We start from the raw sequence: 113,084 nt of genomic DNA on the forward strand, positions 1-113,084 counted from the left end.
GGCCGGCGCGGATCTCGAACACTGCAACCCCTGAAATGATCAGGTGTTGCAACGACGCCTAGAACCCAAGGCGATGGGAAGGTGCCCTTCCTTCGCTCGGGGCGGGTCAGGCGGCGAAGTCGAGGACGACCTTGATGTCGTCGGGTTGGTTTTCGAGGGCGGTGGCGTAGTCGGCGGCGGGCACGCGGCGGGTGATCAGGGCCGAGAGCCAGTCGGGGTCGGCGGACCGCAGGGCGTGGGCGGCCTCCTGCCAGTGGCGCAGGTTCGCGTTGACGGAGCCGAAGACGACGTTGTTCTCCAGGACCATGTCGCGGTTGAGGCCGCCGAGGTCGAGCGACAGTTTGCGGCCGCCGCTGGAGACGCCGGTGAGGCACACCGTGCCGTTCGGGCCGACCTGGTCGATGACCTGTGCGATGACCGGCGGCGCGCCGGTGCACTCCAGGACCAGGTCGGGTTCGAAGTCCAGGTCGCAGACCTGGCCGGTGTGGTAGGTCGCGCCGAGGCCGGCGACCAGGTCGGGTTTGGGGCCGTCGGTGGAGCGGTCGAGCACGTGCACCTCCAGGTCGCGCTGGCGGCCCATCAGCGCGGCCAGCAGGCCGATCGGGCCGGCGCCGGTGACCAGCACGGTCCTCGGTTCGTATCGGGCGCGCAGGCCGATGCGCTCGATGTGCTCCCAGGCCTTGGCGACCACGCTGGTCGGCTCCAGCAGCATGCCGACCTCCAGCAGCGCGGCGTCCAGGCCGACGGCGAAGTCGGGCTCGACGCGCCAGCGCTCCCGGGCGAAGCCGTGCCGCTCCTTGATGCCGCACTCCACGTACCGGCCGTTGCGGCACATGTCCCACTCGCCGACCAGGCAGTTGACGCAGGGCACCGGGTCGGGCCGGCGCACGATGCCGGCCACGAGGTCGCCGGGCTGCCAGCGGCCGGAGTCGTCGGAGATGACCCTGCCCAGCGACTCGTGCCCGATCACCAGCCGGTTGTCCGGTCCGGGAGCGGTGCCGTACTCCGCCGCGATGATCTCGCGGTCGGTGCCGCACACGCCCACCGCGAGCGCCTGCACCAGCACCTGCCCCTCAGACTCGTCCGGTTCGGGCAGGTCGTCGACGTACCGAGCCGAGTCCGGGCGTCCCGCCTCGACGATCAAACCTCGCATAGCCGTCACCCTAGGCTCGTCGCTGTCGCTGCGGCAGGCATTCGCCCGCCGACCCGGCCGTGTCCCCGATGCCCGGCTTGCCGGGTGTATCGGCCAGCGGCAGATGCCACCGCTCGCACGTGCGACAACACCCCGCGTAGTGCATCCTTTACGGCATGTCCACGGACCGCGCCCCCTTCGCCTACCCGCCCGCCGCCCGGCTGAACCTCGTGGAGCAGATCCACGGCCACCGGATCGCCGACCCCTACCGCTGGCTGGAGGACCCCGCCGACCCGGACACCGCGGCCTGGTCACAGGCGCAGGACGAGCTGCTGGCCGAGCACCGGTCCGGCTGGCCCGAGCGTGCGGCGCTGCGCGACCGGCTGGCGCAGCTGCTGGCCGTCGGCGCGGTGACGGCCCCCGTCTGGTACGGCGAGCGCGGCTTCTTCCAGCGGCGCGCCGCCGCGCAGGACCACGCGGTGCTGCTGGTCATCGAACCGGACGGCGCCGAGCGGGTGCTGCTCGACCCGAACACCGCCGACCCGACCGGCGCGACGACGCTGGACTGGTACTACCCCTCGCCGGAGGGCACGCTGCTGGCGTACGCGATGTCGGTGGGCGGCACCGAGGAGCCGCTGCTGCGGGTGCTGGACGTGGCCACCGGCGAGGTCGTGGACGGGCCGATCGACCGGATGCGGCACACCGCCATCGCCTGGCTGCCCGGCGGCGAGGCGTTCTACTACTCTCGCTTCCTCGCCCCCGGCGCGGTCGAGGGCGACGACCCGAAGCTGCACCGCCGCGTATACCTGCACCGGCTCGGCACCGACCCGGACACCGACCCGCTGATCCTCGGCGACGGCTCGCCCCGCGGCCGCTACTTCATGCCGCGCGTGTCCCGGGACGGCCGCTGGCTCACCATCAGCGAGACCCAGGGCACCGACCCGCGCAACGACCTGTGGCTGGCCGACCTGTCGGCGAGCCCGCCGGACGCGCCCGCGCTGCGCGCCGTGCAGCAGGGCGTCGACGCGATGACCCACGCGCACTTCCACGACGGCCAGGTCTACCTGCAGACCAACCGCGACGCGCCCCGGTGGCGGCTGTGCGTGGCCGACCCGGCCGACCTCGCGTACCCGAACTGGCGTGAGCTGATCGCCGAGGACCCCGGGGCGGTGCTGGAGGACTACGAGATCCTCGACGGCCCCGCGCTGCAGACGCCGGTGCTGCTGGTGGCGACGACCCGGCACGCGCTCAGCGAGCTCACCGTGCACGAGCTGCACACCGGCGAGGAGGTCGCCAAGGTGGCGCTGCCCGGGGTGGGCAGCCTCGGCCCGCTCACGTCCCGCCGCGACGGCGGCCACGAGGCCTGGTTCAGCTACGGCGACCACACCACGCCCGGCACCGTGCACCGCTTCGACGCCCGGGACAACACGGTCGGCCTGTGGGCCCGCCCGCCGGGCGCGGCCGCGGTCGGCGACGTGGTCACCGAGCAGGTCACCTACACCTCCGCCGACGGCACCGACGTGCGCATGTTCGTGGTCGCGCCCGGCGCGCCCGCCACCGGCCCGCGGCCCACGCTGCTGTACGGCTACGGCGGCTTCAACATCTCGCTGACCCCCTGGTACTCGCCGATGGCCATCGCCTGGGCGGAGGCCGGCGGGGTGTGGGCGGTGGCGAACCTGCGCGGCGGCGGCGAGGAGGGCGAGCAGTGGCACCGCGACGGCATGCTCGCCCACAAGCAGAACGTCTTCGACGACTTCCACGCCGCCGCGGACTGGCTGGTCGCCTCGGGCACCACCACGCCGGGGCAGCTGGCGGTCATGGGCGGCTCCAACGGCGGCCTGCTCGTCGGGGCGGCGCTGACCCAGCGGCCGCAGGCGTACGCCGCGGTGGTCTGCTCCGCTCCGTTGCTGGACATGGTCCGCTACGAGCTGTTCGGCCTCGGCTCGACCTGGGCCGGGGAGTACGGCACCGCCGACGACCCGGAGCAGCTCGGCTGGCTGCTGTCGTACTCGCCGTACCACCACGTGCACGAGGACACGCAATATCCGGCCGTGCTGTTCACCGTGTTCGACGGCGACAGCCGGGTGGACCCGCTGCACGCCCGCAAGCTCGCGGCCGCGCTGCAGCACGCCACGACGAGCGGACGGCCGGTGCTGCTGCGCCGGGAGGGCGACGTCGGGCACGGCAACCGGTCGGTGTCGCGCACCCTGGACCTGTGCGCGGACGAGCTGGCGTTCCTCACGGCGTACACCCGCCGGCCCTGACGGCCGGCCGCGGGACGGCGGGCGATCTCTACGATCGGATCATGCCGCTGACGCTGCCGACCCATCCCGTCGCCGTCGTCCCGCTCAAGCTGTGGCGTCCCCGCTGGTTCGACGGTGTCGCGCTGGTGATCGGCACGGTCGCGCCCGACCTCGCCTTCGCCGCCGACGGTTACGGCGTGACGATCCACAGCCACGCGTGGCACGCGCCCCTGTGGTGGGCGCTGCCGCTGGCCGTCGTCGGCACCCGTTTGGTCCGGTGGGCCGCGCCGGCGATCGCCGCACACCTGCCCGCCGGCCGACCTCTGGCCCTGCGCGACTACGGCGCGCTGGGCCTGGCACGGCACCACTGGCCGGTCACCGCGACCTCGGCGCTCATCGGTGCGCTCTGCCACATCGGCTGGGACGCGCTGACCCATCCGACCGTCGACGGCGGCCGTGTCCTCCTCCCGTTCCTGCATCGCCAGGCGTGGCCGGGCATGCCGTGGTGGGAGCTGCTGTCCATCGGCTCCAACCTGGCCGGTTTCGCGGCCGCCACGGCGCTGATGCTCCACATCGGCCGGGCCCGCCTGCTGCGGCGCTGGTACGGGCCGGCACCGGTGGCGGACGCACCACGGCTGGTCCTGTTCTGGTCCGTGGCGGCCGTCGTGTTCGCGCTCGGCCTGGGCTCGCTGCCGTTTCACCCGGTGCGGCTCGTGGGCGATCAGGCCGTGCGGGTGCTGCTGTTCGCGGCGTCGGCGCTGCTCGCGGGTGCCGCAGCGGTACAGGCGCGCGCCGCCGTCCGGCCGCGCGGACCTTCGGGACGACCTGCGTCGCCGGCGGGGCAACAGTCAGCGCTGACGCCGGGGATCCACGGCCAGGATCATGCACTCCCAGGTTTCGTCCCGGCGGCCGATGGAGTCGAACGGCGAGCCGGGGCCGTCCCACTGGCTGAGCAGCGCCGGACCGCCGTGCCGCCGGATGTGCTCGTGCCGCGAGACCTGGCCTGAGCACCAGGCCAGGTCGTCGCCGGCGGCGTACAGAGCGCGCGATGTGCCCGACCAGAACAGCGTGGACCCGTGCTCCGCCACGGCGAGCATCGGTCGGTCCCAGCTCCGCTCGACGACGGGCTCCCGCGGCGACGGGACGCTCACCAGGGCGGACCGGCCGGAGCGGGTGCCACCCCCGAGCCGGGCGCGCAGGGCGGTCCAGTGCGCCGGCCGCAGTCCCACGTCGCCACGCATGATCAGCAGGTCGGCGAGGCCCTGTTCCTGGGACCACATCTCGGCGTACTCGTCGCGCGGGTTGCGCCGCAGCGGCACGTACACGGCGGAGTGCGGGCTCACCGCGGCGAACCGGAACAGCGCGCCGAGCCGCCACAGGTCCGCGCGGGACGCCGTCAGCGCGCCCGTGTGCTGCCAGAGCAGGAGGGTCTGGTGGGTGTCGCGCAGCGGCGGGTCCGGCACCACGACCCGGCGCAGCCCGGTCCGGCCCGGCAACGCGTGCACGCGTACCCGCAATGCCGTCCGCCGACGCCGCATCTGTCCCCCGTCGTGCCGCCGCGCACCCCCGGCGCTCGCAGCGCCCCCATGGTATTGCCGGGCCGTGCTAGAAAATGCCGTGCCCACCACCCCTGAGACACACCTGCAGCTCGCGCTCATGGCCTCGCGCCGGGTGCGGCAGTACCAGTCGGCCGCCAACGGCATCGCCGCGCTCGGCTTCGGCGGCACCGTGCTGCTGTGCGCGGCGGCGGCCACCGTCACGCAGCCCTTCCCGGGCGAATTCGTCCTGGCCGACCGGCTGGCCATCCTGATGTTCCTGGCCTCGGTGCTGAGCGCGCTGAGCGCCATCGGCGTCAACCACGCCCGAGCGTGGACGCGGTTCTACCACGCCGAATCGGAGGGATGGCTCGACCAGGTGGTCCCGGCCGAGGAACGTGCGGCCGTCCACCGGCGGTTCCTCGCCGGCAACCCCGCCCCGACCGCGCTGAGCGTCGTCTGGACCGCGACGCTCGCAGTGATGTCACTGGCCGCCGGCCTCGCCGGCCTCATCTTCGTCCCCTGGCCGGCCTAGGCGGCCGCACGCCACACGACGGCGGTGGAGAGAATCCAGGCAGGTGACCTCTACCGGTACGTGGTGCACCCGGACCGCCGCCGCCAGGGCATCGGGCGGGCCCTGCTCGACGCCGCCGAGCAGCGTTTCGCGGCGCGGCAGCATGGCCGTCCCGTGTTTAGGATCATGGGATGCGCCCACCCCTCGACCGCATCGCCCTCATCTCCGACGTGCACGGCAACCTCACCGCACTGGAGGCCGTGCTCGACGACATCGACGCCCGTGGCATCACGCGCATCTTCAACCTCGGTGACTACGTCGGCAAGGGACCGCGCGGGCGCGAGGTCATCGAGATCTGCCGTACGCGGTGCGAGGTCAACATCCTCGGCAACTGGGACGACTTCCTGCCCGATCCCGACCGGGCCTACGACAGCCCGGCGCTGGCCTGGTGGCTGGCGCAGCTCGCCCCGGGGCAGGGTGACTGGCTGCGGGCGCTGCCGTTCAGCCACGACTTCCTGATGAGCGGGCGGCGGGTGCGCCTGTACCACGCGTCGTCGGACTCGGTGCACCACCGCGTGCGGTTCGACCACGACGAGGCGGAGTTCCTGTCGATGTTCGCCAACACCCCGGCGACCGGCGACGGACCCGAGCCCACGGTCGTCGGGTACGGCGACACCCACGACCCGTACTACGAGGTCGACCGTGCCCGGCGCACCCTGTTCAACACCGGCAGCGTCGGCAACGCCATGGACGACCCCACTCCGGTGTACGTGATCCTGGAGGGGTCGTACGGGTCCGATGCCGAGGCGCCGTTCTCCATCCAGTTCGTCCGGGTGCCCTACGACGTGCAGGCCGAACTCGCGGTGGCCCGGGAGACGGGCATGCCCGAGTACGCCGGCTACGAGTCGGAGATCCTGCACGGGGTCTACCGCGGCGAGATGAACGCACCCGGCGGGCCCGGCTACCACCGCCGCCCGCGGGAAGCCGCCCCGCCGGCGAGCGCCGGCTGAGCCGTCGGCGCACTCCCCGGCCGGAAAAGTCCACGCCGCGCAGTCTGCCCGGTCGCTACTGTCGTGCCCGTGACCAGCTTTCCTGCCGCAGCGCGCCGGGTACGGACCACGGAGCTCGACCTGTTGCAGCGGATGCACATGCTGCGCGAATGCGTCGTCAAGTTCCCGCCGTACGGCTTCCGCGCGACCTGGCACCACCTGCTGGTCAGCGCCGCCATGCCGCAGCGGCTCGGGGACGACCCGGAGGCACTGGTCCGCGCTGTGGACGAACTGTCCGAGGCGCGTGCCCTCTGGACCGCCGAGCAGTCGGCGTACTCCGCCCGGCGCCTCGCGGAGAAAGCGGACGGGCGGCGCGCGGCGCGCAAGGCCGACGCCTGGCACACGTGGGGCAGGTACCGGCTCGCCTACTGCCCGGATCCCGAACTGCACCCGACAGACCGGCTGCCGGTGGTCGTCGCGCGCCTCATCACCGCCTACCGCTCCGGCGAGGACTGGTCCGACACGTGCCCGCTCTGCGGGTCGCGCTTCGAGCAGCAGCCCTGCCGCCGGTGCGGCATCGAACCATGCGGCCCGCCGAACTTCCCGGTCCGCGAGTCGGAGGTCGAGGCGGCGCACCGGTTCCGGCAGATCTGGCGGCGCACCGGCGTCGGCGGGCCCGGCGGCGGGATCGTGGACTTCGCGGGCGGCCGGCTGGCCGCGCTGCGCCTGGGGCGGCGGCTGGTCACCGAGGTCACCGCGTCGGCACCGGGTCGCCGCGCGTTCGTCGACATCACCCCCGACCTCACCGAGCACGACGAGTCCGCCCGCCGCCGCGGCTGGGAATGCCGCAACAGGTACCGGTCGTTCCGGATCACGCACTGGGAGTACGACGAGCGGTTGCTGTCCACCGACGATTACGACGTGGGCGCCGTACTCGTCCGGAAGGCCGCCGCCGCCGACGAGACGGCGCTGGTCGCCTTGCTGGCCGACTGGGACCTGCGACCGGGCCGGTTCGACCACGCCGGGAACACCGCCGACCCGTGCCGACCGGCGCTGCCGCGGACCCGCGACGACCCGCCGGCGGGCTAGCCTGTGCGGCGTGCACATCCTCGACGACCCGGCGGTGAGCCGACCGCTGCGGCAGTTGCTCTCCCGGGCGGACCGGAGGGACCCGACGCCCGAGGAGGTGATCCGCGCGCAGGCGCGGGCCGTCGACACGGCCGGTCGGGTGAGCAGGCCCCCGGCGGAGGTCGTCGAAGCGATGGTCGGGTTCGAGCACCGTTTCGGGGGCATCGCCTACAGGCTCATCGTCGGCAACGCCATATCGTACGGACTGAACGGCAGACCGACAGCCCGCGCCGCCGAGCAAGGCTGGGCGTTCAAAGGAATCGTGGACGGGGACCTGACCTGGGGTCTCGATGTGCTGGCCGACGGCCGTGTCGCCGTCGACTTCGGCGAGACCGTCCCTTACCGGGTCCTCTGCCGCAGTGTCGAGCAACGTCTCGAGAACGACGCGTTGCTGGCGGAGCTGCGTCATCGGCCCCACCGCAGCTTCGAGTTCAGGGTCCCGAACGACGTCGTGCCGCCGATCACCGGAATCGGGCTACCGCCGGTGTGCACGGAAGCCTGCGGCCCGGGACTGCTCTGGTGGGTCGGCGACGAGCTGGCCTTCTTCGCGGAACTGGGCAGCTGGATCCACGAGGGCATGGATCGGTGGAATCTGTGGGCGTTCGCCCTGCGCGCCACCGAGGTCCCCGATGCGCGGGAGGTGCCTGCCTTCGGCACGCTCCAGCCCGCCGAGTCCGACTGGTGCTACCTGTGCGGTGAGCCGTCGGCGGCTGGGCGGCCGTGCGCGCCCGCTTCTGGCGAATTGATTTGAGCGCCTTTGAAATCATGGACGTCATGACCGAGCGCAAGCCGATGATCGCGGTTCTGACCGGGGCGGGCATCTCCACCGATTCCGGGATCCCGGACTTTCGCGGACCCCAGGGCGTGTGGACCCGGGATCCGGCCGCCGAGAAGATGTTCACCTACGAGTACTACATGTCCGACCCCGCCGTGCGCCGCGCCTCGTGGCGGGCCCGGGCCGACAACGCGGCGTGGACCGCTCAGCCCAACCCCGCGCATCTCGCCCTGGTCGAGCTGGAGCGGGCGGGCTTCCCGGTGCGCATCATCACGCAGAACATCGACGGCCTGCACCAGAAGGCGGGCTCGACCCCGCGCAAGGTGCTGGAGCTGCACGGCACCATGTTCACGGTGCGCTGCATGGGCTGCGGCGAGCACGGCACCATGCGCGACGCCCTGGACCGGGTCGAGGCCGGCGACCCGGACCCGGCCTGCCTGTCCTGCGGCGGCATCCTCAAGGCCGGCACGGTCATGTTCGGCGAGAACCTGGACGGCGAGAGCCTCGCCCAGGCCGGCGCGATCGCCAAGGCCTGCCGCGTCTTCTGGGCGGTCGGCACCTCACTGATGGTCCAGCCCGCCGCTTCCCTCTGTGCCATCGCCATGACCGAGGGCGCCAAGACCACCATCGTCAACGCCCAGCCCACCCCCTACGACCCCGTCGCCGACGAGGTGATCCGCGACCCGATCGGCGAAGCTCTCCCCCGCATGGTCGCGGCCCTCATCGCCGCCCACCCGTCCTGACCATCACGACGATCTTGCCGCGAACTGTTGGGCAGATGCCCGTTGCGGGCGTGTCGCATCCACGGTCCACGCAAGATCGTCGTGATCCAGGGGGCGGTGGGTCGGGGATACTCGGTCGTCGGGGGACGATCATGGCGGTACTGTGTCCGACCATGGCCGCTGCCCTGGAGCTGTATCTCGATCCCGTTGCCACCGCGCGGCTGCGTACCCTCTGGAACGCCCTGGAGGCCGAGGGGGTGCCCACCCTGCGCGACCTCACCCATCGCAAGCACCGGCCGCACCTGTCCATCACCAGCGCGGACGCGCTCGACGGGCCCGCGGTCGAGGCGGCGCTGCGAGGGCTGGCGATCGCACCGCCGATCCGGCTCACGTTCGACCACATCGGGCAGTTCCTGGGCCGCGTGCTCTGGCTCGGGCCGGTGCCGACCGCCGAGTTGCTGGCCCACCACGCGGCGGTGCACGAGCGGCTGACCGCGGCGGGCATCGAGACCGGATCGTTCTACCAGCCCGGGGCGTGGGTGCCGCACTGCACGCTGTCCATGCGCGTGCCGCTGGTGAAGATGACCGACGCCATCCGCCTCTGCCTGGACATGCTGCCGCTGGAGGCCACCATCACGGGCGCGGCCGTCGCCGACCACGCCCGCGACCTGTACCACCCGCTCCCCGCCGCCTGAACGAAGGAAGGGCACCTTCACATCGCTATGCGATGCAGAAGGTGCCCTTCCTATCATTTCGGTGTCTTGACCTGCGGATATCCGGGCGGGTCAGCGCTGGACGCGGGCGCCGGCGCCGGCCATCAGTGCTTCGACCTCGGCGCGGGTCGCCATCGAGGTGTCGCCGGGGGTGGTCATCGCGAGCGCGCCGTGGGCGGCGCCGTACTCGACCGCGCGGCCCAGGTCGCCGGTGGTGAGCAGGCCGAAGATCAGGCCGCTGGCGAAGCTGTCGCCGCCGCCGACCCGGTCCATGATCTCCAGGCCGGGGCGGTGCGTGGCGTGCGTGAAGCCGTCGCGGCTCCAGGCGACCGCGCCCCAGTCGTTGACCGTCGCGCTGCGTACGGTACGCAGCGTCGTGGCGACCACCTTGAAGTTGTCGTACTCCTGCACGACCTGGCCGATCATCTTCTCGAAGTTCTCGGCTTCCAGGTCGGACAGGTCCTCGGACGTGCCGGGCACCTCGAAGCCCAGGCTGGCGGTGAAGTCCTCCTCGTTGCCGATCATCACGTCGACGTAGCGGGCCAGCCGCCGGTTGACCTCCTGCGCCCGCGCCTTGCCGCCGATCGCCTTCCACAGGCTGGGGCGGTAGTTGAGGTCGTACGAGATGACGGTGCCGTGCCGGCGGGCGGCCGCCATCGCCGCCTCGATCACGTCGGGCGTGGTGTCGGACAGCGCCGCGTAGATGCCGCCGGTGTGGAACCAGCGCACGCCCAGCGTGCCGAACAGGTGCTCCCAGTCCACGTCCTCGGGTCGCAACTGCCCGGCGGCGGTGTGGCCCCGGTCGGAGACCCCGACCGCGCCGCGTACGCCGAAGCCGCGCTCGGTGAAGTTGAGTCCGTTGCGCACGGTGCGGCCGATGCCGTCGTACGGCAGCCACTTCACCAGCGAGGTGTCCACGCCGCCGGTGAGGATCATGTCCTCCAGCAGCCGGCCCACCTCGTTGTCGGCGAAAGCGCTGACCAATGCGGTACGCATGCCGAAGCACCGGCGCAGCCCGCGCGCGACGTTGTATTCACCGCCGCCCTCCCAGGCGCGGAACGAGCGCGCGGTGCGCACCCGGCCCTCGCCCGGGTCCAGCCGCAGCATCACCTCGCCGAGCGAGACCAGGTCGTAGCGGCAGTCCTCAGCCGGGCGGACGTCAACGGGCATCGGAGCCTCCTTCGGGCTCAGCCGGGCGGGTCACCGCGACGGCCGCGGCGGTGCGCCTGGTGATCTCGGCGTAGTCCCCGGCGGCCAGCAGATCCGCGGCGACCATCCAGGTGCCGCCGACGGCGAGCACCGCCGGCACGGCCAGGTAGGCGGCCAGGTTCGCGGTGGTCACCCCGCCGGTGGGCACGAAGCGCACCCCGGGGAACGGCGCGGACAGCGCCTTGACCATCGCAGCGCCGCCGAGCTGCTCGGCCGGGAAGAACTTCACCGCCTCCAGGCCCGCCTCCAGGGCCATCTGGATCTCGGTCGGGGTGACCACGCCCGGGAACACCGGCACGCCGAGGTCCTGGCAGCGGCGGACCACCGCGGCGCTGAAACCGGGGCAGACCACGTAGCGGGCGCCGGCCTCGACGGCCCGTTCGGCCTGCTCGGGGTTCAGCACGGTGCCCGCGCCGACCAGCAGGTCCGACGAGGCCGCGAGCCGCTTGATCGCCTCCAGCGCGGCGGGGGTGCGCAGGGTGACCTCGATGGAGCGGAGCCCGCCCGCGGTGATCGCGGCGGCCAGCGGTTCGGCGGCGGAGGCGTCGGGGAGGATGACCACCGGCAGCAGCCGGTCACCGGCGAGCAGCCGGACGATGTCAGATGAACGTTCATGTTGGTGAACAGCAGTCACGTATGTGACCATAGTGGCGGACGAAGGGATTGGCAATGAACCAGCAGGGGGCCGACCGCCCGCCGGTGAAGTCCGCCGACCGCACCCTCGAACTGCTGGAGGCGCTCGCCTCGGGCGGCCCGCGCGGGCTGGTCGAGCTGTCCCGTGACCTGGACATCCCCAAGAGCAGCCTGCACGGCCTGCTGCGCACGATGGCCCAGCGCGGCTGGGTGGAGGCCGATGCCACGGGCACCCGCTTCGGGCTCGGCGTACGCGCCTTGCAGGTCGGTGCGTCATATCTGGACAGCGACGACTCGGTCGGGCTGGTCAACGCCACCCTGGACGCCCTGTCGGCCCGCTTCGGCGAGACCGTGCACCTTGGCCGACTCGACGGGCCGAACGTCGTTTACATAGCGAAACGTGAGTCGGCGCATCCGCTGCGGCTGTTCAGCGCAATCGGTCGCCGGCTGCCCGCCCACGCCACCGCCCTGGGCAAGGCACTGCTGGCCGCGCGGGCCGACGACGAGGTCGACCGGCTGCTCGACTGGCCCCTGGCCGCGCTCACCCCGCACACCATCACCACGCCCGAGGCCCTGCACGCCGAGCTGGCGCGGGTGCGCGAGGCCGGCCACGCCGAGGACCGCGAGGAGAACACCGAGGGCATCATGTGCCTGGCCGTAGCCGTGCCGCTGCGTACGCCCGCCGCCGACGCGATCAGCATCTCCGTCCCGCTGGCCCGCCTGCGCGACACCACGGTCACCGAGATCGTCGCCGACCTCCACCGCCACGCCACCCAACTCCGCGCCGCCGCCCACCTGCTCCCCTGAGCGGCCCGATGATCAACGGGCGATCTTGGACGACCGGCGGCCGGTCAGGCGCCGAGGGCGGATTTGACCTTGGCGATGGCGGCGGTCTCGGTGTCCTTGACGCCGCCGGAGGCGTTGGCGACCTGGTCGCAGGCGGCGGTGATGACCGAGCGGAACTCGGTCAGGTCCTGCGGTGACTTGGCCTGCAGGATGCCCGTCGACTGCTGCAGGGCGGTGAGCACACCGGACTCCAGCTCGGCCGGCGAGCCCTTGGGGATCTCGGGCAGGCCGCCGGACTTGAACACGCTCTGCAGCTCGGGCGACGCGCCGGCGAGCGCTTTGGCGCCCGCGATGCTCTCCTTGAAACTCGCGAAGAAGCCGGGGTCGGCATGGGATACCAGGAAGACCGCCCCGAAGGCCGCGGTGCGCAGGGTCTGGCGTTCTCCATCGGTGTATTCCGTCATGCGGCACATTCTGGACGAACGCCGCCAGTGCCTGGAGGATTTCGCCGCTTTTGCCTCAGCCGTTCGGCCGACCCCCTAGGGTCGAGGAAGAGTGTCCAAGCACCGAGTACGGGGGTAACGGGAAATGGCAGTCGACCTCAACCAGATCATGAAGCTGATGAGCGACCCGCAGATCCAGAGCCTGCTCAAGGGCCTGTTCAGCCAGATGTCCGGCGGCGGTGGTGGCGGTGGCGGTCAGGCGAACCTCAGCGGTCTGGTGGATCAGCTGAGCAGGTCGGGCCTAGGCCCCCAGGTGCAGTCCTGGATCGGCACCGGCAAGAACGAGACCGTCACCGGCGCACAGCTGCAGCAGGCGCTCGGCGGCGGCACGCTTGAGCACGTGGCCCAGGAAGCAGGCACCACGCCGCGCCAGGCCGCCGACGACCTCGCCAAGGTGCTGCCCGAGATCGTCAACCAGGCGACCCCGCAGGGCCAGCTGCCCGACCCGCAGCAGCTCCAGCAGATGATGGGCAAACTCTTCGGCCAGTGACCCGGCCGAACCACCCGCACCAGCGCCCGCCCGGCCCCGCCGGGCGGGCGCTCCGCGTCCGGGCAGGTCAGGGGGCGGTGGCGGCGCGGGCCAGTTGGAGGAGGCTGGCGTGGTGGCGTTCGGCGTCGTACGCGGCGCGGCCGCCGTGCACGCCGAACAGGCGCTTGCGGTAGACGAGGAAGACCACGGCGCCGATGTTGATCACCAGGGCGGTGACCCGGACCCAGGTGACGCGCTCGACCAGCTCGTACACCTCCAGCGGGATGAAGATCGCAGTCGCCACCGCCGTCAGGTACTCGCCCCAGCGGCGCAGCAACCACAGCCCGGTCGCCTCGGTGAGCTGGAGCAGCCCGTAGCAGGCGAGTGCGGCGGCGATCAGGGCGAGCGTCTGCGGCCGGGTCGCCAGGGCGGTGCGCACGAGGTGCACCAGCGGCGAGTCGGCGAGGTTCCAGTGCAGCCGGTCGGCCAGCGGCTGGAGCAGGGGCAGGTCCTGGTCGAACTCGGCCTGCACGGCGGGCTGCTCACCGCGGAAGCGCCAGACCGCGTACGCCCCCAGGAGCAGCAGCACCCCGCGGACCAGGCGCTCGACCGCCAGCGCCCGCAGCACCACGGCGTCACGCAGCAGCTGGCCGCGCAGCGGCACGGGCGCCTCGTCGGCCGGCCCGGCGGCACGCGGCGGTCCCGGCACGTAGTTCCCGCAGCGCAGGCAGCGCCAGGCCGGCCCTTCCACGGTCGGCGCGCACAGGTGACCGCGCAGTTCCGGCTCGTCCGGGGAGTACGTGAGGTGGTGCCGGGCGCAGGCCAGCAGGTTCCAGTCCATAGCGCTCCCGCCTGAGTACCACTCACAGGTTATCCGTTTTCGGCCCGTTTCAGGCCGATTGGCCAGGCACCTCAGCCGCACGAAATGTCCGTATTACCATCGGCCGAAAGTACTACATCAACAATCTACGAAAGCATGGACTAGGGGCGTGACCTGCGCCTTTTCAGCGCTCAGCAGTGGCCCCGGCCACTGTTTGCGGGTGGGCAGCGGCCGATCGCCTTCATAAGCTCGGCGAATGCGTGGCAACGGAGCACACGAGCAGCGCGGAGTCGGCCGTCACCGAGCGGCTACCCGCCAGAATCCCCTGTCCAGTCCCCTCAAGTCCCTCGCGGAGGCGATCAGCCGGCTCAAGTCGGCCGACTCGCGCAAGCTGATGGCAGTGACCGGCCTCGTCGGCGCCCTGGGCGCCGCCACGGTCGGCGGAGTGGCGGCCAGCGCCGGCGCACCCGACAACCAGGTCACCCTGCAGAGCGCGAGCCGGGCCGAGGCGGCGCAGGCCGCGACGCGGTCGCTGGACCGCGCCGCGATCAGCGCGGTCACGCCCGTCGAGGCGGCGGCCCCGAAGGCCGCCCCGCAGGCGCAGCCGAAGGCCGCAGCCCCCAAGGCAGCGCCCAAGGCCGCCCCGAAGGCGGCGCCGAAGGTGGCCCCCAAGGCCAAGCCCAAGGCCGCGGCGAAGCCGAAGGCCGCCCCCCAGCCCGTCCTGCGCCCCGTCGCCGGGCTGGACATGACCCAGATGCGCAACGCCCAGGCGATCGTGCAGGCCGGTCAGCAGCTTGGCCTGCCCAAGCGCGCCTACGTGGCGGCCATCGCCTGCGCGATGCAGGAGAGCCAGCTGTACAACCTGGCCAGCACCGTCTACGCGGAGTCGTACAACTACACCAACCAGGGTGAGGGCTCCGACCACGACTCGGTCGGCCTGTTCCAGCAGCGCCCGACCTCCGGCTGGGGCACCGTGCGCGACCTGATGCAGCCCAAGTACGCGGCGACCCAGTTCTACAAGGCGCTGGACAACGTCCAGGGCTGGCAGGACATGCCGCTGACCCTGGCCATCCAGGAGGTCCAGGTCTCGGCCTTCCCGTACCACTACGCCAAGCACGAGACCCGTGCCCAGCAGGTCGTCGACGCACTGACCCGATGAACCGCACGCCACCGCGGCGGTGAGTCACTGCCCCGGTCGTCCGAACCAATCGGTTCCGGACGGCCGGGGCTCTTCCATGCCCGGCGGCAGCGGTGCCAGGTGGAACCGCGTGATCAGGTTCGCCAGGATGGTGCGCAGCGCCGACAGCGTGCGGGCGCGGTCGCCGCCGCCGTCGTGCAGCAGCACGATCGCGCCCGGGGCGGCCTGCGAGGTGACGTCCGCCGCGATGCGGTGCGACGGCCCGAGCTGCCAGTCGTTCGGATCGACCCGCCAGTGCAGCGCGGTCATGCCCAGCCGCCGCGCGGCGGCCACCACGACCGGCGACCAGTTCCCGCCCGGCTGGCGGTAGTAGGAGACGCGCGCCGACGGCGCGGCGCTGGTGAGCGCCTCGTTGGCGCGGCGCATGTCGGCGAGCACCGTCTGCTCGTCGCGCAGGCCGAGCCATACGTCGTGGCTCCAGCTGTGGTTGCACAGGGTGTGCCCGTCCGCCACGACATCCCGTACCAGCTGGGGGTTCTTCGCGGCCTTGGCGCCGATCATGCAGAAGGTGGCCCGCACGCCGTAGTCGCGCAGCAGGGCCAGCACCTGCGGCGTCCACACCTCGTCCGGGCCGTCGTCGAAGGTCAGCGCGATCTCGGGGGTGCCGGTGGTCAGCCGGCTGCCGAACGGGCCGCCCTTCTCGGCGGGCAGCGGCGGGCGGTCGGGCCCGGTGATCGGCTGGGGCCGGGGCGGCAGCGGCGGCAGTGCCAGCCGGGCGTGCGGACCGACCCGGTCGCGCGAGGTCTTCGGCAGGTCCGACCGGTCCCCGAGCCCGGTGCGCGAGCGGCTGCCGGCCAGGTGCCCGAGAAGGAATCCGCCGACCAGGATCACGACGGTCAGCACCAGCGCGGTGATGATCACGCGCCGTCGGTTCCCGGGTGCCGATCCGGCGCGCATGGGCCCTCCTGCGACCTATTTATCGGCATAATACCAAAATGCCCAAATAGGTGGTATGGCCTTCAGCGCGCTCCGCGCACCAGCGGGAACGGCAGGGTCTCCCGGATGGACCGCCCGGTGAGCAGCATGACCAGCCGGTCGACGCCGATGCCGAGTCCGCCCGTGGGCGGCATGGCGTACTCCAGGGCCTGCAGGAAGTCCTCGTCCAGCTCCATCGCCTCAGGGTCGCCGCCCGCGGCCAGCAGCGACTGCTCGGTGAGCCGGCGGCGCTGCTCGATCGGGTCGGTCAGCTCGGAGTACGCGGTGCCCAGCTCGGTGCCGAAGGCGACCAGGTCCCAGCGTTCGGCCAGCCGCGCGTCGACGCGGCTCTGCCGGGTCAGCGGCGACACCTCGGTCGGGAAGTCCTTGTAGAACGTCGGCAGGACGGTCTTCTCCTCGACCAGCCGCTCGTACATCTCCAGCACCACCGCGCCGCGGCCCCACTTCGGGTCGTACGGGATCTTCGCGGCGTCGCAGAGTTTACGCAGCTTCTCCACATCGGTGTCGGCGGTGATCTCCTCACCGAGCGCGGACGACACCGCCTCGTCGACGGTCCGCACGGCCCAGTCCCCCGACACGTCGTGCGCCTGCCCGTCGTGCATGATCACGCACTCGCCGTTGGCGGCCCGCGCCGCGGACTGCACCACTTCCCTGGTCAGCGTGAGCATCGAGTCGTAGTCGGCATAGGCCTGGTACGCCTCCAGCATCGAGAACTCGGGGTTGTGCTTGTAGTCCACGCCCTCGTTGCGGAAGGTGCGACCCAGCTCGAACACCTTCTCCACACCGCCCACGGCCAGCCGCTTCAGGTACAGCTCGGGCGCGATGCGCAGGTAGAGGCGCAGGTCGTAGGCGTTGATGTGGGTGGTGAACGGGCGGGCGTTGGCGCCGCCGTGGATGCGCTGCAGGATCGGCGTCTCGACCTCGATGAAGCCCCGGTCGCTGAACGACTGTCGCAGGCTGTGCACCGCCGCGCTGCGCGCCTTCAGCAGCTCCCGCGCGGTGCTGCTGGTGATCAGGTCCAGGTAGCGCTGGCGGACCTTGGCCTCCGGGTCGGACAGGCCGCTGTGCTTGTCCGGCAGCGGGCGCAGGCACTTTCCGGTGATCTCCCAGGCGTCCACGTGCACCGACAGCTCGCCGCGCTTGGTGGTCACGACCTCACCGGTGACGCCGACGTGGTCGCCGATGTCGATCGCCTCGGTCCACGCCGCGACGTCCCGGTCGATCATCAGCTGCAGGTCGCCGTCCCAGTCGCGGATGGTCGCGAAGGCGATGTGGCCGTGGTCGCGCAGCAGCATCACCCGGCCGGCCACGGACTCCCGGTCGCCGGTGCGGGTGTCGGCGGGCGTCTGCGGATGGCGTTCACGGATCTGCCCGCAGGTCGCGGTCGGATGGAAGCCCACCGGGTACGGGTCGACGCCGGCAGCGCGCAGCCGTTCGAGCTTGGCCAGGCGTACCGCCATCTGCTCGTTGACGCTCTCGTCGTGCGCCGCACCGGCCAGCGCCGCCGGTTCCACGGGCGCGGGCAGGCCCGCGAGGACCGGGGCCGAGGTCGCATCCAGCGCCGCGACCGGCGTGCCCGGCACGGTCAGGAAGCCCTCGGCGATCGCCGAGGCCAGGCCGACCTTGGCCAGGTCGCGCCGCTCGCCGAAGCACAGGAAACGCGGCACCCACTCCGGCTGGTACTTGATGTTCGAGCGGTACAGCTGCTCCAGCTGCCACCACTTGGAGAAGAACATCAGCACCCGCCGCCACAGCCGCAGGATCGGCCCGGCGCCGATGCGCCCGCCCTCCTCGAACACCGCCCGGAACACCGCGAAGTTCAGCGAGACCCGCTCCACGCCCAGCTTCGGCGCGGCGGTCATGAGCGCGGTGACCATGAACTCCATGACGCCGTTCTCGGCCTCGTGGTCGCGGCGCATCAGGTCCAGCGACAGGCCGCGGCGGCCCCACGGGCTGAACGACAGCATCGAGCGCACGATGCCGTCGCGGTCGCGGGCCTCGACCAGCACGCACTGCCCGTCGTTGGGGTCGCCGAGGCGGCCCAGCGCCATGGAGAAGCCGCGCTCGCTGTCGGTGTCGCGCCACCGGGTGGCCAGCTCCGCGATCTCCTTCATCTCCTCGGGCGGGATCTCGGCATGCCGGCGCACCGTCGAGGTGTACCCGGCCCGCTCGACCCGGTTCACGGCCTGGCGCACCTGGCGCATCTCCCGGCCGTCCAGCGAGTACCGGTCGGTCAGCAGGATCGCCTCGTCACCCAGCTCCAGGACCTTCAGACCCGCCTTGTGGTACGCGGTCGCGCCCTCCTCGCTGGCGCCCATGGCCGCCGGGGTCCAGGCGTAGCTGCGGGCCTCCTCCAGCCACGCGCCGATGGCCGCGCCCCAGGCCTCCGGGTCGCCGATCGGGTCGCCGCTGGCCAGGCTCACCCCGTTGACCGGGCGGTAGGTGACGGCGGCCTTGCCGCTCGGGGAGAAGGTCACCAGCTTGTCCCGCCGGGTGGCGAAGTAGCCCAGCGAGTCGCGCTCGCCGTAGTGGTCGAGCAGGCCGCGCACCTTGACCTCGTCGGCGGGCTCCAGCACCGCGTTGACCTGCTGCGAGCGCAGCAGCGTGAACAACGCCGCGAACACCGCGATCGCGCCGAACAGGCCGAGGAGGAAGTTGACCCAACCGGGCGCGGCGCCGTCGCGGGTCACGTCGAACTCGAACGCGCCGCCGAGCACCTTCTCCGCCGCGTACGCCAGCTGCTCGCCGGCGTCCGAGCCGAGCGTGCCGGGGAACGCGGCGACCAGGCTGTAGCCCAGGCCGATGCCGACCGCGGCGACACCCGCGAAGACCGCGAGGGCCTTCCACACCGCGCCCTTGCGGATCCGGGCGTAGAACTGGTCGCGGGCCAGGAACAGGATGATCAGCGCGGCGACGCCGACGAGCACCGCGATGCTGGTGGCCGCCCGGCCCCAGCCGCTGAACAGCGGCACTCCGGCATCGTCGACCAGCTCGCCCTCGGGCACCAGCGTGATCACACCGAGCGCGAGCACGCTCGATCCGACGTCGATGAACAAGTAGACGATCATGGTCCACCAGGCGATCTTCTTGCGCCGGGCGGTGGCGGCGGCGAGCACCGCCATGAAGGCCGCGTATGCGAGGTTCGCCGGGACGGGGATCAGGACGTCGTCGAGGACGCGCCGCAGCGGCTGGGTGCTGTGCCCGATCGCGCCGCCGATCGCGGCCAGCGCGCTGATCAGGGCGATGACGGCGATGAAGGTGGCGAAGACGCGGGGCACCTTCTCCCGCCAGTTCCGTCCGTTCGCGCGGGTCGCCGCGCCTGCAGCAGGTGGAGCCACGTGCCACCTCGTCTCGTCGGCGAAGTCTCCGGGGCGTCAACACGAACATAAGGCACTCACTAGACTTAACGCAGCAAATACGATGAAAGCTCGGGTATGGGGGCGGGGGTGGGACGGTGTCCGACTGGTTCCACCGCACGGTCGTGGAGACCGGCCGGCTGCCGCTGTTCTGCTTCTTCGCCGGGGTGATCTTCGGGTTCGTGTTCATCCGGTTCTCGGTCCGCATGATCCGAGCCCAGGTGAAGTGGTGGCCCGGCAACGTCACCCCCGGCGGCGGGCTGCACATCCACCACGTCGTCTTCGGCGTCGTGTTCATGCTGGTGGCGGGCGTCGCCGCGCTGGTCGTGCCGGACGAGTACGTGCTCTGGCGCTCGGTCCTCGCCGCGCTGTTCGGCATCGGCTCGGCCCTGGTGCTCGACGAGTTCGCGCTGATCCTGCACCTGGAGGACGTGTACTGGTCGGAGAAGGGCCGCACCTCGATCGACGCCGTGTTCGTGGCGGTCGCGGTGACCGGGCTGCTCGTGCTCGGCGTACGCCCGGCAGGGATCGACCGGCTGATCCTGGCCGCCGCCGCGGCCGGCGGTTTCGGCTGGGCCATCGCCGGGGCGATCGCCTCCACCCACCTGGGCCTGGTGTTGCTCACCCTGGTCAAGGGCAAGATCTGGACGGGACTGATCGGCCTGTTCATCCCGGTGCTGCTGATCGTCGGCGCGATCCGGCTGGCCCGCCCGCACTCCCCCTGGGCCCGCTGGCGTTACATGCGGCCGACCCCGCAGGCCGAAGCGAAGCTGGCCCGGTCCACCTGGCGCGAGACGCAGCTGCGCGGGCCCGCGATCAAGGCGAAGATCTGGTTCCAGGAACTGCTGGCCGGACACCACGACGCTCCCCCACAACGGTGAGGCAGGCCGATATGGTGCAACCACCGTCGTCAGTGGAGGAGCAGCCGAAGGTGCGCCGTGCTCACGTCATCGCCGCCTGGGCGGTCTGCACCCTGCTGGGCGGCCTGCTGCTGGCCGTGCCCGACGACGGCCCACGCCTGATCTCGTTCAGCGACGCGCACGGCCCCGGCCTGCTCGACACGGTCGGCGCGGTGCTGGCGATCGCCGGGTCGGCGCTGGCCTGGTGGTGGATCTGGCGCGACCGCCGCCGGCTGGCCGCCGCACCGCTGTGGTGGCAGATCACCGCACCGATCGCGGGCGGGCTCGGCCTCGGCCTGGTCGTCGCGTCGGTGTTCGGCGACTTCGCGCTGTGGTGGGCGGTCGGCGCGGTGCTGGTCACGCTGGTGCAGGTCGGGCTGTTCGTCTCGGTCAGCGGCATCGGCGCGCACCGGCCCACCCGGCTGCGGGTCACCGGATACGTCACCCGGGGCGCGAACGACGCTCTGGAACTGCTGGTCTTCGAGTATCCGAGCACCCCCGGCACGCACCTGCCCGGCGGCGGCGTGGAACGGGGCGAGTTGCTCAACGACGCGATGGTCCGGGAGACGTACGAGGAGACCGGGGTGTCCGGCCCGCTGTCCGTGCTCAGCGTGGTGGGTGTGCAGAGCGGCCGGTTCGCCGACACCCGGCGGCCATACCTGAACGTCTACTTCCACCTGCGCGCCGACGACGACCGCGGCCAGTGGCGGCACACCGTCATCGGCGATCCCGGCGTCTGGGACACCGGCCTCGTCGTCACCTGCCGCTTCATCCCCCTGGCCAAGGCCCGCGAGCTGCTGCGCGACACCGGCAACACCCAGCATGCCTTCCTCGACCTGCTCGCCGTCCCGGCGGCCAACCCGCTGTCCTGACAGGCGCGCCGCGCCGGTCGGTCACCACCAGCTCGCGATCCACAGGACCAGCAGCGCCAATCCGGCGGCCCACCCGGCCCACAACCCCCTGCGCCAGCCTGCCCCGCCGTACCCGGCACCCCAGGCGACCAGCGCCAGCAGCACCGCCTCGCCGCTCAGCAGGAGGCAGACCGACGAGTAGAACACCGCGAACCTGCCACCGGCTTCAAGGTCGCCATCGGCCTCGGCCACCACGACCCTCACGGCGGCCAGGACCACCCCGACAACCGCAGCGTGCCCCAGCATGCCCGACAGCACCGCGCCCGCCGTCCGGCGCACTCCGGTCGGGGCCGGCACGGCCGTGGTCCCGTCGGTCGATGCGGGTGCGGTCGGGGTGGGCGCGCCCGTCCCCCCGGTCGGTGCGGCGGGTTCCGTCGGGGCCGGCACGGCAGACGTCCCGCCGGTCGGCGCGGGTTCGGTCGGAGTCGGCACCGGGCGACTGTACTCGAGGGAAGATCGTCGGGCGGACGGGGTGCGCTACCATCCGGGCCGTGGCGTCCCCTCATGACCGTTTTCCGTTGCTGTTCGCCCCGCAGCGCTGGGAGTGGGCCGGCGTGGACTGCCGGTTCTCCACCACGCCGCCCGAGGACGGGCTCGTCACCAACGTGCACGTCGTCGGCTTCGACGGGGACCGCGTCGTGCTCTGCCGGGATGACCGCGACGTGTGGTTCCTGCCCGGCGGCACCCGCGAGCCCGACGAGAGCGTCGCCGCGTGCGCGGCCCGCGAGCTGCGCGAGGAGGCCGGAGCGGTGCTGCGCGGCCCGCTGCACGTCATCGGCGCGCACCATGCCGTGTCCGACCTGCCCGCGCCGTACCGGTCGCACCAGCCGCACCCGGAGAAGGCCTGGCTGTGGTGCTTCGCCGAGGTCGGCATCGAGGGCGAGCCCGACAACCCCGACGACGGCGAGACCGTCCTGGAGGTACGCGCGCACCCGCTCGCAGAGGCGCTGCGCCTGCTGCTCACCGACGGCTCCTGGTATCCCGAGCTGGTCACCCTCGCCGCCGAACAACGCGCCGCGGGCACCGCACCACCCTGGTGACACAACGGGTCAGGGGCGGTCGGTGGGTTCTGCCGGGCGGAGGGGGACGACGAGGTAGCGGAGGTCGACGCCGGGATCGGGGGACGCCGTGGTGAAGGCGGTGGGGCGCAGCGCGGACTGGATCTCCAGGCGCGCTTGGCGGCCCGCGAACGGGCGCAGCGCGTCGAGCAGGTAGCGGGCCTGGTATTGCCGGGTCAGCCGGTCGCCCAGCAGGTCGGCCTTGAGCGCCTCGGACGACTCCCCGGCCAGCGGGTCGCTGCCCCGCACGGTCAGCTCGCCGTCACCGAGTTCGAGGGTGACCGCGCCGCGCGGCCCGGCGTAGTGCGCCGCGCGCGCCACTGCCGCGGCCAGCTCGTCGGCGTCCACCCGCACCGTCGCCTCGGCCTGCGTGGCCAGGAGCTGGTCGAGTTGCCGGTCGGGGAAGGCCACCGCCAGCGAGGCCGTGCCGACCGTCCAGCCGGGCCAGGACAGCGCGAACCGGCCGTCGTCGGCGTGCAGGCCCACCTCGGCCGCTCGGCCCGCCTGGCGGCCCAGCTCGGCCACCAGCGCGGCCGGGATCAGCACGTCCAGCTCCGCGCCGGGCTCGGGCCGCCAGGCCGGGCGCGCCGCGGCGAGCCGGAAGCGGTCCGTGGCCAGCAGCGAGACCACCGCGCCCGCCGAGCGCATTCGCACGGCGGTGAACAGCGGCAGCGCGTCCTCACGGGAGGCCGCGCCGGCGACCGCGGCCGCGGCCCGCCAGTCCGCTCCCGCGAGCACACCCCGCTGCGCGGGCGCCTGCGGCGGACGCGGGAAGGTGTCGAGGTCGAGCGTGGGCAGCGCGAAACGGGCCCGCTCGGTGCGCACCGCCAGCCGGGATCCCTCGGTGCACAGGCGCAGCTGCGCGGCGTCGAGCGTGGCCACGGCGTCGGCCAGCGCGCGCCGCGACACCACGACCTCGCCGTCGGTGTGCGCCGTGGCGGCCACCCGCACCCTGGCCCACGCCTCGCCGTCGGAGGCCGCCAGCGCCAGCCCTTCGGCGTCAGCGCGCAGCAGCACTCCCGCCAGCGCCGGCTGGTGCGCCCGCACCGGCAGCAGCCGCAACAACTGCGCCGCCGCCTCGGCCAGCGGCCCCGCCCCCACAGTCACGTCCAACGCCATGCCCCGCACGCTAACCACCGCGTACGACATCGCCCGCCCCGCCGGCACCGCAACGCCCAAGATCGCTCGACTTGCCAGGCAGGTGGGCATATCCGCGCTCAAGATACGCACGATTGCCTGGCAAGTCGGATGACCTTGCGGCGCACGGCGCACGGCGCGCGTGGCGGCGGGGCGGATGTGGCGGGGCCGGTAGGGTGCGGCGGGTGGACGAGACGACCCGGCGGGTGGTGGACGCGGCGGTGGGGTGGCTGGACGCGCACCACGGCAGTGGCCCGCAGCAGCAGACCATGCGCATCCTCAAGGTGACCGAGGAGGCGGGCGAGGCGGCCAGCGCCTGGATCGGCGTGCAGGGGCAGAACCCGCGCAAGGGCGTCACGCACTCACCGCGCGAGGTCGCCGACGAGCTGGCCGACGTGGCCCTGGCGTCGTTCGTCGCGATCCGCAGTCTCGGCTTCGACCCGGCGGAGGTGTTGTCGGCCAAGGCCGGCAAGGTGCTCGACCGCATGGCCGCCCACCAGCGGCTCACCGCGCAGCGCGGGCCCGTTCCGGACGCCGGGCAGGCGTAAGGACCACGGGCCGCGTCGATGCGTGATCATGCGGGTGGTTCGCTCGTTGCACCTGCGTAGCTCCCTCGACGCACGGAAGTGAGCCCGCAGATGGTGATCAAACGGCGTTCGCTGCTCGGCGGCGCGGCCGTGGCGGGTGGCCTGTTCGCCGCCGGTCCCTTCGGCGGGTTCCTGGCCCGCGAGGCCGCGCCGAAGCCGCCCACCCGGATCAAGCTCGCGCCGGCGGCCGACCTGCGCGACGGCGTACCGCGGCTGTGGGTGCCGGAGGGCTTCGCCTACCGCTCCTTTCACGACACCGAGTGGCCGGTGGTGCTCGACGACGGCAGCCGCCTGCCGGGCAGCCACGACGGCATGGGCGCGTTCCAGGCGCCGGGCGGCAACACGATCCTGGTCCGCAACCACGAGGTCAAGGTCACCGGGCAGGCGTTCGGTCCGGCCAACGTCACCTACGACCCGGCGGCCTGCGGCGGCACCAGCACGGTCGAGGTGACCCGGTACGGCGAGGTGGTGCGTTCGCACACCAGCCTGAGCGGCACGCACACCAACTGCTGCGGCGGGCGCATGCCGTGGGGCACGTGGGTCAGCTGCGAGGAGACCGTCAACGGGCCGGACGTCGCCGGGCTGGGCAACTACCTGCTCAAGGAGCGCCACGGCTTCATCTTCGAGGTGCCCGCGCAGGGCGCGGTGGAGCCGCAGCCGATCACCGCGGCGGGCCGCTTCGCGCACGAGTCGGTGGCGTACGACCCGGACGGCGGCGCGCTCTACCTGACCGAGGACAACTTCGCCTTCGCCAGCTGCTTCTACCGCTACCTGCCGCCGCGCGCGCCGGACCCGCTGCGGGCCGACGGGCGCGGCATCGCCGACGGCGGGCGGCTGCAGGCGCTGGCCGTGAAGGGCCGTCCCCGCCTGGACCTGGCCGCGGCGCAGGAACCCGGCGCGGTCTTCCCGGTCACCTGGGTCGACATCGACGACCCGGCGCCGCGCTTCCCGTACACCGAAGGGGTGCCCGCGCCGACCACCGAGCACCAGGCGCTGCGGCACGTGGGCGACCAGGGCCGCGACGGCGGCGCGGCGCTGTTCTCGCGCCTGGAGGGCTCGACGTACCGGCAAGGCGTCGTGTACTTCACCTCCACGCAGGGCGGTGGTCGGCCGGAGAAGGACGAGGGGCCCTTCGACAGCGGCTACGGCAACGGCCACGGGCAGATCTGGGCGTACCACTGCGCGGAGGAGGTGCTGCGGCTGGTGTACCAGTGCCCGGCCGTGGACGGACTGGACTTCCCGGACAACATCACCACCAGCCCCAACGGCACGCTCATCCTGTGCGAGGACGGCGCGAACAACAACTACGTACGCGGCCTGACCCGGCACGGGGAGGTGCTCGACATCGCGCTCAACCGCCTCACCAACCGCGCCGGGGTGTCGCGTGAGCGCGACGAGTTCGCGGGCTGCGCGTTCAGCCCGGACGGGCACACGCTGTTCGTGAACGTGCTGGCGATCCACGGCATGACCATCGCGATCTGGGGGCCCTGGGCGAAACTCGGGATCTGAGCGCGGCCCCAGCTCAGGGCTGATATCGAGGTGGAAAACCACTAGGTGCGCAGGTCCAATTGCGAGATCATCGACGTATGGGCACTCTGCCGCAGCTGTCGACGAACCTCACCCTCGACGACTCCGACACTCCTCGGGACGTCGTCGACGCGATGATCCTCGCCCCGTTCAGCACGGGCGAGCAGCCGTACGCCCACACCGCCCGCCTGCCCCGCGTACGCAAGGACGCCGCCCTGCTGCCGGAGGAGGGACACGTGCTGCGCGTGGCCACCGACGACGGCCTGCGCAGCCACCTCGCCGCGGGCGACGGCTGGACGCTGCGGGCCGCGCGCTGGCGTGGCGGCGTCGCCGAGGTCACGGTCACCGCGACCACCGAGGAGCTGGCGCTGCGCATCCTCGACGCGGCCACGCGCAACGCGCGCGAGGAGCACGCCGAGCGTGCCGACACGGTGCCGATGGGCTTCTGGCACCACTCGGCCAAGCGCGGCGCGCAGCGCAGCACCCGCCCGATCACCACCCCGGCCTGGGACGCCATCCGGGACAACTACTCCGCCGACGTAGCGGGCTCGCTGGAGCGCCTGATGACGCTCACCCCGGACTCGATCAGCGGCCGCCTGCTGCTGCTGCACGGCGTGCCCGGCACCGGCAAGACCACCGCGCTGCGCGCGCTCGCGCGGGCATGGTCGTCGTGGTGCCAGGTCGACTGCGTGCTCGACCCGGAGAACCTGTTCCACGACTCCAGCTACCTGATGGAGGTCGCCATCGGCGACGACGAGCAGGAGGAGCGCCGCTGGCGGCTGCTGCTGGTCGAGGACTGCGACGAGCTGATCTCCTCGGCCGCGAAGGCCTCCAGCGGCCAGGCGCTGTCGCGCCTGCTCAACCTCACCGACGGCCTGCTCGCCCAGGGGCGTGACGTCCTTGTCGGGCTGACCACGAACGAACCGCTCAACAAGCTGCATCCCGCCGTGGTCCGTCCCGGCCGGTGCCTGGCCCAGATCGAGGTCGGCCCGCTGCCCTTCGCGCAGGCGAGCGCCTGGCTGGGCAGCACGGTGGGCCTCAGCTCGTCGGGCGCGACACTGGCGGAACTGTTCGCCATCCAGCGCGGCGACCGCGACCTCGTCCAGATCACCCCCGAACCCTCCACCGGCTGCTACCTGTGAAAGGAAGGGCACCTTCACATCGCTCCGCGTAGAGGAAGGGCACCTTCTTAACGCCTGGGGCACGCTCAGCAGGGCGTCTTCAGTCTCGGCCAGTGGTGTGCCACGCGGTTGCGCCGGACTAGGCCTCGTGTGGGCCGGCTTCGCGGTGCGTGGAGCCACACCCGCCGCGCGGAGCCCGCAGGGTCACAACAGCCGGCTGCGCCCCCAGCCCCGGTTCATGCGCCATGCGGCGTAACCTCCGGCGGCTGACGCCACCAGCAGCAACACCCCGCAGCCGCGCAGCACGGCCGCAGCGTCACCGGCCGCCGCGCCGCCGAGCGCCTGCAGCGCCCAGTACCCCGGGGACGCGGGCGCGATCGTCTGCGCCCAGCCGGGTAGCAGCGGCAGCGGCACCATCGCGCCGCCGAGCGTGGACAGCAGCAGCGCGCCGAGGTCGTTGACCGCGCCGAGTTCGCTGTGGCCGCGTACCGTCATCGCGGCCGCGGCCCCGAGCAGCAGCAGCGTCACCGCCCAGGCCAGGGCCGCGAGCGCGAGCAGGTCGGGGCGGGCGACCCGCAGGCCGAGCGCGACGACGCCGTACCCGAGCACCACCGCCTGCTGCGCCAGCAGCACCCCGCCGAGCGTGACCGCCTTGCCGGTCAGGATCTGCCACGGCGACGCGGGCGTGGCGCGCAGCCGGTCCAGGGTGTGCCAGGAGCGCTCGGTGAGCAGCGAGCCGCCGACGATGGACAGCCCCAGCAGCGAGAACAGCACCAGCATGCCGGTGACCGCGTGGGTCGTCCCCTGGTCGCCGATGGCGGCACGGTACAGCGGCCGCAGCACGGTGATCATCACCAGCGGCATGCCGATGCGGCTGATCACCGCCCCGGGTTCGGCGGCCAGCAGGGCCAGGTTGAGCCGGACGAGGGCGAGGCTACGCATGGTCGGCCGCCAGGGCGTGGTAGAGGTCGTCGAGGGTCTCGTGTCCGGCCAGCAGCTCGTCTTGGCTGCCCCGTTTGATGACCCGCCCGGCCCGGCACACCGCGAGCGTGGCCCCGAGATCGACCAGTTCGGGCAGGTAGTGAGTGGTGTACAGGACAGCCGCGCCGTCGGCGGCGTGGGCGCGTACGAGCCGCAGCAGCGCGGCGCGGGTGCCCGGGTCGGCGCCGGTGGTGGGCTCGTCGAGCAGCAGCAGGGCGGGCCGGTGCAGCATCGCGGTCGCGGCCTGGGCGCGGCGGCGCTGCCCGCCGGAGAGCAGGCCGACAGGGCGGCGCAGCACATCGGTGAGGCCGAGCGCCTGGGCGGTGTCGTCGATCGCCTGGCGCAGTGCCCCGCCGCGCAGTCCGGCGAGTGCGCCGAACAGGCGCAGGTTGCGTTCGACGGTGACGGACAGGTAGAGCGCGATCTCCTGCGGGGCGAGGCCGACCAGGTGGCGGGCGCGGGTCGGCGGCAGGCCGCCCACGGTGACCGTGCCCGCGTCGGGGCGGGTCAGGCCGGTGACGACTTCGACGAAGGTGCTCTTGCCGGCGCCGTTGTGGCCGATCAGGCCGCAGATCTCGCCGGGCGCGACGGTGAGGTCGAAGCCGTCGAGGGCGGTGACCGGGCCGTATGTCTTGCGCAGTCCCGACGCGTCCAGCATGCCGCGCCTCCTTTGTGATCTACGCTGTATAGATCTACACTGTAGAGCATGGCGGAGTTGGGTGTCGAGGCCAGGCGGCGGGAGATCCTGACCGCCGCGCTGGCGCTGGCCGACGAGCGCGGGCTGGACGCGCTGTCCATGCGCGCGGTCGCGGCCCGGGTCGGGGTCACGCCGATGGCGCTGTACCCGTATGTCGGCAACAAGGACGCGCTGCTCGACGGCCTGGTCGACCTGCTGCTGGCCGAGCTGCTGCCCGCGGCGGCCGCTCCGGGCGCGTGGGACGTGCGGCTGCGCGCCATCGCCCACGCGGGCCGCGCGCTGGCCCACCGTCACCCCGCCGTCTATCCGCTGCTGCTGTCGCGGCCCGCGATCACGCCCGACGCGGTGCGACTGGTCGACGCGCTCTACGGCGCGCTGCTGACCGCGGGCGTGCCACCGGCGCAGGTCCCGCGCCTGGAGCGCCTGGTCTCGACCTATGTGCTCGGCTACGCGGTCGGCGAGATCACCGGCCGCTTCGCGCCGGCCGACCCCCGCCGCCACGCCCGCGCGGAGGCCGCGGGCAGCGCGGCGCCGTCGCATCAAGAGCTTTCGGGGGTACTGGCGCAGCCGCCCGACTGGGACGCCGAGTTCGCCGCAGGCCTCGACGACCTGCTGCACGTGATCCTGAACCACGCTCAGCCCTCGTGAACGCCTCCGGCCAGGCCGAACACGGCAGACGACACGCTGGCACGCGGTGACCCGCCGCGCCACGTGATCCGCCCGACGCACCGGTCCGTCCTTCCTGGTCAGCGTCAGGTCGACGTTGGGAAGGTGCCCTTCCGCAACATATAGCGATGTGAAGGTGCCCTTCCTTTCGGTGGGGAGCTTGGCGGGGGTGCGGGAGTCTGCGATCGTTGGGCCGTGACCGTGTCTGGCAACGCTCCGCAGCCGTCCCATGTCGCGCTCGCCACGAGGCGGTGGGCTGATGCCCTGGTGGATGATTCAGGGCGCAACCAGCTGGCGTATTACCGCGATCTCAAGGCCGGCACGCTGCGGCTGGACGGCGCGCGGCCGGAGGCGGTGACCGTGCTGATGGCGGGCCGCACGGTGACGCTGCGTCAGTTGTTCGCCGATGAGGTCGCGCACGCGGACGCGATGCGGCGGACGCGGACCATCCGGACCCGGATGCGCACGCTGGCCGAGGAGCGGGGCGTCGACGTCGGTTATCTGGCCAGCGGGATCGCGAGCTGGTGGGAGCCGGACCGGACGCCGCGCTCGCCGGTGCTGCTGCACCGGTTGACGGTGCGCACCACCTCGGCCGCGGAGACCGACTTCGCGCTGACGCTCGACCCGGAGCCGACGGTCAACCCGGTGCTGCTGTTCAAGCTGTTCAAGGAGCACCGGCTCGACATCGACCCGGAGACGCTGCTCGACGCGCTGCCGGAGGGGCCGTACGATCCCGCGCCACTGTTCGAGCAGCTGACCAAGGCGGCACAGGACGTGCGCGGCTTCACGGTGAGCCCGGAGCTGCTGGTCGGCACGTTCCTGTACGAGAAGCTGCCGATGGTCGCCGACATCACCGAGCACGGCGAGCTGCTGGAGAGCAGCGAGGTCATCGCCGCGCTGGCGGGCGACCCGCGGGCGCTGAGCGAGCTGTACGCCACCGCGCCGGTCGAACCGGACGCGCCGGACCGGCTGGCCCCGGGCGACGAGTTCCTGGTCCTGGACGCGGACTCGTCGCAGAGCTATGCGGTCAACGCGGCGGTCGCCGGGCACCACCTGGTCGTCAAGGGTCCGCCGGGGACCGGCAAGAGCCAGACCATCGCCAACATGATCATGGCGTTGGCGGCGCGGGGCCGCACCGCGCTGTTCGTCGCGGAGAAGCGCGCCGCCATCGACGCCGTGCTCGACCGGCTCAACCAGGTCGGCCTCGACGACCTCGTGCAGAACCTGCACGGTGACCAGGGCAGCCGCCGCGAGCTGGCCCGCGCGCTGGACTCGCGGCTGCAGCGGGCCCGCCACGAGACCCGGCCGACCACCGAGGACACCGACCGCAGCCTGGTCGACGCGCGCGGCGCGCTGGCCCGCCACCACGCGGCGCTGCACACCCGCCACGACCCGTGGGGCCTGTCCATGTTCGAGCTGCAGTCGCGGCTGCTGGGCATCAGCCCCGCGGACATGACCCCGCAGCGCTGGTCCGGCGAGGACCTGGCCCGCCTGGACGCGCCGGCCGCGGCCCGGCTGCGTGCCGCGCTGACGGAGCTGGCGCAGCTGGGCGCGTTCGACCCCGAACCCGGCCCGGGTCCATGGGTCCGCTCGACCGTGCCCGACCGCGCCACCGCGCAGCTCGCGTACACGCTGGCCGGACAGGCCGCGACGACGCTCGCCCCGGCCCGGCAGCAGATCACCGCGCTGGCCGCTCAGCTGGGCCTGTCCGTGCCCGGCACCCTGAGTTCCGCGCAGAAGATGGCCGCGCTGCTGTCCGACGTGGACGTCACGCTGCGGCGGCTGCGGCCGGAGGCGTACACCGCGGATCTCGCCGCCTGGGGCACCGCCTCGGCGGCCGGTCCCGAGCGCGGCGACATGGGTTTCTGGCAGCGCCGCAAGGTGCTCAAGCAGATCCGGGCGCAGTGGATCGCGCCGGGCCGGCCGAGCACCGCCGAGCTGCACGAGGCCGCCGTCGCCGCGGCCGACGAGCTGGCCCGCTGGCGGGTGGTCAGCCGCGACGGGCAGCCGCCGCGCACCAGCCCGGCGGCCGCTGCGGCGCTGGCCGCGTTCGCCGAGTTCACCGGGGCGCTGGAGCCGCTGCGCGGGTACGTGCCGATCGACAACGACGACCTGGCGCTGCTGCGGCCGGAGCTGGACCGGCTCGCCGGCGACCAGGCCGACCTGCTGCGCACCGCGCGCCGCAACGAGCTGGCCGCGAGCCTGGTGGAGTGGCGCGCCCGGCGGCTGCTGGACGAGCTGGCCGCCCGTGGGGTCGGCGGTGACACGACGCGGGCCGGGGCCGCGTTCGACCACGCGTGGCTCAGCTCGGTGCTGGAGCACGTGCGCTTCACCGACGAGCACCTGTCGGCGTTCCACGGCGCGGCCCTGCACGCGGCGGTGGCCGAGTTCCACACCGCCGACGCCGCGCACATCACCGCCGCCGCGCAGCGGGTGCGGCACCTGGCCGCCCGCAACCTGATGGCGGTGCTCGACGAGTTCCCCGACCAGCAGCAGCTGGTGCGCCGGGAGGCCGCGAAGAAGGCCCGGCACCTGCCGGTGCGGCGGCTGTTCGAGCAGGCCCCGGACGCGCTGACCGCGCTCAAGCCGTGCTGGGCGATGAGCCCGCTGCTGGTCAGCCAGGTGCTGCCGCCGCGGGTGCTGTTCGACGTGGTCATCTTCGACGAGGCCAGCCAGGTCGAACCGGTCGACGGCGTACCGGCGATCATGCGCGGTCGGCAGGTCGTGGTGGCCGGCGACGAGCACCAGCTGCCGCCGACGAACTTCTTCCAGCGCGCCGACGGCGACGCCGACCTCCCGGACGACGGCACCGCGCTCGGCGACGACGTCGAGTCGCTGCTGCAGGCGTTCGCGCACACCCTGCCGCTGCCGCAGGTGCGACACCTGGCTTGGCACTACCGCAGCCGCGACGAGCGGCTCATCGCCTTCTCCGACCGGCACGTGTACAGCCCGAACGGCAACGCGCTGACCACGTTCCCGGGCGCGGACGCCGGGGACTGCATCAGCCACGTGCTGGTCAGCGGCGAGGCCGACCCGGACGCGTCCGCCGAGAGCGGCAGCGCCGAGGTGCGCCGGGTGGTGGAGCTGATCCTCGCGCACGCCGCGCAGCGGCCCGCCGAGTCGCTGGGCGTCATCACCATGGGCATCACGCACGCCGAGCGGGTCGACGCCGCGCTGCGCCGGGCGCTGGCCACCCGGCCGGAGCTGGAGCCGTACTTCGCCGAGCACGGGCACGAGCCGTTCTTCGTCAAGAACATCGAACGGGTGCAGGGCGACGAGCGCGACGCGGTGATCCTGACCGTCGGCTACCCGAAGGGCCTGGACGGGCGGATGCTGTACCGGTTCGGGCCGCTGAACACCAAGGGCGGCCACCGGCGGCTCAACGTGGCGATCACCCGGGCCCGCCGCCGGATGACGGTGGTCAGCTCGTTCACCCACCTGGACATGGACCCGCAGCGGCTGCGGGCCGAGGGCGCGGTGATGCTGCGCGACTTCCTGGCGTACGCCTCCTCCGGCGGCCGCCGCGAGTCGCTGGCCGCGACGACCTCCCCGGCGCTGAACCCGTTCGAGGCCGACGTGCTGGCCAAGCTCACCGCCGCGGGCATCCCGCTGGTGGTCCAGCACGGCATCGGCGGGCAGCGGATCGACTTCGCGGCCACCCATCCCGACGACCCGGAGCGGCTGGTGCTGGCGATCGAGGCCGACGGGGCGTCCTACCACGCCTCGCCGACCGTGCGCGACCGCGACCGGCTTCGCCAGCAGCACCTGGAGCGGCTGGGCTGGCGCTTCCACCGGATCTGGTCCACGGACTGGATGCGCCAGCGCGAGGTGGAGATCGCCAAGGCGCGGGCCGTGTACGACCTGGCGGTGTCGGAGTCGGCCGGGCTGCCGGCGGACACCGTGGCCGAGGGCGTCACCCTGCGGCTGCCGTCGGCGACCGGGCGCAGCGGTCCGAAGCCCGAGCTGCCCGCGGCCGCGCAGATCACCGAGGTGCCGCGGCAGACGCTGGTGGACCTGATCCGCTGGATCGAGAGCGACGGCCTCAACCGCACCGAGGACGAGGTGATCGCCGAGGCCACCGCGCAGCTGGGCTTCGCCCGCCGGGGTCCGCGCATCACCGAGGCGCTGCGCCAGGCACGGACCGAGGCGCGGCGGGAGGCGGGACCTACTTCTTGACGGCGGCGCGCAGCACGTCGCGCACCGCGTCCAGCATCGGGATCTGGTCCAGTTCGGACGCGGAGTGCCAGCTGGGCTCGACCATGATGCCGTCGGGCTGCGGGCGCAGGTCGCCGCCGAGCACGGTCACGCCGTACAGCATGAACACGCCGTGGAAGTCGATGCCGCCGGTCAGCTGCCGGTGGTCGGAGCCGACCTCCAGCAGGGCGTCGACACGCACCTCCAGGCCCGTGGTCTCGGCGAACTCGCGCACGACCGTCTCGGCGGGGTGCTCGCCGTGCTCGATGGTGCCGCCGGGCGGCATCCATTTGCCGAGGTCCCCGTGGGCGCTGCGGCCGATCTGCACGAGCAGCACGGTGTCGCCCTCGCGCGCCAACCCGTACGCCGAGACCCGCTGCCACTGCCTGACCATCGTCACGATGAGAAAGCCTGCCATGTTCTCGCGCGGTCGCACAGATGGTCGAACCGCTGATTCGCCACTCAGAGGGCTTCTTCCTGCTCACACCTGCAGAATTCGGCCCGCGCGCCCGACACGCGGACGGTGACGGGGCAGCCGCGCGGCCCCGGTCGCCGGCCCAGCACCGGCCCGCGAGGCTGCCGCCCGGGTGGACGCGTCGCGAACAGCGGGTTGACCCGGTGAAATTCACCGATTCGGCGGAGGCGAAGTCGGCCTTTCGGTGAAACCGCAGTGACACAGGTCAAGGCCTATAGTCGCGGACATGGCACGTGACCCCGACTTCGACCCCTGCAAGCTGGTCGAGCACGGCTCCGGCGAGTTCAGCCTGATCTTCGACGACTTCGACGACTATGTGGACATCTTCGACGAGCAGGGCTGGCTCGGCAACGGCTACGCCTGGGAGGGCGTGGTGCAGGTGCTGCTGGCCGAACGCGCGCCCGAGGTGCTCGACCAGGTCGAGTTCGACTCCGAGGCCGACCTGTTCTCGGTGCGCGCCGCCGAGATCGAGCCGTTGCAGGAGGTGGCCGCCACCATCCGCGACGCGGTCGTCGACCTCGACGTGCTGGCCGACGCGATCACCCGCGCCGAGGAACAGGGCCTGCTGGACTGAATTCGGGTGCCCCGATCGGGTGGATCGGCTAGTTTCCGCCCATGCCCGACATGGTGTATCCAGCCAAGCCCCGCCCCGGCGACCGCATCGCGGTCCTGTCCCCCAGCGCCGGGGTGCCCGCGGTCTTCCCGGACGTGTACGAGCTGGGCCTGTCCCGGCTGCGTGACGAGTTCGGGCTGGTCCCGGTGGAGTTCCCGACCACCCGCGCGGCGTCGGCCACACCGCGTGAGCGGGCCCGCGACATCACCGCGGCCTTCGCCGACCCGGCGATCCGCGCGATCATCGCCAGCATCGGCGGCGACGACCAGATCACCGTGCTGCGCCACCTCGACGACGAGGTGATCCGGGCCAACCCCAAGCCGTTCTTCGGCTTCTCCGACAACACCAACCTGCTCAACCACCTGTTCCACCTCGGGGTGGTCGCCTTCCACGGCGGCGCGGTGATGACCTCGCTGGCCCGCGGCGGCGGCATGCACCCACTGTCGGCGAGCAGCCTGCGCGCTGCCCTGTTCACGCCCGGCTGGCAGGAGCTGACCGCCTCGGCCGACCACGGCGACGAGCCGAACGACTGGGCGGACGCCTCGCTGCGCGGTGTGCCGCCGCGTATGTGGCCGGTCGACGGCTGGCGCTGGGAGGGGCCGCAGCGCGTCGTCGAGGGGCCGCTGTGGGGCGGCTGCCTGGAGATACTGTCCTGGCTGCTGCAGGCGGGCTTCGTCGGGCCGCCGGAGCGCTTCTACGGGCACGTGCTGGTCGTCGAGACCTCGGAGGAGATGCCCGCCGGCGAGGAGGTCTTCCGGACGCTGCGCAACATGGGCGAGCGCGGTCTGCTGGAGCGCTTCGGCGCGATCCTGGTCGGGCGGCCCATGGCCTGGAACTTCGAGCGGCGGCCCACGCCCGGGCAGAAGGCGGTGTACCGCGACGAGCAGCGCGACGCGGTCCGGCGGGCCGTGGCGGCGTACGCCCCGGACGCGGTGCTCGTGTTCGACCTGGACATCGGCCACACCGACCCGCAGCTGATCCTGCCGGTCGGCGGGGACGTGCGGGTCGACGCGGTCGAGCAGCGGATCAGCGTGCGCTACTGATCACGGCTGATCGGGCGGCGGGACGACGGCGACGCGGGTCTGCGGCAGTCCCTCGGGGTGGTGCTCGCGCACGTACGCGATGAGCTTCTCGCGGATCTCGCAGCGCAGGTCGTAGGCCTTCGCCGCGTCGTCGGCCGAGGCCAGCACGCGCACCACCATGGCGGTCTCGGTGGTGTCGACGACCTGCAGCACCCAGTCCCGGCGGTCCCACAGCGGCGACGCCTCCACGACGCGCTGCGCCTGCTCGCGCAGCGCGTCGACCGGCATGCGGTGGTCCAGGTAGAGGATCGACGCGCCGAGCACCCGGGCGTCGTTGCGGGTCCAGTGCTGGAACGGCGTGGTGGTGAAGTAGGTGGTGGGCAGCACCAGCCGGCGCTCGTCCCACAGCCGGACCACGACGTAGGTCAGCCGCAGCTCCTCGACGCGGCCCCACTCCCCCTCGACCACCACCACGTCGTCGAGGCGCAGCTCGTCGGTGAAGGCCAGCTGCAGGCCGGCGAAGATGTGCGCCAGGGTGGCGTGCGCGGCCAGCGCCGCCACGACACCGGCCAGCCCGGCCGAGGCGAGCAGGGACGCGCCGAGGGCGCGCAGCGGCGCGAAGGTCATCAGGATCGACGCGACGGCCAGCAGGGTGACGGTGACCGCGGTGAGGCGGCGCACCATGCCGATCCGGGTACGCGCCCGCCGGTAGCGCCGGTTGTCGGCGACGTCGACGGGCAGCCGCCGGAACGCGGCGTCCTCCAGCACGAACAGCACCCGCACCGCGAGCCAGGCCGACGTCGCGATCAGAGCGATGACGAGCGTGTGGTGCACGACCTCGCGGGCCGGTCCGGTCAGCCCGGTGAACGGCAGTGCCACCATCAGCGCGACCACCAGCAGCACGGCCCGGAAGGCCCACCGGCAGGCCTGGCTGAGCTGTTCCAGGAACCGGCGGTACCTGCGGCGGGCGACCAGCCGCACCACCAGCCGCGACAGCCAGCCCACGACCACCGCCACGCCGATCGCCGCGATCACGACGACCGCCGCCCGCATCAACTGCTCGGCTTCCATCAGCAGCTGCCGGTGCTGGTCGGCGTCACGGCGTCACCTCTCACGGCGGGGTACGAGATCACGTTCTCACCCCTACCCGCGCCCCCGAACGGGAAACGCCGCCTTCACCGGGCCGGAAGGCCTGGTGAAGGCGGCGAATCGGGCGTGCCGAGGGGATCAGCCCCGGCCCGGACCGCGACGGGTCAGAGGTTGGCCAGCAGCTCGACCGGCGCCTCGACGATCTTGCCGGCGGGCTTCTCGACCGTCACCGGCTCGCCGTAGGCGGAGTACGTCACGACCATGTCGGTGATGCCCGCCTGCGGCACGGCGTCGCCCACGGCCATCGTCATGGTGAGCAGACGGCCCTGGTCGTCCAGGGTGGCGGTGAACGGCACCGCGGTGGCCTTGTCGCCCAGCGCGGCGGCCGCGGCCGCGTTCATGGTCGGCGACTTGGTCATGTCGATGGTGCCCTTGACCTTGTTGGTGCCGTCCCAGCTGACCTGCGCGGCGGTGCGCAGCAGGTTCTCGCTGAACGACGGGTCCTCCAGCGACTTGCGCACGGTGCTGTTCGGGCCGAGCTTGGTGACGTCGACGTGCATCCAGTCCTTGGGCAGGCCCGGGACGCCGGCGTACTTCAGCCAGACCTCGTCACCGATCTGCACGGTGTCCATGGTCAGGTTCTGCCCCATGGCGCCGATCACCATGTTCATGGCGACCTTCTTGTTCGGGCCGTCGACGCTGCCGGTGGCCTTCATCGAGGCGGCGCCACCCATGGTCATGGTGATCTTCGCGGTGGTGGTCTTCAGCTTGCCCGTCGCCGCGGTGAGCGCGTCGGCCGCCGAGGCCTGCGCCTGCGTCGAAGCCGCGGCCGACGGCGTCGCGCCCGGCTCGGCCTTGGGGGCCGGCTGGCAGCCGGCGACGAGCGCCGCGGCCGCGATCAGGCCGACCGCCGCGATACCCAGACGTCGTGTCCTCACGTGCATGTCCCTCCCCTTTCGAATCCCCGGCAGTCGCACCGGGGGCACAGCTCAAGGAGCCTAGAAGGCGTTCGCCAATGTCGCCTGTCGAGCGGGTGACGTCTTGACGTCACTGCCCGCGTCCGTGATCATCGACAGCGACCTGTCGCGACCTCGGCGGACACCGCATGACCTGCCTGCGGACCGTACGGGCTGAAACGTCGACTACCCCTCGACGCGGAAGGCGACACCTCATGCGTGTTCCTCATCACGCCCCCTTCGACGTACTGGTGCTCGGCGGTGCCGGGGTGGACACCATCGTCGAGGTCCCGCAGCTGCCGCTGCCCTATGCGGACAGCTACCTGGTTCCGGCGATCACCACGCGGGCCGGGCAGACCGGGGACTTCCTCGCGCTCGGGCTGGCCGCGCTGGGCCTGCGCACACACCACGTCGACGTGCTGGGCGACGACCCCGAGGGCGCGCTGGTGCGGTCCCTGCACGCCGGGGCGGGCATCGCCCTCACCGAGCTGCCGAGCAGCACCGGCACCAAGCGGGCGGTCAACCTGGTCGGCCCGGACGGGCGGCGGCTGTCGCTGTACGACATCAGCCGCGGCGGCGAGCACGACCGCTTCCCCGAGCCGCTGCTGGCGGAGCTGGCCGCGGGCTGCCGGCACGTGCACGTGTGCATCACCCATCCGGGCTCGTTCGCCCTGGCGCAGCTCGCGGCGCTGGACGTGACGGTCTCCACGGACCTGCACGACTGGGACGGCGAGAACCCGTACCACGAGCAGTTCGCGGCGGCCGCCGATGTGGTGTTCGTCTCGGCCGCCGCGCTGGCCGACCCCGAAGCCGCGCTGCGCCGAGTGCTGGCGCTGGGCCGGGCCCGGATCGCCGTGGCCACCGACGGCGACCGCGGCGGCCACCTGCTGACCCGCGATGACCAGGCGGTACGCCGGTTCGCCGCGGTGCGGCCGCCGCGGCCGGTGGTGGACTCCAACGGTGCGGGCGACGCGTTCGCCGCGGGCTTCCTGTACGGTCTGACACAGGGCCTGCCGCCGGACGTCTGCGCACGTTACGGCGCGATCACCGGGGCTCACGCGTGCACGGTCGGGGCGACCGAAGTGGACCCGCTCGACCGCGCCGGACTTCTGGCACGCGCCGACACGTTTTGAGTGGTGCGTGTGCGGTTACATGGGGTGCATGAGCCTGCTGTTCCGCAAGACCTGGAAACTCGGCCCCCTGCGCCTGAACTTCACGCAGGGCGGCCTGTCCTCCTGGAGTCTCCGCATCGGCCGCTGGTCGTGGAACTCCCGCACCCGGGCACACCGGGTGGACCTGCCCGGCCCCTGGTCCTGGAAGCAGAACAAGGGTGGCGGGGACAGGAGCTGACCTGACCCGTTCCAGGTGCGCGCCGCTCCCGCAGGGCGCGCACCTTGCTGCGTTCAGCGGCCGGGTGCTGTCGGTGCGCGGTGGTTACATGGCGCAGGTACCGACCGGACGAGAGGAGACCGTCATGGCACTGGACTGGAAGGTCGTCATCGACTGCGCCGACCCGCACGCGCAGACGGCGTTCTGGGCGCAGGCCCTGGGATACGAGGTGGAGGACAACTCCGCCCTCGTCGAGCAGCTGGTGGCGCAGGGCGCGATCGGTCCGGACGTCTACCTGGAGACCGCCGGCCGCAAGGCGTTCCGCGACCTGGTCGCGGTGCGCCACCCCGACGACCCGGTGCAGCCGTTCACCGGCGTCGGCCTCGGCCGCCGGCTGCTGTTCCAGCGCGTGCCCGAGCCCAAGCAGGGCAAGAACCGCCTGCACCTGGACCTGCACGCAGGTCCGGAACGCCGCGACGACGAGGTCAAGCGCCTGGAAGGACTCGGCGCGACGATCCTGCGCGAGGTGCAGGAGCCGGGCAGCCACCACGTGGTGCTGGCCGACCCCGAGGGCAACGAGTTCTGCGTGCAGTGATCAGACGGGCAGCGTCCACTGCTCCCGCACGCCGACGCGGCGGAATCCCAGCCGCTCGTTGATCGCCAGCATGCGGCTGTTCGACGGGTCGGTGGTGGTGTGCACGCGGCGCACCACCCCGCCGTCGGCGGCCAGCCGGCGCACCATCTCCGCCTTCACCCACAGCCCGAGCCCGTGCCCCCGGTGCGCGGGCACCACCACGGTGTCGTCCTGGTGGGCCAGTTCCGGGGCCAGCAGCGGGATCTCCAGCACGGTCAGCCCGGCCACCGTGCCGCTGGCCTCGTGCACCGCCGCGACGACCCGCCGCTGCAAACCGGCCGCCCGCGCGCAGCGTTCCCGGGCCCGCACCAGTTCGGGCGTGTTCGGCGCGGACCGGTAGCCGAGCCCGCCGTCGGGCGAGTCGGCCATCGCGTCCACGGCCGCGGCATACGAGGCGAGCAGTTCCTCGGGGGCCTCGTCGGACCAGGACACCAGCCGGTAGCCGGAGGCGGGGCGGTCGCCGAGCGAGGCCGGGTCGAGCACGCCCAGGTCGGCCTCGGACTCCCACAGCTCCTGCGCCTTGCGCGCGCCGACCGCCGCCGCCCAGGCCGGACCCGGGCCGCCCTGCGCCGCGCTCAGCACCAGCGTGTCCCGGCCCTGCTCGGACGCGGCCACGCGCATCGCGGCCAGCAGCGCGGACCCGTGACCCGACCGGCGGTGCCGCGGATGCACGGTCACCTCGGCGAAACCCCAGCCCAGGTTCTCCCGATCGGACAGGAACAGTTCGGCCAGCCCCACCACCTCGCCGCCGGCGCAGCCCAGCCAGTGCAGCACCCGACCGTCCGGGCGGGGTGCCAGCAGGGCCGCCGCCCGCGCCGCCGGGGGCAGGGAACGGTGCCCCGGATCGTCATGGGCGCCTGCGGCGGCAGCCACCTCGTGCCAGCACGCCAGTTGCTCGCGCAGCCCCAGCCGGGGATCGAACGGCGTCACACGCATACCGGTGTTGTAGCGTGCCGGGCCCGGCTCGCGCCAGCGGCTTTGCGCACGGCGCAGGGCGGCCCGGCGGCCCGCCCCCGTTGACAGACCGACAGGCCGCATCGCCACGCCCCAATGCGCTGGCCGCCATCCTGCGGGCGGCCGGTTGCGCGGCGGTTGCGCGCTGACTTGACCATCGAAGCGACGGTCGGACACCCTGGGCGGGACATGGGAGCAAGTGTGATCACCTTCGGCGTGCTGGGACCGCTGGCCGTGCACCGTGCCGGGCAGCCGGTGGAGCTGCCGGCCGCGATGCTGCGCCGCCTGCTGGCCGCGCTGCTCAGCCGGGCCAACCAGCCGATCTCCGCGGACCGGTTGGCCGACACGCTCTGGGACGGCAACCCGCCCGCCACCGCCCGCAAGACCCTGCAGGTGTACGTGCACCGCCTGCGCACCGCCCTCGGCGACCCGGCCCGCGTCTCGCACGGTCCGGGCGGTTACCGGATCGCCGCCACCGCCGCCGAGCTGGACAGCCTCGCGTTCGCCGACCTGCTCGGCCAGGCCAGGGCGTCGCGCCGCGCCGGGGACGACCGGGCCGCCGCGAAACTGTTCGAGCAGGCGCTGGCGCTGTGGCGTGCCGAGCCGTACGCCGACCTGCCCGCCGACGCGCTGCTCACCGACGAGGTGGGGCGGCTGTCCGACGAGCACCTGCGGGCCCGGGAGGAGAGCCTCGGCCTGCGCCTGGACCTGGGCGGCCACGCCGAGGCCGGTCCCGAACTGGCCGCGCTGGCCGCTGCCCACCCGTACCGGGAGAGCCTGCTCGCCCTGCTGATGCTGGCCCACTACCGGGCGGGACGGCGCGCCGAGGCCCTGGAGGTGTTCCGGGCCGCGCGCGCCCGGCTGGCCGAGGAGCTGGGCATCGACGCGGGCGCGGCGCTGCGCCGGGTGCACGCCGCGGTGCTGCGCGACGACCCGCGCTTGGACCGTCTCACCGTGTCCGAGCTGGACACACTCACCGACGCCGCCCCGGCCGGGCCCGGGGGCACCGTCCCGGCGCAGCTGCCCGCGGACACGCCCGTCTTCAGCGGCCGCGCCGCCGAGCTGGCCCGGCTGGCCGGTCTGCTGCCCGCCGACCGCGCCGCCGGCCTGACCACCGTGGTGATCTCGGCGATCTCGGGCACCGCCGGCGTGGGCAAGACGACCCTGGCCGTGCACTGGGCGCACCGCGTCGCCGAGCGCTTCCCCGACGGCCAGCTCTACCTCAACCTGCGCGGCTACGACCCGGACGGCACCGCGATGGGCCCCGCCGAGGCGGTGCGCAGCCTGCTCGACGCGTTCGCGGTGCCGCCCGAGCGCATCCCGGCCACCCTCGACGGCAGCCTCGGCCTGTACCGCAGCCTGCTGGCCGGCAAGAGGGTGCTGGTGGTGCTCGACAACGTGCGCGACGCTGAGCACGTACGCCGCCTGCTGCCCGGGTCGCCGACCTGCCTCGTGCTGGTCACCAGCCGCGATCAGCTGCCCGCGCTGGTCGCCACCGAGGGCGCGCGGCCGCTGACCCTGGGCCTGCTCGACGACGCCGAGGCGCGCGAGCTGCTCAGCCGCCGGATCGGGGCCGACCGCGCGGCCGCCGAACCGGAGGCGGTCGCGCGGCTGCTGCGCATGTGCGGGGGCCTGCCGCTGGCCCTGGCGGTCGTCGCCGCCCGCGCCGCGATCTCGGCCGAGGTGCCACTGGCCGAGCTGGCCGAGCGGCTGCACGCCGAGGGCGCGGGCCTGGACGCGTTCACCGGCTGGGACGCCGCGACCGACGTACGGGCCGTGTTCTCCTGGTCCTACCGCGCGCTGAGCGCTCCCGCCGCCCGGATGTTCCGGCTGCTCGGCCTGCACCCGGGCCCGGATCTGGCGGTGCCCGCCGCGGCGAGCCTCGCCGGGGCGCCGCTCGCGGCGGCGCAGGCCGCGCTCGACGAGCTGGAACGGGCGCACCTGGTCACCGAGCACGTCCCGGGGCGCTACCAGTGCCACGACCTGCTGCACCTGTACGCCGCCGAGCTGGCCCAGGAGGACGAGGCCGAACCCAAGCGCCTCGCCGCGCTCGGCCGGTTGCTCGACCACTACCTGCACACCGCCCGGCGGGCTGATCTGCGGCTGGAGGCTGTCCGGCAGCCGCTGCCGGTCGACGACCCGGTCGAGGGCGCGCTGGTCGACGACCCGGGCGACGCCGCGGCGGCGGTCCGCTGGTTCACCGCCGAGCACGCCTGCCTGGTGGCGGCGGTGAACCGCGCTGCGGCGGCCGGCTGGGACCGGCGGGCCTGGCAGCTGTCCTGGCAGCTGACGACCTACCTGGACCGGCGCGGGCACTGGTCCGACCTGATCACCGTGCTGACCGCGGCGCTCGGCGCGACGGCCCGGCTCGGCGACCGGCACGCCCAGGCCCACCTGCACCGGCACGTGGCCCGTACGCAGGTGCGGCTGGGTCGCCACGAGGACGCGCTGGCGAGTTTCCACGCGGCGCTGGAGCAGTACCGGGCGGTCGGCGACCACGCCGGGCAGGGCCACACCCACCACAACCTCGGCGTCGCGCTGGAGATGCAGGGCGACACCGAGCAGGCGCTGCACCACACCGAGCAGGCGCTGGCGCTGTACACCACCGCCGGTTACCTGCCCGGCCAGGCGCGGGCGCTCAACGGCATCGGCTGGTACCGCGGCCTCGCCGGCGACCACGGCGCCGCGCTCGACCACTGCGGACGGGCGCTGGCGCTGTTCACCGAGCTGGGCGATCGCAACGGGCAGGCGCACACCCTGGACAGCCTCGGCTACGCCCACGCCCAGCTAGGCGACCACGCGCAGGCGATCGGCTGCTACGAGCAGACCCTGGCGCTGTACCTCGACTTCGGCGACCGGTTCGGCGAGGCGGAGACGAACGCCCACCTCGGCGACAGCCACCACGCCGTGGGCGACGCGGCCGCCGCCACCGCCTACTGGACCCGGGCGCTGGAGATCTTCGAGGAACTGGGCCATGCCGAGGCGGCCGCCGTGCGCGGCAAGCTGCGCGGGCTGCCCGGCGCTACAGCAGCTCGATGACGGTGGCGTTGGCCATGCCGCCGCCCTCGCACATCGTCTGCAGCCCGTAGCGGATGCCGTTGTCGCGCATGTGGTGGACCAGCGTGGTCAGCAGCCGCGCGCCGCTGGCGCCCAGCGGGTGGCCCAGCGCGATCGCGCCGCCGCGCGGGTTGAGCCGGGCCGGGTCCGCCCCCGTCTCGGCCAGCCAGGCCAGCGGCACCGGCGCGAACGCCTCGTTGACCTCGTACGCGCCGATGTCGGCGATGGACAGCCCGGCCCGCTTGAGCGCCTTCGCGGTGGCCGGGATCGGCGCGGTGAGCATGATCACCGGGTCGTCGGCGGCCACGACCGCGGTGTGGACGCGGGCGATGGGGGCATACCCGTGCTCGGCGGCCCAGGCCGACGTGGTGACCGCGATCGCGGCCGCGCCGTCGGAGATCTGCGACGCGGTGCCCGCGGTGACCACGCCGTCGGCCTTGAACGGGGTCGCCAGCTGGCCCAGCTTCTCCAGCGACGTCTCGCGCCGGATGCCCTCGTCGGCGTACACGTCGCCGACCGGGGCGATCTCCGCGGCGAACAGCCCGCCGTCGCTGGCGGCGGCCGCCTTCTCGTGGCTGGCCAGCGCGTACTCGTCGAGCTGAGCCCGGCCGAAGCCCCACCGGGCGGCGATCATCTCCGCGCCGACGCCCTGGTTGAACGGCACAGGAGCGTCCCCGGCGAAGCCCGGCACCCCGGCGTAGCGGCTGCGCACCTCGGGCCCGTACGGGAAGCCCAGCTCGCCGACCGAGGAGCCCATCGGCACGCGGCTCATCGACTCCACGCCCGCGGCCACGACCAGGTCGGCCTGCCCGGACAGCACGGTCGCGGCGGCGAAGTGCACGGCCTGCTGGCTGGAGCCGCACTGGCGGTCCAGGGTGGTGCCGGGCACGGTCTCCGGCCAGCCCGCGGCGAGCACCGCGTTGCGGCCGATGTTCCAGGACTGCTCGCCGGTCTGCGAAACGCAGCCGAGGATGACGTCGTCCACGTCGGCCGGGTCGAACCCGGTGCGGTCGCCGAGGTCCTGCAGGATCTGCCCGGCCAGGTCGACGGGGTGCACGCCGGCCAGGCCGCCGTTGCGCCGGCCGACGGGGGTACGGACCGCTCCGATGATCACCGCATCACGCATGACAGCAGCCTACTGCGAAGTAACCTGAACGGTCACTCAGGTCCTCGGCGGCTCCGGTCAGAACCGGAACAGCCCCGCGACGAGCAGCACGGCCAGTACACCCACCGTGATCCACCGCGCCCGTGCCGAGACCCGCCGGTCGGCCAGCACCGCACCCAGCGCGTACGCCGCCATGATGGCGACCACCCACAGCTGCGGCGTGCCCAGGAAGAACCTGCCCGCCAGGCCGAACGCCAGCAGCAGGAACACCAGCGGCCCGGCCACCGCGACCAGCCATGCCGGGCGCACCCGGGCCAGCCGCAGCAGCCCCCACATCGACACCGCCGCGCCCAGCAGGCACAGGAACATGATCCCGATCGCGTCGCCCAGGCACCGCATGCCCTCCCCGGTGCAGCCGCGCAGCTGGATCACCGCGTAGGCCACGCCCATCCACACGGCCAGGGACACGAAGGCGCATCCCGCGGCGCGGGCCGCGCGGGCCGCCGGGCTCACGGCCGAATCGGGCTCGATGCTCGTCATGACCGACATCGTGGCAGACCGGAGCCGGTCCGGGCACCGGCGCTATGGTTGGCCACCATGAGCCTTTACGACGTACCGATCAAGACCCTGCAGGGCGGCGACGCCGACCTCGCCCAGTACCGCGGCAAGGCCGTGCTCGTCGTCAACGTCGCCTCCCGCTGCGGGCTGACCCCGCAGTACACCGGGCTGCAGAAGCTCGCCGAGGCGTACGCCGAGCAGGGGCTGGTCGTGCTCGGCGTGCCGTGCAACCAGTTCGCCGGGCAGGAGCCGGGCAGCGCCGAGGAGATCGCCGAGTTCTGTGACGTCAACTACGGCGTCACCTTCCCGCTGACCGAGAAGATCGACGTCAACGGCGCCGACCGGCACCCGCTGTACGACCTGCTCACCCAGACCGCCGACGCCGACGGCGAGGCCGGCGACGTCAAGTGGAACTTCGAGAAGTTCGTCGTCGACCGGTCCGGGACCGTCACCGCCCGGCTGCGCCCGCAGGTCACCCCCGAGTCGCCGGAGCTGGTCGGCGCCGTCGAGCGCGCCCTGGCCTGATCACGACCGGCCCTCGTCGGGCCGTACCTCCTCCGCCGGCTCGGCCACGGGCCGCTCGGGTGCCGCGGGCAGCTCCTCGGGTCCCGCCTCCAGGGCGGGCAGCCCGTTGCGGGGATCCTGCTTGGGCACGTCGCGCAGGGGCAGGTACGGCTCGGCGTCGGGCGGCATGCCCGCCGCGATGGCCCGCGCCCGGCCCAGCTCGGCGTCGAACTTCGCCCCCAGCAGCACCGCGACGTTGGTCAGCCAGAGCCACACCAGGAAAACGATGACGCCGCCGAGCGCGCCGTAGGTCCGGTTGTACGAGTCGAACGTCGCGATGTAGTACGCGAACCCGGCCGACACGGTGATCCAGGTGGCCATCGCCACCATCGTGCCCGGCGTGATCCAGCGGAACCCGCCCAGCCGCGCGTTCGGCGCGGCCCAGTAGAGCAGCGCCAGCAGCAGGTTGATCACCACCACCAGGATCGGCCACTTCGCGATGTCGAGGATCTTCACGGTGGTGTCCTCGACCCCGAACGCGCGCCCGACACTGGTGGCCACCCGGCCGCTGAGCACCACCGCCAGCGCGCTCGCGGCCAGCGACACCCCGGTCACGGCGGTGACGAACAGCTGCACCGGGACCGTCTTCCACAGCGGCCGGCCCTCCGGCACGTCGTAGATCACGTTCGCGGCGCGCATGAACCCGCCGATGTAACTGGTCGCCGACCAGAACGCGATGGCCAGACCGACCGCCAGCGCGACGCCCGCCGCCCGCTGGTCGTAGCGCAGGTTGTCGATGATCTCCAGCACCGCGTGCCGGGCCGGCGGCGGCGTCAGCTCGCTCAGGTTCTCGGCGACCGCGTCGCTGGTCGGACGGCCGAACAGGCCCACCCCGGCGACCAGCACCAGCAAACCGGGCAGGATCGAGGTCACGCTGTAATAGGTCAGCGCCGCCGCCCGGTCGGCCAGCTCGTCGTTGAGCAGCTCCACCACGGTGCGCCGGGCCACCCCCAGCCAGGCCCGCAAGCCCAGCTCCGACGGCCGCTCCGGCCCGCGGGCCAGGATGTGCAGCAGCCGCTCCCGGTGGGCCCGGCCCGGTTCCCTCGTACGCGCCACCGCTGCCTCCGCCACCGAACGATCGATACCCCCGTATGACACCAGAGGTGGGCGGCGCGCGACAAGGTCACGGTGGCGCAGCGTCGTCAGTGGATCACGCCCGCGAACCGAACCCGGCACGTATTATCAGGTCACCCCCGGTTACGCGGCGCACCGCAGTGCGCCGCGGCTAGCACGACGGGGGTAGGCGCATGGGCTGGAAGTACCACTCACCACCGGGATGGCCCACGCCGCCGGAGGACTGGACGCCCCCGGCGGGCTGGCGGCCCGACCCGGCCTGGCCACCCGCGCCCGAGGACTGGCAGTTCTGGGTCAGCGACGGGGCCGACGACCCCACGCTGATGTTCGAACTGCCCGACGACGATTCGTTCACCAGCCTCGACGAGCTCATCGGCGCTGACCCGCCGGCCGACGAACAGCCCGTGGCCGGTGTCCCGCTGTCCGACCCGGTGCCGGAGGCGGCGCCTGCCTGGTCGGCGGCCGATGAGGTCGCCGGAGCCGCCGCGACCGGCCCCGAGCCGTCCTTGCAGGCGGAGCCTGCCCTGTTGACGGCCATGGACGGGGCCGAGCTGTCGGCTCCGGTGACGGCGATGGACGCGGCCGCACAGGCTGACCTGGTGACGGCGATGGACGCGGCCGCGCCCACAGCGGCCGTCGACGCCGCGCAGCCGGCGGCGAGCGGGCAGCCGGACCTGTTCCCGGCCGCGCAGCCGGTGCTGGCCGCGCAGACCGCGATGGCAATGGACGCGGCCGCGCAGGCGGCGTGGTCCGACGAGCGGCCGCAGCCGGCCTGGCCGGTCGATCCGGTGCTGTCGGCGGAACCCGACTGGATCACCGAGCCCGCGCCCGAACCGGCCCTGGCCGATGCGGCCCCGCCGGCCTGGACCGACGAGCAGACCACCCCGGCCTGGGAAACCGAACCCGCCGCGTCCGCCGCACCGGTCTGGGCAGATCCGGCCAACGGTGAGGATGCACCGGAGGCGGGCGACCGGATCGCGGAACCGGTGAGCGCCATGGCGGCACAGATCCCGCCGTCATCCGAACCGGACACCGCACCCGCCGATCCCGAACCCGAACTCGTGGCCGCGAACGCGGTCGCCGGACCCGAGCCGCTCGACCCGGCGGACACACCCGGATTCGAGCCGATCGTGGCGGTGACCGGGCCGGTCGCGCCGGTGTACGGGCCGGTCACCGCCCCGCCGCTGACCTCGGGCATCGCCTGGCCGTCGCCGGTGGACCCGCCGTCGGCAGAACCAGCCCCGGACACGCCGGTCGCCGTGCCCGTCGCGGGTGTGCCGATCGCGGACGTGCCGGCGGCCGGCGTGCCGGTGGCAGGCGGGGCCGTGCCCGCCATGGCGTTCGCGGCCGCGTCGCCGGACCCGGCGGCCGGTGGCACGCAGGGCCCCGACGGGGCGCACGTGCCGGCGCACGCGGCGACGCACGTGCCCGCGCACGCGGCTCCGGCCCGGCGCAAGCCCTGGTGGGTATGGGGATTGGCCGGTGCGGCCGGGTTGCTGCTGTGCACCGTGGTCGGTGTCGGCGGCTTCGTCGCCACCCGGATCGGCGGTTCGTCCGGCGCGGTCGCCGACCCGAGTGCCACCGAGGTCGGTTCACCGCCCGACGCCCGATCCACGCAGCAGGCGCAGGGCCGGCCGATCCCGACCCCGAGCCGGCAGGCCGCCGAGGCGCTCCCTCAGGACCAGGTCTTCGAGGGCACCGGACCACAGGTGGTGCCGGTCGAGCTGGGCAGCACCTTCCACACCGTCGCGCTCACCTACTCCGGCACGGGCCCGTTCGTCGTGCGCACCGTCAAGGCCGACGGCCAGGAGATCCAGACGCTGGTCAGCGCCGCGGAGAGCTACGAGGGCGTACGCCCGCTGGACCTGGGCGAGATGCGGCCCGACGCGGTGAGCATCCAGGCCGAGGGCGGCTGGCGCATGGTGGTGCGCCCGCTGGCGTCCGCGCAGACGTTCAGCGGCAACGCGTCCGGGGTGGGCGCGGACGTGCTGCTGATCCCGCGTACGGCGGCGGAGTCGGTCAAGGTCGCGTTCGACCACCGCGGCACCGGCAAGTTCACGGTGCAGGCGATCGGTGCGGACAGCGCCACGCTGATCAGCCAGGAGGGCGACTTCACCGGCGAGACGATGCTGCCCCGCGGCACGGTCGTGGTCGTGATCGACACCAACGGGGTGTGGACCTTCAGCCGCGAGTAGCTGCGTACGATCACCGCCATGGGTCCGCTGGACGGCTTGAAGGTGCTCGAGGTCGGGGGGATCGGCCCCGGTCCGTTCTGCGGCATGTACCTGGCCGACCTGGGTGCGGACGTGGTGCGGGTGGACCGTCCGGGCGGCGGCGTCACGGCCGTGGACCCGCGGTTCGACCTGCTGCAGCGCGGCAAGCGGGCGATCGCCGTGGACTTGAAGGACCCGGCCGGCGTGGCTCTGCTGCTGCGCCTGGCCGACCGGGCCGACGTGCTCATCGAGGGCTTCCGGCCGGGCGTCGCCGAGCGCCTGGGCTTCGGGCCGGACGTGTGCCTGCACCGCCGCCCGCAGCTGGTGTACGGCCGGATCACCGGCTGGGGCCAGGACGGGCCGCGGGCGCACACGGCCGGGCACGACCTCACCTATCTCGCGGTCACCGGCGCGCTGCACGCGATCGGCCGGGCCGGCGGGCCGCCGCAGATCCCGCTGAACCTGCTCGGCGACTTCGCGGGCGGTGCGATGTACCTGGTCGCGGGCATCCTGGCCGCGCTGTGGCGGGTGCGCGGCGGCGGCCCGGGGCAGGTCGTCGACGCGGCCATCGTGGACGGTGTGGCCCATCTGACGGCGATGCAGTGGGGCATGCACGCGGGCGGCACCTGGCTCGACGAGCGCGGCGTGAACCTGTTCGACGGCGGCGCGCCCTTCTACGACGTGTACGCCACCGCCGACGGCCGCCACGTCGCGGTCGCCGCGCTGGAGCCGCAGTTCTTCGCCGAGCTGCTGGCCCGGCTGGACCTGCCCGCCGACACCCCGCAGTACGACCGGGCGTCCTGGCCGCGGCTGCGCGAGCTGCTGGCACGGCGCTTCGCGCAGCAGCCGCAGGCGCACTGGGCGCAGTTGTTCGCCGACAACGACGCCTGTGTGGCCCCGGTGCTGCCGATGGGGCACGCGCCGACCGATCCGCAGCTCGCCGCCCGGAGCACCTATGTGGTGCACGACGGTGTGACGCAGCCCGCACCCGCGCCGCGCTTCTCGGACACCCCTGCCGAGCTGGACCGGCCCCCGGCGCTGCCCGGCGAGCACACCGCCGAGGTCCTGGCCGACTGGTGCGGGTGATCAGGAGCCCGGCAGAGTCATGCGGAGCGGGCTCCGCATGACTCTGCCGGGTTGCGGCGCGTGATTAGCGTCGGGGCATGACGACGAGCATCGTGTACGACCGCAAGGAGCAGCTCCAGCAGATCCAGAGCGGCCTGCTGCCCGGCGAGCAGGTCATCGCCGTGTACGACGCCATCGGGACGGGCACGGGTTTCATCGGGCTGACCGACCGCCGGGTGATCATCCAGGACAAGTCCTTCGTGGGCAAGAAGACCGCCATCACCAGCATCCCCTATTCGAAGATCACCAGCGTGAGCGTGGTCAGCAACAAGTCCTGGGCGGGGCAGTTCTTCTCGACGGGCGCGATCGCCATCAACGTCGGCACGCATGTGTACGAAATGGAGTTCCGCGGGGACGAGAAGTCGCACCACGTCCACGATCTGATCCTGCACCGCATCACGAGCTGAGCAACCTCCCGGCCCCCGTCGCGCGTCAGGTGACGCGGCAGGGTTACGGCGACGGCCCGCGGATGGCAGGATGTCGCGTGACTCAGCGGGGACAGTCCGTAAGGCCGCGGCGTGTCGAGCCGCGGCCTTGGCGGGCATCGAGAACGGGAGAACGAGTCCATCATGGTCGGCGCCGACGCTTCGCGGCCGCTGCGGCCCAGCGACCCTCGTGAGCTGGGCGGTTACACGCTCCTGGGCCGCCTCGGCGAGGGCGGCATGGGCAGCGTCTACCTGGCCCGCGACCCGCAGGACAGCCTCGTCGCGGTCAAGGTGATCCGTGCCGACCTGGCCGGGGAGCCCGAGTTCCGGCAGCGTTTCCGCAGCGAGGTGGAGCGGGCCAAGCAGGTGCCGCCGTTCTGCACCGCCGAGGTCCTCGACGCCGACCCCGACCACGACTCCCCCTACCTGGTGGTCGAGTACGTGGACGGCCCGAGCCTGTCCAGCGTCGTCCAGCAGCGCGGTCCGCTGACCCCGGCCAACCTGCACGGCCTGGCCATCGGCGTGGCCACCGCGCTGACCGCGATCCACGGCGCGGGCGTCATCCACCGCGACCTCAAGCCCAGCAACGTGCTGCTGGCCCCGGGCACCCCGAAGGTCATCGACTTCGGCATCGCCCGCGCGGTCGAGGGGCAGCCCGGCAACACCCGCACCGACCAGCTCATCGGCACGGTCGCGTACATGGCCCCGGAGCGCCTGGACACCAAGGCGCGCAAGGCGCTGACCCCGGCCGCGGACGTGTTCGCGTGGGGCGCGGTGGTCGCGTTCGCGGGCACCGGCCGGGTCACCTTCGCCGCCGACTCGATGCCCGCGGTCGCCGTGCGCATCATGACCTCAGAGCCCGACCTCGACGGCCTGACCGGGCCGCTGCGCGAGCTGGTCGAGGCGGCCCTGTCCAAGGACCCCGCCGACCGCCCGACCGCCCGCGACCTGCTCGACCGGCTGCTCACCCGTGGGCCGGACCGGGCGCTGAGCTCCGGCGAGCTGCCCCGGCAGGCGGCGGCGGCGGCCGCGGCGGGCAGCAAGTTCGCCGTGGTCGACGCCGACCTGACCAACCTGCAGCCCGAGGCCGGCCGCCGGCCGGGCGGCTCCCGGTGGGCCAAGCCGGTCGCGGCCGGGCTCGGTGCGACGACGCTGCTGCTGGGCGGCCTAACGGTGGCACTGCTGACCGGGGCGCTGCCGCTGCCGGCCGGTTTCGCGGCCGCGCCGTCCCCGACCGCCTCGCCCAGCGCCTCCCCCACACCGTCGCCGAGTCCGTCGCCGTCGCCCTCCCCATCCCCTTCGCCTTCGCCGTCGCCGTCGCCGTCGGCCTCGCCGAAGCCGTCCAAGCCCGCGCCGTACCGGGTCGAGAAGCTGAACCGGGCGCAGAGCTGGACAAAGCGCGAGGACGACCCCGATGGGGCGACGTGCCGCTACGAGAACCAGTCGTTCCTGGTGACCACGCTGAAGGACTGGAGCTACCAGTGCAGCGGCCCGGACGACACGCTCGGCGACTTCCGGGTCGAGGTGGACGTGGCGCTGGTCGACGAGGGTGCCTGCGCCGGGATCTGGTTCCGGTATCGCGCCCAGCGGGGTTACGAGCTGCGGGTGTGTGACGACAAGGTCCGCATGATGCGCCACGCCGATGACGACCCGAGCAACGGCCGGACCCTGGTCGATTTCCCGCTGGACAAGAAACTGGAGCTCGGCCGGTTCCACCGGGTCGCGATCTCGGCCACCGGATCGGAGTTCCGCCTGTTCCTGGGCGGCAAGGAGCTCACCATGGCCGCGGGCGTCGTCGTGCCGGTGGTGAACACGCAGTTCCCGGAGGGCCGCGTGATCCTGGGCGTGTCCACCGAAGGCAAGATCGGCGTCACGCCGTGGCGGGTCCGGTACCGCGACATCTCGATGTGGCGGAGCGCCTTCTGAGCCGCTCGGCCGCGTTTAAGGTGGAGCGTGAAGGCAACCGTTGCGCCCGCGTGGCGGGCTGAGGGGTGACCCGGATGTCGGACGTGGAGGTCTTCGACTCCCGGCGCTGTGAGCTGGGTGAGGGGCCGCTGTACGCGCACCGGGACGGCCGGGTCTGGTGGGTGGACATCCTGCGCAGCCGGGTGCTGTGGCGCTCGGTGCAGGGCGACGAGTCCGGCGAGGTGAGCACCTCGGCGCACGTCGGCGCGGCGGTGCCGGTGTGCGGCGGCGGCTTCGTCGCCTGCCTGCCGGAAGGTCCGGTGCGCCTGCTGCCCGGCGGCGGCGAGCAGCGGCTGCCCGGCTTCCCCGGCGACACCGCCGGGCTGCGCGCCAACGACGCCAAGGCCGACCCGGCGGGGCGGCTCTGGCTGGGCACGATGGCCTACGACGAGCGCCCCGGCGCGGCGGCGCTGTACCGCCTGGACCCGGGCGCGGACGCGCTCGCCACCGTGTTCACCGGGCTGACCATCAGCAACGGGCTGGGCTGGTCGCCCGACGGCGCGACGATGTACCACATCGACACCCCGACCGGCCGGGTCGACGCCTACGACTACGACCTCGGCTCCGGCGAGCCGACGGCGCGGCGCACGCTGGCGCGGATCGACGAGGGTCATCCCGACGGCATGTGCGTGGACGCCGAGGGCGGGGTCTGGGTGGCGCTGTGGGCCGGGGGCGCGGTGCGCCGGTACACCCCCGACGGGCGGCTGGACCGGGTGGTCGCGCTGCCGACCCCGCTGGTGACCAGCTGTGCGTTCGCCGGACCCCGGCTGGACACGCTGGTGATCACGACGGCGTCGGTCGGGCGGCCCGACGATCCGCACGCCGGCCTGGTCTACGCCCACCAGCCGGTGGACGTGGCGGGAAGGCCCGCCGACTGCTTCCGGGGCTGAGCTTCTCCACACGGGACCATCCGCATACGCTTTAGTGAATCTTCCTCACTTCGGTATGCTGAACTGCCTATATTCGTGGCTATGGTGCAGCGGTTAATCAGCGCTTTCGGCCGGTACAGCGGGATGCTCCGCACCGGCGTCCTGGGCGGGGTCGTGCTGGCCCTCGCCTCGCTACCGCTGGCCGTACCGGCGGGCATCGGAGCCATGAAGGGCGCGGCCATCTATCAGAACCTGCCGACCCAGCTCAAGGAGCATCAGGTCGGCCAGACCACGTACGTCTACGCCAACGACGGCAAGTCGCTGATCACGATGTTCTACGACGAGCACCGCAAGTTCGTGCCGCTCGGCTCGATGAACCAGAACGTGGTCAACGCTGTGCTCGCCGCCGAGGACGCGCGCTTCTACTCCCACATGGGCGTCGACTTCCAGTCCATCGCCCGCGCCTTCGTGGCCAACCGCCAGCAGGGCGAGGTCTCCCAGGGCGCGTCGACGCTGACCATGCAGTACGTGCGCATGGCGCTGCGCGACAGCGCCCAGACGGCCCAGGAGGCCGTCGCGGCCACCGAGCAGACCCCGCAGCGCAAGCTCAACGAGATCCGCCTCGCGATCAAGCTGGAAGGTCAGTGGACCAAGCAGCAGATCATGGAGGGCTACCTGAACATGGCCTACTTCGGCCACCGGGCGTACGGCATCTACGCCGCCTCCCAGATCTTCTTCTCCAAGGAGCCCAAGGACCTGACCCTGGTCGAGGCCGCCACGCTGGCCGGACTGGTCAAGGCGCCGTCGGCGTTCGACCCGGCGAACCAGACCGGCCCGGCCCTCGACCGGCGCAACTACGTGATCCGGCGGATGGCCGAGCTCAAGTTCATCACCACCGAGCAGGCCAACAAGGCGACCGCCGAGCCGATCAAGCTCAAGCTCAGCAGCCCGCCGCGCGACTGCGGCTCGGTGCCGGCGAGCACCCGCGACTGGGGCTTCTTCTGCGACTTCTTCAAGAACTGGTGGATGCAGCAGCCCGCGTTCGGGCCCAACCCCGTCGCCCGCCTGGACAAGCTGCGCACCGGCGGCTACAAGGTGGTCACCAGCCTCGACCCGCAGCTGCAGGCGTTCGGGATGAAGGATCTGCTGAGCCGGTCCAAGACCGACATGCGGCTGGCGTACGGCAACGTCGTCGTCCAGCCCGGCACCGGCCGGGTGCTCAGCATGACCGTCAACCGGGTCTACTCGATGGACCAGAGCAAGAACGGCCCGAACTCCGACCCGATCAAGCGGTCCTTCAACGTCAAGGGCAGCTACCCGAACACCGTCGCGCCGCTGCTCGGCGGTGGTGACATCCCGGGCTACCAGGCCGGATCGACGTTCAAGATGTTCACCATGCTCGCCGCGCTGGACTCGGGCATGAAGATGTCCAAGTCGTTCTACGCCCCGCACCGCTACACCTCGATCTACGTGGTGGAGCCCGGCGGGCCGGCCGCCTGCGGCAACCGCTGGTGCCCGTCCAACGCCAGCGGCAGCATGACCGGCAAGCACAACATGTACTCCGGCTTCGGCAAGTCGGTGAACACCTACTTCGTGCAGCTGGAGCAGGCGGTGGGCTCGGACAAGGCGGTACGCATGGCCGAGCGGATCGGCCTGGTCTGGCACACCGACGTGGACCGGCTGCACGCCTCGCCCAAGCACGCCGACAAGTGGGGCGCGTTCACGCTCGGCGTGGCCGACACGACCCCGCTGGAGATGGCCAACGCGTACGCGACCGTCGCCGCCGAGGGCATGTACTGCAAGCCCAGCCCGGTGCTGTCGATCAAGGCCCCGGACGGCCAGGAGTTCACCGCGACCGTCGACGGCAAGCAGGTCGAGGCCGCCGCCCCGCAGTGCAACCGGGCGTTCAGCGCCGACGTCGCCCGCGCCGCCACCGACGCCGCGCGCTGCGTCACCGGATACAAGGCCGCCCGCGGCAGCTGCGGCGACTGGTCCACCGGTTCCCGGGTGTACCCGATGATGGAGCGCCCGATCGCCGGCAAGACCGGTACCACCGACGACACCCGGGCCGCCTGGTTCGTCGGGTTCACGCCCGAACTGGCCGCGGCGAGCTTCATCGCCGACCCCGACTACGTCAAGAACGTGGCCGGCGACGGCAACTACAACATGCCGCTGGACGCGGTGACGAACTCGCTGAAATACGCCCTGAAGGACAAGCCGGTGCGCGACTTCAACCCGCCGTCGTCAGCGATCCTCAACTGATCTGGACCGTGAGACGGGCTTGCAGGGGGCAAGCCCGTCTCGACATGACCTCACCGCGAACCGCAACCTAGGTGGGCAAGTGGTCTACAAAGATTCCGATCAGGATCCGGCCTTCTCGGTGACCCATCGGCAGACTGAAGTGAATTCGGTTCCTGTGCGGCTCCAACTTGGCGTGCCACTCCACGGAGACAGCCTCGCCCTCGAATTGAACGGTACGAAGAGCCATCAACTTGGAGCTGCTGCGCGTCTTCGAGCTTTCAGGAGACAGGTCGACCCCGTGACTGCCGAAGGCAGCCGAAACCCCCGATGGCACACCGCTATGCTCGACCACCAAGCGCGAGAAATGATCGTTTAGCGCACCGAGGATCGAGACCACTTTGCTCCGAATACCCAGATAGTCACCATCGAACCGACCGAACCGCAGATCGTCGTGGAAGATCAGATCGGGGAAAGCTGGAACGCATATCGAGAAGAAGTCCGCCTCGGGCACGTCCTCGGCTTCGAATAGGTACCTCCAGAAGGTGACCAGCCTGCGCGCATCGCCGAACCGAAAGGCATTGGCGGAGCCGCTCGGGCCTTCGATCTTCCACCACTCGCCCCTGGCCGGGTCACCAAAGGCGAGAAGTGCGAGGTGCTCGATCCGCGGATCGGCAGCCGCCACTCCTAGCGACAGCGCGATATCAATGTCAATTGGCGGTACGCCTGCATCAGCGCGAGTGAGCCGAATCTTGTCGACGCCGCCCTCGGCCGTGTCGGGCCACATCGGACTGCGATCCAAGTGGGCGGCTAGCCTGAGCTTCACATCGCGGCTGACACGCACAGGCGACTGACCGAACAGGAACGCGTGAATCGGAACTCCATCGAGGCATTCGACGTCGCTCCATAGCCATGGATGCACCACCACCGAGTGCCCGGCTGAACTCACCAGCGCGAACGTGTCGCTCAGGTCCTCCAGGCGATTCTCCAGTGTGCCGGCATCAAGGCTGCGAAAATCCAGACTGCTCTCCTCGAGCGCGACTCTGTGCCGTCCCGTTTCGTCTCGCACGAGCTAGTCTCCCAAGGTCAGTCTCAAGCTGATCGAAAAAGCCTTCCGGCCAGGAACTGAGCTCACCTTTCTCCGTCACTTCCAACGTTGCGGGGGACACCGGACCTGCTGCCTGTCCGAAGTAGTGCACGACGGCATCCATGTGCTCAAGCCACCTGTTCTCGGCGATGCCGAGCCTGATCCCGTTCACCACGTGGTCGCTGTGCGTTTCCACGATCACCTGTACGCCGCTTCCAGCGACGCGCGCCAGGAACCGCCCGAGCCTCGACTGCCCGGCCGGGTGCAGATGAGCTTCCGGATTCTCAACGATGAGCAGGCCATCCGGGGGCATCAACAAGCCACCGACGACAATCGGTAGCGTGTAAGAGAAGCCAAACCCCATGTTGGTCGGCCGGATCGGCTCTCCTCGCCACCCGGGCTCGGCGAATCTTATGACACTCGTGCTGAGTCCGGGCGGCCACTGGGCATCTATGCGGATCGGCCGGACGACCTCACCAATCCACCGTTCGACCTGCGCACGGAGCGTGCGTGAGCTGTCTGTCGAGCTATCAGGATGCACCAGACTCTCGCGAACGGCCCTGGACCCTTCGGTGGCCAGAATCTGCGCTGTGTACTGGCCCTGCTCGCCGACACCCAGCCAAGTCACATCCTCTGCATTGACCTGCAGTTGGTCACGGGGTCCGAGACGTTCCGCCGTCAGATACGCGAACCGACGTCCATGCTCGTTGAACGGCGCGGGGGCGATCTCTGGGCGGCTGACAATCTGAAGGTTGAGTGACCTCTCGTCTGGTGCCGCGAACTTGTATCTGAAGTCGAAATTGCCGGCCCTGACGACCACGTCGATGTACGGGTCCGCTGCATCCAGGTTGAGGACGTCTGACGCCTCCCCGAGCGACAGACCGTGTGGCCCGTTGAGCGGCAGAAACTTGCGGTCGTTGAACTCGGTCGCATGCCGCGCCAGCAGCAGGCTTTGAATGAGTGTGCTCTTGCCCGAACCGTTGACTCCGGTGAGCACCGTCATGGCCCGAAGCTCGATCTGAAGATCACTGAAACGCTTGAAGTTCCTGACCTGCAAACCCGTGATCATCCTATTTGACCGCTCCCCGCGTCCGCTCGAAGCGATAAGCGACCTTAAATCGGTCGCCAGTCGATGTTGAGATCGCCTCAACAAATTTCGGATCACCCATCAGCTCGAAAGAGGCATTGCGAATCGCCTCCGCATCTGCGACCGCTTGCTGCGTCGTGAGTTCGGCGAGCGCGACCGACCAACTTTCGAGCAGAGGGCGATTGATGGGGTTCCGCCCTTTCTGATCGAGGCTCCACCATTTGCGGAATGCCTGATCCCCGAACACTGCATACGCATTTACCATGGCACGGTCGAAATCGATCAGCAGCTGATTCAGGACCTCATCGGAAACCCGGCCAATGTCATCCAGCATCTGAGACGTCTCCAACAGGAAGGCGTCCATACTCGCCACGTGCTGGTACTCCTGCGGACCCCGAAGGCGGAACGCGCAGAATCTGAGCACCGCCTCTCGATCGCCCATGCGAACGTTGTTGCGCAGGCTTCCGCCAGTCACCACATGGAAGTTCGGGTTCGCCGCGCAGTCACGGAGAAAGTTCCGACTGCGCTCCTTTGTCATGCAGTGTCGGATCTCTTGCGCATTCAGCGGGGTGCCGCCCGTGTTGAGCCGCTTGAAGATGTTGTACGTGACCTCAGGCGGCGTGGTCGGGTCAATGACGTGGACAACGATCTGCGTATTGTGCAGCCTGCGCCGCAACGCCGCCTCGAGCGAGTCGAATGTCTTGCCGATCTTGCTCTCATCTAGATATTCAAGGTTCTCGAGTGCGAAGCTGTCATCGTCGCCACCGGTGAACGCCAGCACCGTGGACAGCCGCTGGAGTCCGTCCACCACCCGAAGCATGCCATCGGCGTCTTCGGAGAAATAGAAGGCAGGCAGCGGGATCTGAAGCAGGATCGATTCGATCAAGCGGGACTTCTGCCGCGCTTTCCAAACCTTGTTCCGCTGGAAGTCGGGTGCCAGTTCGAGGCTTTTCTCGTTCACCATGTCGATGATGTTGCGCAGCGAGAACGTCTTCGTGCTCACGCGGATCTTGTCAGGGTCCCAGGGCTTGTGCGGATCACCGTCGGAGAACTGCTCGACCTCGAGACCGGTAGCCTCACCCTCAAACAGCTCTTCATGGACGTCCACAATTCCACTGGTGGTCACTCGCGCTGCCTTTCCTGAATGTCGCTGCCGGAACAGAACTCACCGATGTTAGCGTCGCTTGCGCTGGCCGAATGAGGCACCCGCTCCCGCGCGTATCCCGGTTTGCGCCAGCGCCCCTGGATCACGGCGAGCCTAGAGCATGGCACCTCGCTGGCTCCATATTGTCGACGACCGCGCTCAGCGTTCCTCAGTGTCTCCCGTGCACAGGCATGCTTCTGCTGTGAAGCGTCCGGTCAAAATGGCACGGAGCGCTGCTCGGGCACCCGCCAGTCGGTCATCCAGGACTGCTCCAGCGCAAGCGCGTGGCACAGCGACTCGGCGTCCCACTGCTCGTACGGCGCGGGCACGGCGACGGCGTCGGCGCGCAGGCGGCGGCAGGCGGCGGTGAACAGGCGCTTGTCGTGCCGCCCGGACCCGCCCTCCAGCAGCCGCCGCGCCTGCACCAGCTCCTCCACCAGCGCCCGCTCGACCTGCCCGGCCAGCAGCGGCGGCTTGGCGTCGACCTCGACCCGGCGGCCCAGCAGGGCGACCGCGGTCGCCGCCAGCACCAGCAGCACCGCGACCCGGTACGCCACCGCCAGGCCGTCCTGCAGCCCGCCCGCGGCCAGCGCCGCGGGGCGCGACCAGCCGAGCACGTCGGCCAGCCCGAGCATCGGCACCATGTCCACCAGGTGCCAGGCGTAGTCGGCCACCGCGGCGACCGCGACGTCCAGCGCGGGCAGCACGTCCGGGTTGGGCACCCGGCCGCCGAGTTCGACGTCCGCGGGCACCGCTGCCGGGGCCTGCGCGCCCAGCCAGCCGGCCCGCCACGCGCCGACGGTGAGCACCGCGGCCAGCGCGGTGACGCCGGTCAGCCGGGGCACCACCGTGCGCAGCTCGCGGCTGCGCGCCCAGCGGTGGGCCCAGCGCACCCGGTCGGCGTGCGGGGCGGTCCGGCGCGGGCGCACCAGCCGCAGCAGCCTGCGGTGCAGCGGGTCGCCCAGCCAGGAAGGCAGGTCAAGGGCGGCGGGCTCGTGCTCGAACCGGGACGGCGGACGACGCCAGGACCAGTACTCGCGGGCCACGGCCGCCTGCCGGCTCGCCTCGCTGCGCCGCCGCAGCCCGCGGGCGACCCGCACCAGCAGCGCGACCAGCGCCGCGGCCGCCGCCGCGAACAGCACCGGGCCGGGCACACCCGGCAGCACCGCCGCCGCCGCGACGACGCCCACGGCCAGCACCGCCCCGGCCGCCCACAGGGCCAGGCGCAGCAGCGTCGACAGGCCGACCCACAGCCACATCGCGGCGGGGAACGGCAGCACGCCGTCACGTTCGCGCCGCGGCAGCCGTTCTGTCCGCACGGCCAGCTCGTTGACCCTGGTGAAGTCCGGCTGCAGACGCGTCGTGCCGCCGACGGTCCTGACGTCCATGGCGCTCCCCAGCTCTTCCGCGCACGGCGCGGCAACGGTATTCAAGCCGCAGACTAGGGCAAATCATCGCCATTGACAGTCAACTGTCTTACACCTGGACGGACAGGATGTGCGACGCGGTAGTCGAGACCGGTGAAACCGCCGCCACCCGGGTGAAAGGCCCACCCGCACGTGTCATGATCGCCCGACTTGCCTGGCACTCGTGCGTATCTTGAGCGCACTCTCGCCCACTTGCCCGGCAAGTCGGACGATCATGAGCGCTCCGCGCCCCGTACGGGGCGGGTCAGAGGTGGGTGAACCAGGTGCGGGCGGCGGCGACGCCGGGGGCGGCGCCGAGGGCGGCCATCAGGGCGACGCGGGCCTTCTCCGCGCGCATGCCGTAGGCCGGGATCGCGCCCAGGCGCACGGCCATGCCCATGTCGCGGGGCGGTTCGCCCGGACCCGGCCGGTAGTGGCTGCGGGAGGCGATCACCACCGGGATGTCGTCGTCGAGCAGGTCGCTGATCGCGGCCAGCAGGCTCGCCGGGACGTTGCCCTGGCCGGTGCCCTCCAGCACGACCCCCTGCACGCCGAGGTCGGCCAGGCCGCCGAGCACGTCGGGGTCCATGCCGGGATAGGTCTTGAACAGCGCGACGTCCCACTCGGGCTCCCCGCCCGCGTACGGCGGGCGCGGTGGTGCGACGGTCAGCCGTTCGACCCGGCCGTCCGCGACCCGGGCCACCGGGCCGTACGGCGCCGAGGTGAACCCGCCCGGCTCGCACGCGTCGGCCAGGGTGACCCAGCGGGCGGCATGCAGTCGCCCGGCCGCGCAGACCACCGCGCCCAGGCCCCGGGTCGCCGGGTCCGCCGCGGCGGCCAGCGCCGCCGCCAGGTTGCCCGGCCCGTCGCTGTCCTGGTCGTCGAGCGCCCGGACCGCGCCGGTCAGCACGATCGCGGCCCGCTCGGCGGCCGGACCCGCCATGAGGTCCACCAGGTACGCGGTCTCCTCGACGGTGTCGACGCCGTGGGTGAGCACCACGCCGTCGTACTCCCCCGCCGCCTGCCGGACCCGCCGGCCCAGGGCGAGCATCGTCGTCGGCGAGATGTCCCAGCCCGGCTCGGACGTCACGTCCACGACGGTGACCTGCGCGCCGACCGGGCCCACCGCGGCCAGCAGTTCCGCGCCGGACGCGACGGACTCGCGCCCGGCGCGCCGCCGGTGCGCGATGGTGTCCTTGGTGGCCAGCAGCAGGACCCGGCTGCCCATGTGGACTCCCGCGACCTAGGCGGGCGGGTTGAGGGCAGACGGCAGCGTCACGCGGCCGCCCAGGGCCAGGAACACCCGCAGCACGGCGTATCCGGCCAGGGCCACCAGGCCGAGGCGGGCGATCGTGAGCACCACGTGCCCGAGCGCGTCGATCGTCTCCGGGAAGGTGTCGACCCAGCCCAAGCCGCCCAGACCGATCAGGAACGTGACGCCGCCGAACACGATCGCCGCGGCGTACTCGATGAGCGCGACCAGCGCGAAGATCTTCGAGCCCGGCAGTTGCGGGCTCATGTGCGTGGCGATCAGGACGGCCAGCAGCGGGAACGCCATCAGGAACAGGTCCAGGAAACCGGCCGACTGCGACCGGGAGATCAGCGTCGTGTTCTGCGCGGGCAGGATCCAGTGCAGGAACTGGAAACCGAGGTAAAGCGCGACGTAACCGAGCAGCGCCAGGGTGAACAGCAGCCGCAGCGGCTTGACGCTGGAGTCGGCGGCGGTGGTGACGGGGGTGTTCATGGCGGCATCCTAACGGCGGGTCCGCCGCGCGGCGCGGCGCGCCGCTTGACGAAGATCGTACAGGTGTTCGAGAATGCGCAGGTGAAGCACAGGGCACAGGCGATCGTCGCGGTACACCTGATCCTGCGGCGGGACGACGACGTGCTGCTGGGGCTGCGGGTCAACACGGGCTGGTCCGACGGGTGCTGGCACCTGCCGGCCGGGCACCTGGAGGCGGGCGAGTCCCCACTGGACGCGCTGGTGCGCGAGTCCGCCGAGGAACTCGGCCTCACCCTCGACCCGGCGCACGCCGAACTCGTGCACCTGCTGCACTACCACGAGTCCCCGCCGCGGCTGAACCTGTTCTTCCAGGTGCGGCAGTGGTCGGGCAGCCCGGTCAACGCCGAGCCCGACAAATGCGCCGACCTGCACTGGTTCTCGCTGCGCAAGCTGCCCACGCCACTGGTCGGCTACACCGGCGCGGCGCTGGCGCGGCTGCGCGACGGCACGCCCTACAGCGAGTGGGCCGAGGCCGGGTCCGCCGCGCGGTAGGCCAGGTGCCGCAGCCCGCGCCGCACCCGCACGCGCGAGCCGAAGCGCAGCTCGCCGAGCCAGTCCGGCGCACTCTCGCCGCGTAGCCAGGCGTAGTTGGCCAGCGCGTACGCGTACAGCGGCCGGGCCAGACCGGCGCGTCGGCGCGACCAGCGCACCGCCGCCCGGGAGCCGAAGACGCCCAGCCCGAAGTAGACGGTGACCAGGTCGGCGAGCCGCTCGGCGTCGGGCTGGTCGGGTTTGATGCGCCCGTCACCGACGAGCAGCACATGCCCCAGCTCGTGCGCGATGGTCGCGACCAGTGGCACCGGGTCGGCGGCGTGGCCGAACGCCACTCCGATCACCGGGTGGCCGTCGCGCAGCCGCAGGTGCCCGTCGGGCACCTCGCCGGAGTGCAGCTCCAGCTCCACCCGCACCGGATCGACGCCCATCCGCAGGCAGATCGCGTCGAGCAGGGTGCGCGCCTCCTGCACGCCACCGCCGTAGCCGGCGGGCACCAGGTCAGCCGGGCGCACCGGCGGCAGTTCCAGCGGCCCACGGCCGAATTCGCCCACGAGCCACGTCAGGGACGACGCCACCCAGGCGTCCTCCTCGGGACTGACGGGGCACCGGGGACCGAACCAACGCATGATCAGCATTGTGCGACGCCCGCGCCACTATCAGCTAGTGCCTGCGCGGCAGTCGTCCGCATCCGGTCCGCGCCGGACGCCGTTCGGCCTGGTCAGCGGGCTGCGCCAGCGGTCGGCAATCCGACCGTACAGTTTACGCGGCGCGCGGCCGCCCGCGTGTCCGCACCACCGCAGGCAGCGATACGGACGACGTTGGGAAGGGCACCTTCTACAACACGTGGCGATGTGAAGGTGCCCTTCCTTTCTCAGGGGTGGAGGTAGGCGGTGTCGGCGCCGATCTTGCCGGGGGCGGGGTTGCCGGGCAGGGAAAGGACGTACACGCGCAGGTTGCCCTTGCCGGAGGCGGTGGCGGTCAGGGCGCCGTTGGTGACGGTGATCGACGTGCCGGTGACGGCGTCGGTGTAGACGCCGTTGGGGATGCCGGTGAAGGTGGCGCTGCCGGAGACGGTCACCAGCGCGAAGCTGTCCACCGCGCCGCCGGTGTAGCGGCGCTTGTAGGCCATCTGGCCGGACACGCCCTCGGTGGAGTACTGGCCCATCTGCAGCGCGGGCACCGCCCGGCGGATCTGGTTGAGCCGCTGCAGGTGCTTGACCAGTGGCTTGTTCAGGGTCGTCGCGACCGCGCCGGACGCCGAGGAGACCACGCCGAAGTCGGGGGCGGTGACGCTGCCCTCGACGTTCGCGCCGTAGTAGGCCCGGCCGGTGTTCGCCAGCGGGCAGCTCGGCCCGCAGTCGATCTGCTTGCCGGCCTGGAACTCGATCTCCGAGCCGTAGTACAGCGTGGGCACGCCGCGGAACGTCCACATCAGCGACATGTTCTCGGCCCAGGCGTCGGTGCCCCCGGCGTAGCGGGTGCTGGACTTGTTCGGGCCGTAGTCGTGCGAGTCGACGTACACCACGTTGTAGGTGGCGTCGTTGACGCTGTCGTCGCTGTCCTTGCCGTTGTTGAAGGCGTTGGGCGCGTCGCCGAAGTTCATGTGCATGCGCATGTCGATGATGTTCATGCCGGAGAACCGCGTGCGGTCGGGCGCGTGGTAGACGTTGCCCTGCAGGAACGCGTTGGTGCTGGTGGGCTGGTTGCCGGTGCCGAGGTTGTTCTCGTAGTCGAACTGCTCGCGAGCGGCGGTCACGTCGTCGGCGCTGTAGGTGGCCCGCTCCTTCCAGGTGAAGAACTGGGCGGAGTGGTTGACCGAGCCCCGGTTCCACTTGTCGTTGACGAACGCGGCGACCTCGCCGAAGACGTAGAAGTCCTTGGCCTTCGCGGCGCCGTACTTGCTGATCAGCTTCTGCTCCAGGGCGGGCAGGAGGCGCCGGTTCCAGGTCACGCGTGGGATGTGCACCGCGGTGTCGATGCGGAACCCGTCCACGCCCATGTCGATGAACCGGTTGTACGCGTCGATCAGATACTGCTGCACCGCCGGGTTCTCGGTGTTGAAGTCGGCCAGGTCCTCGTGCAGCCAGCAGCTGCGCGCGTCCTCGCCCTCCCAGTTGCCGATCCAGCACTGGTGGTACAGGTTGCTCGGGAACATGCCACTGGTCGGGCTCGGCCACTGGCAGTTGTACACCTTGTAGCCCTCGGCGCTGTAGAAGCCGCTGAAGGTGCCCCAGTTGCGGCAGGTGTTGCCCGCCGGTTCGGGCGTCGACCACAGGTCGCCGGTGTAGTAGCTCTTGCCTGAGTTCGGTTCCACGGACAGGCCGTCGTAGGTGAACGACGGGTTGGGCACGTCGTAGTACCAGCTCCACTGGCTGTCGCGCACGCCGTACACGGTCGGCGTGAACAGGCCCTTGGCGCCCCAGCGGGAGCTGTGGTTGTACACCACGTCCTGGTAGATCTTCAGGCCCTTGGCGTGCGCGGTGTCGATGAGGTTCTGGTAGCTCGCACCGGGCGACTCCAGCCGGGCGTCGATCCGGAAGAAGTCGTAGCCGTGGTAGCCGTGGTAGTCGTAGTCGGAGCGGTTGAGCACCACCGGCGTGATCCAGATGGCGGAGAAGCCCAGGCCCTTGATGTAGTCGAGCTTGGCGATGAGCCCGGAGAAGTCGCCGCGGAACATCGGGTCGTTGTTGGCGGCGTTGCCGGACTTGGTGTGCTGGCTGCCGCCGCGGTTGTTGGCCGCGTCGCCGTCGTAGAAGCGGGCGGTCATCACGAAGTAGATGGCGTCCTTGCGCGGGTCGCCGCCGAGCATGGTGCCGGTGGTCGTCGGCGGTGGCGTGCTCGGTGACGTGGACGGCGTCGGTGACGGCGAGGCCGGGGGCGAGCTGGACGGCGACGGTGAGGTGGTCGCGCACGGGTCGCCGGTGCCCTTCACCCCGCCGGACACGGTCACGTTGCCGGTGCCCAGGCTGTAGTTGGCCCCGCTGTTGTTGTCCCAGGTGCCGGAGCCGTTGTTGAACACCACCTGCAAGCCGGTCGCACTGCCCAGGCTGATGGTCTTCTTGCGCCACCCGGTGCAGGCGGCGTCCATGGCCACCCCCGGCACCGCCGTCCACGCCCCACCCGTCGGCGCATAGTGGATGTTGACGGTGGTCCAGGCGGTGTTCGGCTGGTAGAACACCGTGACGTTGTTGCCGGACGACGACGGGGTGGGCGACGGTGAGGCAGTGGCACACGGGTCGCCGGTGCCCTTCACCCCGCCGGACACGGTCACGTTGCCGGTGCCCAGGCTGTAGTTGGCCCCGTTGTTGTTGTCCCAGGTGCCGGAGCCGTTGTTGAACACGACCTGCAGACCCGTCGCCGTGCCCAGGTCGATGGTCTTCTTGCGCCACCCGGTGCAGGCCGCGTCCATGGCCACGCCCGGCACCGCCGTCCACGACCCACCGTCGGGCGCGTAGTGGATGTTGACGGTGGTCCAGGCGGTGCTGGGCCGGTAGAACACGGTGACCGTGTTGGCGGCCGACGCGGGCAGCGTCAGCAGCGGGATCAGGCTCGCGACGAGACCGGTCAGGGCGAGCAGCATTGCTCCCCACCGGGCGCGAGCACGACGTCGAGCGCTCACGACAACTCCTCACACGGGGCCGTGCGGCATCGACGGAGGCCGGTTCATCCTCGGTGGAAGCGGACACCGTTCTTGCGCAAGGCGATTGAAAGTTTCTGAAAGCTAGCAACAGATTTCGGGCATGTAAAGAGCCGCAAATATCTATGGCATGCGTTTGACCCGCCGACCCTGCTCCGCAGGCCGGCTGAAATTCCTTTCAATCCCTGGGCGTACGCCGCACCGGGGTCAGGACAGCAGGCGCGCCCCCAGCGGGCGCTCGCTCACCACGCCCGCGGCGTCGGCCTCGACGCGGTACGCGTCGGCGCCCTCGGCGCTGGTGACGGCCTCGACCAGTGCGGTGCCGACGTAGTGCAGGCCGGTGCCGTCGTCGGTGGCGTAGCCGGCGGGCAGCAGGCCGCTGCCGACGTACTCGTGGAATCGGGCGCGGCGGGGCTGGTCGGGGAAGTCGTGGTGCACGCCGTTGCTGTACGGCAGGAACGCCAGCGCGTCGGTGACCGGGTCGAGGTCGTCGGAGAACGAGTCGGTGCTGCCGCCCACGTGCCAGCAGATGCTGCCCGCGCTGCCGCCGCCGAGCACCACCCCGGCCTCCCACGCCTCGCGCATGACCGCGTCGAGCCGGTGGGCTCGCCACACCGCCAGCAGGTTGACCACGCTGCCGCCGCTCACCCAGATCAGGTCCTGCGCCAGCAGGTGCGCCCGCACGTCGGCGTGGTTGGGCTGCGGGAACAGCCGCAGGTGGGTGACCGTGTGTCCCGTGTCGCCGAAGGCCTGGCCGAACGCGGCGATCGCGGCGGGATCATCCCCGACGGCCGTCGGCACGTAGCAGATCCGGGCCCGGCGCACCCCGGTCAGCGAGACCGCGTGCTCCATCAGCAGGCTGCGCTTGCGCGGTGCGGCACCCGGTGGCAGGCGCAGCAGTCCGGACGCGGCGAAGATCTGCGGTGGGCGGGCCATCAGCCGATCATTCCACGGCCGGGGTCCTTTCGACCCGTCAGGCCCCGACTCCGTGATGGCCACTGTCTGTCCGATACAGAACACGAATCGTGTTCGGGACAGTCCGATGCCGACTTAATTCATAGGATCGCCACACGTTCCGTTCCAATAGTCAGGGGAAGCTATGGGAAGAATGCGCAAGTTGGCAGTCGGGCTGTGCCTGGTGGCCGCCGCGACGCTGATGCCGGTGTCACCGGCCGCGGCCGTCGCTCCGGGCACACCGGGCAACGTCGCCTTCATCCGCGGCGGCAACCTGTTCGTCGCCGAGCCGGGCGGGACCGTCTGGCAGGCCACCACGGGCGGCGGCTACGAGTGGCCGCGCTGGCGGCCGTACTCCGAGGGCATGGCCATCCTCAAGGACGGCAACCTGTGGGTCGGCTCCTACTCCACCTACGACCACGCCTTCCACGCCACGCAGCAGATCACGTCCGGGGCCGTCGTGGGCGCCGCGGCGTGGTCGCCCGACGGCAACCGCCTGGCGTACGCCCAGGGGACCTTCGCGCCGACGGTCTTCATCGCCTACTTCGGCCCGGCCTCGGAGTCGGCCAAGGCGTCGGCCACGGTGCAGAAGGTGAAGGTGGACGCGCCACTGAGCCCGGCCGCGCAGCGGATCGCCGACCGGCTGCCGAAGAAGAGCCAGGGCGTCGTCGCGGCTGCCGCGCCGACCACCTGGCACGCCGCCAAGGATTCGCTGGCGGTCGCCTGGTCGCCGGACGGCCGTTACATCGCCTACCCGAACGGCGAGTGCTTCGCGATCTTCGACGACTGCCTCGGCATGATCGACCTCACCACCTGGACCGAGGTCTGGGTGGCCGCGTTCGGCGGCGGCGGCGCGTCGCTGGACGGTTTCGCCACCATCCCCGCGTTCACCGCGGACTCCTCGCGCATCCTGTGGACCCAGCAGACCCGGCCTCGCTACGAGGCCGATCCGCAGATCAGCTACATCCACACCATGTCGGCCCTGGTCACCGATCCGTTCGGCAGCCAGACCCAGGTGGGCGCCAGCGGCGAGTACAGCGCCGTCCCGTCCCCCGCCGGCGGCACGACCATGCTGGTCACCAGCGGCCGCAACAGCGTCGCCTGGGTGGCCCGCCGCACCGGCACGACCCGCACCTGGCTCTACCAGGGCTACCAGCACGACTGGCAGTCCCTGCCCTGACCGGAGGAAGGGCACCTGCTCAACGCTATGCGTAGAGGAAGGGCGCCTTCTTGACGCCCACCGGCCGTCGTGCTGCCACGACGGCCGGTGGCGTGCGTGGCCTAGCCTCCAGGGCAGACACCGAGGAGGGCCACCATGAGCGACGACCAGCAGGCGAAGGTTCCGCCACCGCAGCAACCGCCGTACCCGTACTACCCGCCGCAGCCGCCGTACAACACCTACGCGATCCTGTCGCTGGTGCTCGGCATCTTCGTCCTGCCCCCGCTGGGCATCTACTTCGGCAACCAGGCGAAGAAGCAGATCGCCGCCTCCGGCGAGCGCGGCATCGAACTGGCCAACGCCGGAGTCATCGTCGGCTGGGTGCTGACCGGCTTGTTCCTGGCATTCTTCGTGGTCTGGTGCGTGATGGGCGCGCTGATGTTCGGCATGTTCGGCCTGACCAGCGCCACCACGGTCGGCGTCGCGTCCTGACCGGAGGCCTGCGCGGAGCGGGCAGCGCGCCTGCGGGCGAGCCGCTACCGTGGCGCTTCACCGAGTGACGAGGGAGCGCCCGCCGTGGAGTACGAGCTGAATCTGCGCCTCTGGCAGGAGGAGCGGGAGCAGATCCGCCACCGCCTGCGCCTTGCCGTGACCTGGAGCGCCGCCTGCCTGGCCACGGCGGTCACGCTGTGCGGGCTGCTGGTGGTCGCCGAGGCCGCCGCGCCGTCACGGCTGCGGTCCGCGGCCGACGGCGCGAGCGCCCTGGCGGGTGTGATCCTGGTGCTGCTGGGCGTGCTGGGCGTCGCGGTGGTGATGGTGGTCCGGTCGGAGGTCGAGACGCACCGCCGCCGCGCGGAGGCGCTGTTCGCCGAGTTCGCCCTGCCCACCGAGGACCGCGCTCGGCTGCCGCAGGGCAACAGGGGTGTCTACAGCACCGCGCACGGGGAGGTCCTGCTGACCGCGCCGCTGCTGACCGCGCACGGATTCGTGGTCCTCGGCGGGGTCGTGGCCCTGCTCGTCGGAGCCGCCTGACCCCGGCTTCACGGTCCGGCCGGCGGCACCCGGTCCAGGATCGCCGCCAGGTCGAGCCCGGCCGGCAGGGTGCCGAAGGCGAGGCCCCGGTCACCGGCCAGCCGGGAGGCGCAGAACGCGTCCGCGACCGCGGCGGGCGCGTGCCGGACCAGCAGTGAACCCTGCAGCACCAGCGCCATGCGCTCGACGGTCCGCCGGGCTCGCAGCTCGGCGTCGGCCGGGTCGGCGAGCTCCTTGCGCAGCTCCTGCCAGGCCTGATCGAGCCGGGTGTCGCCGCCCAGGCCGGGCGCGATCTCCTGCTCGTACGCGGCGAGGCTCTGCGGCTCCCGGGCCAGCGCCCGCAGCACGTCGAGGGCGTTGACGTTGCCGGAGCCCTCCCAGATCCCGTTCAGCGGCGCCTCGCGATACAGCCTCGGCATGCCGGAGTCCTCGGTGTAGCCGTTGCCGCCCAGGCATTCCAGGGCCTCGGCGACCATCGCCGGCTGCCGCTTGCACACCCAGTACTTGGCCAGCGCGGTGGCCAGCCGGGCGAACTCCTGCTCGCCGCGGTCGCCGCGGGCGGCCCGGTCGACCGCGCCCGCCACCCGCAGCACCAGCGTCGTGGCGGCCTCGGACTCGATCGCCAGGTCGGCCAGCACGTTGCGCATCAGCGGCTTGTCCAGCAGCGGGCCGCCGAACGCGTGCCGGTGCCGGGCGTGGTGCACGGCCTGCAAAAGCGCGGCCCGCATCCCGGCGGCCGAGCCGAGGCTGGAGTCGAGCCGGGTCAGCGACACCATCTCGATGATGACGGCCACGCCCCTGCCCTGGTCGCCGACGAGCCAGGCGACGGTGTCGTCGAACTCGGGTTCGCCGCTGGCGTTGCTGCGGTTGCCGAGCTTGTCCTTGAGCCGCTGGATGCGGAAGGTGTTGCGGGTGCCGTCGGGCAGCACGCGCGGCACGAGGAAGCAGGACAGGCCGCCGGGGGCCTGGGCCAGCACGAGGAACAGGTCGTTCATGGGCGCGCTGGTGAACCACTTGTGCCCGCGCAGCAGCCACGTGCCGTCCCCGGCGGGGGTGGCGGTGGTGGTGTTCGTGCGCACGTCCGAGCCGCCCTGCTTCTCGGTCATGCCCATGCCGGCGAGCAGCCCGGCCTTGGCTTCCGGCGCGCGCAGGCCCGGGTCGTACACCCGGCCGGTCAGCAGCGGTTCGAAGCGCGCGGCGAGGTCGGGCTGGTGGCGCAGCGCGGGCACGGCGGCGTACGTCATCGAGATCGGGCAGGTGTGGCCCTGTTCGACGACGCTCCACACCAGCAGCCCGGCGGCGCGGGCCACGTGCGCGCCCGGCCGCGGGTCGGCCCACGGCCCGCCGGCGAGGCCTTCGCCGACGGCGACGCGCATCAGCTCGTGCCACGACGGGTGGAAGTCGACCTCGTCGACGCGGTTGCCGTACCGGTCGTGGGTGCGCAGCACCGGGGTGTGCCGGTTGGCCTCGTCGCCCCAGCGCTGGGCCTGCTCGGTGCCCGCGAGCCGGCCGAGCCGGCGCAGGTCGTCGAGGTGCCAGGCCGCGCCTTCGCGGGCCGTCGCGGCCAGCAGCGCCGGGTCGGCGGCGACGTCGTGCCCGGCAAGTGGCGGCGCCTGGTTGAAGACCTCGTGGGTGGCGGCCATCCCCACATCCTGCCGCATCGACTGAACGAGCGTTAGCCCTCTACGCGCAGGCTGTCGCGGAGCAGGCCCCGAGCAGGTCTCGGCGCTCAGGCCTCCGGCAGCGGCGCCGTCGGGGCCGGGCTGCCGGGTTCGGCGGACTCGGCGATCACGCCACCGGGGGCGCGCAGCAGGCGCACCCAGCCCGCCAGGTTGCCCAGCGCCACCAGCACCAGCGCCAACAGCGCGAGCCCGAACCCGCCCTGGTCGTGTACGAAGTCGCCGATCTGCCTGCCGTCCGGCAGCGGCCCGGTGAGCTGCTCGCGCAGCCGCTCCTCCACCAGCACCCGCACCGTGGCCTGGTTTACCAGCAGGAACAGCGCCGCGATCGCGGCGAGTGCGGCGACCACACCCCGGCGGGTACGCGCCCGGCCGACGCCGATCGTGACGAGCACGCCGATCACCAGCAGCACCAGCACCGTGCCGGCCAGCGGCTGCGGGGCGAGCACGTCGCTGTGCCGCTGCTCGGGTGGCAGCAGCTTGTCCGCGGTGACGTCGGGGGTGCCGCCGGTGGCCAGGTCCCAGCCGGTGTACGTGGTCGTTCCGCCCGGCGCGGCCCGCCCGTAGCCGCCGGGGGCGTCGCAGGACACGGTCAGGAACGGGGCCAGGAACAGCAGGCCCGCCAGCACCAGCCCGGCCGGGCTGAGCAGCCGGGAGAACCGGCGCACCGATCGACGCTCGCCATCCGCCATTCGCGACAGCGTAGGCGGCCGCACCGCTCCCGTCACCCCCACCCGGACCTGGGCGCGGTCGCCGACCCCGCCAAGGTCACTCGACTTGCCTGGCACCTGCGGGAATGGGCCTTCAAGATACGCACGAGTGCCAGGCAAGTCGGACGATCATGGGCGGTCGGGGCGGCGGGCGGACGAGGGCGGGCATACTCGGCGGGTGCTTGAGGAACTGTGGGTGACCGCCGCGCACGTACGGGCGCTCGACGAGCGGGTGCGGGGGCTGGTGACAGGGCTGTTCGTCACCGGGTCCGTGCCGCTGGGCGACTACTGGCCGGGCCGCAGTGACATCGACTTCGTGGCGGTGATGGAACGGGAGCCGACCGCCGCCGAGCTGGCCGCGCTGGGCAAGGTGCACCTGTCGCTGCCTGATGCGATGCCCGGCCCGGACTACGACGGCATCTACCTGACCCGCGCGCAGCTGGCCGCTGCCCCGGTCGACGGCGACACCGCGCCGCAGATCCTGGCGGGCGACTTCCAGCCGGCGAAGGCCGGCGGGCAGCTCAACCCGGTGACCTGGCTCGAAGTGGCCCGCCACGGCCTGCCGATCCTGGGCGAGCGGCCGGAGGTGGCGCTCGACTCCGACGTGCTGCGCCGGTGGCTGCTGGACAACCTGTCCGGCTACTGGGCGGGCTTCGCCGAGCAGGCCACCCCGCAGTTCGCGGCGCTGCCACCGGACCTGGCGATCCCGCCCGACCCGGTGCTGTGGGCGGTGACCGGGCCGGGCCGGCTGCACCACACGCTGGCCACCGGCGAGGTGACGACCAAGACGGGCGGGGCGCGGCACACCGCCGATGTGCTACCGCAGTGGTCGGACCTGTGCGAACGGGTGGTGCGCTCGCGCGCCGGCGGCGACGAGCCGTTCACCGCCGCCGACGGCCTCGCCTCGCTCAGCCTCGTCACCGACGTCGTGGCCGACGCCCGCACCCGCTGGCACACCTGACCGGCTGCTCGGCGGCCAGGGCGGTGACCCGGCCGGCGGCGCGGGCCGCGCGCGCTGACCTGACCGCCCCGGTCACGCGCCCTCGGCGGGCAGCAGTTCGCGGGCAGCGGCGAGGATCTCGGCGGGCATGGGGCACGAGCGGCGGTGCGCGGTGTCCAGGTGCACCCCGGTCAGCGTGGTGACCGCGGCGGTCTCGCCGGACGCGTTGGTCATCGCGTGCCGGAACCGGATCACCTTCTCGCGAACTTCCAGCAGCTCAGAGTGCACGGTGACCGTGTCGCCGGCGAAGACTTCGCGTTGGTACACGATGTGCTGCTCCACCGCGACCATGCCGCGCGAGGCCGACCGGAGGTAGTCCGGGGTGAGGCCCAGCGTGCTGAACAGGTTCCACGTCGCCTCGTCGAACTTGCCGACGTACCACATGACGTTCATGTGCCCCATGTGGTCGCAGTGCCACGGGTACACCGCGCCCCGGTAGGTCAGGACCGGCTCGGCCATCGCACGCCCCTCCGCCATGACGATCATGCCCGGTCCAGGGTAACCGAACGATCGTTAAGCGCGGCGCGGACCACAGGTCACGGAACGGTTAACCGGTACGTCCATCTATTCGCATTAATCAGTTCGATGGCTAGTCTGCGCCTGCCGGTAACCCCCGGCACACCCCGTGATCCCCTGAGGAGTCAGCCCTTGCGACCCTACGCAGCAACACGCGCCCTGCTCGCGCTCGCCCTGGCGGGCACCGCGCTGGCCGCGCCCACGGCCGCCACCGCCGCCCCGGCGCCCGTCGCCGCGCGGGCCGCGGCACTCGCCCTGGCCGCGCCGGACATCTCGCTGACCAACGTGAAGGCGCACCTGCAGCAGTTCCAGACCATCGCCAGCAGCAACGGCGGCAACCGCCGCTCGAACACCGCGGGCTACACGGCGTCGGTGAACTACGTCTACAACAAGCTGGTCGCGGCGGGCTTCTCCGTGGTCAAGCAGAACTGCACCTCCGGCTGCACCAGCGGGGCCGGCCCGAACGTGATCGCGGACTGGCCGGGCGGCGACGCCAACAACGTCTACATGTTCGGCGCGCACCTCGACGGCGTCGCGGCGGGCCCCGGCATCAACGACAACGCGTCGGGCTCCTCGACCGTGCTGGAGATCGCGCTGACCCTGGCGGCGACCAACCCGTCGATGCTCAACCACGTGCGGTTCGGCTTCTGGACCGACGAGGAGCAGGGCCTCAACGGCTCGGAGTTCTACGCCAACAGCCTGCCGTCGGCGGAGCGCACCAAGATCAAGGGCTACTTCAACTTCGACATGGTCGGCTCGACCAACGGCGGCTACTTCATCAACCGGATCACCTCCAGCATCGGGCAGGTCCTGAAGGCGTACTACGACACGAACTTCCCGGGCCTGAACCCGGAGGAGAACGTCGAGGGCGCGGGCCGCTCCGACGACGCCTCGTTCAACGCGGTCGGCATCCAGACCTCGGGCGTGGCGGCCGGCGCGAGCGCCAACAAGACCTCCTCGCAGGTCACCAAGTGGGGCGGCACCACCGGGGACTACGACCCCTGCTACCACTCGTCCTGCGACACGTACCCCTCGAACATCAACGACACGATCCTGAACCGGGCCGGCGACGCCGCGGCGTACGCCCTGTGGACGCTGGCCACCGGCACCCCGGCCACCACGGTGTGGACCGACACGTTCGAGACGGCGACCGGCTGGACCACCAACCCGAACGCCACCGACACCGCCACCACCGGCGCCTGGGAGCGCGGCGACCCGGCCGACACCAACTCCAGCGGCGCCAAGCAGCTCGGCACCACCGTCTCGGGGACCAACGACCTGGTCACCGGACGACTGGCCGGCACCGCCGCGGGTGACTACGACCTCGACGGCGGCGTGAGCAGCGTGCGCTCCCCGGCGGTGACCCTGCCGAGCAGCGGAACGATCAACCTGTCGCTGAACTGGTACCTGGCGCACGGCTCGAACTCCTCCAGCGCCGACTACTTCCGGGTGTCCATCGTGCACAGCGGCGGCACCACGACGCTGTTCACCCAGGCGGGCGCGGCCAGCAACCGCAACGGCTCGTGGGCGTCGGGCACCTGGAACATCTCGGCGTACGCCGGCCAGTCGGTGCGGATCCTGATCTCCGCCGCCGACACCTCCACGGCGAGCCTCGTCGAGGCCGGCGTGGACGACGTCAAGATCACGGTTTCCTGACCCTGATCGATCAACCGGGCCCCACCTGCGCTGTTCGGCGCCGTAGGTGGGGCCCGGAGCACGTCCCGGGCCGGCCGTCACCCACTCGGGGTATGAGCATGAACACAGTGCGTCGTGGCATCCCCATGGGGGTCCGTTCACCATTTGGCCCTAGACTCCACCGTCGGCCACCAAACGGGCCGCATTCACCATTTTCACTGGAGGATTAGCGAGACGATGGCGATGACCAACGGCAAGACCCTGGTCACCATGATCGCGGCAGGAAACCGCGAGATCCAGGACTTCCTCGACTCCGACCAGCGCGAGACTCCCTACCTGGTCATTGATCTGAAGGTCGCGGCGCAGCAGTTCCGCCGCCTGACCGGCGCCTTCCGCGAGACGACCGCCTTCTACGCGGTGAAGGCCAACCCCCAGCCGAAGCTGATCAGGCAACTCGCCCAGCTCGGCTCCTCGTTCGACGTGGCGAGCCCCGCCGAGATCGATCTCTGCCTCTCCGAAGGCGCCGATCCGAGCAGACTGTCGTACGGCAACACGATCAAGAAGGCGTCGGACATCCGCTACGCCTACGATCGCGGTGTCCGCATGTTCGTCTTCGACAGCGAAGCGGAGCTGCGCAAACTCGCCGAGAACGCCCCCGGCTCCGCGGTGTTCTGCCGCCTGCTGGCCGGCAGCGCGGGCGCGCAGTGGCCGTTGAGCCGCAAGTTCGGGTGCTCCCCGGACATGGCGGTGTCGCTGCTGGTCCAGGCCCGAGAACTCGGCCTGCGGCCGATCGGGGTGTCGTTCCACGTCGGCTCGCAGCAGCTCGACCCCACCCGCTGGGATCCCAGCATCGCGCAGGCCGCCCAGGTCTTCCGCGAGGTGGCCGAGCACGGCATCCACCTGACGCTGCTGAACTGCGGCGGCGGCTTCCCCGCGGGATACCAGGTGCCGGTCGAGCCGATCGAGGCGTACGCCGAGGCGATCAACTCGGCGGTCGAGCGGCACTTCGGCCCGTACCGGCCGACGCTGGCGATCGAACCCGGCCGCTTCATCGCGGCCGACACGGGAGTGCTGCGGGCACAGGTCGTGCTCGTGTCCCAGAAGTCCTACGACGACGACCACCGATGGGTCTACCTGGACATCGGGCGCTTCGGCGGGCTGGCCGAGACGGAGGGCGAGGCGATCCAGTACCGCCTGGTCACCTCCCGCGACGGGGAGCCGACCGGCCCGGTCGTGCTCGCCGGGCCGACCTGCGACAGCGTCGACATCCTCTACGAGAAGGCGCCCTACCGGCTGCCGCTGGACCTGGAGCCCGGCGATTACGTCGACATCCTCGGCACCGGCGCCTACACCACCACGTATTCTTCCGTTGGATTCAACGGTTTTGCACCTTTAGCAACGTTTTGTATCGGAGACAACGCGTGACGACGATCCCCAAGCTGGCCTTCGGCGGCCGCATCCTCCTGCTCGGCAGCGGCTCGGTGTCGCAGTGCCTGCAGCCCCTGCTGCTGCGCCACGTCGACATGGACTTCACGCGCCTGACCGTGATGGACTTCGAGGACCTCGCCCACACCGCCGCGGAGGTCACCGCCGCCGGCGCGACCTACGTGCGTGAGCGCATCACCCCGGAGAACATCGAGACCAAGCTCGCCGAGTACGTCGGCGAGGGCGACGTCCTGATCAACCTGGCGTGGAACATCGACACCGGCGTGATCATCGACTGGTGCCAGCGCCACGGCACCCTCTACGTCGACACCTCGGTCGAGGAGTGGGACCCGTACGCCGACCAGCTCAACGCGACCCCGCAGTCGCGCACGCTGTACGCCCGGCACATGAAGCTGCGCGAGCGGGCCAAGGGCTGGAAGAAGGACGGCCCCACCGCGATCGTCGAGCACGGCGCGAACCCCGGCCTGGTCAGCCACTGGGCCAAGATCGCCCTGATGGACATCGCCACCGCGATGCTCAAGGAGCCCGAGCGCCTGCCCAAGCCGCTCGACCCGGCCCGCAAGGCCAAGCTCGAAGAGGCCCTGGCCGGCCGCGACTTCGCGGCGCTGGGCATGCTCACCGGCACCAAGGTGATCCACATCTCCGAGCGCGACACCCAGGTCAGCGACAAGCCCAAGCAGGTCGGCGAGTTCGTCAACACCTGGTCCGTCGAGGGCTTCTACGAGGAGGGCATCGCGCCCGCCGAGATGGGCTGGGGCACCCACGAGCCCACGCTGCCCGACAACGCGTACACCCACGAGTCGGGGCCGCAGAACCAGATCTGCCTCGCCCAGACCGGCATCACCACCAAGGTCCGCTCCTGGGTGCCGCTGGGCGGCCCCATCATCGGCATGGTCGTGCGCCACGGCGAGGCGTTCACCATCAGCGACCACCTGACCGTGTGGGAGGACGGCAAGGCGGTCTACCGCCCCACCGTGCACTACGCGTACCAGCCGTCCGACGCCGCGCTGAACAGCCTGCACGAGTGCCAGATGAACGGCTACACGCTGCAGACCGACCAGCGCATCATGAACGACGAGATCATCAGCGGCATCGACGAACTGGGCGTGCTCCTGCTCGGCCACGAACTCAACGGCTGGTGGGTCGGCTCGCAGCTCGGCATCGACGAGTCGCGCGCCCTGGTCCCGCACCAGAACGCCACCACCCTGCAGGTCGCCGCCTCGGTCCTCGGCGCGGTCTACTGGATGGTCAACAACCCGAACCGGGGCCTGTGCGTCCCCGACGACCTCGACCCCGAGGCCGTCCTCGACGTCGCCAACCCCTACCTGGGCCCGGTCCCGTCGGTCCACACCGACTGGACCCCCCGCAGCTCCTACTACGAGCCGTTCGCCAACTTCCGCCCGAAGACCGGCGACGACTCCGAGCCCTGGGCCTTCGCCAACTTCCTGGTCTAGGAAAGGAAGGGCACCCTCACATCGCTCTGCGTTGTGGAAGGGCACCTTACTAACGCCGCGGCCCCGGCCACCTGCGGGTGGTCGGGGCCGTCGTGCGTCTAGCGGCGGTGCGGGAGGCAGCAGGGCCAAGACAGGTCGCGCGGGCAGACGCTGACCTGCTTGTGCCAGGCCGCGCACGATGTCGCAACCGCCCGGGAAGCGTCGGATCAGGCGGGCAGCGCTTCCAGCCGGCGCTCGGCAGCCGTCATGATCCGTTCCAGCCACCACTCGGCGGTCCGCTGGTCCGCGCCCATGCTCGACACCGTGGTCACCACGCCGCCGCGCCCCAGGTAGGCGTAGCAGTTGACCGATCCGGAGACCGCGAAGCAGGCGGCTGCCCCCTTCATCTCGGCAGGGAGCTTGATCTTGTTACTCGCGGTACGGCGGTAGCTGTCGCCGTGGTCGGCGTAGCTCGCACAGCCCTTCAGCATGCTCGCCGCCTTGGCGACCACGTCCTCGGCCCGCTGCCGGGGCAGCACGTGCACCTCCTGCGTGAGCACCGTGCCGTTGACGACCCAGGCCCGCACGTGCGCCTTGACCTGCTTGGCGTCCTTGGCCGCGGACACCGGCCGGGTCCCGCAGGCGGTGACGGTGCCGGCCGGGAAACCCGGCGCGCGCTCACCGTCGTACGCGCGCTCCAGGTCCGTGCCGGACTCGGTGAGCTCAGCCGCCAGCACCTCGTCGGTGACGAGGACCGCGGTCAACTTCTGCGCCGGGGTGAGCGCCGCCGCGGGTGACGGGGCGCTCGACGCGGACGGGGCGGCCGGAGCCGACGGGGCGGGAACCCACGCCGCCGGGGCGGAGGGAGCGCAGCCCCCAGCGAGCAGCGCCGCCACGACGGCGAGGGGGGCGAGGCGTCTCACGAACGTGCTCATCTCCGGCGGTCGGCGAGGGGACGTCGCAGGATACCGCCGCGGCGGTCGCGGCCGCCGACCGGCGGCGCAGCTGGAGCACGGCGACCGACGCCAGCACCGCCAGCCCGCCGGCGGCCTGCACCGGGGTCAGCCGCTCGCCGTAGACCAGGGCGGTGGTGGCCACCGTGACTGCGGGCTCGGCGCAGGACAGGATCGCGGCGGCGGACGCGCCGACGTCGCGTACCCCGACGAACATGCCCGCGATCGGCACGACGGTGGACACCACGGCCAGCAGCCCGATCCACAGCCAGCCCGAGGCATGCCCCGGCGCGTGCAGGCTGCCGGTGGCCAGGCCCGCGGCCACCATGCTGACCGCGGCGGACGTGCACACCACCGCGGTCACCGCGAAGATGTCCAGGCCGGCGGGCAGGCCGGCGGAGACGGTCAGATAGAGGGCGTACGCCACCGCGGCGCCCAGCGCCAGCAGCACTCCCCCGGTGGCGGCCGCGCCGCCGACCCCGCCCGCGCCGAGCATCAGCAGCATGCCCACGGCCGAGCAGCCCAGCGCGGCCAGCCGGCGGCGGTCCGGGCGTTCCCGGCGCAGCGTGATCGCGAGCACGGTCACCAGCGCGGGGTACGCGTACAGCAGCAGCGCGGTCAGCGAGGCGTCGATCTGGGCCAGCGCCCCGAAGTAGAAGCCCGCCTGCAGCGCGTAACCGAGCGCGCCCAGCCCGACGCAGACGGCCAGGGCCCGTCCCCGGGGCAGCGGCGCGCGCCGCCACGCCACCACGGCCCACAGCAGCACGGCGGCGAGCGCGAACCGGCCGGACAGCATGGTCGGCACGTTGAATCCGGCCGCGTACGCCTGCTTGGCGAACACCGCCGACATGCCGAACCCGGTCGCGGAGACGAGCACCAGGACGGCGCCACGGCGGGCCGAGCGGGCTCGCGGCGTGCTCGCGGGTGCGGGTGCGGAGACGGTGGTGGTCATGGAACAGAACGGTAGGTCGCATTCAGCCATCGAGGTAGCCTTGGTTTCCAGCGTTGTCCACAGGAAATTCCTATAGATCATCCGAGGCCTCAATCGTGCTGTCCCTGCATCAGCTCCGCTGCTTCCTGGCCACCCTGGAGCACGGGTCGTTCACCGCCGCCGCGGGCGTGCTCGGCTACGCCCAGCCGTCGATCTCCGAGCAGGTCCGGCTGCTGGAGCAGCAACTCGACACGACCCTGTTCCGGCGGGTCGGGCGCGGGCTGGTGCCGACGGAGGCCGCCCGCGCCCTGCAACCGCACGCCTCCGCGGCGCTGGCCGCCGTCGCCGAGGCGGGACGCGCCGTCGCCTCGGTGCGCGAACTGCTGACCGGCACAGTGCGCTTCGGGCTGTTTCGCACCGCCCGGTTCTACCTCACCGCCGACCTGGTCGCCGACGTGCTGCAGCGGCACCCGGGGGTGCGGGTCGAACTGGTCGGGCAGAACTCGGCCGAGGTCCTGGAGCACCTGCGCAAGGGCCGGCTGGAGGCGGCGGTGATCGCGCTGCCGGTCGAGGACGAGAACATGGTCGTCACCCCGGTGCTGCGCGACGAGCTGGTGTACGTCAGCGCCGACCCGGCCCGGCTGCACGCCCGGATCACCCCCGCCGACCTGGCCGCGGCCCAGCTGGTGCTGCCCGACGCGAGCTGGCGCGAGACCGACACCACCCGCCGCCAGCTCGCCCAGGCGGTGCAGCGCACCGGCCACCCGCTGCGCCCGCGGATCGAGGTGGAGGACACCGAGACGGCGCTGGAGATCGCGGCCCGCGGGCTGGCCGACACCGTCACCTGGCGCGGCGTGCTGCATGGTCTCGGCGACCGGCTGCCCGCCGGACTCGGCTGGGCCCCGCTGCGCCCGGCGATGTACGAGACGTTCGCCGTGGTGCACCGCGAGGGCGAGCTGTCCCCCGCCAGCCGTGTCGTCGTCGACCTGGTCACCGCCCGGATGCGCGACCTGGACCGGTCGATGCGGGCGCGGACCGCCTGACCGCCGCCGTGGCTTCGTGGAGCCCGGCACCGCCTGCAGCGCGTCCTAGGCTGCTAGGTGAATGGCCCGATCGGACGAGTGCGGGTGTCGCCGTCCACACCGGATCACGACGACCAGTGTGACACTTTGCCATCTAGCGTCACTCTTCTATGTGTGGTAAAAATCTTCCCATCGCTGCGCAGCGGACGGCATTTACCTCCAACACCCCCAGGAGCACCCCCATGTCCCGCTTCGTACCCCGGGCCCTCACCGTGGTCGCGGCCGGCGTCATCGCGTCCGTGCTGGCCTTCGCCAGCCCCGCGCACGCCGCGACGTACCTCACCCACTCCGAGGCCGCCGCCCAGCTGCGCGCCGTCGGGATCACCTGGTCGTCCAGCGGCAACTGCAGCGACCGCAACAACTCCACGTGCACCTCGTTCACCAACGTCCGCCAGGTGACGATCACCGGCATCAAGACGCTGAAGAGCGCCAGCGGCTGCGCCATCAACATCACCGCGGGCACCGAGGCCGGCCACTCCTCCGGCACGTACAGCCACTGGAACGGCTACAAGCTCGACATCAGCAAGTACACCTGCATCGGCAACTACATCAAGAACAACTTCACCTACGTCGGCTACATCTCCGGCTGGGGCTACCAGTACCGCTCCGGCGCGGGCAACCTCTACACCGACGAGGGCAACCACTGGGACATCCTGTACTACACCTGCGGCTGCTGACCGCCGCACCGGTGCCCTCAATCACCGGACTTGCCTGGCACCTGTGCGAATGCGGCTGCAAGATACGCACAGGCGCCAGGCGAGTCGGTGGATCTAGGAGCGGGCCGAGGTGGGCACGGAACCGTCGGGGACCAGGAAGATCTCCTTGTTCTCGGCGACGAACAGCAGGTCGTGTGTGCCGGGCACGTAACTGCCGCCCTCCACGGAGGCGTTGCCGGCCGCCGACGCGAACGTGGCGGTGTGCACGGGCTTGCCGCTCATCGCCTTGCGCAGGAACTCGTCACCGGACAGCTCCGGGTCCGCCGCGAACACCCAGTACCGGGAATGGCCGGCCAGGGTCAGCCGGGTGCGGTCGTCGGAGACCGTGCTGACCGAGATCTTGCTGACGTTGTAGTCGAACTTCGCCACCGGCAGCAGGGTGACCGGGGTGTTGCGCTCGGCCGGCAGCACCGCCCGGTACACCGGGGAGTTGGCTGTCTTGGCGAACAGGTAGAGCTCACCGTCGAGCCAGAGCATCGCCTCGGCGTTGCGTGTCTTGCACCCCGGCGCCGGATCGGGGAAGGCCAGCGGATACTTCGCGGTCACGAAGAACGGGTCGTCGGTGTCCGGGTCGGGCTCCAGCGTGCGGTAGAGGTACTGCCTGCTCACGCAGTCGTTGGCGCCGATGTCGCCGATCCACAGGTTGTCGTCGTCGTCGACGACGACGTCCTCCCAGTCGGCGTTGGGGGCCTCGAAGACCTGCGCGAACGGGAAGTTCTCACCGCGGCGCACCGGATGGGACTGGGCGTCCTCGCCCAGCCGGATGGTCCACAGCGCGGCTCGCGGCCGCTGTGCCGTCGCGCCGCCGCCGTCGCGCAGCCAGTAGAAGACCCCGGGGTACCGCCGGCTGGCCACCAGGCCCGACGCCTCGTTGGCAGGCAGGTCCGCGGTGTGGATCGCGATCGGCTGACCGGCCCTGGCCGCCGTGCCCGGCATGGCGAACGGGCCTTGGCCGTACGGCGCGGCGGGCGCAGCCGTCTGCGCGGCGGGCGACACGGCGGTCTCCCCCGGCGCCGCGGGGTCGGTCACGGCCACGGCGGCCGGGTCGGGCTTGCCGGGCCACGGCCGGCTGTCGGACTCGGTCGCCGACAGCAGCGCCACGGCCGTCGCCAGCACCGCCGCTGCGATGATCACCACTCGGGTCATACCCTGCTAAACGGGGCAACCCGCCCCGGCGCAACCGGCGGCCCGGCCGCGGCGTCTAGACATTCATGACCAGCTTTCGATTCACCGGAAGCGCCCTCACGGCGCTGTTGATCGCCGCCGCTCTCGCGGGCTGCGCCGGCCAGAAGGAGGCCGGTGAGGCGGCCGCCCCGCCGACCCTGGACGGCCCCGGCACCCCGGGCTGCGCCATGGCCCGGCCCACGCCCAGCCCCATCGAGACCGCGGGGTCGACCATGTGGCCGACCAGCGTCACCCTCGACGACGCGCTGACCCGCATCAGCCAGGCCGGCGAGGGCCGGTTCGGCAAGCAGTTCGCCGGCGTCGAGGTGGTGCCGGAGAAGGGCTACGGCATCGTTTACCGGGTGCCGTCCGCCGAGTTCGACGAGTTCGTGACGCAGCAGGCCGGCACCGAGTGCATCTATCTGCGAGACGCCGTGTACGACCAGGCCACGCTGCAGGCGCTGGCGAACCGGGTGATGGACGATCGGAAATACTGGGACAAGCAGGGAATCACGATCAACATGACCGGGACCACGCACGACGGGTCGGGGATCACCGTTGGCGTGCTGCCGGCCGACCTGGAACGCGCCCGCGTGGAGCTGCCCAAGCGCTACGGGACGCAGGTCCCCATCACGATCGAGCCGCAGGAGGCGATCACGACCTGGTGACGGCCGTGGGCAGGCTCACCCGCCCCGCCGTGCGCGGCCGGGGCGGGCAGGCGGCACACTTCCAGGGTGACCGACACCGCCGCTGACTTCGTCCGCTCGTACGCCGCGCTCGCTGCCGTGCCCTTCCTGCCCGAGCTCAAGCTGCACCAGGCCGACGAGCCGATCGGCCTGTGGGAGCTGACCGAGGGCGAGTACCGCAGCGAGCAGCCGCCGCCGTTCTGGGCGTTCGCCTGGGCCGGCGGCCAGGCGCTGGCCCGCTTCCTGTTCGACCACCCGGAGACGACGGCCGGCAAGAGGGTGCTGGACCTGGCGTCGGGCTCCGGGCTGGTCGCGGTGGCCGCCGCGCTGACCGGGGCGGCCTCGGTGCGCGCGGTGGACATCGATCCGCTGTCGGCCGCCGCGATCGGCCTCAACGCCGCCGCCAACGGCGTGCGGGTGTCCGTGGAGCAGGCCGACATCCTGGGCGGCGACGCCGCCGACGCCGAGGTCGTGCTGGCCGGGGACGTGTTCTACAGCCAGGCGATGGCCGACCGGATGACCGGTTTCCTGCGCCGGGCGGCCAAGAACGGGGCGCGGGTGCTGGTCGGCGACCCCGACCGGGCGTTCCTGCCCAAGCCGCTGTTCCGCGAGCTGGGCGCGTACGACGTGCCGACCCCGTTCGCGCTGGAGAGCGTGACGGTCAAGCACACCCGGGTGTGGGAGCTGCGCGGCCCGGCGAAGAGCTGATCAGCGGGGCACCCCCAGGCCGCTGAGGATCAGCAGCCAGACTCCCTCGAACTCGGTCTTGATCTCGGGGTCGTTCCATTCCGCGAGGTGCGCGGGGTTGTGGAAGCGGCTGGTGGCGTCGAACACGGCCCGGCCCATTCGGAACGGGTCGGCGACCGCGAAGTCGCCCCGGCCCACCCCGTCGGCGATGATCCCGCCGAGCTGCGCCGCCAGCGCGTTGATGTGCGCCCTGACCACCTCGTCGGCCTCCAGCGCCAGGTGGTAGTACGTGGTGAACAGCTCCGGCTCGTCGCGCGCCCGGCGCTGCTTGGAGTCGCACAGCGCCTCCAGCCACCGGCGCAGCCGCAGCTGCGCGGGGCCGCGCTCGGCCGCGATCTCGGCCAGCGGCTCCGACAGCCGCGCCAGCCAGCGCTCCGCCACCGCGCCGCGCAGCGCCGCCTTGCTGGGAAAATGCCGGTACACGCTGCCGTGGCTGACGTTCAGCGCGCGCGCGACATCGACGACGTTGGCCTTCGCCGGTCCGAAGCGGCGGAGGGCCTCCTCCGCCGCTTCCAGGATGCGATCGGGTGTGAGCGGAGCATCTGCCATAACGGGCAGACCTTACCTCTCGCTGTCGAGCGCCGACATCGAATGCGGGTCATAGCGGTCCCCGGACACCGACCCGGCCGGCACCGCCGAGGAGATCCGGGCCAGGTCGGTCTCGGTCAGCACCACCGGCAGCGCGCCCAGCGACTCCTCCAGCCGCGCCCGGGTGCGCGCCCCGACCAGCGGCACGATGTCGTCGCCCTGGGCCAGCGCCCAGGCCACGGCGATCTGCGCGACGCTGGCGCCCTTGTCCTGGCCGACCTCGCGCAGCGCGTCGACCAGGGCCAGGTTGCGGTCCAGGTTGTCACCCGCGAACCGGGGCAGGTGACCGCGGAAGTCGCCGGGGGCGGTGGCCCGCTCGCGGGACCAGTGGCCCGACAGCAGGCCGCGCGACAGGACGCCGTACGCGGTGATGCCGATGCCCAGCTCGCGGGCGGTGGGCAGGATGTCGCGCTCGATGCCCCGCGAGATCAGCGAGTACTCGATCTGCAGGTCGGCGATGGGGTGCACGGCAGCGGCCCGGCGCAAGGTGGACGCGCCGACCTCGGACAGCCCGATGTGCCGCACGTAACCGGCCTTGACCAGATCCGCCAGCGCCCCGACGGTCTCCTCGATCGGCACGTTCGGGTCCAGGCGGGCCGGGCGGTAGATGTCGACGTGGTCGGTGCCGAGGCGCTTGAGGGTGTACGCGAGGAAGTTCTTGATCGCGATCGGCCGGGTGTCGACGCCGTTCCAGCCGCCCTTGGCGTCGCGCAGCGCGCCGAACTTGACGCTGATGACGGCGTTCTCGCGGTTGCGGCCCCGGAGCGCGTCGCGCAGCAGCAGCTCGTTGTGGCCCATGCCGTAGAAGTCGCCGGTGTCGAGCAGGGTGACCCCGGCGTCCAGGGCGGCGTGGATCGTGGCGATGCTCTCCGCCTCGTCGGCGGGGCCGTACAGGTCGGACATGCCCATCAGGCCCAGCCCCAGCGCGGAGACGCGCGGGCCCGAGGTGCCGAGCGAGCGGGTGGTCATGGTGTTGGTAGCCATGCCCAGAACAGTAAGACTGACAGATGACAGATTTCAAGTTTTGTCAGTCGTAGAGTGATCGCGATCACCATGATCATGAGGTCTGCGCCGCAGGCGGGCCCGACGGTGGACTCGCCGCGACTGGCGGCGGCCGGGCCTGGGCACGGGCAGGTCGCCGTAGCGGTCCCGCACGTCGCGGTGGTACGCCCAGGCCTCGTGCCAGACGTGCAGGTAGACGCCGCGGGTGAAGTACCGGCCCGGTCCGGTGATCGGGTAGCCGTCGTGGTCGTGGTAGAGCCACCACACCGGCAGCACGCTGAACAGGGCGTAGTTCAGCCCGACCAGCGGCAGGTAGAGCGGGCCCAGCAGACGCGCCTGGCGGACGTGCAGGTCCTCGTGACGCTCGTTGGCCGGGGTCCCGCCGGAGATGACGTTGCCCAGCGTGGTGGCGTACCCCCGGATGGCCTGCTCGTGCAGGTCGATCCGGCCGCGGTGGCAGCAGCGCGGCGGGTCCAGGTGATGCCCGCGGGCCAGGTTGACCGCGAGGAAGCCGGCCCCGGCGATCGTGTTCACGAGGCTCCAGCTGTGGTCGACCGCGAACAGCGCGACCCCGCGCGGGCTCGCCGGATACGCCCGCACCCGCCCGACCGCCCAGCCGTACGGCACCGCGACGACCGCGATCACCACCCCCGCGAACACCGCCCACCCCGCGCCCAGCAGCGACCCGGCCGCGACCGCCGCCACGACCTGGATCAGCGCCGACAGCGCCCCGACCGCATACGCACCTATACGCGCACCCTACCCATGCACCACACGTCTCGGACGGTCTCGATCATCCGACTTGCCCGGCAAACGGGCGTATCTTGGACCGCTTTTCGCCCAGGTGCCAGGCAAATCGGATGATCATGCGCGGCGGCGGGGCGGGCAGGTCAGCCGATGGCGTCGAGGAAGGCGCGGGCGATGACGGCGTGGCCGGCCAGGTTCGGGTGGATGCGGTCGTGGGCCCAGTCGGCGGGCCGGGTCGAGGTCAGCACCCGGTCGAAGGCGGCCTGCACGGGCACGTGCAGCGCGCCGAACTCCTCGGCCAGCGCGGCGACGGTCGCGGCGTAGTCGCCGGTCATCGCGTACTGCGGATCGTCGTGATCGGACTCGATCAGATAGGGGTCGGCGAGGATCAGCCGGCAGCCGGTGCGCTCGACCGCCGTTGCCAGCAGTGTGCGCAGGGTGGCCGTGTACTCGTCGAGCGGGACCGCGGCGTCGGGCTGGTTCTCGAAGAAGCGCCAGACGTCGTTGATGCCGATCTTCACGCTGAGCCAGTCGGGGCGCTCGTCGACGACGTCGGCCTGCCACCGGGCGGCCAGGTCGCGCACGGTGTCGCCGCTGACGCCGCGGTTGGCCCAGCTCAGGCCGAGGTCGGGGCGGGCGGCGGTGACGAACGCCCGCACCAGGCTCATGTAGCCGTCGCCGTACGGGGCGGCGCTGTCGCGCCGACCGCAGTCGGTGATGCTGTCGCCGATGAACACGATGCGCTGACCCTGCTCGAAAATCACGGGCCCATGGTAGGTGCCCAACCGTGCGGGCGCGACCCTCAGCGAGGCGAGAACAGCCAGGGCTCGGTCAGGTCGTGATAGGACAGCATGGAGGTCAGTTCCTCGGCCCGGTCGAGCGCGCCCTGCAGCTCGGGCGGCAGCTGCCGCTGCTCCCCGGCCCGCGCCTGCTCCAGCGAGGTGAAGTACACCGCCTCGGTGAAGGTGCCGTCGTGGTGCAGCGCCACGGTGCCGCCGATGAGGTCCGGGCGGAACTGGCGCAGGCTGGCCGACAGCCGTACGACGCTGTCCATCATCTTGTCCGGGTCGCTGGTCTGGCCGGTGATGACCTGGACGAAGCCGGCGTCGTCGGAGCCGGTGGCCAGGTAGCCGCGCACGTCGGCGCTGTCGTGGAAGGTCGGGTCGGACACCAGCGACGCCGTCCGGCGCCACCAGCGGTCCTGTTCGGGCCGTCTGCTGTTGGCCAGGGCCGCCTCCGCCGAGGCGAACCGGGCGAGCACCACCAGCCGGCCGTCGGCGGTGACCCCGCCGGTGGTGCCGAGCCAGCCGTCCGCCCCGGGCGACAGCTCGCGGACCCAGCCGTCGAAAGCCTCCCGGGCCGCCTCAGGATCGGCCACACGGCCGCGAATGACCTGAACGAACATGGCGGACCTCCCCTCCCCCCGACGGTACGTCCCACCCGGCCGCCCGGGTCGCCGAAGCCGGATCTCGGCACGTTCGGCCTGCATATACTGCTTGGCGAGGTGGATGCCATGGACCTGCTGAACGGCTACCGGGCCAGTCTGGCCGAGTTCACCGACCGCGTCGCGCAGGTGCGGCCGCAGCAGTGGTCGTCGCCCACGCCGTGCCCGGAGTGGGACGTCCGAGCGCTCGTCAACCATCTGGTGGGCGAGGACCGGTGGACAGTGCCGATCTTCGCCGGGGCGACCGTCGACGACGTCGGTGACCGGTTCGCCGGCGACCTGCTGGGCGCGGACCCGGTCGCGGCGGCCGCCGACGCCGCGCGCGAGGCGGAGGCCGCGGTGACCGCACCCGGGGCGATGGACCGCATCGTGCATCTGTCCTTCGGCGACACCGCCGCCAGCGAGTACGCCTACCAGCTCACCGCCGACCATCTGGTGCACGCCTGGGACCTGGCCGTGGCGCTGGGCGTGGACCCGCAACTTGACCCGCAGGCGGTGAAGGTGGTCGCGGACTGGTTCGACACCGAGGAGCACGCCTACCGCGGGGCGGGGGCCATCGGGCCGCGGATCGACCTGCCCGACGGCTCCGACGCCCAGGACCGGCTGCTGGCCGCGTTCGGCCGCGACCCGGCCTGGGCCCCGGACTGAGCCAGGGCCCGTGCGCGCGGCGCGCGGGTCAGGCGGCGCTGTAAGCGGTGGCGTGGGTGGGCCGGTAGACGCCCAGGGTCGCGCCGCCGGGCAGGCGTACCACGGCCTCGGTGCCCCACTCGCGCACGGTCGGCGCCACGATGATCTCCAGTCCGCGCTCGCCCCACTGCGCCACCGTGGACTCGACGTCGTCCACGGTCAGGTAGAGCTCACAGCGGGTGTGCGCCTCGGCCGGGTGGAAGGCGATCTCGGCGGGCGGAGCCTTGAAGATCAGCCAGCCCTCGCCGGTGTCCACGTGCGGGAAGCCGAGCACGTCCCGGAAGAAGGCGCGGTCGGCGTCGGCGTTCGTGCTGTAGATCAGAGCATGCATACCGTTGATCATGTCTCGATCTTATGCCGCCTGACCTGCTCGGCAGCCTGCTTCACCGGGGTCTGCTTCGCACGGACGGCTCACTCGAAAAGCGAGTGCGGCGCGCCGTGGTCCTCGCGGCGGCGCTGCCGCCGCCGGCGGGTGATCACGATCAGGTCGACGACCGTGACAGCCATCAGCAGCACGCTCAGCCAGCCCAGCCAGCTCAGTCCGAAGGCGAACGAGATCACCGCCAGCACGCCCGCGAACACCAGGCCGAACCCGGCCAGCGCCAGGCGCAGGTTCAGCGCGCTGTACGGATGGTCGTGGGTGCCGTCCGGCTTCTGTCTGGTCATCGTGGCCTCACCCACCATGTTAGTCCGCGCAGGGCAGCTCAGGACGGTCCCGCGGCGGGCGGGGCGCCGAGCATCACGCGGTCCAGCGTGGGCTGGAAGCCCAGTGCCCGATACTTCGCGCCCGCGACCGCGGTGCCGGCGAAGACCAGCACGTGGTCGGCGATCTGCCGGGCGGCGGCACAGGCCGCGGCGAACACCGCGTCGGCGTGGGCGTCGTCGCCGCCCGGCGCGTGGACGGCGCTCAGCCGGACCATCCCCGCGACCAGCCTGCTGCGGCCCGCCATCGCCACCGGCCGGACCACGCCCTGCGGATCCGCTGCCTCCCACAGCGTGATGCCGCCGTGGTCGAGCGGGTCGTCCACGACGTACGCGGCCTCGCTGGGATCGTCCGGGTGGGCGGCCATCAGCTCGTGGAACCACGCCAGGAGCAGATCCCGGTCGGCGGGCCCGGCGACGCGGGCGCGACCGGGCGGCGGTGCGGGCGGTGTGAACCGATCCAGCCGGTACAGCGTGATGCGCGAACGCTCGACGGGCCGGTCGCCGCGAGCGGCCCGCCAGGCCCGCGCCACCCGGTCGGCCACGACGCCGTCCACTCCCACCGCGTCCACCTCGCCGAGCGCGTCGAACAGGCGGGCTATCGCCCCGTCGGGCAGCGGGGACAGGATCGGCGCGTGCCCCGGCGCGCGCAGGAAGGCCCCCGTGACCTCGCCGTCGGCCCCCCGCCACCAGCCGTACTGCTGGTCGGGAGCGGTGCTGGGGCGCGCCTGGAGGTAGGCGGCCTCGGTGAGCAGCGCCGTGTGCTCGACCGGGCGGGTGCGCAGGAACTCTCCCGCCGCGTCGAGCAGGTCACGGACATCCGTTGCGGTGGACCAGGTCACGGTCACATCCTCGCGGTCGCCGCCGTCGCGCCGCCAGCCCCGTCGCGCGGCGGGTCCGCATACCATGAGAAAACACCCCAGCAGGCAGGAGAGGCCATGTCCGAGGCGATGATCGCCGTCACCGGGGCCACCGGCCGGCTCGGCGCGCAGGTGGCCCACCGCCTGGCCGAGGCCGGGCTGCCCCAGCGCCTCGTGGTGCGCGACCCGTCCCGCGCGCCCGAACTGCCCGGCGCGGAGGTCCGCCGCGCGGCGTATGGCGATCGCGCGGCGGCGATCGACGCGCTGACCGGCGTCGACACGCTGTTCATGGTCTCCGGCGCGGAGTCCGCCGAGCGGGTCGACGAACACCGCCGGTTCATCGACGCCGCCGTGGCGGCCGGGGTGCGCCGGCTGGTGTACACGTCGTTCTACGGCGCGGCGCCCGACGCGACGTTCACGCTGGCCCGCGACCACTGGGCCACCGAGCAGCATCTGCGGGACACACCGCTGGCGTGGACGTTCCTGCGCAACAACCTCTACCTGGAGATGCTGCCGCTGTTCGCCGGGCGCGACGGGGTGCTGCGCGGCCCGGCGGGGCAGGGCCGGGTGGCCGGGGTGTCCATCAGCGATGTGGCCGCCGTCGCCGCGCTGGTGCTGCGCGAGCCCGGCCGCCACGACGGGCAGACGTACGAGCTGACCGGGCCGCAGGCGCTGACGCTGGAGCAGGTCGCCGAGATCATCACGTTCGTGACCGGACGGCCGACGAGTTTCCACGACGAGACCCCCGAGGAGGCGTACGCGTCCCGGGCGGTCTACGACGCCCCCGGCTGGCAGGTCGAGGCGTGGGTCAGCACCTACCTGGCCATCGCCCGGGGGGAGCTGGGTTCCACCACCGGCACCGTGGAGCGGTTGACCGGTGTGCCCGCGGTGAGCCTGGAGGAACTGCTGCGCCTCGACTGAGCCCGGCCAGGCCGTACCGGCGTAGAATAGTTGTGTCGCTCAGGACCTCGGTGGCAGCGGAATCGCACCTCTCACTCCAGCCGGGACCTGAACCGCATGATCGAAGTGGCCGGCCCGGGACAGGACGGTTGATCATGCTCGCTGACGCCCCGCTCACCATCGCCGCTCCGAACACCGAGACCGCGGCCGAGCCGGCCAGGCTGGTGCTCGCTCTCACCAGGGCCGATCGGGCCGTCCTCGACGGCGGCTGGTGGCCGCGCTCCTGGGACGCCGCCGCAGAGGTGCCCGGCCTCGTGACGGCGCTGGTCGCGCGTTACGGTCCGATCCGGCACGTCATGCTCAGCAGGAGCACCTGGGGCGGCGGCGCCCGCCGGTTGCCGGCCGGGTCCGGCACCGTCCGGATGGGATGGTTCGCCTCCCAGGACAGCGCCCTGGCGATCGCGATCACCGACCACGACGACCAGATCGACCTCCTGGTCGTGCCGCCCACCGCCACCCCCGCCGCGGCGGACAGCGCCATGGCCGCCGCCGCCGATCCAGCCGACGACAGGCACGCTCAGACCATCCTCGCGGCGTAGCCGGCCTCCGCGGCCTGCACCCTGAACAGGGCCGACCGCGTCGACCGGCGTGCCGCGTGACCACACGGCGCACGCCGTCCGCTCTCCGGCTGAGGATCGGCGTAGGCTCGGTGATATACGTTGGCTCCGGACCTCGGCGACGTCCATGTACGTCGATTCTGGGAGGCCCCGTGAGCACCAACATCCTGGCCGGTGCCGCTGTGCGATCGCCGTGGGCGCGGGCAAGCGCATGGCAGGCCGAGAGCCTGAACAGGTCACCCACCGGTGCGGTCGGCCATGCTCAATGAGCGCACCATGCGCGTCTGGGCCCAGGTCGGCAAGCAGACGCAAGGGGCCCCGGCAACGCTGGCGCACATCTGCGCCGCGGCGGTGGCCGGCGTCAACGTCGACGGGGCCGGCGTGACGATCATGACCAGTGCCGCCGCCCGGGATGTCGTGCACACCTCGGACCGGGTGGCCGCCGATCTGGAGGAGTGGCAGCTGACCTACGGGCAGGGCCCGTGTGTCGACGCGTTCGCCGCGGGTGGACCGGTGCTCGCGCTGGATCTGCGCTCGGCGGAGAGCCTGGCCCGCTGGCCGGTGTTCACCCCGGCCGCCCTCGACAGCGGCGCGCGGGCCGTGTTCGCCCTTCCGCTGCAGATCGGCGCGATCCGGCTGGGCGTGCTCGACCTGTACCGGGCCCGGCCCGGTGCGATGAGCGCCTACGAACTCGCCGACGCCCTGGCGTTCGCCGAGGCCACCGCGCTGATGGTGATCGACGACGCAGCCGGGCAGCGGCCGGATACGGCCGAGCTGGCCTGGCAGCGCGCTGACCCGACCGCACATCAGGCGCAGGTGCACCAGGCCACCGGAATGATCGTGGCGCAGATCGGGACCAGCGCCGAGGCCGCATTCGCCCGGCTCCGCGCCTATGCCTACGCCCATGACCGCAGGCTCGGGGATGTCGCCCGCGACGTCGTGGAACGGCGCCTGCGGTTCGAGCCCGACCCGCCGCTGGAAAGCCATGAGGGTGACGAGGAGATGGCATGAGCGTCCAGGTCCGGCGCCTGCGTCGAGGACTATCGTTGGGGAGGGAGCACGCATGAGTGAGCGACAGCTGGCCGAGGCTTTCGTCGAGCTGGCCGACACGCTGGTCGACGACTTCGACCTGATGGACTTCCTCCATCAGGTCACGGTGCGATGCGCTCAGGTGCTCGGCGTGGCGGCGGCCGGCGTGCTGCTGACCGACCAGCGCGGCGCGCTGCGGGTCGCCGCCGCGTCCACCGAGCAGACCCGATTGCTGGAGCTGCTCCAACTGCAGACCGACGAGGGACCGTGTCCGGAGTGCTTCCACTCCGGTCGTCCGGTCGCGGTCGCGGACCTGTCCACGGCCGCCGACCGCTGGCCGCGCTTCGTCGCCCAGGCCCGCCAGAGCGGGTTCGCGTCGGTCCACGCGCTGCCGATGCGGCTGCGTGCCGACCTCATCGGCGCGCTGAACCTCTTCGGCGGCGTCCCGGGCGCGCTCGACGAACGTACGATCCAGCTGGGACAGGCACTGGCCGACGTGGCCACGATCGGGTTGTTGCAGGCCCGCGCCATCCGCCACCACGAGACGCTGGCCGAGCAGCTGCAGACCGCGCTCAACAGCCGCATCATCATCGAGCAGGCGAAGGGCGTCATCGCCGAACGTCGCGGCGTCGACATGGACGAGGCGTTCAACCTGCTCCGCGACACCGCCCGGCGCAGCAACCGGCGGCTGTCCGAGCTGGCCCGGACGGTGGTGGACGGGTCGGAGGAGCTGTGGCTCACCCAGCCGGCGGCCCCCACGCATGCGTCGATCCCCTTGCGCCGTACGGACGGCGGCGTAGGCTGAGCAGACGCATCGGAGGAACATCCGATCCGGCCGGCACTGGCGACAGTGCCGGGACAGTCATCCACGCCGCCCAGACCCCGCGGTCGTGACCAGGCAACACCGGCTGCCTCAGCAGAGGCTGCCGGCTCAGCCGGCACACCGCTGCCTCCAGTCACCAGGGCGCTGATCCGTATGACCGTCTCCGCCGAGCGCGCACCGAAACGCGCCGAGCACCTGCTGAAACTGCGCGACGAACTGCCACCCGACCACCCCGACCGGGCACGCATCCGCGCCCGGGTCATCGAGGAGCACCTGCCGATGGCCGGCCGGCTCGCCCGGCGCTTCGCCGGACGTGGGGAACTCGTCGAAGATCTGGCACAGGTCGCCGCCCTCGCCTTGATCAAGGCCGTCGACCGATACGACCCCGCGCAGCAGGTGCCCTTCACCGGATACGCGGTGCCGTTCATCCTCGGCGCCCTCAAGCGGCACTTCCGCGACGCCACGTGGGGTATGCGGGTGCCGCGCGCGGTCAAGGACCTGGGCCCTCAGGTCGCCACCGCCGCCCGCGAGCTCGGCCAGCAGCGGGGCCGCACGCCCACCGCCGACGAGATCGCCGACCACCTGCATGTCGCGCTGGCCGATGTGCTGACCGCGTTGGAGTCCTGGCACGCATACCGCGTGCTCTCGCTGAACACGTCTCCGGCGGGCCGCACGGGCCTCGACCTCATCGACGGCATCGGCGACATCGACCAGCGCTACGCCGCGGTCGAGGACCGCATGTGCCTGCGGCCCGTGCTGGCGGGGCTCGCGCCGCGGGAGCGCCGTATCCTCGCCATGCGCGTGTACGCCCGGATGAGCCAGTCAGAGATCGCCGCCGAGGTCGGGCTCTCCCAGATGCACGTGTCCCGGCTGCTGAAGCGCACTCTCGACCGGCTGCGGGCACAGCTACCGCAGTGAACGCGCCGACGGCGGCGCCGCCGCTCAGAGGTACTGACCGGTGGTGTCGCTGTCGGTCTTCGAGACGCGCACGGACACCACGTTGGCGAGGTTGATGACGACACCGTTCTCGCTCGCCTCGCGGTTGTACCTGGCTCGGGACAGGACCAGACCACGCCGCTCGTCCAGGGCCCTGGCAATCGTCTCCAGCGCCTCATCAGGACCGGCGAAGTCGGAACTCAGCAGCGCCACGTCCTCGCCGCCCACCGGGTGAAATCGCATGATCAGTTCGATGTTGTCAGCCACGGCCGGACTCCTCCCGCGCGCAGTCCGACGGCGGCGCCCCGAGCCCCGGAATCGGGCCCGGGCCTGCCGGCGACCGTCGGCTCCCGCTGCTGTCAAGTATCCCCTCCCCGAGCTGCGGTCGGCAGACCCCGGACCGAACGGTGTGTCTCACGCCGGCCACGAGGCCTCGATGAGGGCCTGCGTCGCCGCTCTCTCGTACACGGCCGCGGCGAGCCACGCGCGGGCGAACTCGTCGCCGTCGTCGACCGTGATCCGGCCGAAGACGTCGCGGGGCCGGTGGCGGGCGGCAGCCGTGACCGAGGCCAGCAGGTAGGCCCCGAGATCCAGCCGGGCCTGCCGCAGCCTGCGTTCCTGGGTGTCGGCGAGCGCGTGCACGGCCCGGCCGCCACTGACCACCCGCTCCAGATGGCGGCGCAGCAACTGCAGTGCCGGATCACCGGTGGTGGGCGGGCGGCCCGCGACCGCCGCCGGCTGCTGCCCCGACAGCAGCTGGCTGCGGTGCAGTCGGTCGTAGCCCAGATCGGCGTGACCGGCCCAGGACTGCGGCAGCCGCAGCCCGTCACCGGTGCCGGGCGCGAGCCCGATCGACAGCGCCTCGACGGTCGCCCGCCGTCCCGGGTCGGGGCGGCCCACCACCAGCAGCTCCAGGCCAGCGGCCGCGCCGAGCAGCCGCAGGTTTTCCCGGTACGCCAGCTCCGGGTGGTCATCGGCGACGGTGAGCAGCACCGGAGCCCCGTCGGCGGTCTCCGCCAGCACCGCGTCCCCGGTCGCCGCGCCGCGCAGCCGCACCGTCAGGAACACCAGGTCCGATCCGGCCACCCGGTCCCCGACCGGCTCGGCGAGCGCGGCGAAGGCGCGGCTGACCTGCTCGGCCAGCGGCTGCTCCCACAGTGCCCGCAGCGGCGGCTCGGTCCAGGCCGCGCCGGTGGCGCGCACCGCGCGCACCGACCTGCCCGCGCCCAGCCGGCCCGAGGCGCTGGCGGTGCCCCCGGAGACGATCATGCCGGCGCGGGTCAGCTCGCGGTGGGACAACCCCGCCTCGCCCAGCGCCACCACCGTGTCGCCGGAGCGGGCTGCCCGGTCCGCGCCGCCCGGGGCGACGTCGGTGACCGTCCACAGCCGACCATCGCGGTCCACCACATACGTGGCCGTGCCCGCATACCCGGACTCGGCGACGACGGGGACCGTGCACAGGCCGTACAGGCGCAGTCCCGCCTGCGGGTCGTAGCCGCGGCGGGCCACGCCGAGCAGGTCCGCGGACGTGCCGCCGGACCGGCCCGGCGCGCGCAGCCCATGTGACACGGTCAGCAGTTCGCGCAGGTCGTCGGTGAGCTCGGCGAGCCGGAACTGCGGCCGCGCCTCCCGCAGCGACTGCAGCCCGGCCGCGACCCGTGTGCCCGCCGCTGCGGCGCGGTGCAGGCCGTTGGCGCGGCCCTCGTGCACGGCTCGCAGCAAGGCGGTACGCAGCACCAGCCCGCTGCCGGACGTGCCCGCCGCGAGCACTGCCGCCCCGGCCCGCCACAGCCCCTCGGCCGCGTCGCGCTGCCGTGGCGTGAGCACGACCGGCACGTCACCGGTCTCATCGCCGGGCACCTGCCCCCCGGCTGGCTGCTCGCCGATGGTCTTGGCCAGGCCCGCCGTCCGTGCGCCGGTCGCGGCCGGCTGACCACCGCTCGCGCCACCGTCCCCGCTCGCGGGGTACTCGCCGATCGCCGACAGCCCGATGTCCGTTGCGGAGGGTCCGCTCGCTCCCGGTTCCGGCTGAGCACCGGCCTCCGGCTCGTCGTCGAGGCCGTCGTGGACCGGGGCCAGGGCCAGCACCGCAACCCGGTGCAGGCAGTTGGGCGCGAGCAGGCAGCTGCACCGGGCGTCGCCCCCGGTGCGCACCACGCCGCCGGTCAGCACCAGGGTGACCGTGGTGCCCTCGTCGACGGCGACCGTGACCCGGCCGTCGGCCGCGGACACCGGCCAGGCGGCGGCCCGGGTCACGGCGTCGTCGACCTTCTTGCGCAACCGTCCCGGCAGCGCGTCGAGCGTCTCCGCCAGCGCCGGGGCGGTGACCGGAGGCAGGTCGCTCATCGTTTCTCCTCGTCACGCGCATGGGCGGGCAGGGGCGGAGCGGGTCGCAGGTTCACCGGCGCACCTGCTCCCCCACCCAGCGGGCCAGTTCCAGCGGGCTCAGCGCCGCGATCGGCATACCCGCCGCGACCAGCCGGCCCGCGGCCGCCACCGAGTAGCGCGGCCGTCCCGCGTCGTCGAGGCTGGCGCAGCCCAGCACGGTCGCGCCGGACTCCACCAGTGCGCGCACCTCGGCCAGCAGGCCACCCATGGAGTACCCCTCCTCGAAGTCGCTCACCAGCACCACCAGCGTGCGCGCGGGCACGGTGACCAGCGACCGGGCATGCCGCAGGCCCGCCGCGATGTGGGTGCCGCCGCCGACCTTCACCTCCAGCAGCAGGCTCAGCGGGTCGCCGACGCGGTCGGTCAGGTCCACCACCTCGGTGGAGAACGCGACGAAGTGCGTCGTCAGCGCGGGCACCCCGGCCAGCACCGACGCGGTCAGCGCGGACCAGATCACCGACTCCTCCATGGAGCCGGACACGTCCACGACCAGCACCAGCCGCCAGTCCACGCCGCGGCGGGCGCGGGTGCGGAAGACAGGACGTTCCGGCACCACGGTGACCCGGCCGTCCTGTTCGCGGCGGCTGGTGGCGAGGTTCGCCCGCAGGGTGCGGGCCAGGTCGAGCCGCCCGCCCGGCCGGGAGGTGGGCCGGGGCGTGGTGAGGCCGTTGAGCGCCGGGCGCAGCGTGGTGGCCAGTTCCCTGGTCAGCTCCGCGATGATGCGGGCCACCAGCGGGCGCAGCCGGGCCACGACCGCCTCGGGCAGGCCGCCGGCCAGCGACAGCACGTCACGCAGCAGGTCCATGGAGGGGCGCACCGCGTCAGGGTCGAGTTCGAGCGCGGCGTCGAGGCGGCCGGACTCCACGGCGGCGGCCAGCACCTCCTCGCGTACGCCGGGCCCGAACAGCGCGGACAGCTCCTCGGACCATTCGCGTACGCCCGGGAACGACGGCTCGCGCCCCGCGCCCGCACCGCGGTCCTCGCGTGCGCCCTCGCCGCGGCCCATGCCGTAGAGCTCGTCGAGCGCGGTGGCGTACCGCCGGGCCTTGCCGCCCATGCCGGCGCGGTCGCGGCCCAGAATAAGCCGCCAGCGGTCGGCGGGCGACAGCTCACCGCTCGGCGCGTGCCTCGTCGCCTGGCCGGTGGACCGGCCCGTCGGCGCGGTGACGCGAGCGTCCTCGCCCAGCACCCGGTCCGCATCGGTCACCACGTCGAGCTGCGGCGCACCGACCCAGGAGCCGTCCGGTCCTGCGGTTCCGACGCCCGAAACCGGCGGGTCCGTGGCGAGCAGGCCGAGCTCTACCAGTGCGGCTCGGCCGGCCCGGTCGGCCAGCAGCCGGGCCAGCAGGGCGTCCGGGTCGTCGACGTCGCCGAGGTCGGCCACGTCGTGCCCGCCGAGCCGTTCGTCGACGACCGCGAGCAGCCGGTCGCGCCCGGCGGGGCTGGCGGTGTGGAAGCCGCCGCGCAGCGCGGGCAGCCGGTGCAGGAACGCCTCGTCGGGCAGCGTCTCGACGCGGTCGAGCAGCCCGGTCAGCACGCCCCCGGCAGCCTGCAGCAGCGGCTCGGCGACGGCCAGCAGGCCGCTGACGTGCCCCTGCAGGGCGCGGCGGGCCTCCTCGGTGCCGGCGGTGTCCACCCAGGACGCCACCCGCACGCCGAACTCCTCCGGCGGGACGTGGCCGAGCAGCACCCGCACCGCGCCCGCGGCGGCGGCCATCAGCGGCGTGCCGCGGGCGGCCAGCCGGGCCAGCGCGTCGGCCAGGCGCAGCGCCGACCCGGACGCCTCGGCGCGCTGCGCGAGCGCGGCCAGGGCCCGCGCGTCGTCGACGGCTTCGGAGCCGGCGAGCCCGTCGATCTGCCGGACGGCGGCGGTCTCCACCGCCTCGGCGGCTTCGGCGACGGCGGCGCGGTCGGGTTCGGGCAGGCCCGGCACGTGGCCGTGGCGCAGCCGGTCGAGCAGGGCCAGGGCCGCCATCGCCGCGGTGAGCGAGCCCTGGGCGGGCACCACCGCGGCGACCTCGGCCAGCCGCCGCCCGGCCAGCGCGGGCAGCCCGCACACCGCGGCGGCGTGCAGTCCCTCGACGACCTCGGCCGCCGACGGGCCGCCGTCAGCGGTCTCGCGGCGGCGGCGCTCGCCGAGCGCGCCTTCGGTGGCCTGTTCCAGGGTGACCCCGCGCAGCCCGGCGACCTCGATGCCGGCCTCGGTGTGCGGGGTCCACTGCAGCCGCCAGCGGGTGGTGATGGCGTCGACGCCGCCCGCGCCGCCGTCTCCGGCGATCGGTTCGGCGTACCCGACCCCGCAGGCGGCCAGCCGCTGCAGGGTGACCTCGCGGCGGCGGTCCAGGTCGGAGCGCAGCGGGTCGAGGCGGGTGTCCTTGGCGGCGTCGCCGGGGCCGGGCAGCCGCAGGGACGCCAGCAGCTCACGGACCGCGGGCCCGAGGCCGGAGCGCGGGGTGCCGGAGGCGAGCCGCCCGCGGCGGTCCCCCACCATCACGTGTTCCATCGCGGTGGCGACGACGCGGCCGCGGCCGAGCACCTCGCCGTGCGCGAGCACGCTCTGCAGCGCCTCGACCAGCTCGCCGCGGCCCGGCGCGGGCAGCCCGCGCAGCCGGGCCAGGTCGACGGCGAGCCGGACGGCCTCGCGCGCCTCGGCGGGCCCGGCCGGGTGCCCGGCGGCGCGCACCCGGGCGCACACCGCCACGACGGCGGCCAGCGCCGCCGCCTCGACCTGGGCCGGGTCGCCCGCGGCGGTCAGCACGGACTGCTGCCACTGCGGGTCGCGGATGCCCGCCGGGTAGCCGGACCGGGCGTCGAGCAGCCCGAAGGTGTACGGCACCAGCGAGGTGACCACCTTCGCGGCCGCCGGGGCCGGATTCGCCGGTCCCGCCGCGCGCAGCGCCGGGGCGTGGAACGCGCCGACCAGCATCGCGACCCGTTTGCCCGCGTGCTCGGCGAGGCAGCCGCGCATGTACTCCTCGCGCCGCAGGTCCAGGGTGGACACCCCGTCCCCGGTCTCGGCGTCGCGGCGCAGCGCCCAGCCGACCAGCAGCGCCGCCCGGCGTACCGCCTCGGCGTCCGCGCCCGGCGCGCGGGCCTCGACCATGCGGTCCCACATGTCCTCGTCGGCGCGGCCGGTCGCGGCGCCCTTGAGCGCCCCGGCCAGCGACAGCCGCTGCCCGGCCGGCCCGGCGGCGGGCTGCTCCCGCTCGTGCCAGGCGCGGTCGGCCAGCGGCAGGTCGCACGGCACGACAGGTACGCCGTGCCGGTGCGCCCAGCGGACCGCGGCCAGTTCCGGCGAGAAGTCCGCGAACGGGTAGAACGCCAGACCGGCGTCCCCCACCGCGCCCGCCAGCGCGACGGGCGCGGTGGTGTCCGGGTCGGCCAGCCAGGGCAGCCACTCGCCCAGCTCCGGGGGCAGCTCCAGCAGCAGCGCCTCGGGGGCGTGCCGGTCGAGCAGCTCGGGCAGCACGACCGACAGCGCGGGCGAGTGGTGCCGCACGCCGATCAGGAACGGGTCGCGCTGCCCGGCCAGCTCGGCGACGGCGACCGTGGGGTCGCCGTCCAGCGCCGTCGTCACCTCAGCCACCGAGGACATCGCGCAGCTCCCAGAGCCGCCGCCACAGCCGCGCGCCGTCCTCCGCGCGGCGGCGCACCGCCCCGTCCCAGTAGCCGAGCAGCTTCGCGCCGTCGGCCGGGTCGTCCTTGCGCACCACGCCGAGCAGGTGGCCGGGCAGCAGCGACAGCACGTCCCGGTCGCCGGGGAAGTAGGCCTGGGCCAGGCCCAGCGACGTCGCGACGGCGACGGCCTCGGCGGTGCTCATCACCGTCGACGGGCGCTCCACGTCCCAGCCCTCGACCGAGCGGCCCTCGCGCAGGTCCCGGAACGCGGTGACCAACGCCTCCAGCACCGCGTCGTCGACGGCGAACGGTGCCTTGACCCGCTCCAGCGCGGCGCGGGCCTGCTTGCCGACCAGCGCGGTCTCGGCCGCGAGGTCGCCGATCGGGCCGACGGTCTCGAAGTTGAAGCGGCGCTTGAGCGCCGCCGACATCTCCGACACGCCCCGGTCGCGCAGGTTCGCGGTGGCGATGAGGGTGAAGCCGGGTGCGGCGTGCACGGTCGCGCCGTCGGTGCCGGCCAGCTCCGGCACGGCGATACGCCGGTCGGACAGCAGCGACACCAGCGCGTCCTGCACCTCGGGCAGGCAGCGGGTGATCTCCTCGACGCGGGCCACCGCGCCGGTGCGCATCGCCGACAGGATCGGCGAGGGCACCAGCGCCTCGCTGCTCGGGCCGTGGGCCAGCAGCAGCGCGTAGTTCCAGCCGTAGCGCAGCTGGTCCTCGGTGGTGCCCGCGGTGCCCTGCACGACCAGCTCGCTGCTGCCGCAGACGGCCGCCGACAGCAGCTCCGACAGCATCGACTTGGCCGTGCCCGGCTCGCCGACCAGCAGCAGGCCGCGCTCCCCGGCGAGGGTGACCACGCACCGCTCGACCAGGGCGCGCTCGCCGACGAACTTCGCCGGGATCACCAGCTTGTTGGGCAGGCCGTCGCGCCGGTCCTCCTTGGCCAGCTCCAACTCGCGGCCGTCGCTGCCGGTGATGAAGGTGACCACAGCCCGGGGGGTGAGCCGCCAGCCGGGCGGGCGCGGCCCGCCGTCGTACGCGGCCAGGAACGCCAGCTCGCCGGCGTACGCGTGCTCGGCAGGGTCGACCTGCCGCGCGCTCGTGGTGGTGGTCATCGGCGCCTCTCGGTTACCAGTTCGTCGAATCGGGGTCCGTCGCCCGCGGTGATCCTGTCCCAGGCCAGCGCGAACAGCTGCGGCGCGGGCGCGACCGGCAGCACGATGTCCAGGCCGGACACCCCGTTCTCGCCGCCGATGAGCAGCGGCAGCTTCCACCGCTCCAGCGGCAGGTGCGGGGCCTTGAGCGCGAGCCACCCGCCGGGCAGGAACAGGCTGCGTCCGGCCCGGGGCCGCTTGGCCTCGACCACGAGGTCGGTGGCGGCCAGCGCGGCACGGGCCGCCTTCAGCCGGGCCGGCTTCCAGCCCGTCCACAGCGCCGTGTTCTTGTCGGTCGGGTCGGGCAGCGCCAGCAGCTGCAGGTACAGCGCCGCCGCGTCGGCGGGCAGCCCGCGCTCCTGCGCGACCCGGGCGACGAGGTCGGGCACGGACCGGGCCGGGTCCTGGGCGTACCCGTCGAGCCCGGCCGGCACCGGGTAGCCGACCAGCCGGGCGAGCTGGCCGCCGAGCAGCGCGTGCAGCGCGGCGTCGACGCCGTCCTGGTGGCTGTCCAGCCTGGCCCGCAGCACGTGCAGCACCGGGTCGTCGGCGCCGGTCAGCAGCGCCGGGCGCACGTGCACCACGCGCCAGCCGGTGTCCGGCGGCAGCAGCACCGCCCCGGCCGAGATGCTGCCGTCGGCGCCGTTCACCCGGGTCGCGCCGGTCGCCGCGAGCAGCGCGTCGATCTTGCGTTCGGTGACGTAGCCGGCCGGCAGGGACAGCGCCGGGTCGGCCAGCCGGGCCTGGGCCAGCTCCACCGCCCGCGGCAGCGCGGCCCGGATCGGGTCGTCGGCCGGCAGGTGGTAGACCAGCCACGGCAGGCACTTGGCGAGCGCGACGAACACGTCGTCGTCGTCGATGCCGTCGACGGTGCCGTGCAGCCACCGGCAGGTGTCCGGGTTGGCGATGCCGTGGATCAGCTCTGAGGCGTTCATCGAGCCGTCCACATCGGCCTTGTCGATGGCGACGATCAGGTCGTCGCGGACCGGGCGGCGTACGCCGTGCCGCTCGGTCCACGCGGCCGCGAACTGCGCGGACGCCGGGCCGGACCGCCACAACGCGGCCAGGTCGGCGGGCAGCAGCAGGGCCAGCATCCGCGCGGTCGCGGCGACGCTGCCCGACCGCATCCGGCTCGCGGCGGCGGCAGCCGGACCGGCTTCGACGGCGAGCAGCTCGCGCACCCACTCCGACTCCGGCTTGTGCCACGCCTGCTGGGGCAGGCCCGCCAGCACCATGGTCGCCTCGGTGAGGCTGATCCCGGCGGCGTCGGACAGCGCGGCTACCCGGTCGGGCTGCCAGGCGATCGGCCCGTTCGCGGCCAGCAGGCCGGTGAACTCGGCGATCGCGTCGGGGGTGGCCCCGGCGGTGTCCAGCATCCGCTCGGCGGTGATGGCGTAGCCGAGCAGCGCCCCGAACACGCCGTCGGGGGCGTACTCCAGCCCTTTCACCTCGCGGTCGTCGGCGTCGGCGGAGAGCACCAGCAGCCGGCGGGCACCGAACGTCAGCACCGTGCCGGGCAGGCCGTCCTCGTCGAAAGGCTGGTCGGCCTTCAGGTCGACCAGCCGCAGCCGCGACCCCGGCGTGAGCAGCCCGCTGCGGGCGACGACGCCGAGCAGTTCCACCAGCGCGGCCCGGTGCTCGGGGCTGGTGACGGGGCTCGCCGCGCGGTACATCGCGGCGGGCAGGATGCCGAGCGCGTCGAACCAGTCGTCGTCGGCGTCCAGGTAGAGCTGCCCGGTGGGCGCCTGCTCGGCGGTGAACGCCGCGCCGGTCGCGGTGAACAGGCGCACCGCGCTGTCGCCACGGCTGTAGCAGTAGCGGATGAGGCCGGACAGCGCGTGGCTGAGCACGTGGTCCTGCACGCCGCCGGTCCACTCCGCGGCCGGCTTCGCGGCGGCCTCGACCGCCTTGCCCTCGCACCGGTCGCGCAGCTCGGCGAGCCGGGTGACGTGCACGGCGGCCCGCTCCACCAGCCCGGCGATCCCGGCCCGCAGCGACGGGTCGGTGACCTGCGGCAGGTGCGACGCCACCAGTGCGACCAGGGCCCCCTGCGCGGCGGCGTCGTCCTGCGCGGCGGCGATCGCCGTGACGGACTCGCCCAGCAGCGCCGCGCACCACTCGTCGGTGACCGCGCGCAGCGCCGCCGAACCGGCCTCGTCGCGCGGGCGCAGCAGGTGCCAGTACGCGGCCCCGGGCACCAGCCGCGTGCCGCGGGCGTACGCCGACGGGCCCTGCGGCACCGAGTACTCGCCGAGCAGCCAGCCCTCGGGGTCGGCCAGGGTCATCGAGCTGCGCCGCCAGTCGCGGGCGGTGAACACGCCGCAGACCGCGTCGGAGCCCGGCAGGCGCACCGCCCCGGACAGGTCGCCGCGGACGCTCGCCCCGGCGGGCAGGGTGTACGCGGTGCCGTCGGTCGACTGCCCGGTCAGGCCGCCGTCCGCGCGGCGGCGCACCCGCCAGCCGAGCAGCGGGCTCTGCCCACCGGCCGCCGGGTCGCGTGGCGCGAGCCGGGACAGGTGCAGCACCAGCGACTCCCCGTCGGCCGCGCCGTCCTCCAGGAACGCGGGCAGGCTGGCCCGGCCGCGTTCGCCGGTGGCCGGGTCGAACTCCTGGCACACCAGCTTGTCGCCGTTGTGCCGGATCACCCAGTACGAGGCCCCGTCGGTGAGCACCCGGCCGGTGTGCCGCTCGCTGCGGTCGCCGACGTGCAGCGGGCGGCTGCCGAGGGTGCGGCCGCCGCCGGGCAGCGGCAGCGACATGGCGTCGGTCATGTCGAAGGCGCTGTCGGGCACGGTGAACACGTCGTCGGGCGCGCCGCTCCAGTAGCCTGACCGCTCGCGGCCGATGTCCCAGCAGACCAGCAGCTGCTTGTCGACGTAGCGCAGCACCAGCCGCCACAGGTAGTGGCGCTGGTCGGCGGGGATGCGCAGCATGTGCTCCAGCTCGACGCCGTGCTCGCCGAGCACCAGCACCAGGTCGCCGCGGCGCAGCACCAGGTACGGGTACTGGCTGACGATGGCGAGGCTGTCCTCGTTGTCGGCGGCGGTCACGCCCAGCCGGGCGACGGCCTCCTCCAGCGCGGGCCAGCCCAGCTCGTCGAGCAGGCCGGTGCGCAGCGAGCGGCCCAGCATCGCGGCGACGTCGTGGCCGAGCACCCGCTCGGCGGCGGCCGGGTTGACGGCGACGCCGTCGGGGCAGCCGAGCAGGGCCAGCCGGTCCAGGTGCTTGGCGAGCGTGGGCAGGCTGTGCCGGGCGGTGTCCGCGGCGATCAGGTCGAGCAGGGTGTGGGCCGCGGTGCGCAGGCCCGGCACGGCCGTGACGGCGCGCACCCGCTCGGGGTCGCCCGCGGTCTCCCGGTAGTTCGGGCGCAGGTGCTGCTCGACGGACTCGGCAAGCGCGCTCAGGAAGCGGTCGTCGCCGGCGATGGCGACCAGGTCGCGGCGGCCCTCGCGCTCGTCGGACAGCCAGCGCGACACCTGGTAGCGGGCGGCGTCGTCCGGGTCGGCGACCGGCACGCCCAGCGCCAGGCAGGCGTCGAGCAGGTCGAGGTCGACGCCGCTGTGCCGGCGGCACAGCACGACCGGCAGCCCGTCGGCCTTCAACCGGCCCGACATGCGCTCCAGCAGGGCCAGCAGGTGGACCGAACGGCCGCTCTGCCGCCAGCCCCGGCGCTGGCGGTGCACGTCGAACCGGCCGAGCCAGCCCGCCGGGCCGTCGGGCGACTCGGCGGCCAACGGCACCGTGCCCTGCGGCTCGGTGAGCGCGGCGGTCGCCCCGGCGCGCTCCAGCACGTCCAGCCACACCTCGTCGGTGACGTTCTGCGGGAACATGCCCAGCAGGCGGCCGCGCAGGGCCGGGTCGGCGGCGGCGAGCGCGGCCAGCGCGGCGGCGTACGCCGTCCAGAAGCCCTCGGGCGCGCGGGACAGCGACGGGGCGGACAGCAGCTGCGCGAGCACCTGCCGGTCGGCCTCGCCCTGGTCGAGCTTGGCGGCCTTGGCCAGGCGGCGCAGGTCGACGTGCATCTGCGCGTACGGCGGCAGCCCGCCCAGGGTCCGCTCCACGCACAGCCGCAGGAAGCGCTCGTACGCGTCGGCCGGAGTGCACCGTGCGGCCAGCTCCCGGGCGTGCTGCGACAGGGCCTTCGCGGTCAGCGCGCCGGCCAGCGCGAACTCCAGGAACACCGCGTGCTGGCGCTCCTCGTCGATGCGCAGCGCGTACGCCCGCTCGGCGTCGCGCGCCTTGCCGAACATCGTCGCCGCGTACGTGGTGCTGTCGGCGGCCAGGAAGGCCCGGCCCGCCTCCTCGTAGTACGTCGGCAGGAAGTGCGGGACCGCGCGGGCCAGCCGCTCGCCGAGGGCGTTGAAGCCGTCCTTGGCCGGGCCGATGCGCGACTTCGCCTGCCGGGCCAGCCGCTCGATCTCCTTGACCAGGGCCAGCGCGTGGTGGCCGTTGGCCGGGTCGTGGACCAGCGCCCAGGCCGGGAAGCCCAGCGCCTGCTGGCGGACCAGGCCGACCTCGTTGACCGGCGCCGGCTTGTCGAACCCGAGGAACTCCATGCTCAGGTCCTCGGCCGCGCCGATGGTCCCCGGCACCAGCCGCACCACGACACGCTCCCCCAGCACCGGGTGCCGGTAGGACCGCGAGGTCAGCGCGTCGACGGTGTCGTCCTTGGCCACCGGCGAACCGGTCGGCAGCACCGCCCCGGCCTCCAGCAGCGTCACGTTCTGCTCGCTCACGTCAGTCCTCGTCCTCGTCGTCGTAGTCCTCGTCGTCGTCTTCGTCGGCGTCCGCGATCTGGTCCTCGGCGGAGTCCTCGTCCTCGTCCTTCTCCACGACGCGCCCCGCGTACAGGGCCGCGGCCATGCGGGTGCCCTCGGACCAGGCGACCGGGCCGACCTCGGCCAGCGTCAGCGCGGTGCCGTTGCGGTCGGTGAAGACCAGGTCCCCGGTCTCGGTCTCGTAGTACGGGTCGTCGGAGCCGACCCACGAGCGCGCCTCGACCGTCACGCCGCCCTCGAACACGCGGCAGACGGCGTTGCCGCCGCGCACCGGGTAGCCGAGCTTGGTGGCGCGGGCGGTCAGGTGGCGCAGCTCGGCGTACTTGCCCCCGGAGTAGTCGGCGACGCGCCGAGCGGCCGGATCCGCATCGGCCGGGCGGACGAAGATCTGCCGGAACAGCTGGTCCACGGACTGGGAAACGCCCAGGTCGGCGGCGAACTCGCGCAGGTCGTCGAGGTCGGGCAGGGTCACCGGGTGCGGGATCACCACCCGCTGCGCGGGCAGCCGCACCGTGTCGCCGTCGAGGTTGACGATGCCGATCTGCCCGGGTGCCGCGTCGCGCAGGAAGCCGACCTCGTCCGGGTCGAACGCGCCGTCGTCGTCGAGCACCCCGACCACCAGGTCGGTCAGCGCCGCGCGCCAGGTCTCGTCGGCCCACACGTCGGCCAGCACCGCGACGGGCACCGGCAGCGAGCGGACCATCCACCGCTCGATGTCGGAGCGGCACTGCGCCTCATGCCGGCCCAGCCACTCGGTGAGCTGCCGCAGCCCGGTCACGACCGGGTCGTCGCGCAGCGCCGACGGCACCGACTTCAGCTCCTTGCCCTTGGCGTTGCGGGCGACCAGATCGCTCCCGCGCAGGGTGACCTCATAGCCACCCGATGCCACCAACCATCCCATGTGGACGGCCACCTCCCTGTCGAAGACACCGGACGCTAAACCACCGCGCCGACAGTCCGGCAAACGGCTGGTCGCGGCCCCGCCCCGCTCGCGGCATACCGACCGGGAACCATTCGGCCACACGGCCCGCGGCGGCCCGCAGCGGGGTCCCCGCGCCGCGGCCGCCCCGGCCGTGACGTGTGCGAAGCCATGTCAACGGGTATATGCAGGCATGACCACGCGTCTCGGGAGTACCGTCGAAGGTCCAGCGCCGGGCACGCCGCCGGTCGGCCGCAGCCGCACGGGTGCGGGCGTCGCCGGGCCGCTGGGCAGTGCGTCAGCGGTGACGGAGGAGGCGGCGGTGAAGGGCAGAGCACTCGTGCTCGGTGGCGGCGGGGTCACCGGTATCGCGTGGGAACTGGGCATCCTGGCCGGACTCGCCGAGGCAGGGGTCGACCTGAGCACCGCCGACCTGCTGATCGGCACGTCGGCCGGGTCGGTGGTCGCCTCGGTGATGGCCACCGAGCCCAGCCTGGAGGAGCGCTACCAGACCCAGCTGGAGGACCCGAAGGACGAGGTAGCAGCCCGCATCAGCACGCGCACCCTGCTGGCGTACGGCTGGGCGATGGTGCGCAGCCGCGCCCCCGAGCAGTACCGCGCCCGCCTCGGCGCGCTCGCGCTGGCCGCCGCCTCGATGACACCCGAGGAGCGCAAGGCCGTCATCGCGTCCCGGCTGCCCGTCGTCGAGTGGCCCGCCCAGCCCCTGAAGATCACCGCGTCCGACGCGCACACCGGCGAGTTCACCGTGTTCGACCGCGACAGCGGCGTGGAGCTCATCGACGCCGTCGCCGCGAGCTGCGCGGTCCCCGGCGTATGGCCGCCCGCCGCGGTCAACGGCCACCGCTACATCGACGGCGGCATGCGCTCGGCGACCAACGCCGACCTGGCCAAGGGGCACGAACGCGTGGTCATCATCGCGCCGGTGACCGTCGGCGGCGGCCTGGTCACCAGCACCGCCCGCCACGTCGCCGAGCTGACGGCGGCCGGCACCCGGGTGACGGTCATCAGCCCCGACCGCGACGCCCGGACCGCGATCGGCCGCAACATGCTCGACCCGGCCCGCCGGGCGGCGTCGGCCCGCGCCGGCCGCGCCCAGTCCGCGCACGTCGTCGAGCAGGTCGGCGCCGTCTGGTGCTGACCTGACACCGACCGTCCGTTCAGGATGTTCCCAGGGACGCGCACGACGATCACTGTCTCAACACCGCGACCAGCCAGAACTCGATGTGACGCCACTCTCTTCGGCCGAGGCCGACCCGGAGTGGCCAAAGCCAATCGCTAGCGCTATGCTCGACCGTGACGCCCGTCTTGGCGACTTCCCCCGTGGTTGCCAAGACGGGCGCTTTATTGTGCCCACACCTCCTCCCGCACACCGTCCACAGAGGAAGGAAGGGCACCTTCACATCGCCATACGTAGAGCAAGGTGCCCTTCTTGACGCCTCGCCGCCGCGCACCGCGCAGCCGGGTTGCTCGATTGTCGGCCGGGTCGGGTATCGTCCCGCGCGGCGAGGCTGTAGCGCAGAGGTCGTCGCGCCTTGACTGCAAGCTGGAGGACGTCGGTTCGAATCCGACCAGCCTCGCCCCTACCTGACCCGGGGAGAGCGCATGCCGCACCGCAGCACCGACGTGCCGGCGGCACGCGTGCCCGCGGACGGCCCGCCCGGCCCCGGGGACGCGCCGATCAGCGCGTCCGATCTGGACACCTGCCTGCGGGTGCTGGCCGCCGCCGGGCGCGGCGCGCTGGACGGCCCGGCGGCGCTGGCCGTCGAACGAGCCGTCGCCGAAGCGCACCGCGGCGGCAAGAAGCGCCGCAAGGCCGACCGCGCGGCGACCCGTGAGCAGGCCGACCGGCGGCTGCTGGCGACGGCCAGCCGCTACCGCGAGGAGATCCCCGCCGCCACGGCCCGGCACCACGCCGCCGTCGCCCACGACACGAGGCCCGCGCCGAACCTGCCGCCGACGCCCGACGGCCCGGATGTCCTGCCACCTGGACCGGACGACCGGCGTCGCGCACAGCCCGGACCGGGCCCGCAGCCTGTCGCGCCGCCTGAACCCGGTGCGCGGGCAGCGCCCACGCTGCTGCACCGGCCGCGCCGCTGCTACGTGTGCAAGGAGCGGTTCCGGCAGGTCGACGCCGACTACCACCAGCTGTGCCCGCCGTGCGCCGAGCAGAACCGGCAGCGCCGCGACGCCCGCTGCGACCTGACCGGCCGCCGCGCCGTGGTCACCGGCGGCCGGGTGAAGATCGGCTTCCATATCGCGCTGAAGCTGCTGCGCGACGGCGCGGACGTCCTGGTCACCACCCGCTTCCCGCACGACGCGGCACGCCGGTTCGCCGCGCTGCCCGACGCGAGCGAGTGGTCGCACCGGCTGCACGTGCACGGCGCGGACTTCCTCGACCTGGCCGGGGTGGTGGGTTTGGTCGACGCGGTCGGGCAGCGCTGGGACCACCTCGACATCCTGGTCAACAACGCCGCGCAGACCCTGCACCGTCCCGCGGCCTACCACCGCGAGGTGCGGGCGGCCGAGCTGCTGCCGCTGACCGGACCGGCTGCCGCGATCGGCACGACGGCGACCCGGCACCGCCCGGACACCGCCGTCGTCCTGCCGGAGCTGGCCCAGGCGCTGTTCCCGGCCGGGCACACCGACGAGACCGGCCAGCCACTGGACCTGCGCGAGGTCAACAGCTGGACGCTGCACGCCCACGACGTCAGCCCGCGCGAGTGGCTCGAGGTGCACGTCGTCAACGCCTTCGTGCCGTTCCTGCTCACCTCCCGGCTGCGCCCGCTGCTGGCCGCCGCGCCGTCCGCGATGCGGCACGTGGTGCAGGTGTCGGCGATGGAGGGGAGCTTCTCCCGCGAGAACAAGACCCAGCGCCACCCGCACACCAACATGGCCAAAGCGGCGCTGAACATGCTGACCCGGACGCTGGCCGACGACTACCACGGCGACGGCATCCTGATGAACAGCGTGGACACCGGCTGGGTGACCGACGAGCGGCCGCACCCGGACAAGCAGGCCCAGCGCGAGGCGGGCTTCCGGCCGCCGCTGGACGTGATCGACGGCGCGGCGCGGGTGTACGACCCGATCGTGCGCGCGGAGGCCGGCGACCCGGTGCACGGGGCTTTCCTCAAGGACTACCGGCAGGTGGCATGGTGACCGAGCACGAGACCCCCGCGAACCCGGTGCGCTGCCCGGCGATCAGCCATCCCGAGGCGGGACTGGCCGACCCGGCCGACTTCGACGCGCTGCTGACCCGGCTCGCCGACCCGGCCGGGGTCGCCGCCGCGGAGGACTTCCCACGCGGCACGCTGCAGCCCGACGGCCGGCTCGACCTGTGCAAGCAGGGCCTCGGCCCGCAGGTCGCGGCCCGGGTGGTGCAGGCGGCCGTACGCTTCCCGCACGCCACCCACCTGCTGCTGGGCACCAACGGCCTGGGCAGCGACGGGGCCCGCGCGGTCGCCGACGCGCTCGCGCCCGGCCACCACGTGCAGACCGTCTACCTGGGCTGCAACCGCATCGACGCGGACGGCGCGGGCGCGCTGGCCGACCGGCTCGCCGGCGACGCGACGGTGCGGGCGCTGTGGCTCAAACGCAACCCGATCGGCGACGAGGGCGTGGCCCGGCTGTGCGCGGCCCTGGCCGCCAACACCACGCTGCGCACCCTGGACCTGGTCAACACCGGGCTGACCCGGCACGGGCTGGAGTCCCTGGCGCAGGTGCTGGCAGACCGGAGCACGCCGCTGGAGCGGCTGTTCCTGGGCGGCAACGGGCTACGCCCCGACGCGGTGCCCGCGCTGTCGGCGATCGTGCGCGACGGGCGGGTTCGCGAGCTGTACCTGGCCGCCAACCACCTCGGCGACGAGGGCGCGGCCGCGCTCGGCGAGGCCGTCGAGGGCCTGCCGATGACGCTGGGCCTGGGCGGCAACGGCCTCACCCCGGCCGGGGTGGCCGCGCTGGCGGCGCGGCTCGGCGCGTGGACCGCACTCGACCTGGCCCGGCCGCCGTCGGAGCGGGCACTGGGCGCCCTGCCCAACACCGTCGGCGACGAAGGCGCGGCGGCGCTGGCGGTGGTGCTGCCCGCGAGTCGGCTGCGGCGGCTGGACCTGCGCTTCACCGGCATCACCGGCCGTGGCGCGAAGCTGCTGGTCGCCGCACTGAACGACGACATGCCGCTGCGCTACCTGGGCATCAACCACGGCGTGCCGCGCCGGCTGCGGCGGCTGGCCGCGGCCACCCTCGGCCCGGCCGAGCAGCCGCACCCCGACATCAGCGCGATCGCGAGCGTGTACCGGTGAGCGACCCCGAACTGACCGTCTGGCAGCGGGTACGCCGCTACGCCGTGCCGACCCGCATGATCGACGAGTGCACGGACCGGCGGCTCGCCGGTGACTGGCGCGGGGCGTGCGCCGCGGGCCGTGTCGACACCGACGTCGATCTCGCCGAGGTGGCCCGCACCCACGGGGCGGCGGCCGCCGAACGGATCGTCGCGGAACTGGCCGGGTTCGCCCCCGACCTGCTGCGCTGGCATCTGCCGCGGGCGCTGGGCGGGCGCACCAGCCTCGCCACCGGCCTCACCTTCACTCTCGCGCCGCGCCTGGACGTCGTCGGCCAGGACACCCCGGCACTGCAGGTCGAGCTGCCCAAGACCGTGGACGGCTCGCAGCGGCTGCGGCTGACCGTCGCCCCGCTGGGCAAGGCTCCCGGCCCGGAACTGCCCGGCTACCTGTGGCACGCCACCGAGTCGGCGGGGCTGCGCCAGGCGTACGGCGGCGACGCGCACCGGCTGCCCTTCCTCACCCCCGACGGTGCGCCGGTGCCGATCGCCGGGTTCACCGCCGCGACCGGTGACGGCGCCCCGGCGCGGGCGGAGCGCTCCGCCGCGCTGCTCGCCACGGAACAGCTGGTCGAGGCGTGGCGCGAAGCCGGGCTGGAACTCGACGAGACGCTGCCCGCGTTCCGGTACAGCCACTACAAGGTGTCCCGCGAGCAGGTGCTCGGGCAGCGGCTGCACCTGGTCGCACTCGCCCCGGCGGTGCGCCGGCTCGCCTCGCGCCACGCCGCCGAGGGCGTGGTGCTCAACGCGGACTGGCGGCTGCGCTTCCTGTTCACCCCGGACGGGGACACGGTGCGGGTCCGGATGCTCGGCGAGAACGAGCGCCGCGGCGACCTGCCGGTGCTGGCCGAGCCGCTGTACCTCGTACCCCCCGATCTGGAACTGCTGCATCGCGGCCTGGTCACGCCGGCGGACCTGCACCCGCTGGTGCGCGCGGCGCTCTTCCCGCACGCGCGCGGCGGCGTCCCGGCCGCGCGCGGCCCCGCGTTCGGGCCGGTGCGGGTGCGCTGCCGGGGGCAGTGGCACCGCATCGACAACGCGGGCGGGCGGCTCGTGCCGCTCGACCACACGCCCGACGAGGTGCGGCGCGAGCACGCGCTGCGCGCGCTCGGCGGCAAGGTGGCCGGCTGCTTCGCCGCCCAGCAGGGCTGGACCGACGGCAGCACGCGGCTGCCCCGGGCCTTGCGGGACCAGCGCCGGGAACTGATGCAGACCATCCTGCACGGTGACACCCAGGCGGTGCTCGCGATGCTGGACGCGGGCCTGGACCCGCACGTGCGTGACGGCCGCGGCTCGACGCTGCTGCACCTGCTGCGCTGCCTCGACCACGAGGTGCTGCTGCCCCGGCT

At 72.7% G+C, this 113,084-nt stretch carries 101 protein-coding genes, 1 tRNA gene and 1 pseudogene (1 of these 103 running past the window's edge); 56 read left to right on the forward strand and 47 right to left on the reverse strand.

Features of this window, described 5'->3' with window-relative positions; all coding sequences use genetic code 11:
* Positions 1-106 precede the first annotated feature (106 nt).
* On the reverse strand, positions 107-1,153 hold the full coding sequence (locus tag AB0B35_RS27040; RefSeq protein ID WP_361050114.1) for a glucose 1-dehydrogenase: 1,047 nt from the start codon (positions 1,151-1,153) through the stop codon (positions 107-109).
* 155 nt (positions 1,154-1,308) lie between these two features.
* Between AB0B35_RS27040 and AB0B35_RS27045 the strand changes: the two genes are divergently transcribed.
* From AB0B35_RS27045 to AB0B35_RS27085, 9 genes and pseudogenes are all read left to right on the forward strand, one after another.
* Positions 1,309-3,396 (forward strand): prolyl oligopeptidase family serine peptidase, encoded by a 2,088-nt coding sequence (locus AB0B35_RS27045; protein ID WP_361050117.1) that lies wholly within the window; start codon positions 1,309-1,311, stop codon positions 3,394-3,396.
* A gap of 41 nt (positions 3,397-3,437) precedes the next feature.
* Positions 3,438-4,382 (forward strand): DUF4184 family protein, encoded by a 945-nt coding sequence (locus AB0B35_RS27050; RefSeq protein WP_361050120.1) that lies wholly within the window; start codon positions 3,438-3,440, stop codon positions 4,380-4,382.
* Between the two features lie 610 nt (positions 4,383-4,992).
* Positions 4,993-5,445 carry a hypothetical protein gene (locus AB0B35_RS27055; RefSeq protein ID WP_360534539.1) on the forward strand — a complete coding sequence of 151 codons (453 nt, stop codon included), beginning with the start codon at positions 4,993-4,995 and terminating at the stop codon, positions 5,443-5,445.
* Between the two features lie 24 nt (positions 5,446-5,469).
* Positions 5,470-5,580, forward strand: a pseudogene (locus AB0B35_RS27060) (GNAT family N-acetyltransferase); the annotation flags it as partial.
* 35 nt (positions 5,581-5,615) lie between these two features.
* Positions 5,616-6,434 (forward strand): metallophosphoesterase family protein, encoded by an 819-nt coding sequence (locus tag AB0B35_RS27065; protein ID WP_361050123.1) that lies wholly within the window; start codon positions 5,616-5,618, stop codon positions 6,432-6,434.
* Positions 6,435-6,503: 69 nt separating this feature from the next.
* Positions 6,504-7,502: a hypothetical protein gene (locus AB0B35_RS27070; protein WP_361050125.1), complete on the forward strand. Its 999-nt coding sequence runs from the start codon at positions 6,504-6,506 to the stop codon at positions 7,500-7,502.
* A 10-nt stretch (positions 7,503-7,512) separates the two neighbouring features.
* Positions 7,513-8,292, forward strand: coding sequence for a hypothetical protein (locus AB0B35_RS27075; protein ID WP_361050128.1), 780 nt, complete (start codon positions 7,513-7,515; stop codon positions 8,290-8,292).
* 23 nt (positions 8,293-8,315) lie between these two features.
* Positions 8,316-9,059 (forward strand): Sir2 family NAD-dependent protein deacetylase, encoded by a 744-nt coding sequence (locus AB0B35_RS27080; RefSeq protein WP_361050131.1) that lies wholly within the window; start codon positions 8,316-8,318, stop codon positions 9,057-9,059.
* Between the two features lie 152 nt (positions 9,060-9,211).
* Positions 9,212-9,733, forward strand: coding sequence for a 2'-5' RNA ligase family protein (locus tag AB0B35_RS27085; RefSeq protein ID WP_361050133.1), 522 nt, complete (start codon positions 9,212-9,214; stop codon positions 9,731-9,733).
* 90 nt (positions 9,734-9,823) lie between these two features.
* Here AB0B35_RS27085 and AB0B35_RS27090 read toward each other — a convergent pair whose 3' ends face one another.
* Together AB0B35_RS27090 and eda are read right to left on the reverse strand one after the other, a co-directional pair.
* Complete coding sequence (locus AB0B35_RS27090) at positions 9,824-10,921, reverse strand: sugar kinase (protein ID WP_361050136.1); 1,098 nt, start codon at positions 10,919-10,921, stop codon at positions 9,824-9,826.
* Positions 10,911-11,594 (reverse strand): bifunctional 4-hydroxy-2-oxoglutarate aldolase/2-dehydro-3-deoxy-phosphogluconate aldolase, encoded by a 684-nt coding sequence (eda, locus tag AB0B35_RS27095; protein WP_361050138.1) that lies wholly within the window; start codon positions 11,592-11,594, stop codon positions 10,911-10,913. Before eda ends, AB0B35_RS27090 begins: the two co-directional genes overlap by 11 nt.
* A 35-nt stretch (positions 11,595-11,629) precedes the next feature.
* Here eda and AB0B35_RS27100 point away from each other — a divergent pair, with 35 nt between their 5' ends.
* On the forward strand, positions 11,630-12,400 hold the full coding sequence (locus AB0B35_RS27100) for an IclR family transcriptional regulator (protein ID WP_361050141.1): 771 nt from the start codon (positions 11,630-11,632) through the stop codon (positions 12,398-12,400).
* A gap of 44 nt (positions 12,401-12,444) precedes the next feature.
* Here AB0B35_RS27100 and AB0B35_RS27105 read toward each other — a convergent pair whose 3' ends face one another.
* A complete protein-coding gene (locus AB0B35_RS27105) occupies positions 12,445-12,843 on the reverse strand; it encodes a hypothetical protein (RefSeq protein ID WP_361050144.1) in 399 nt (132 codons plus the stop codon).
* Positions 12,844-12,967: 124 nt separating this feature from the next.
* Between AB0B35_RS27105 and AB0B35_RS27110 the strand changes: the two genes are divergently transcribed.
* Positions 12,968-13,372, forward strand: coding sequence for a YidB family protein (locus AB0B35_RS27110; protein WP_361050147.1), 405 nt, complete (start codon positions 12,968-12,970; stop codon positions 13,370-13,372).
* 67 nt (positions 13,373-13,439) lie between these two features.
* Here AB0B35_RS27110 and AB0B35_RS27115 read toward each other — a convergent pair whose 3' ends face one another.
* Positions 13,440-14,192: a DUF2127 domain-containing protein gene (locus AB0B35_RS27115; RefSeq protein WP_361050150.1), complete on the reverse strand. Its 753-nt coding sequence runs from the start codon at positions 14,190-14,192 to the stop codon at positions 13,440-13,442.
* Positions 14,193-14,427: 235 nt separating this feature from the next.
* Here AB0B35_RS27115 and AB0B35_RS27120 point away from each other — a divergent pair, with 235 nt between their 5' ends.
* Entirely contained in the window at positions 14,428-15,330 is a 903-nt protein-coding gene (locus tag AB0B35_RS27120; RefSeq protein WP_361050153.1) for a hypothetical protein, read from the forward strand.
* 24 nt (positions 15,331-15,354) lie between these two features.
* Here the strand turns inward: AB0B35_RS27120 and AB0B35_RS27125 are convergent, their stop codons facing one another.
* Together AB0B35_RS27125 and lysX are read right to left on the reverse strand one after the other, a co-directional pair.
* Entirely contained in the window at positions 15,355-16,230 is an 876-nt protein-coding gene (locus AB0B35_RS27125; protein WP_361050155.1) for a polysaccharide deacetylase family protein, read from the reverse strand.
* A 98-nt stretch (positions 16,231-16,328) separates the two neighbouring features.
* A complete protein-coding gene (gene lysX / locus AB0B35_RS27130; protein WP_361050158.1) occupies positions 16,329-19,643 on the reverse strand; it encodes a bifunctional lysylphosphatidylglycerol synthetase/lysine--tRNA ligase LysX in 3,315 nt (1,104 codons plus the stop codon).
* A gap of 116 nt (positions 19,644-19,759) precedes the next feature.
* Between lysX and AB0B35_RS27135 the strand changes: the two genes are divergently transcribed.
* Together AB0B35_RS27135 and AB0B35_RS27140 are read left to right on the forward strand one after the other, a co-directional pair.
* Positions 19,760-20,542, forward strand: a complete 783-nt coding sequence (locus AB0B35_RS27135) for a hypothetical protein (RefSeq protein ID WP_361050160.1) — start codon at positions 19,760-19,762, stop codon at positions 20,540-20,542.
* 11 nt (positions 20,543-20,553) lie between these two features.
* Positions 20,554-21,432: an NUDIX domain-containing protein gene (locus tag AB0B35_RS27140; protein ID WP_361050163.1), complete on the forward strand. Its 879-nt coding sequence runs from the start codon at positions 20,554-20,556 to the stop codon at positions 21,430-21,432.
* A gap of 21 nt (positions 21,433-21,453) precedes the next feature.
* Here the strand turns inward: AB0B35_RS27140 and AB0B35_RS27145 are convergent, their stop codons facing one another.
* Complete coding sequence (locus tag AB0B35_RS27145; RefSeq protein ID WP_361050166.1) at positions 21,454-21,903, reverse strand: hypothetical protein; 450 nt, start codon at positions 21,901-21,903, stop codon at positions 21,454-21,456.
* Positions 21,904-21,962: 59 nt separating this feature from the next.
* On the opposite strand from AB0B35_RS27145, the gene AB0B35_RS27150 reads away from it, so the two are divergent.
* The gene (locus AB0B35_RS27150; RefSeq protein WP_361050169.1) at positions 21,963-22,511 is read left to right on the forward strand and encodes an NUDIX hydrolase; all 549 of its coding nucleotides are present in this window, start codon (positions 21,963-21,965) and stop codon (positions 22,509-22,511) included.
* 9 nt (positions 22,512-22,520) lie between these two features.
* Here the strand turns inward: AB0B35_RS27150 and dnaN are convergent, their stop codons facing one another.
* A complete protein-coding gene (dnaN, locus tag AB0B35_RS27155; protein WP_361050172.1) occupies positions 22,521-23,648 on the reverse strand; it encodes a DNA polymerase III subunit beta in 1,128 nt (375 codons plus the stop codon).
* Positions 23,649-23,851: 203 nt separating this feature from the next.
* Here dnaN and AB0B35_RS27160 point away from each other — a divergent pair, with 203 nt between their 5' ends.
* The 3 genes from AB0B35_RS27160 (at position 23,852) to AB0B35_RS27170 (ending at position 26,922) form a co-directional block, all read left to right on the forward strand.
* Positions 23,852-24,214, forward strand: coding sequence for a MazG-like family protein (locus AB0B35_RS27160; RefSeq protein ID WP_361050175.1), 363 nt, complete (start codon positions 23,852-23,854; stop codon positions 24,212-24,214).
* Positions 24,215-24,304: 90 nt separating this feature from the next.
* Complete coding sequence (locus AB0B35_RS27165) at positions 24,305-25,762, forward strand: alkaline phosphatase PhoX (RefSeq protein WP_360534582.1); 1,458 nt, start codon at positions 24,305-24,307, stop codon at positions 25,760-25,762.
* Between the two features lie 77 nt (positions 25,763-25,839).
* Positions 25,840-26,922, forward strand: coding sequence for a DUF5925 domain-containing protein (locus AB0B35_RS27170; protein WP_360534584.1), 1,083 nt, complete (start codon positions 25,840-25,842; stop codon positions 26,920-26,922).
* Positions 26,923-27,105: 183 nt separating this feature from the next.
* Here AB0B35_RS27170 and AB0B35_RS27175 read toward each other — a convergent pair whose 3' ends face one another.
* Positions 27,106-27,843 (reverse strand): ABC transporter permease, encoded by a 738-nt coding sequence (locus AB0B35_RS27175; RefSeq protein ID WP_361050178.1) that lies wholly within the window; start codon positions 27,841-27,843, stop codon positions 27,106-27,108.
* Positions 27,836-28,540: an ABC transporter ATP-binding protein gene (locus tag AB0B35_RS27180; RefSeq protein WP_361050181.1), complete on the reverse strand. Its 705-nt coding sequence runs from the start codon at positions 28,538-28,540 to the stop codon at positions 27,836-27,838. The genes AB0B35_RS27175 and AB0B35_RS27180 overlap by 8 nt, the downstream gene beginning before the upstream one ends.
* Positions 28,541-28,588: 48 nt before the next feature.
* Between AB0B35_RS27180 and AB0B35_RS27185 the strand changes: the two genes are divergently transcribed.
* Complete coding sequence (locus AB0B35_RS27185; protein ID WP_361050184.1) at positions 28,589-29,227, forward strand: TetR/AcrR family transcriptional regulator; 639 nt, start codon at positions 28,589-28,591, stop codon at positions 29,225-29,227.
* Between the two features lie 285 nt (positions 29,228-29,512).
* Positions 29,513-33,421: an AAA domain-containing protein gene (locus AB0B35_RS27190; RefSeq protein WP_361050187.1), complete on the forward strand. Its 3,909-nt coding sequence runs from the start codon at positions 29,513-29,515 to the stop codon at positions 33,419-33,421.
* Here the strand turns inward: AB0B35_RS27190 and AB0B35_RS27195 are convergent.
* Entirely contained in the window at positions 33,411-33,833 is a 423-nt protein-coding gene (locus AB0B35_RS27195; RefSeq protein ID WP_360534771.1) for an NUDIX domain-containing protein, read from the reverse strand. The genes AB0B35_RS27190 and AB0B35_RS27195 overlap by 11 nt on opposite strands.
* Positions 33,834-34,140: 307 nt before the next feature.
* On the opposite strand from AB0B35_RS27195, the gene AB0B35_RS27200 reads away from it, so the two are divergent.
* Together AB0B35_RS27200 and AB0B35_RS27205 are read left to right on the forward strand one after the other, a co-directional pair.
* A complete protein-coding gene (locus tag AB0B35_RS27200) occupies positions 34,141-34,488 on the forward strand; it encodes an Imm51 family immunity protein (RefSeq protein ID WP_360534594.1) in 348 nt (115 codons plus the stop codon).
* Between the two features lie 41 nt (positions 34,489-34,529).
* Positions 34,530-35,570, forward strand: coding sequence for a S66 peptidase family protein (locus AB0B35_RS27205; RefSeq protein WP_361050190.1), 1,041 nt, complete (start codon positions 34,530-34,532; stop codon positions 35,568-35,570).
* Here AB0B35_RS27205 and AB0B35_RS27210 read toward each other — a convergent pair whose 3' ends face one another.
* Together AB0B35_RS27210 and AB0B35_RS27215 are read right to left on the reverse strand one after the other, a co-directional pair.
* On the reverse strand, positions 35,571-36,620 hold the full coding sequence (locus tag AB0B35_RS27210) for a mechanosensitive ion channel domain-containing protein (protein WP_361050193.1): 1,050 nt from the start codon (positions 36,618-36,620) through the stop codon (positions 35,571-35,573).
* A gap of 182 nt (positions 36,621-36,802) precedes the next feature.
* The gene (locus AB0B35_RS27215; protein WP_361050196.1) at positions 36,803-37,576 is read right to left on the reverse strand and encodes a hypothetical protein; all 774 of its coding nucleotides are present in this window, start codon (positions 37,574-37,576) and stop codon (positions 36,803-36,805) included.
* Positions 37,577-37,809: 233 nt separating this feature from the next.
* Between AB0B35_RS27215 and AB0B35_RS27220 the strand changes: the two genes are divergently transcribed.
* The 3 genes from AB0B35_RS27220 to AB0B35_RS27230 all read left to right on the forward strand — a co-directional run bounded on the left by AB0B35_RS27220 (position 37,810) and on the right by AB0B35_RS27230 (position 39,518).
* Positions 37,810-38,727 carry a PfkB family carbohydrate kinase gene (locus AB0B35_RS27220; RefSeq protein ID WP_361050199.1) on the forward strand — a complete coding sequence of 306 codons (918 nt, stop codon included), beginning with the start codon at positions 37,810-37,812 and terminating at the stop codon, positions 38,725-38,727.
* Positions 38,728-38,755: 28 nt separating this feature from the next.
* The gene (locus tag AB0B35_RS27225; RefSeq protein ID WP_360534604.1) at positions 38,756-38,944 is read left to right on the forward strand and encodes a DUF4236 domain-containing protein; all 189 of its coding nucleotides are present in this window, start codon (positions 38,756-38,758) and stop codon (positions 38,942-38,944) included.
* A 124-nt stretch (positions 38,945-39,068) separates the two neighbouring features.
* Positions 39,069-39,518 carry a VOC family protein gene (locus AB0B35_RS27230; RefSeq protein WP_361050202.1) on the forward strand — a complete coding sequence of 150 codons (450 nt, stop codon included), beginning with the start codon at positions 39,069-39,071 and terminating at the stop codon, positions 39,516-39,518.
* On the opposite strand, the gene AB0B35_RS27235 is transcribed toward AB0B35_RS27230, so the two are convergent.
* Entirely contained in the window at positions 39,519-40,493 is a 975-nt protein-coding gene (locus AB0B35_RS27235; protein WP_361050205.1) for a GNAT family N-acetyltransferase, read from the reverse strand.
* A 207-nt stretch (positions 40,494-40,700) separates the two neighbouring features.
* On the opposite strand from AB0B35_RS27235, the gene AB0B35_RS27240 reads away from it, so the two are divergent.
* Positions 40,701-43,550: a BTAD domain-containing putative transcriptional regulator gene (locus tag AB0B35_RS27240; RefSeq protein ID WP_361050208.1), complete on the forward strand. Its 2,850-nt coding sequence runs from the start codon at positions 40,701-40,703 to the stop codon at positions 43,548-43,550.
* Here AB0B35_RS27240 and AB0B35_RS27245 read toward each other — a convergent pair.
* Positions 43,534-44,694 (reverse strand): acetyl-CoA C-acyltransferase, encoded by a 1,161-nt coding sequence (locus AB0B35_RS27245; RefSeq protein ID WP_361050211.1) that lies wholly within the window; start codon positions 44,692-44,694, stop codon positions 43,534-43,536. The genes AB0B35_RS27240 and AB0B35_RS27245 overlap by 17 nt on opposite strands.
* Before the next feature lie 57 nt (positions 44,695-44,751).
* On the reverse strand, positions 44,752-45,213 hold the full coding sequence (locus AB0B35_RS27250) for a hypothetical protein (protein WP_361050212.1): 462 nt from the start codon (positions 45,211-45,213) through the stop codon (positions 44,752-44,754).
* A gap of 57 nt (positions 45,214-45,270) precedes the next feature.
* Between AB0B35_RS27250 and AB0B35_RS27255 the strand changes: the two genes are divergently transcribed.
* Positions 45,271-45,756, forward strand: a complete 486-nt coding sequence (locus tag AB0B35_RS27255; protein WP_361050215.1) for a glutathione peroxidase — start codon at positions 45,271-45,273, stop codon at positions 45,754-45,756.
* Here AB0B35_RS27255 and AB0B35_RS27260 read toward each other — a convergent pair whose 3' ends face one another.
* Complete coding sequence (locus AB0B35_RS27260; RefSeq protein WP_361050218.1) at positions 45,757-46,851, reverse strand: YihY/virulence factor BrkB family protein; 1,095 nt, start codon at positions 46,849-46,851, stop codon at positions 45,757-45,759.
* Between the two features lie 191 nt (positions 46,852-47,042).
* Here AB0B35_RS27260 and AB0B35_RS27265 point away from each other — a divergent pair, with 191 nt between their 5' ends.
* From AB0B35_RS27265 to AB0B35_RS27290, 6 genes are all read left to right on the forward strand, one after another.
* Positions 47,043-49,064: a hypothetical protein gene (locus AB0B35_RS27265; RefSeq protein WP_361050221.1), complete on the forward strand. Its 2,022-nt coding sequence runs from the start codon at positions 47,043-47,045 to the stop codon at positions 49,062-49,064.
* Positions 49,065-49,082: 18 nt separating this feature from the next.
* Positions 49,083-50,168: a CaiB/BaiF CoA-transferase family protein gene (locus AB0B35_RS27270; protein WP_361050224.1), complete on the forward strand. Its 1,086-nt coding sequence runs from the start codon at positions 49,083-49,085 to the stop codon at positions 50,166-50,168.
* A 77-nt stretch (positions 50,169-50,245) separates the two neighbouring features.
* Positions 50,246-50,614 carry a PH domain-containing protein gene (locus AB0B35_RS27275; protein ID WP_360534624.1) on the forward strand — a complete coding sequence of 123 codons (369 nt, stop codon included), beginning with the start codon at positions 50,246-50,248 and terminating at the stop codon, positions 50,612-50,614.
* A gap of 162 nt (positions 50,615-50,776) precedes the next feature.
* The gene (locus tag AB0B35_RS27280) at positions 50,777-52,558 is read left to right on the forward strand and encodes a serine/threonine-protein kinase (protein ID WP_361050227.1); all 1,782 of its coding nucleotides are present in this window, start codon (positions 50,777-50,779) and stop codon (positions 52,556-52,558) included.
* A 74-nt stretch (positions 52,559-52,632) separates the two neighbouring features.
* Positions 52,633-53,487, forward strand: a complete 855-nt coding sequence (locus AB0B35_RS27285; protein ID WP_361050230.1) for an SMP-30/gluconolactonase/LRE family protein — start codon at positions 52,633-52,635, stop codon at positions 53,485-53,487.
* Between the two features lie 81 nt (positions 53,488-53,568).
* Positions 53,569-55,728 (forward strand): transglycosylase domain-containing protein, encoded by a 2,160-nt coding sequence (locus tag AB0B35_RS27290; protein WP_361050233.1) that lies wholly within the window; start codon positions 53,569-53,571, stop codon positions 55,726-55,728.
* A 67-nt stretch (positions 55,729-55,795) separates the two neighbouring features.
* Here the strand turns inward: AB0B35_RS27290 and AB0B35_RS27295 are convergent, their stop codons facing one another.
* From AB0B35_RS27295 to AB0B35_RS27320, 6 genes are all read right to left on the reverse strand, one after another.
* A complete protein-coding gene (locus tag AB0B35_RS27295; protein ID WP_361050236.1) occupies positions 55,796-56,773 on the reverse strand; it encodes a hypothetical protein in 978 nt (325 codons plus the stop codon).
* On the reverse strand, positions 56,706-57,860 hold the full coding sequence (locus AB0B35_RS27300) for a DUF3696 domain-containing protein (RefSeq protein WP_361050239.1): 1,155 nt from the start codon (positions 57,858-57,860) through the stop codon (positions 56,706-56,708). The genes AB0B35_RS27295 and AB0B35_RS27300 overlap by 68 nt, the downstream gene beginning before the upstream one ends.
* Position 57,861: 1 nt before the next feature.
* The gene (locus tag AB0B35_RS27305; RefSeq protein WP_361050242.1) at positions 57,862-59,004 is read right to left on the reverse strand and encodes a DUF262 domain-containing protein; all 1,143 of its coding nucleotides are present in this window, start codon (positions 59,002-59,004) and stop codon (positions 57,862-57,864) included.
* A 233-nt stretch (positions 59,005-59,237) separates the two neighbouring features.
* On the reverse strand, positions 59,238-60,410 hold the full coding sequence (locus AB0B35_RS27310; protein WP_361050245.1) for a hypothetical protein: 1,173 nt from the start codon (positions 60,408-60,410) through the stop codon (positions 59,238-59,240).
* Between the two features lie 283 nt (positions 60,411-60,693).
* Positions 60,694-61,656 (reverse strand): asparaginase domain-containing protein, encoded by a 963-nt coding sequence (locus AB0B35_RS27315; protein ID WP_361050248.1) that lies wholly within the window; start codon positions 61,654-61,656, stop codon positions 60,694-60,696.
* Positions 61,657-61,671: 15 nt separating this feature from the next.
* Positions 61,672-62,172 (reverse strand): hypothetical protein, encoded by a 501-nt coding sequence (locus tag AB0B35_RS27320; RefSeq protein ID WP_361050251.1) that lies wholly within the window; start codon positions 62,170-62,172, stop codon positions 61,672-61,674.
* An 81-nt stretch (positions 62,173-62,253) separates the two neighbouring features.
* Here AB0B35_RS27320 and AB0B35_RS27325 point away from each other — a divergent pair, with 81 nt between their 5' ends.
* On the forward strand, positions 62,254-62,703 hold the full coding sequence (locus AB0B35_RS27325) for an NUDIX domain-containing protein (protein ID WP_361050253.1): 450 nt from the start codon (positions 62,254-62,256) through the stop codon (positions 62,701-62,703).
* Here the strand turns inward: AB0B35_RS27325 and AB0B35_RS27330 are convergent.
* The 3 genes from AB0B35_RS27330 to AB0B35_RS27340 all read right to left on the reverse strand — a co-directional run bounded on the left by AB0B35_RS27330 (position 62,664) and on the right by AB0B35_RS27340 (position 67,279).
* Positions 62,664-63,332 (reverse strand): hypothetical protein, encoded by a 669-nt coding sequence (locus AB0B35_RS27330; protein ID WP_361050256.1) that lies wholly within the window; start codon positions 63,330-63,332, stop codon positions 62,664-62,666. The two genes, AB0B35_RS27325 and AB0B35_RS27330, sit on opposite strands and share 40 nt — an antisense overlap.
* 245 nt (positions 63,333-63,577) lie before the next feature.
* Positions 63,578-66,325 (reverse strand): carbohydrate binding domain-containing protein, encoded by a 2,748-nt coding sequence (locus AB0B35_RS27335; protein ID WP_361050259.1) that lies wholly within the window; start codon positions 66,323-66,325, stop codon positions 63,578-63,580.
* A gap of 225 nt (positions 66,326-66,550) precedes the next feature.
* Positions 66,551-67,279, reverse strand: a complete 729-nt coding sequence (locus AB0B35_RS27340) for a peptidase E (protein ID WP_361050262.1) — start codon at positions 67,277-67,279, stop codon at positions 66,551-66,553.
* Positions 67,280-67,451: 172 nt separating this feature from the next.
* Here AB0B35_RS27340 and AB0B35_RS27345 point away from each other — a divergent pair, with 172 nt between their 5' ends.
* From AB0B35_RS27345 to AB0B35_RS27355, 3 genes are all read left to right on the forward strand, one after another.
* Entirely contained in the window at positions 67,452-68,477 is a 1,026-nt protein-coding gene (locus tag AB0B35_RS27345; RefSeq protein ID WP_361050263.1) for a hypothetical protein, read from the forward strand.
* 135 nt (positions 68,478-68,612) lie between these two features.
* Entirely contained in the window at positions 68,613-68,948 is a 336-nt protein-coding gene (locus tag AB0B35_RS27350) for a DUF4190 domain-containing protein (protein WP_361050266.1), read from the forward strand.
* Between the two features lie 84 nt (positions 68,949-69,032).
* A complete protein-coding gene (locus AB0B35_RS27355) occupies positions 69,033-69,488 on the forward strand; it encodes a hypothetical protein (protein WP_361050268.1) in 456 nt (151 codons plus the stop codon).
* 8 nt (positions 69,489-69,496) lie between these two features.
* Here AB0B35_RS27355 and AB0B35_RS27360 read toward each other — a convergent pair whose 3' ends face one another.
* The gene (locus AB0B35_RS27360; RefSeq protein WP_361050271.1) at positions 69,497-71,131 is read right to left on the reverse strand and encodes an acyl-CoA dehydrogenase family protein; all 1,635 of its coding nucleotides are present in this window, start codon (positions 71,129-71,131) and stop codon (positions 69,497-69,499) included.
* Positions 71,132-71,217: 86 nt separating this feature from the next.
* On the reverse strand, positions 71,218-71,859 hold the full coding sequence (locus AB0B35_RS27365) for a hypothetical protein (protein ID WP_361050274.1): 642 nt from the start codon (positions 71,857-71,859) through the stop codon (positions 71,218-71,220).
* A gap of 196 nt (positions 71,860-72,055) precedes the next feature.
* On the opposite strand from AB0B35_RS27365, the gene AB0B35_RS27370 reads away from it, so the two are divergent.
* Positions 72,056-72,838 (forward strand): nucleotidyltransferase domain-containing protein, encoded by a 783-nt coding sequence (locus AB0B35_RS27370; RefSeq protein WP_361050277.1) that lies wholly within the window; start codon positions 72,056-72,058, stop codon positions 72,836-72,838.
* 72 nt (positions 72,839-72,910) lie between these two features.
* Here AB0B35_RS27370 and AB0B35_RS27375 read toward each other — a convergent pair whose 3' ends face one another.
* Positions 72,911-73,336, reverse strand: coding sequence for a thioesterase family protein (locus AB0B35_RS27375; protein WP_361050280.1), 426 nt, complete (start codon positions 73,334-73,336; stop codon positions 72,911-72,913).
* Between the two features lie 189 nt (positions 73,337-73,525).
* On the opposite strand from AB0B35_RS27375, the gene AB0B35_RS27380 reads away from it, so the two are divergent.
* The 3 genes from AB0B35_RS27380 (at position 73,526) to AB0B35_RS27390 (ending at position 77,928) form a co-directional block, all read left to right on the forward strand.
* Positions 73,526-75,049, forward strand: a complete 1,524-nt coding sequence (locus AB0B35_RS27380; protein ID WP_361050283.1) for a M28 family peptidase — start codon at positions 73,526-73,528, stop codon at positions 75,047-75,049.
* Between the two features lie 216 nt (positions 75,050-75,265).
* Positions 75,266-76,453, forward strand: coding sequence for a type III PLP-dependent enzyme (locus AB0B35_RS27385; protein ID WP_361050286.1), 1,188 nt, complete (start codon positions 75,266-75,268; stop codon positions 76,451-76,453).
* Positions 76,450-77,928, forward strand: coding sequence for a saccharopine dehydrogenase NADP-binding domain-containing protein (locus tag AB0B35_RS27390; RefSeq protein ID WP_361050289.1), 1,479 nt, complete (start codon positions 76,450-76,452; stop codon positions 77,926-77,928). The genes AB0B35_RS27385 and AB0B35_RS27390 overlap by 4 nt, the downstream gene beginning before the upstream one ends.
* Positions 77,929-78,134: 206 nt before the next feature.
* Here AB0B35_RS27390 and AB0B35_RS27395 read toward each other — a convergent pair whose 3' ends face one another.
* Together AB0B35_RS27395 and AB0B35_RS27400 are read right to left on the reverse strand one after the other, a co-directional pair.
* On the reverse strand, positions 78,135-78,671 hold the full coding sequence (locus AB0B35_RS27395) for a hypothetical protein (protein WP_361050292.1): 537 nt from the start codon (positions 78,669-78,671) through the stop codon (positions 78,135-78,137).
* Positions 78,631-79,812 carry a DMT family transporter gene (locus AB0B35_RS27400; protein ID WP_361050294.1) on the reverse strand — a complete coding sequence of 394 codons (1,182 nt, stop codon included), beginning with the start codon at positions 79,810-79,812 and terminating at the stop codon, positions 78,631-78,633. Before AB0B35_RS27400 ends, AB0B35_RS27395 begins: the two co-directional genes overlap by 41 nt.
* 95 nt (positions 79,813-79,907) lie before the next feature.
* On the opposite strand from AB0B35_RS27400, the gene AB0B35_RS27405 reads away from it, so the two are divergent.
* Together AB0B35_RS27405 and AB0B35_RS27410 are read left to right on the forward strand one after the other, a co-directional pair.
* On the forward strand, positions 79,908-80,834 hold the full coding sequence (locus AB0B35_RS27405) for a LysR family transcriptional regulator (RefSeq protein ID WP_361050297.1): 927 nt from the start codon (positions 79,908-79,910) through the stop codon (positions 80,832-80,834).
* A 221-nt stretch (positions 80,835-81,055) separates the two neighbouring features.
* Positions 81,056-81,550, forward strand: coding sequence for a hypothetical protein (locus tag AB0B35_RS27410; protein WP_361050300.1), 495 nt, complete (start codon positions 81,056-81,058; stop codon positions 81,548-81,550).
* Between the two features lie 93 nt (positions 81,551-81,643).
* Here the strand turns inward: AB0B35_RS27410 and AB0B35_RS27415 are convergent, their stop codons facing one another.
* Entirely contained in the window at positions 81,644-82,723 is a 1,080-nt protein-coding gene (locus AB0B35_RS27415) for a hypothetical protein (RefSeq protein WP_361050303.1), read from the reverse strand.
* A 77-nt stretch (positions 82,724-82,800) separates the two neighbouring features.
* Here AB0B35_RS27415 and AB0B35_RS27420 point away from each other — a divergent pair, with 77 nt between their 5' ends.
* Together AB0B35_RS27420 and AB0B35_RS27425 are read left to right on the forward strand one after the other, a co-directional pair.
* Positions 82,801-83,421, forward strand: a complete 621-nt coding sequence (locus tag AB0B35_RS27420; RefSeq protein WP_361050306.1) for a hypothetical protein — start codon at positions 82,801-82,803, stop codon at positions 83,419-83,421.
* Between the two features lie 66 nt (positions 83,422-83,487).
* Positions 83,488-84,147, forward strand: a complete 660-nt coding sequence (locus AB0B35_RS27425; RefSeq protein WP_361050309.1) for a 50S ribosomal protein L11 methyltransferase — start codon at positions 83,488-83,490, stop codon at positions 84,145-84,147.
* Here the strand turns inward: AB0B35_RS27425 and AB0B35_RS27430 are convergent, their stop codons facing one another.
* From AB0B35_RS27430 to AB0B35_RS27450, 5 genes are all read right to left on the reverse strand, one after another.
* Complete coding sequence (locus AB0B35_RS27430) at positions 84,148-84,735, reverse strand: TetR family transcriptional regulator (RefSeq protein WP_361050312.1); 588 nt, start codon at positions 84,733-84,735, stop codon at positions 84,148-84,150.
* 12 nt (positions 84,736-84,747) lie between these two features.
* Positions 84,748-85,758 (reverse strand): aldo/keto reductase, encoded by a 1,011-nt coding sequence (locus AB0B35_RS27435; protein ID WP_361050315.1) that lies wholly within the window; start codon positions 85,756-85,758, stop codon positions 84,748-84,750.
* Positions 85,759-85,791: 33 nt separating this feature from the next.
* Positions 85,792-86,481 (reverse strand): glycine zipper family protein, encoded by a 690-nt coding sequence (locus AB0B35_RS27440; RefSeq protein WP_361050318.1) that lies wholly within the window; start codon positions 86,479-86,481, stop codon positions 85,792-85,794.
* Positions 86,482-86,666: 185 nt separating this feature from the next.
* Positions 86,667-87,287: an SGNH/GDSL hydrolase family protein gene (locus AB0B35_RS27445; protein WP_361050321.1), complete on the reverse strand. Its 621-nt coding sequence runs from the start codon at positions 87,285-87,287 to the stop codon at positions 86,667-86,669.
* Positions 87,288-87,325: 38 nt separating this feature from the next.
* A complete protein-coding gene (locus AB0B35_RS27450) occupies positions 87,326-87,928 on the reverse strand; it encodes a hypothetical protein (protein WP_361050323.1) in 603 nt (200 codons plus the stop codon).
* A gap of 108 nt (positions 87,929-88,036) precedes the next feature.
* Between AB0B35_RS27450 and AB0B35_RS27455 the strand changes: the two genes are divergently transcribed.
* On the forward strand, positions 88,037-88,615 hold the full coding sequence (locus tag AB0B35_RS27455) for a TIGR03086 family metal-binding protein (RefSeq protein ID WP_361050326.1): 579 nt from the start codon (positions 88,037-88,039) through the stop codon (positions 88,613-88,615).
* 28 nt (positions 88,616-88,643) lie between these two features.
* Here the strand turns inward: AB0B35_RS27455 and AB0B35_RS27460 are convergent, their stop codons facing one another.
* The 3 genes from AB0B35_RS27460 to AB0B35_RS27470 form a co-directional block, all read right to left on the reverse strand.
* On the reverse strand, positions 88,644-88,997 hold the full coding sequence (locus AB0B35_RS27460; protein WP_360534698.1) for a VOC family protein: 354 nt from the start codon (positions 88,995-88,997) through the stop codon (positions 88,644-88,646).
* Positions 88,998-89,065: 68 nt separating this feature from the next.
* Complete coding sequence (locus AB0B35_RS27465; RefSeq protein ID WP_361050329.1) at positions 89,066-89,320, reverse strand: DUF6343 family protein; 255 nt, start codon at positions 89,318-89,320, stop codon at positions 89,066-89,068.
* Between the two features lie 38 nt (positions 89,321-89,358).
* Positions 89,359-90,198 (reverse strand): hypothetical protein, encoded by an 840-nt coding sequence (locus AB0B35_RS27470; protein ID WP_361050331.1) that lies wholly within the window; start codon positions 90,196-90,198, stop codon positions 89,359-89,361.
* 96 nt (positions 90,199-90,294) lie between these two features.
* Between AB0B35_RS27470 and AB0B35_RS27475 the strand changes: the two genes are divergently transcribed.
* The 5 genes from AB0B35_RS27475 (at position 90,295) to AB0B35_RS27495 (ending at position 94,503) form a co-directional block, all read left to right on the forward strand.
* Positions 90,295-91,137 (forward strand): SDR family oxidoreductase, encoded by an 843-nt coding sequence (locus AB0B35_RS27475; RefSeq protein WP_361050334.1) that lies wholly within the window; start codon positions 90,295-90,297, stop codon positions 91,135-91,137.
* A gap of 134 nt (positions 91,138-91,271) precedes the next feature.
* Positions 91,272-91,715, forward strand: a complete 444-nt coding sequence (locus AB0B35_RS27480; RefSeq protein ID WP_361050337.1) for a DUF5994 family protein — start codon at positions 91,272-91,274, stop codon at positions 91,713-91,715.
* Positions 91,716-92,009: 294 nt separating this feature from the next.
* On the forward strand, positions 92,010-92,744 hold the full coding sequence (locus AB0B35_RS27485) for a GAF and ANTAR domain-containing protein (protein ID WP_360534708.1): 735 nt from the start codon (positions 92,010-92,012) through the stop codon (positions 92,742-92,744).
* Positions 92,745-92,796: 52 nt separating this feature from the next.
* Positions 92,797-93,567, forward strand: coding sequence for a GAF and ANTAR domain-containing protein (locus tag AB0B35_RS27490; protein ID WP_360534710.1), 771 nt, complete (start codon positions 92,797-92,799; stop codon positions 93,565-93,567).
* Positions 93,568-93,738: 171 nt separating this feature from the next.
* The gene (locus tag AB0B35_RS27495) at positions 93,739-94,503 is read left to right on the forward strand and encodes a SigB/SigF/SigG family RNA polymerase sigma factor (protein ID WP_361050340.1); all 765 of its coding nucleotides are present in this window, start codon (positions 93,739-93,741) and stop codon (positions 94,501-94,503) included.
* A gap of 24 nt (positions 94,504-94,527) precedes the next feature.
* Here the strand turns inward: AB0B35_RS27495 and AB0B35_RS27500 are convergent, their stop codons facing one another.
* The 6 genes from AB0B35_RS27500 to AB0B35_RS27525 form a co-directional block, all read right to left on the reverse strand.
* Entirely contained in the window at positions 94,528-94,788 is a 261-nt protein-coding gene (locus AB0B35_RS27500) for a hypothetical protein (protein ID WP_360534714.1), read from the reverse strand.
* A 147-nt stretch (positions 94,789-94,935) separates the two neighbouring features.
* On the reverse strand, positions 94,936-96,867 hold the full coding sequence (locus AB0B35_RS27505) for a hypothetical protein (protein ID WP_361050343.1): 1,932 nt from the start codon (positions 96,865-96,867) through the stop codon (positions 94,936-94,938).
* A 52-nt stretch (positions 96,868-96,919) separates the two neighbouring features.
* Positions 96,920-100,504 carry a DUF5682 family protein gene (locus AB0B35_RS27510; RefSeq protein WP_361050345.1) on the reverse strand — a complete coding sequence of 1,195 codons (3,585 nt, stop codon included), beginning with the start codon at positions 100,502-100,504 and terminating at the stop codon, positions 96,920-96,922.
* Complete coding sequence (locus tag AB0B35_RS27515; protein WP_361050348.1) at positions 100,488-101,645, reverse strand: AAA family ATPase; 1,158 nt, start codon at positions 101,643-101,645, stop codon at positions 100,488-100,490. Before AB0B35_RS27515 ends, AB0B35_RS27510 begins: the two co-directional genes overlap by 17 nt.
* Positions 101,642-106,420 carry a hypothetical protein gene (locus tag AB0B35_RS27520; RefSeq protein WP_361050351.1) on the reverse strand — a complete coding sequence of 1,593 codons (4,779 nt, stop codon included), beginning with the start codon at positions 106,418-106,420 and terminating at the stop codon, positions 101,642-101,644. Before AB0B35_RS27520 ends, AB0B35_RS27515 begins: the two co-directional genes overlap by 4 nt.
* Position 106,421: 1 nt before the next feature.
* Positions 106,422-107,363 carry a DUF4132 domain-containing protein gene (locus tag AB0B35_RS27525; RefSeq protein ID WP_361050354.1) on the reverse strand — a complete coding sequence of 314 codons (942 nt, stop codon included), beginning with the start codon at positions 107,361-107,363 and terminating at the stop codon, positions 106,422-106,424.
* A gap of 340 nt (positions 107,364-107,703) precedes the next feature.
* On the opposite strand from AB0B35_RS27525, the gene AB0B35_RS27530 reads away from it, so the two are divergent.
* The 5 genes from AB0B35_RS27530 to AB0B35_RS27550 form a co-directional block, all read left to right on the forward strand.
* Entirely contained in the window at positions 107,704-108,540 is an 837-nt protein-coding gene (locus tag AB0B35_RS27530; protein WP_361050357.1) for a patatin-like phospholipase family protein, read from the forward strand.
* Between the two features lie 366 nt (positions 108,541-108,906).
* A tRNA-Cys gene (locus AB0B35_RS27535) sits at positions 108,907-108,979 on the forward strand.
* Positions 108,980-109,004: 25 nt separating this feature from the next.
* Entirely contained in the window at positions 109,005-110,558 is a 1,554-nt protein-coding gene (locus AB0B35_RS27540) for an SDR family NAD(P)-dependent oxidoreductase (RefSeq protein WP_361050360.1), read from the forward strand.
* Positions 110,555-111,697, forward strand: coding sequence for a gala protein (locus AB0B35_RS27545; protein WP_361050363.1), 1,143 nt, complete (start codon positions 110,555-110,557; stop codon positions 111,695-111,697). Before AB0B35_RS27540 ends, AB0B35_RS27545 begins: the two co-directional genes overlap by 4 nt.
* Positions 111,694-113,084, forward strand: partial view of an ankyrin repeat domain-containing protein gene (locus AB0B35_RS27550; protein WP_361050366.1) — the 5' portion only. 259 nt of this gene lie beyond the right edge of the window; only the first 1,391 of its 1,650 coding nucleotides appear in the window; the start codon lies at positions 111,694-111,696; its stop codon lies off the right edge, out of view. The genes AB0B35_RS27545 and AB0B35_RS27550 overlap by 4 nt, the downstream gene beginning before the upstream one ends.

The organism is Catellatospora sp. NPDC049133 (assembly GCF_040648455.1).
GTDB classification, from domain to species: Bacteria; Actinomycetota; Actinomycetes; order Mycobacteriales; family Micromonosporaceae; genus Catellatospora; species Catellatospora aurea.

What these genes read in the sequence shown, in the direction of transcription:
- AB0B35_RS27040 (WP_361050114.1), bottom strand. Translation starts at nt 1,153, where the DNA reads ATGCGAGGTTTGATCGTCGAGGCGGGACGCCCGGACTCGGCTCGGTAC.
- AB0B35_RS27045 (WP_361050117.1), top strand. Translation starts at nt 1,309, where the DNA reads ATGTCCACGGACCGCGCCCCCTTCGCCTACCCGCCCGCCGCCCGGCTG.
- AB0B35_RS27050 (WP_361050120.1), top strand. Translation starts at nt 3,438, where the DNA reads ATGCCGCTGACGCTGCCGACCCATCCCGTCGCCGTCGTCCCGCTCAAG.
- AB0B35_RS27065 (WP_361050123.1), top strand. Translation starts at nt 5,616, where the DNA reads ATGCGCCCACCCCTCGACCGCATCGCCCTCATCTCCGACGTGCACGGC.
- AB0B35_RS27080 (WP_361050131.1), top strand. Translation starts at nt 8,316, where the DNA reads ATGACCGAGCGCAAGCCGATGATCGCGGTTCTGACCGGGGCGGGCATC.
- AB0B35_RS27085 (WP_361050133.1), top strand. Translation starts at nt 9,212, where the DNA reads ATGGCCGCTGCCCTGGAGCTGTATCTCGATCCCGTTGCCACCGCGCGG.
- AB0B35_RS27090 (WP_361050136.1), bottom strand. Translation starts at nt 10,921, where the DNA reads ATGCCCGTTGACGTCCGCCCGGCTGAGGACTGCCGCTACGACCTGGTC.
- AB0B35_RS27100 (WP_361050141.1), top strand. Translation starts at nt 11,630, where the DNA reads ATGAACCAGCAGGGGGCCGACCGCCCGCCGGTGAAGTCCGCCGACCGC.
- AB0B35_RS27105 (WP_361050144.1), bottom strand. Translation starts at nt 12,843, where the DNA reads ATGACGGAATACACCGATGGAGAACGCCAGACCCTGCGCACCGCGGCC.
- AB0B35_RS27110 (WP_361050147.1), top strand. Translation starts at nt 12,968, where the DNA reads ATGGCAGTCGACCTCAACCAGATCATGAAGCTGATGAGCGACCCGCAG.
- AB0B35_RS27115 (WP_361050150.1), bottom strand. Translation starts at nt 14,192, where the DNA reads ATGGACTGGAACCTGCTGGCCTGCGCCCGGCACCACCTCACGTACTCC.
- AB0B35_RS27120 (WP_361050153.1), top strand. Translation starts at nt 14,428, where the DNA reads ATGCGTGGCAACGGAGCACACGAGCAGCGCGGAGTCGGCCGTCACCGA.
- AB0B35_RS27140 (WP_361050163.1), top strand. Translation starts at nt 20,554, where the DNA reads ATGGTGCAACCACCGTCGTCAGTGGAGGAGCAGCCGAAGGTGCGCCGT.
- dnaN (WP_361050172.1), bottom strand. Translation starts at nt 23,648, where the DNA reads ATGGCGTTGGACGTGACTGTGGGGGCGGGGCCGCTGGCCGAGGCGGCG.
- AB0B35_RS27165 (WP_360534582.1), top strand. Translation starts at nt 24,305, where the DNA reads ATGGTGATCAAACGGCGTTCGCTGCTCGGCGGCGCGGCCGTGGCGGGT.
- AB0B35_RS27170 (WP_360534584.1), top strand. Translation starts at nt 25,840, where the DNA reads ATGGGCACTCTGCCGCAGCTGTCGACGAACCTCACCCTCGACGACTCC.
- AB0B35_RS27175 (WP_361050178.1), bottom strand. Translation starts at nt 27,843, where the DNA reads ATGCGTAGCCTCGCCCTCGTCCGGCTCAACCTGGCCCTGCTGGCCGCC.
- AB0B35_RS27180 (WP_361050181.1), bottom strand. Translation starts at nt 28,540, where the DNA reads ATGCTGGACGCGTCGGGACTGCGCAAGACATACGGCCCGGTCACCGCC.
- AB0B35_RS27185 (WP_361050184.1), top strand. Translation starts at nt 28,589, where the DNA reads ATGGCGGAGTTGGGTGTCGAGGCCAGGCGGCGGGAGATCCTGACCGCC.
- AB0B35_RS27195 (WP_360534771.1), bottom strand. Translation starts at nt 33,833, where the DNA reads ATGGTCAGGCAGTGGCAGCGGGTCTCGGCGTACGGGTTGGCGCGCGAG.
- AB0B35_RS27200 (WP_360534594.1), top strand. Translation starts at nt 34,141, where the DNA reads ATGGCACGTGACCCCGACTTCGACCCCTGCAAGCTGGTCGAGCACGGC.
- AB0B35_RS27205 (WP_361050190.1), top strand. Translation starts at nt 34,530, where the DNA reads ATGCCCGACATGGTGTATCCAGCCAAGCCCCGCCCCGGCGACCGCATC.
- AB0B35_RS27210 (WP_361050193.1), bottom strand. Translation starts at nt 36,620, where the DNA reads ATGGAAGCCGAGCAGTTGATGCGGGCGGCGGTCGTCGTGATCGCGGCG.
- AB0B35_RS27220 (WP_361050199.1), top strand. Translation starts at nt 37,810, where the DNA reads ATGCGTGTTCCTCATCACGCCCCCTTCGACGTACTGGTGCTCGGCGGT.
- AB0B35_RS27225 (WP_360534604.1), top strand. Translation starts at nt 38,756, where the DNA reads ATGAGCCTGCTGTTCCGCAAGACCTGGAAACTCGGCCCCCTGCGCCTG.
- AB0B35_RS27230 (WP_361050202.1), top strand. Translation starts at nt 39,069, where the DNA reads ATGGCACTGGACTGGAAGGTCGTCATCGACTGCGCCGACCCGCACGCG.
- AB0B35_RS27235 (WP_361050205.1), bottom strand. Translation starts at nt 40,493, where the DNA reads ATGCGTGTGACGCCGTTCGATCCCCGGCTGGGGCTGCGCGAGCAACTG.
- AB0B35_RS27240 (WP_361050208.1), top strand. Translation starts at nt 40,701, where the DNA reads ATGGGAGCAAGTGTGATCACCTTCGGCGTGCTGGGACCGCTGGCCGTG.
- AB0B35_RS27245 (WP_361050211.1), bottom strand. Translation starts at nt 44,694, where the DNA reads ATGCGTGATGCGGTGATCATCGGAGCGGTCCGTACCCCCGTCGGCCGG.
- AB0B35_RS27250 (WP_361050212.1), bottom strand. Translation starts at nt 45,213, where the DNA reads ATGACGAGCATCGAGCCCGATTCGGCCGTGAGCCCGGCGGCCCGCGCG.
- AB0B35_RS27255 (WP_361050215.1), top strand. Translation starts at nt 45,271, where the DNA reads ATGAGCCTTTACGACGTACCGATCAAGACCCTGCAGGGCGGCGACGCC.
- AB0B35_RS27265 (WP_361050221.1), top strand. Translation starts at nt 47,043, where the DNA reads ATGGGCTGGAAGTACCACTCACCACCGGGATGGCCCACGCCGCCGGAG.
- AB0B35_RS27270 (WP_361050224.1), top strand. Translation starts at nt 49,083, where the DNA reads ATGGGTCCGCTGGACGGCTTGAAGGTGCTCGAGGTCGGGGGGATCGGC.
- AB0B35_RS27275 (WP_360534624.1), top strand. Translation starts at nt 50,246, where the DNA reads ATGACGACGAGCATCGTGTACGACCGCAAGGAGCAGCTCCAGCAGATC.
- AB0B35_RS27280 (WP_361050227.1), top strand. Translation starts at nt 50,777, where the DNA reads ATGGTCGGCGCCGACGCTTCGCGGCCGCTGCGGCCCAGCGACCCTCGT.
- AB0B35_RS27285 (WP_361050230.1), top strand. Translation starts at nt 52,633, where the DNA reads ATGTCGGACGTGGAGGTCTTCGACTCCCGGCGCTGTGAGCTGGGTGAG.
- AB0B35_RS27290 (WP_361050233.1), top strand. Translation starts at nt 53,569, where the DNA reads ATGGTGCAGCGGTTAATCAGCGCTTTCGGCCGGTACAGCGGGATGCTC.
- AB0B35_RS27300 (WP_361050239.1), bottom strand. Translation starts at nt 57,860, where the DNA reads ATGATCACGGGTTTGCAGGTCAGGAACTTCAAGCGTTTCAGTGATCTT.
- AB0B35_RS27310 (WP_361050245.1), bottom strand. Translation starts at nt 60,410, where the DNA reads ATGGACGTCAGGACCGTCGGCGGCACGACGCGTCTGCAGCCGGACTTC.
- AB0B35_RS27315 (WP_361050248.1), bottom strand. Translation starts at nt 61,656, where the DNA reads ATGGGCAGCCGGGTCCTGCTGCTGGCCACCAAGGACACCATCGCGCAC.
- AB0B35_RS27320 (WP_361050251.1), bottom strand. Translation starts at nt 62,172, where the DNA reads ATGAACACCCCCGTCACCACCGCCGCCGACTCCAGCGTCAAGCCGCTG.
- AB0B35_RS27330 (WP_361050256.1), bottom strand. Translation starts at nt 63,332, where the DNA reads ATGCGTTGGTTCGGTCCCCGGTGCCCCGTCAGTCCCGAGGAGGACGCC.
- AB0B35_RS27340 (WP_361050262.1), bottom strand. Translation starts at nt 67,279, where the DNA reads ATGGCCCGCCCACCGCAGATCTTCGCCGCGTCCGGACTGCTGCGCCTG.
- AB0B35_RS27345 (WP_361050263.1), top strand. Translation starts at nt 67,452, where the DNA reads ATGCGCAAGTTGGCAGTCGGGCTGTGCCTGGTGGCCGCCGCGACGCTG.
- AB0B35_RS27350 (WP_361050266.1), top strand. Translation starts at nt 68,613, where the DNA reads ATGAGCGACGACCAGCAGGCGAAGGTTCCGCCACCGCAGCAACCGCCG.
- AB0B35_RS27360 (WP_361050271.1), bottom strand. Translation starts at nt 71,131, where the DNA reads ATGGCCGCCACCCACGAGGTCTTCAACCAGGCGCCGCCACTTGCCGGG.
- AB0B35_RS27365 (WP_361050274.1), bottom strand. Translation starts at nt 71,859, where the DNA reads ATGGCGGATGGCGAGCGTCGATCGGTGCGCCGGTTCTCCCGGCTGCTC.
- AB0B35_RS27375 (WP_361050280.1), bottom strand. Translation starts at nt 73,336, where the DNA reads ATGGCCGAGCCGGTCCTGACCTACCGGGGCGCGGTGTACCCGTGGCAC.
- AB0B35_RS27385 (WP_361050286.1), top strand. Translation starts at nt 75,266, where the DNA reads ATGGCGATGACCAACGGCAAGACCCTGGTCACCATGATCGCGGCAGGA.
- AB0B35_RS27400 (WP_361050294.1), bottom strand. Translation starts at nt 79,812, where the DNA reads ATGACCACCACCGTCTCCGCACCCGCACCCGCGAGCACGCCGCGAGCC.
- AB0B35_RS27410 (WP_361050300.1), top strand. Translation starts at nt 81,056, where the DNA reads ATGTCCCGCTTCGTACCCCGGGCCCTCACCGTGGTCGCGGCCGGCGTC.
- AB0B35_RS27420 (WP_361050306.1), top strand. Translation starts at nt 82,801, where the DNA reads ATGACCAGCTTTCGATTCACCGGAAGCGCCCTCACGGCGCTGTTGATC.
- AB0B35_RS27430 (WP_361050312.1), bottom strand. Translation starts at nt 84,735, where the DNA reads ATGGCAGATGCTCCGCTCACACCCGATCGCATCCTGGAAGCGGCGGAG.
- AB0B35_RS27435 (WP_361050315.1), bottom strand. Translation starts at nt 85,758, where the DNA reads ATGGCTACCAACACCATGACCACCCGCTCGCTCGGCACCTCGGGCCCG.
- AB0B35_RS27450 (WP_361050323.1), bottom strand. Translation starts at nt 87,928, where the DNA reads ATGTTCGTTCAGGTCATTCGCGGCCGTGTGGCCGATCCTGAGGCGGCC.
- AB0B35_RS27455 (WP_361050326.1), top strand. Translation starts at nt 88,037, where the DNA reads ATGGACCTGCTGAACGGCTACCGGGCCAGTCTGGCCGAGTTCACCGAC.
- AB0B35_RS27460 (WP_360534698.1), bottom strand. Translation starts at nt 88,997, where the DNA reads ATGATCAACGGTATGCATGCTCTGATCTACAGCACGAACGCCGACGCC.
- AB0B35_RS27465 (WP_361050329.1), bottom strand. Translation starts at nt 89,320, where the DNA reads ATGACCAGACAGAAGCCGGACGGCACCCACGACCATCCGTACAGCGCG.
- AB0B35_RS27475 (WP_361050334.1), top strand. Translation starts at nt 90,295, where the DNA reads ATGTCCGAGGCGATGATCGCCGTCACCGGGGCCACCGGCCGGCTCGGC.
- AB0B35_RS27480 (WP_361050337.1), top strand. Translation starts at nt 91,272, where the DNA reads ATGCTCGCTGACGCCCCGCTCACCATCGCCGCTCCGAACACCGAGACC.
- AB0B35_RS27485 (WP_360534708.1), top strand. Translation starts at nt 92,010, where the DNA reads ATGCGCGTCTGGGCCCAGGTCGGCAAGCAGACGCAAGGGGCCCCGGCA.
- AB0B35_RS27490 (WP_360534710.1), top strand. Translation starts at nt 92,797, where the DNA reads ATGAGTGAGCGACAGCTGGCCGAGGCTTTCGTCGAGCTGGCCGACACG.
- AB0B35_RS27495 (WP_361050340.1), top strand. Translation starts at nt 93,739, where the DNA reads ATGACCGTCTCCGCCGAGCGCGCACCGAAACGCGCCGAGCACCTGCTG.
- AB0B35_RS27505 (WP_361050343.1), bottom strand. Translation starts at nt 96,867, where the DNA reads ATGAGCGACCTGCCTCCGGTCACCGCCCCGGCGCTGGCGGAGACGCTC.
- AB0B35_RS27510 (WP_361050345.1), bottom strand. Translation starts at nt 100,504, where the DNA reads ATGTCCTCGGTGGCTGAGGTGACGACGGCGCTGGACGGCGACCCCACG.
- AB0B35_RS27515 (WP_361050348.1), bottom strand. Translation starts at nt 101,645, where the DNA reads ATGACCACCACCACGAGCGCGCGGCAGGTCGACCCTGCCGAGCACGCG.
- AB0B35_RS27525 (WP_361050354.1), bottom strand. Translation starts at nt 107,363, where the DNA reads ATGGGATGGTTGGTGGCATCGGGTGGCTATGAGGTCACCCTGCGCGGG.
- AB0B35_RS27540 (WP_361050360.1), top strand. Translation starts at nt 109,005, where the DNA reads ATGCCGCACCGCAGCACCGACGTGCCGGCGGCACGCGTGCCCGCGGAC.